Source organism: Chitinivorax sp. PXF-14, from assembly GCF_040812015.1.
Lineage (GTDB): Bacteria > Pseudomonadota > Gammaproteobacteria > Burkholderiales > SCOH01 > JBFNXJ01.
The window spans coordinates 114,825-195,706 of sequence record NZ_JBFNXJ010000008.1; the positions used below are offsets into that span (position 1 = coordinate 114,825).

An 80,882-nucleotide genomic window follows, 5' to 3' on the forward strand; every position below is an offset into this window, starting at 1 on the left:
TGGAAACACCGCTTTTCTGACTTTCTGCATTCTTGTATTCCCCTAAATTTGATCAAGCAAACGTTAATTATTTGTCATATTAAGTAACTCAAGCAAGCCCTCTTCGTCAACCACATTGACGCCCAGTTCTTGAGCTTTACTCAGTTTGCTCCCCGCATCCGCCCCGGCGACCACGTAATCCGTCTTCTTCGAAACACTACCGGACACCTTGCCGCCAACGGCCTCTATCTTCTCTTTTGCCTCGTCACGACTCATGTTCGGCAGAGTGCCGGTCAGCACGAACACCTTGCCAGCCAATGGGCTCGTGGCGGCAGCCTGGGCCGCCATCACCGGCCAGCTGACACCAGCTGCACGCAACTGTTCGACCACCTCGACGTTGTGCGGCTCATCGAAGAAGTCGCGTATGCTCTGCGCCACCACAGGGCCGACATCGGGCACCTGCAGCAGCTGGTCGACGTTGGCCTTGATCAGCGCGTCGATGTCGCCGAAATGGCGCGCCAGGTCCTTGGCCGTCGCCTCGCCAACATTGCGGATGCCCAGTGCGTAGATGAAGCGCGGCAGGCTGGTCTGACGGCTCTTGTCGATGGCGGCCAGCAGGTTGGCTGCCGACTTCTCGGCCATGCGCTCCAGTTCGGCCAGCTTGAGCAGGCCGATCTTGTAGAGATCGGCCGGTGTTCTGACCAGGCCGATATCGACGAGCTGATCGACGAGCTTGTCGCCGAGGCCCTCGATATCCATCGCGCGGCGCTGGGCGAAGTGCAGCAGCGCCTGCTTGCGCTGGGCCGAGCAGAACAGCCCGCCGCTGCAGCGCGTTACGGCGCCACCCTCTTCCTTCACCACATGCGAGCCGCACACCGGGCACGCCGTGAGCATGACGAACGGGTCATGCAAGGGCTCGCCACCAAACAGGTCCTTGCTCGGGCGGTGCTCCAGCAACACCCTCACGACCTCGGGGATCACGTCGCCGGCGCGGCGCACGACGACGGTATCACCCACGCGCACGTCCTTGCGCAGCACCTCGTCTTCGTTGTGCAGCGTCGCGTTGGTCACCGTCACTCCGCCGACGAAGACGGGCTTGAGGCGGGCAACCGGGGTCAGGGCACCGGTGCGGCCAACCTGGATGTCGATCGCCTCGACCGTGGTGGTGGCCTCTTCCGCCGGGTATTTGTGCGCGATCGCGAAGCGCGGCGCGCGCGAGACGAAGCCAAGGGTAGTCTGGTAATCGCTGCGATCGACCTTGTACACCACGCCGTCGATGTCGAACGGCAAGCCTGCCCGCCTGGTGCCGATCTCCCGGTAATAGCCAAGCAGGCCATCAGGCCCCGTGACCGTGCGCCGCAACTCGCAAACGGGCAGGTGCAGCGCCTGGAGCCAGTCCATCATGGCCGTCTGCGTCGCGAAGGTGGGGCCACCGTCCATCTCGCCCAGGTTGTAGGCGAAGAAGGTCAGGCGGCGGCTGGCGGTGATGCGGGAATCGAGCTGGCGCAGGCTGCCGGCGGCCGCGTTGCGCGGGTTGGCAAAGAGCTTGTCGCCGCGGGCTTCCTGGTCGCGATTGAGGCGCTCGAAATCGGCCTTCTGCATCAGCACTTCGCCACGGATCTCGACCATGGCCGGTGGCGCATCGGTAGCCAGCATCAAGGGTATCGAGCGGATGGTGCGGATATTGGCCGTGACATCCTCACCTGTGTAGCCATCGCCGCGCGTCGCAGCCTGCTTGAGCACGCCGTCGACATAGGTCAGGCTGATCGCCAGCCCGTCGAACTTGGGGCCGACTTCATAGGCGATCTCGTCGTGCCCCACGGCATCGCGCACGCGTTTGTCGAAGGCGGCGATGTCCTCATCGCTGAAGGCATTGTTGAGCGACAGCATCGGAGTGCGATGGGTGATCGAACCGAATGCCGCAAGCGGTTTGCCGCCGACGCGCTGCGTCGGCGAATCCGGGGTCAGCAGCGCGGGATATTGTGCTTCGAGCGCCTGCAACTCGCGGAACAGGCCGTCGTACTCGTTGTCTGAAATCTCCGGCGCATCGAGCACGTAATAGCGATAGTTGTGGTGTTCGAGTGCCGCGTGCAGCTCTGCCGCACGGGCCTGGGCGTCCAGCGCCGGCATCACGCGAACAACCGCAGCGCGGTGGCACTACCGGGAGCAATGCCGCGCAGTTCCATGCGGCGATAGATATCGGCCAGCTGGCGGCGGATCGCGCCGATACCCTGCTCGTTGAGCGGGCGGCGATTGTCGTCGACCAGCTCGCCGTCGAGCGAATCGGCCAGGTGGCGGGCCAACACCACGACGCGATCGAACACTGGTGCCCCACCCACCACGCGCGGTACATCGAACAGCAGCGTCACGGCGTTGACCTTCATCTGGCGGATGGTGGCCGACGAGAACGATTCCTGTCCGAGGTTGCACAGCGAGAACAGGGTCTGGCCGGCATCGTTCTGGAAGTGGAACAGGCCATCCTCGCCGAGCGACATGCCCGCGGCCTCGCATAGCGAGCGTATCTTGGTGGCGGGGAACGGCGTGCCGTCGCGGCTGACGATGTTGAGGCCGATCAACACGTCGACATCGGCACAGAAGGCGTCGAGATCGGCGGCCGTGGTCAGCGCCGGTGTGCGCTGCGGCAGATCGACGACGGCGCCGGCATCTTCACCGAGCTGGCGCATGATGCGCACGAACTCGAGCATCTGGCTGTCGTCGACCGGGCCTTTGCGGTCCGCCAGCTGCAGCCCCACGCGCAGCTGGGTCAGGTTGGCGCCGCTGCCGGGGTTGACCGGCATCCAGCCATTTTCTTCCACCAGGCCCATCCAGCGTACCGGCTTGCCGATCTTGCCGGCGTCTTCGATGGCCAGCTGCAGGCTGCGCGCATTCAGCGCCTCGCTCGGGTGCAGCTCGGCGATATAGTCGATCGCGCTGTCGAGCACGGTATCGGGCCTAGCCGAGGTGACGGTCTCGACAGCGGGGGCCGCCAGGACGGGCTCCGGCGACGGCGCCTGCGTGGCGAGGCTGGGCTCCAGCCGTGGGGTGTCTTGCGAGGCCCGCGCGGCGGTCTTGGGTTTCCGCTCGAGCAGGACATCCTGGCTCGGCTTTTCAAAGGCTTGCTCGGCCTTGCGGCGGAAGCTGCGCTCCTGCCACCAGTTCAGGGCCCACACGCCACCGACGATTCCGACGGCGGCAATGATCAGGGCAATATTCAAATCGCTCATGTATGGCTACTAAGGTAAGTGCAACGTTTATCTGTATTTTCCGTTATTGCGCGCGGCCCCGACAACTACTTTAGAGTTTGCTGAATTGACGGCTGCCGCGAGTTTCGCTCACGCCGGGGCGGCTTCGCGCATCGACAGGGCCTCTTCGATATCAACTGCCACGACCCGCGACACGCCTTTCTCCTGCATGGTGATGCCGACCAGCTGATCGGCCATCTCCATGGTGATCTTGTTGTGGCTGATGTACAAAAACTGCGTGGCCATCGACATGCGCTTGACCATTTCGCAGAAACGACCGGTATTGGCGTCGTCGAGCGGCGCATCGACCTCGTCGAGCAGGCAGAACGGTGCCGGGTTGAGCTGGAACAGCGAAAACACCAGGCTCAGCGCCGTCAGCGCCTTCTCGCCGCCTGACAGCAGGTGGATCGTGCTGTTCTTCTTGCCCGGCGGCTGGGCAATCACCTGCACGCCCGCATCGAGTATGGTCTCGCCGGTCATCACGAGCCGCGCCTGGCCGCCGCCGAACAGCAGCGGGAACAGCTCGGTCATCGAGGCATTGACCTTATCGAAGGTCGATTGCAATAGTTCGCTCGACTCCTTGTCGATCTTGCGAATCGCTGCTTCGAGCATCTCCATGGCTTCGAGCAGGTCGACCGCCTGGGTATCGAGGAACTGCTTGCGCGTGCGCGACTCGTCCAGCTCCTGCATCGCCGCCAGGTTGACCGCGCCAAGCGAGTTGATCTGCTGTGTCAGGCTGCCGATCTGCCCCACCAGCGAGCCGACCTTGCTGCCCGGTGCCAGCAGGTGCTGCAGCGCTGCCTCGTCGGCGTTGGCATCGGCGAGCTCTTGCGAGAAGCGCTCGACTGCCAGCCTCGCCTCCTGCTCCTTGAGCCTGAGCTCGTTGATGCGCTCGCGCAGCGGATCGAGGCTGTGTTCGATGCGCATCTTGTCCGCCTCGAGCTCGCGCAGCCGGTTGGTGGCGTGGCCCACCGTGTCGCGCGCGCGCGCCAGCTCGACTTCGCGCTCGGCGCGGCGGTTCAGCGCACTCTGGATCGATTCGTCAAGCACGGTCGGGTCGAAGCCTTCGAGCTCGATCTGCAATTCCTCGACACGGGCGGTCAGCTCTTCGCGTTGATCGCCATGCCCGCGCGCCACGTTGTCGAGCTCGATCAGCTTGTTTTGCGCCGTCTTCAGCTGGAACTCGGCTTCGCGCGCCTCGCGTTCGGCCTCGCGCAACTGGCCGCGAGCACGCTCCAGCGCCGCTTCCTGGCTCGCTCGCGCGGTCCTGGCACTGTCCAGTGCCTCGGCGAGCGCGTTGACCTGCTCGTCCAGCTCCTCGCGGCGATAGTCCGCCTCGCCGCGCGACTCGGTTTCGATGGCGATCGACGCCCCCACCTCGTCGAGTTCGCTGCGAATCTGCTCGCCACGCTGGGTCACGCGCTCCGTGGCCTGCTGCTGCCTGACCAGGTCGAGTTGCAGCTGATGCAGGCGGTGCGCAGTCTGGTCGCTGTCCTGGCGCAGGCGTTGGTAATCGGCCTGATTGGCACCGTGGGCCTGCTCGGCCTGCGTTTGCGCCGCCCGGGCGCCATGCAGCTGCGCCTGCAGGCCGACGATGTCGCTTTCCAGCTGCTCGATCTCGCGCTGCCGGGCGATCATGCCGGACATCGCATTGTCGGGCGCAAAAAAACGCACGCTATGGCGGGTGGCAATCAGCCCGTTGCGCGTCACCAGGCAGCTGCCGACGGGCAGCGCTGCCTGCTGGGCCGCCAGCTGGGCGTCGTCGTCGCAGCAGTAAACCATGGCCAGCCAGTCGGCCAGTACACCGCCAACCGCGCCGTCACGGCAACGTAAACGGTGCTGTAACGATGCCAGATCGGCCGGCTCGGGCATCGTACCTGCCGCCACCGGGGCGCCCGGCGCGTAAAGCGTTAACCGGCCCGGCGCCGGCTCGTCGATCAGCGCCGCCCACTGCGCCTGCCCTGCAGGCAAGGCCTGGAGCCGATCCTGGAGCACCGCTTCGAGCGCGGTCTCCCAGCCGGCATCGACCTCGACGGATTGCCACAGGCGGCTCAAGCCTTCGAGCCCATGGCGTTTGAGCCAGATGCCGAGCTGCTGATCCTGATCGACCTGCTTCTGCAACTTGCCGAGTGCCGCGCACTGCGCTTCGGCCCGCGTCAGCGCCTGCTGCGTCTGCTGCGTGGCAAGCTGTGCCTCGCGCCGCGCATGGTCGAGCGCGGGCAGCGCCTCCTGCAGCGTCAGCAGGCCCTCTTCGAGCATCAGCCGGCGCTCCTCGTACTCGGCCACCTCGGCCTCGGCGCCCTCCAGCGCGGCGGTATCGACCGCGGGCAAGGTGCCCAGCTCCTGCTTCAGCCTATCCCGCCGTTGCTCCAGCTGCTGGATGGCCTTGAGCGCGTGGTTGCGATTGGCGGCCTCAAGCTCGCGCGCCTGCTGCGCCTGCGCGAGCTTGGCCTGGATCTCGCTGAACGACTGCTGCACCGAGCGGAACTGCGTTTCGGCCTCGGGCAGCGCATCGTTGGCCGTGAACAGCCGCTCCTGGCCGATCTCCACCCGCTCCTGGGCGATCTCGATCTCGCCGCGCCAGTGGGTCAGCAGCTCCTGCGTGGTGTGGGTATGCTGATCGAGCTGGGCCAGCTGGTTGCGGAACTGCGTGATCTGGTTACCGATGCGGCTGCGGCTGTCCTTGAGGTGGACGATCTGCTGTTCGAGCCGCGCCACCTCGGCGTTGGCTTCGTACAGGCGTCCCTGTGCATTGTGCAGCTCATCCGACGCGCTGAAATGAGTCTCGCGCAGTTGCTCGAGCTGCGCCTCGGTATCGCGCAAGCCGGCCGTGGCTGCTTCCAGCTCGTTGACGGCGACGCCGATATCGCGCGCCAGCCTTTCCTGCTCTTTCTGTGCGTCCTGCTTGCGCAGCAAGGCCAGCAAGTTCTGCGTATTGTCGAGCGTCATGCGCAGCTGCTGGTACTTTTCGGCGACTTCGGCCTGCACCGCGAGTTTTTCGAGCTGGGTTTCGAGCTCCTGGCGGATGTCGTCGACACGGGTGAGATTGTCGCGCGTGTCGTTCAGGCGGCTCTCGGTTTCCTTGCGGCGCTCCTTGTATTTTGAGACCCCGGCCGCCTCTTCGAGGAACACGCGCAGCTCTTCCGGCCGCGCCTCGATGATGCGCGAGATCATGCCCTGCTCGATCACCGCGTAGCCGCGCGTGCCGACGCCGGTGCCGAGGAACAGGTCCTGGATGTCGCGGCGGCGGCAGGTGATGTTGTTGATGTAGTAGCTCGATTCGCCCTGGCGCGTCAGCACGCGCTTGATCGAGATTTCGGCATATTGCGACCACTGCCCCGACGCTCGCCCCAGGCTGTTGTCGAACACCAGCTCGACCGAGGCGCGACCAACCGGCTTGCGGTGATCGGAGCCATTGAAGATGACATCCTGCATCGATTCGCCACGCAACTGCTTGGCCGACGATTCGCCCAGCACCCAGCGCACCGCGTCGATCACATTCGACTTGCCGCAACCGTTGGGGCCGACCACGGCGACGAGTTGCCCTGGCACCGGGATGTGGGTCGGGTCGACAAAGGATTTGAAACCGGCAAGCTTGACTTGGGTGAGGCGCACGGCGGGGCGGTGACAGGCAAATGGGCAAGCCGCATTGTAGTTTCTCGCTCGCCCGGAATACAACCGCCGGCCGCCGCCGGGTCGCGCCCGCGCAGCACCGCCCACGGCACCGCGACGTTGGCATATGCGGCGCCCCGGAGATAGCCGCCATGCCGCTTCTGGGCTAGACTACAAGCGCAATACCCTTCATTTTTCAGCCTGCCGCCATGTCCACCTCCCACCTGCCGGAAAGCGTTACCCTCGACCTGTGGGCGCCGCTCACCAGCCAAGCCCTGCCGGACCATTGGCCCGCCTTGCTGGACGGCTGGATGCGTGGCAACCAGATCCTGCTGTCAGGCCTTGATGCCATCGAGACCGGCGCCAGCGAGCACGAGCTGGACTCGGCTTCAGCCAGCCAGATCGAGCGCGTCGAGGCCAAGCTGAACCTGACCCTGCACCTGATCGGCAGCCTGCTCGCCCAGCAGCAGCCGATGGCAACGCCGCGCACGGTGCGGTTTTCCGCGCACGGCGCAGAATGGCTGGCGCACGAGCAATACGCCAGGGGCACGCAACTGCTGCTGTCGATAGGCTTGTCGGAACAGGTGCCACAGCCGCTGATCCTGCCCGCCGAGGTGGTCCACATCGAGGCCTCGGCTGCTGGCGGCTGGCTCATCACCGTGCTGTTCCAGCATTTGAGCGAAGCCGTCGCCAATGGCCTCGGGCGCTCGGTGTTCCGCCGCCACCGGCGTGCCATCCAGGCACGCCACAGCGGGCAGCGCTGACCGCCTTATCGTCGTTTGCCATGCCGATAGTGCTGTCGGTTATTTGGGACAAGCCCGGTTTGCCCAATATAATGGCAGGCTTTTGTCCGTATTCTGGCCTGACAACGTGAATCCCAGCCTGCAAGCGCTTCAGCCCTACCCGTTCCAGAAACTGCGCGAGTTGTTCAAGGGCGTGACACCCAATCCAGCCCTCAAGTCCATCAACCTGTCGATCGGCGAGCCCAAGCACGCCACGCCGCCGCTGGTGCTCGACGCGCTGACCGCCAACTTCTCCGGCCTGTCGGCCTACCCGACGACACAGGGCTCCGATGCGCTGCGCCAGTCGATCGCCGCCTGGATCAAGCGCCGCTACGGCGTCACGCTCGATGCGGCGCGCGAGATTCTGCCCGTCAACGGTTCGCGCGAGGCGCTGTTCTCGTTTGCCCAGGCCGTGGTCGATCGCAGCCAGCCCGATCCAGTCGTGCTGTCGCCCAATCCGTTCTATCAGATCTATGAAGGTGCGGCCTTGCTGGCCGGTGCCACGCCTTACTATGTGAACACCACCGCCGAAACAGGCTACCTGCCCGACTGGCAGGCCGTGCCCGAATCGGTATGGCAGCGCACGCAGCTGGTCTATGTGTGCTCGCCAGGCAACCCGACCGGCGCGGTGATGGGTCTCGATGGCTGGCGCGAGCTGTTCGCGTTGTCGGATCGCTTCGGCTTTGTCATTGCCTCCGACGAATGCTATTCCGAAATCTATTTCGACACGCCGCCGCTCGGCGCGCTCGAAGCCGCCCAGCAACTGGGCCGCAGCGACTGGCGCCGGCTGGTGGTATTCAGCAGCCTGTCGAAGCGCTCGAACGTGCCCGGCATGCGCTCGGGCTTCGTCGCCGGCGACACCGCACTGCTCGAAGGCTTCCTGCTCTACCGCACCTATCATGGCTGCGCCATGAGCCCGACGGTGCAGGCAGCGAGTGCCGTGGCCTGGGCCGACGAATCCCATGTCGAGGATAACCGCCGCCAGTACGCCGAGAAGTTCGACGCGGTGCTGCCCATCATCCAGCAGGCGCTGCCGGCCAGCCGTCCCGACGCGGCGTTCTACCTGTGGGTGCCAACCACTGCAGACGATGCCGAGTTTGCGCGTGGCCTGTACGAACGGTGTAATGTAACGGTATTGCCGGGCAGCTATCTGGCGCGCGGCGCCCACGGCGTCAACCCAGGCAGCCAGTACGTGCGCATCGCCCTGGTCGCGCCGCTGGCCGAATGCGTGGAAGCCGCACAGCGCATTGTCGGCTACGTCAATTCATAACAATAAGCATCACGAACGCCACCAAACAGGTTTCCCCATGACATCGATCCACATTCAACCCAATCCAGGAAATGCCATGCACCCGATTCAGCCCCTCATCGAAGCCGCGTTCGAAGACCGCGCCAACATTACCCCCGCGACCGTTTCCGCCGAGCTGAAGTCGGCCATCAACCAGGTCATCAACGAGCTCGACCAGGGCCGCCTGCGCGTGGCCGAGAAGATCGAAGGCCAATGGGTGGTCAACCAGTGGGTGAAGAAGGCCGTGCTGCTGTCCTTCCGCATCAACGACAACGTGCCGCTCGACGGCGGCTGCACCCAATACTACGACAAGGTGCCGAGCAAGTTCGCCGACTACAGCGAGGCCAACTTCAAGGAAGGTGGCTTCCGCGTCGTGCCCAATGCCGTGGCGCGCCGCGGCAGCTTCATCGGCAAGAACGTGGTGCTGATGCCGTCCTATGTCAACATTGGCGCCTTCGTCGATGAAGGCACCATGGTCGACACCTGGGCTACCGTCGGTTCCTGCGCACAGATCGGCAAGAACGTCCATCTGTCCGGCGGTGTCGGCATCGGCGGCGTGCTCGAGCCGCTGCAGGCCAACCCCACCATCATCGAGGACAACTGCTTCATCGGTGCGCGCTCCGAGGTCGTCGAAGGCGTCATCGTCGAAGAAGGCTCGGTGATCTCGATGGGCGTCTACATCGGCCAGTCGACCAAGATCTACGACCGCGAGACCGGTGAAGTGACTTACGGCCGCATCCCGGCGGGCTCGGTAGTCGTGTCGGGCAATCTGCCCTCGGCCGACGGCAAGTACAGCCTCTATTGCGCCGTGATCGTGAAGAAGGTCGATGCCAAGACCCGCGGCAAGGTCGGCATCAACGAGCTGCTGCGCGGCATCTGATGCGCTCTCAGCGATGAAGAAGACCGCCGCGAGGCGGTCTTCTGCTTTCCGGCCCGCAACCAACGGGCTGGATGCGGGTCTCAATCGATAGCGATGGCATGGCAATTCTGCTATCGTTGCGCGACTTTGCTGCGGTACAGCACGGGGATTCCGTGGCGGCAAAGGCGGTCAAAACTTAAAGCCTTACTTGCAGGATGGACTGCAAGACATTGATATAGGAGGATTTCCTATGGCCAAGAAAGTGGTCACGCTCGCCCATTACTACACCACGCCCGAGATCCAGCAGATGGCGGACAAGGTGGGCGACAGTCTCGAACTCTCCCTCTTCGCCCGCGACGCCGAGGCCGACATCATCGTCTTCGCCGGTGTGCGCTTCATGGCGGAGACTGCGAAAATCCTGAATCCGCAAGCGACGGTCATCCTGCCTGACCGTGGCTCGACCTGTTCCCTGGTGGAGCAGACCGACGTCGCCCAGCTCAAGGCCTGGCGTGAGTCCCACCCCGATCACGTACACGTGTCGTACATCAACTCGAGCGCCGAGCACAAGGCGCTGTCGGACTGGATCGTCACCAGCCGCAACGTCGACGACATCATCGCCAGCCTCTACGCCGACGGCAAGAAGGTGATCTTCAGCCCTGACCGCAATATGGGCGCCTATCTGAACTTCCAGTACGGCTACGACATGCCGTTGTGGTCGGCAGTCTGCGAGGTGCACGACAAGTTCAACGAGGACGCGCTCAACGCGGGCTTCGCCGAGGCCGGCGACAAGATGCATTACCTGATCGCCCACCCCGAGAGCCCGTTGCCGGTGCTCAAGCGCGCCGACTATGTCGGCTCAACCAGCGGCATGTTGAACTGGGTGAAGCAATACGACCGCGAAGCCGACGGCGTGATCTTCGTCGCGACCGAAGACGGCATCCTGTACAACATGAAGCAGGCGCGGCCGGATCTCGACATCCGCCAGGCACCGATCTACGCGGGTTGCCAGTGCAATTCCTGCCCCTACATGAAGCTCAACACCATCGAGGCGGTCAAACGCGCGCAACAAGGCGAGGGTATAAGGATCGATTACCTCAGCGAGGCGCAGATGGATGCGGCAAGATTGCCGATCGAGCGCATGCTGGAATTCTCACAGCGCTACTACGCCTGATCAGACCAAGGCGGCCCGATGGCCGCCTTTGTTTTCATGCATATTTAAAAACCTGTTCCCGATCTGTTGCGAGCAGGGCTAGCGGCAAGCCGCCAGGCGGCGGGTCAGGCCTTCATCTACTGACGTACAGGAAGGCCTCGAGCCGCACGTGAACCCCGATCAGCCGTGTACCACGAGATCGCGCACCGGTTACAAGAAAGAAAAGCCACCACGATGGCCAGCTACGACTACCTGATCTACATCGGCAGATTCCAGCCCTTTCACAAGGGCCATTTGCAGACCATACGCCACGCGCTGACGCAGACCGACAAGCTGATCGTGATCGTCGGCTCGGCCCGCGCGGCGCGCACCTTCGAGAACCCCTGGACGCTGCAGGAACGCGAGCAGATGATCCGCGCCTGCCTGGCGCCGGAAGACCAGAACCGCGTCTACGTGGTAGGCATCTCCGATCGCATGTACAACGACCAGCAATGGGTCGGTGAGGTGCAGAGCGCGGTGGACAAGGTGATCGCGGTCGATACCGCCAACCTGTCGTCACGGCCCGCCGAGTACCGTATCGGCATGATCAGCGGCAACCGCAGCCAGGACAGCTATTACCTGGAGTTCTTTCCGCAGTGGCGCCAGCTCGAGGCGCCGGAAATCTCGGGCGTGGTTTCGGCCGACATCCGCCACCACTATTTCGACGCGCACCAGGCCTGCGAATACGCCTACGACGCGGAGAAGCTGCCCGAGCCGGTCGATCAGTACCTCGGTGATTTCAGGCACGGCGAAATCTACCAGAACCTCGCTACCGAATACGCCTTCGTGCAGGACTACAAGCGTGCCTGGGCGCGGGCGCCCTACCCGCCTACCTTCGTCACCGTCGATGCGATGGTGGTGTATTCCGGCCATATCCTGCTGGTGCGCCGCCGCACCCAGCCCGGCAAGGGCCTGTGGGCGCTGCCCGGCGGCTTCGTCAACCAGAACGAGCGGGTGCGGGATGCGGCGATCCGCGAGCTGCGCGAGGAAACCAAGCTCAAGGTGCCGGCCCCCGTGCTGGCCGGCTCGGTGCGCGCCTCACGCGTGTTCGACCACCCCAAGCGCTCGCTGCGTGGCCGCACCATCACCCACGCCTTCCTGATCGAGCTGCCGCCGACGCAGGAGGGCCTGCCCAAGGTCAAGGGCTCGGACGATGCCGACAAGGCCAAGTGGGTGCCGCTGTTCGAGTTCAGCCGCATGGAAGAGCAGCTGTTCGACGACCACTTCTACATCGTGAACTGGTTCCTGGGCCAGATATGAGCCTGCATGCCGCATAACGCACCGCTATCCGGCAAGGGCGTGGCGCTGTCGGTGCTGGCGTCGGTGCTATTCGCGCTGCTGTCGGGCTATACCACGCTGTTGAAGCCGCTCGACGGCCTGGCGATCTACGCCTGGCGCGTGCTGTGGACCTTCCCAGGCATATTGCTGCTGATCGCGCTGAGCGGGCGGTGGTCCCGGCTCAGGGCCGACCTGGCACGCCTGTGCAGCGAGCCGCTGCTGTGGCTGGTGCTGCCGGCGCTGGCCGCAATGCTCGGGCTACAGTTGTGGCTGTTCATGTGGGCGCCGCTGCACGGGCAGGCCATGCCCGTCGCCATGGGTTATTTCCTGCTGCCGCTCGCGATGGTGCTGGTCGGCCGCCTGCTGTATCACGAACGGTTGCAGTGGCTGCAATGGCTCGCGGTCGGCTGCGCGCTGCTCGGGGTGGCGCACGAGCTGTGGCTGACGCGCGCCTTTGCCTGGAGCAGCCTGGTGGTGGTGGCGGGTTATCCGCCCTATTTCGTGCTGCGCCGCTGGTCCCGTCTCGATGCGATCACCGGCTTTGCGCTGGAGATGGCGCTGATGTGCCCGGCCGCCCTCCTCATCCTGCTGAGCCTGGGCCATGCCGGTTGGGGCGTGATCTTGCAGCCGGTGTTCTGGCTGCTGCTACCGGGCTTAGGCATCATCAGCACCGTCGCCCTGGTGTGTTACCTGAGTGCCAGCAAGCTGCTGCCGCTTGGCCTGCTGGGTGTGTTGGGCTATGTCGAGCCGGTGCTACTGTTCCTGCTGGCCGTGCTCATGCTCGGCGAGCCGCTCACTACCGACCGGCTGCTGACCTATGTGCCGATCTGGATTGCCGTGCTGCTGGCCGGCATCGACAGTGCGTGGCGGCTGCGCCGTGGCCGTTGATAGGCATCACTCGACGACTTTCACCGCGGTCACGAAATAGCTGGTCTCGCCAAAACACTGGCTGGGGACGCCGACATGCTGCTGGTAGGTCAGCGCCACGCGCTTGCCGACCACCGCATTGATCTGATCTGCCACCGCGTCGTCACGGATGGTGAAATAGAACTTCTCGGGCATGCTGCCCGGCATCGCCACCATCGACAGCTCGCCTTCCCAGGTCTTGCATAGCCACCCTTTCCTGGACAGCTTCTGCACCCAGCCGGCGCGCTCGCCCTCGGAATAGCTCCAGTTGAGCACCGTCCACAGGTATAGCGCCGCCAGCGCCAGCACCGCCAGCAATGCGCCGATCAGCCCCTTCCAGAGCGCGGACGATCGTTGTTTGTCCATCTGCATAACCTACTCCGTCGATTCGAATCGGGCCGAATGTAGCATGAAAGGTGGCAAGTCCGCGTGCTTGCTACGCTGCAGACAGAGCGGGAACAAAAATCTGGCGGCACAGTGCTAAAGATTTCGCATGCCCGTGCCGATAGCGTAGACGTGGCGTCTCGCCACAACCCTTGTCACGACCATGCAAATCGCCACCAACCTGCAGAGCCTGTTCGCACAGCGCCAGCTCGAGACCGCCAGCTCCGGCAACAGCCGGGCGCTGCAGCGGCTTTCGTCCGGCCTGCGCGTCAACACGGCCCGCGATGACGCGGCCGGGCTTGCCATCAGCGAGCGTTTGCGGGCACAGATCAATGGTTCAAACCAGGCGTGGCGCAACACCAACGACAGCGTCTCGTTGCTGCAGACGGCGGACGGTGCGCTGACCAAGGTCAACGACATCATGCAACGCCTGCGCGAGCTGTCGGTACAGGCCAATAACGCAACCTTGCAAGCCAGCGACAGGCAGGCGTTGCAGGGTGAGGCCAACCAGCTGACGCAGGAAATCAGCCGTATCGCCTCAAGCAGCGAGTTCAACGGCCAGAGCGTGTTTTCGCAGGTCGATGCCAGCATCGGCGGCGACAAGAATCGGCGTGCGGTGCTCGATGGCCTCAAGCTCGGCTGGCTCGAAGAGGCCGAGCAGCGCGTACAAAAGTACTACGGCATCATCGCCGACGGCGCGCTGACCATGGATGTGAACCTGAATACCAGCGACGGCGTGGGCAACAAGCTGGCCAGCGTCAGCACCACGGCAGTAGGGGGCAACGGGCAGTGGCAGAACATCACGCTCAATATCGACATGGCGGACTTCACGCCACCGAACCTGCCCAACGGCGGCTCGGCGCCGATCTACAACGACCGCATCATCGCGCACGAGATGGTGCATGCGGAGATGTCGCGCTCGATGAATTTCAACGCACTGCCCAGCTGGTTCAAGGAAGGCAGCGCCGAGTTCATCCATGGCGCCGATGAGCGCTTGGCCGGCGACACGGCCGGCGGCACCGATGTCACGGCGATACTGGCGGCATTCAACGCCGACGATGTCTCGGCCTCTGCCGGCTACTCGGGCGGCTATGCTGCCGTGCGCTACATGCACGAGAAGATCAAGGCGGCAGGCGGCGACGGCATCAAGGACATCATGACCTACCTGGGCGCGAACCCGGCCGCCACGCTCGACCAGGCGCTTACCAACGCGAGCCATGGCGCCTTTGCCAACCTGGCAGGCTTCAGTACCTCGTTCAACACCAATGCGGCGGCGTTTGTCGGCGCGATGAACCTGAGCAATGCCGATACGGGCGCAGTCGGCGGTGCGGACGTCGACGGCGGCACCGTGCTGAGCGCCCAGGATATCCTGCTCGATCGCGGCGAACGCGCCGGCAACAATGTGCTCGACGGCTTCAAGCTGAACTTCCCGACCCAGGGCGGCGGCAGCACGATCAAGGAATTCCAGTTCCAGGTCGGCGCCAACGCGGATCAGACCATCACCGCCCGCATGCAGTCCTTCTCCGCGATCAGCCTCGGTATCGACGACATCGACCTGGTGCAGCTCCCCACCTTTGCGCTAGCCCATCTCGACGAGGCCATGGACTTCGTCAACCGGCAACGCGCCGATATCGGGGCGATGCTCAATCGCCTGCAGGCGACGTCGGATAACCTGAAAATCAGCGAGGAAAACACCTCTGCAGCCCGCTCGCGCATCGTCGATACCGACTATGCACAAGAAACGGCAACGCTGACGCGCGAGCAGATCCTGACGCAGGCTGCCACCGCCATGCTGGCTCAGGCGAATAGCCAGCCCAACCTGGCGCTGAGCCTACTGCGCAGCTGATCCCCGCATTATCAGCCGTGCGGCGGACTATCGCTGGCATCCGCAGCGTCGGCGATTGTACCCGGCGGGTGGGCAACAAAAAAGCCGCTACACTGCAGCGGCTTTTTTTTTGAGCTACGACGCTCAGGCTTTCGGTGCCTCGTCGGTCGTCTGTGCCTTCTGGCGCAGGCGGATGCCGACTTCGCGCAACTGCTTCTCGTCGACTTCGTTCGGTGCGTTGGTCAGCAGACACTGCGCACGCTGGGTCTTCGGGAAGGCGATCACGTCACGGATCGACTCGGCGCCGGTCATCAGCGTGACCAAGCGATCGAGACCGAAGGCCAGACCACCGTGCGGGGGCGCGCCGTACTTGAGGTTGTCGAGCAGGAAGCCGAACTTGTTCTGCGCTTCATCCGGGCCAATGTTCAATGCATCGAACACCTTGCTCTGGATCTCGGCACGGTGGATACGTACCGAACCACCGCCGATTTCCCAGCCGTTCAGCACCATGTCGTAAGCACGGGCGCGGCAGGCGCCTGGGTTGCTGACCAGCATGTCTTCGTGACCCGGTTTCGGGCTGGTGAACGGGTGGTGGCAAGCGGTCCAGCGATTGTCTTCTTCGTCGTGCTCGAACATCGGGAAGTCGATGACCCACAGCGGACGCCATTCCTTGACGAAATAGCCGCCGGCTTCGCCCTTCTCGTGGCCAACCTTCAGACGCAGCGCGCCGATCGCTTCGTTGACCACTTTCAGCTTGTCGGCACCGAAGAAAATCAGGTCGCCGTTTTCTGCGCCAGTACGCTCCAGTACGGCCTTCAGTGCGGCTTCGGTCAGGTTCTTGACGATCGGCGATTGCAGGCCGGTTTCGTTCGGCTGCGTCTTGTCGTTGACCTTGATATAAGCCAGGCCCTTGGCGCCGTAGATAGCGACGAACTGGGTGTAGGCATCGATCTCGGAACGCGACAGCGCCGCACCGCCCGGAATGCGCAGGCCGACCACGCGGCCACCTTCCATATTGGCGGCACCGCTGAATACCTTGAACGGCACGTCCTTCATCACATCGGTCAGTTCGGCGAACTTGAGCGAGACGCGCATATCGGGCTTGTCCGAGCCGTAGTAGAACATCGCGTCGTCGTAGGTCATGCGCGGGAACTTGCCCAGATCCACGCCGATCGCTTCCTTGAACACATGCACGGCCATCGATTCGGTGATGTCCATGATCTGTTCTTCGTTCAGGAACGAGGTCTCCAAGTCGATCTGGGTGAATTCCGGCTGGCGGTCGGCACGCAGGTCTTCGTCGCGGAAGCACTTGGTGATCTGGTAGTAGCGGTCGAAACCGGCCACCATCAACAGCTGCTTGAACAGCTGCGGCGATTGCGGCAGTGCGAAGAACTGGCCCGGATGCACGCGCGACGGCACCAGGTAGTCACGCGCGCCTTCCGGCGTCGAGCGGGTCAGCATCGGCGTTTCGATGTCGATGAAGCCGGCCGAGTCGAGGTAGTTGCGCACCAGCAGCGCGACCTTGTAGCGCAGGCGCAGGTTCTTCTGCATGTCCGGGCGGCGCAGGTCGAGCACGCGGTGCAACAGGCGGGTGTTCTCGGTCAGGTTTTCGTCGTCGATCATGAACGGCGGCGTCACCGACGGGTTCAGAATCTCGATTTCCTTGGCCAGCACTTCGATCTGGCCGGAAATCAGGTTGGCGTTGGTCGTGCCTTCCGGGCGATTGCGTACGCGGCCGACGATCTGCACCACGAATTCGTTACGCAGCTTGTCCGCAGTTTCGAATGCGGCCTTGGTATCGGGATCCACGACAACCTGAACCAGGCCTTCGCGGTCGCGCAGGTCGATGAAGATCACGCCGCCATGGTCACGGCGACGGTGCACCCAGCCTTGCAGGGTAACGGTTTGATCGAGGTATTGGGTATCGATCAGGCCACAGTAGTTGGTACGCATAGTCTTGAATCGCAGTCAGAATGGAAAATGGAACAACACCCGGATCAGTTGGGGTTGTGGTTATTATGATGATTCGCACCGGGTGCGACGACACCCATGGAGATGATGTACTTGAGCGCCTCGTCGACACTCATGTCGAGCTCGACGACGTCTTTCTTCGGCATCATCAGGAAGAAGCCCGAGGTCGGGTTCGGCGTGGTCGGAATATAGACGCTGACGAACTCTTCCTTCAGCACGCTGGCCACCTCGCCGCTCGGCGTGCCGGTCATGAAGGCGATGGTCCACGAGCCCTGGCGCGGGTATTGCACCAGCAAGGCCTTGCGGAACGCCTCGCCGCTCGATGAGAACAGGGTGTCCGATACCTGCTTGACGCTGTAGTAGATCGACTTGACCACCGGAATGCGTCCAAGCAGCGCCTCCCAGAAGGCAATCAGGCGTTGGCCGATGATGTTGGCGGTTAACAGGCCCGTCGTGAACACGATCAGCACGGTCAGAATCGCGCCGAGGCCCGGAATATCGAAACCGAACATCGATTTCGGGCGATAGGCCGATGGCAGCAGCAGCAGGCTCTGGTCCATGGTGCTGATCAAGGCGTTGAGCACCCACAGCGTGATGCCCAGCGGCACCCAGATCAGCAGGCCGGTAATGAAGTATCGTTTCATTCAGCGCTCAATGGCAGGCGCAGCTGCCGCCGCATGGCGTGGCAGCCGGTGCCGCGCTGCTGGCCTCGGTGTTGGCCGGCGGCGTGCTGGTCGAGCCGCCGCCCTTGAAGTCGGTGGCATACCAGCCGCTACCCTTGAGCTGAAAGCCCGCAGCCGACAAGAGCTTGCCTAGGGTTTGCTGCTTGCACGCCGGGCACTCGGTCAGCGGCGCATCGCTGACCTTTTGCAGGAATTCTTTCTGCAGGCCGCAGTTGCTGCAGCGGTATTCATAGATAGGCATGGTTCAACTCCAGACCAGAATCGATACAAAAATAACAAACCCCGAAGTATATCATCGAGTTCGCACATTCTTTGTACGCCCCGCTGACATTCCACGAAAATGGTGGTGGTACCCGCCAATTCAAGCCGCGGGCTAGCCTGCAGCAGGCGTCTCGGCCTCCGCCTGTGCGGCCCGGCGCGTGGCGAGCTGGGCAAAGAACCGCGGGATCACTTGGGCGTCGCGCGTCTTGAGCATCGGCGGCAGGCTCTGCCAGATGCGCTTGCCATAAGGCTTGTCGACGATGCGGGTGTCGCAGATCATCAGCACGCCAGCGTCACGCTCGTCGCGGATCAAGCGACCGGCCCCCTGCTTGAGCGTGATCGCCGCGCGCGGCAGCTGGTATTCGATGAAGGCATTGCGGCCGGCGCGGTTGATCTGGTCGACGCGGGCCGACAGCACCGGGTCGTCCGGCGGCGCGAACGGCAGCTTGTCGATGACGACCAGTTGCAGTGCCTCGCCCTTGACGTCGATGCCTTCCCAGAAGGTCTGGCTCGCCACCAGCACCGCATGCGGCAGGCTGCGGAAGCGTTCGAGCAGCTCGGTGCGCGAGCCCTCGCCCTGCAGCAGCAGGGGGTAGTCGAGCACCTCGCTCTCCAGCCTGGCCTTGACCAGCTCGTAGGCCTCGCGCATCGCGCGCAGGCTCGTGAACAGCAGGAACGCCCGCCCCTGGCTGGCCTTCAGCGCGGGCCAGGCCTCATCGACGACGGCTGCGGTGAACTCGCGGCTGTTCGGCTCGGGCATATTCTTCGGCACATACAGCAGCGCCTGCGACTTGTAGTCGAACGGGCTGTCCCAACAAGCCGTTTCGGCGTCGTACAGGCCCATTTCATAGCAATAGTGCTTGAACTCGCGATTGACGGCGAGCGTGGCGGAGGTGAACACCCAGGCGCGTTTCTGGATGTTGATCTGCTTGCGGAAGACGTCGGCGATGTCGAGCGGTGTGCTGTTGAGCTGGAAGGCATGGCTGAAGACCTCCACCCAGCGGACCGATTCCTTTTCGCGGCGCTTTTCCTTGCCGGTCTCGTCGTCGTTCCCGGCGGCCGGCGGCTCGTCGTCAAGCTGCCATGCATGCAGCTTGTCATTGAGCGCCAGCGCGCGCTCATGGCAGTTCTTCAGCCCTTCGCCGCGTTCGGCCGTGGCTTCGAGCAGATTGAGCAGGTCGATGAGCCTGGCTGCCAGGCCATCGAGCGCGAGCTGGAACTTCTCGTTGCCAGCGAGCTGGTGCTTGGGCAGGCGCAGGTTGTCCTGCTCGAAGGCAAGGCGCAGATCCTTGACGGCCTTTTCGAGCTTGCCGCAGGCCTCGTTCAGCGCCGGCATGTCCTTGGCTTCGGTCAGCGCCTCGGCCCGGCTGTCGCGCGCGAGTTCGAGCAGCTGGCCGCTCGACACATTGTCGCCAAAGAACAGGCTGGCGACCTCGGGCAGCTGGTGCGCCTCGTCGAACACCACGGTATTGCAGGCCGGCAACAGCTCGCCGGCGCCTTCATCGCGCAGCCACACGTCGGCGAAGAACAGGTGGTGGTTGACCACCACCACGTCGGCCGCCATCGCCTCCTTGCGCGCCTGCATGACATAGCATTCCTTGTGGTGCGGGCAGTCGGTGCCCAGGCAGTTCTCCTTGGTCGACGTAACGTGCGGCCAGATCGGCGCATTCTCCGGCACACCGGCGCAGCCGCTCTTGTCGCCATTGCTGCTGGTATGGGCATAGGAGCGGATCAGCTGCAGATGCTTCACCTCCTCGCGGCTGCTGAATCGCCCCTCCAGCGCGGCCTTTTCCAGATGGTAGTGGCACACGTAGTTGGCGCGCCCCTTGAGCAGCGCGACCGTCACCGGCACCTTGAGCGCGGCGCGCACGGTCGGGATGTCGCGCTGGAACAGCTGATCCTGCAGCGTCTTAGTACCGGTGGAGATGATCACCTTGCCGCCGGACAAGAGCGCCGGGACGAGATAGGCATAGGTCTTGCCAGTGCCGGTGCCGGCCTCGGCCACCAGGATGCCCTGCGATTCGATGGCGTGCTCGACAGCCTGAGCCATCTCCAGCTGCTGCTGGCGTGGCCGGAAGCCCGCAATCCCCTGGGCGAGCGCCCCATCGAGGCCGAATACATGATCGAGGTCTGGCATGTGAAAGCTGGCAATACAAAGGGCGAATGTTAACATGGCCGCCACCAACACAAGGGAGACGACCATGGCGCAGGACAGTTCCCAAGCCGGCTTCTGGGAGAGCCGCTACCGCGATCGCACGATGCCATGGGATGCCGGCTCGGTGCCCGCCGCGCTGCTGCAATGGCTGCCAGGGCAGGCGCCCGGTCATGTGCTGATCCCAGGCTGCGGCAGCGCCTACGAGGTTGCCGCGTTTCACGAGGCGGGCTGGGATGCGCTGGCGGTCGATTTCAGCGAGCTCGCTGTGGTGCAGGCCAAGGCCAAGCTCGGCACGTTGGGCGACCGTGTGCAGTACGGCGATTTTTTCGCCCTATCGGCGCAGCCACCGTATGACCTGATCTACGAGCGCGCCTTCCTGTGCGCGCTGCCACGCCGCATGTGGGCCGACTATGCGCGACAGTGCGCGGCGCTGCTGAAGCCGGGCGGCAGCCTGAGCGGGTTCTTCTTCCTCAAGGAGACCCCGAACGGTCCGCCCTTCGGGACGAGCGAGGCCGAGTTGCAGGCACTGCTTGGCGCAGCGTTCGAGCTGACGGAACGGCGCCCCGTGGCGGCATCGATTCCGGTATTCGACGGCGCCGAGTGGTGGCTCAGCTGGCGGCGATGCTGAGCTGAGCCACCACTCGGCGCGGATGACGAAACGAGCGATTGTTGACTAGACTGATCGCATGGCAACTCGCGTAGACGTATAGATGCAAACACTCAATTTACGCCCCCGCCGCTCGCACGGGCTGCAAGCTGGCCTCGCGGCGCTGTTGCTGGCTGCGGGATCGAGCGCATGGGCCGATTTGCCGGACAATCTGGTCGTCCGGGTCTGCGACGACACGCTGGAGTGGCCACCCTTCACCTATCGCAAGCGCGATGCGGCTGGCAGGCCCGGCGAGGAGGTCGTCGGTTATTCGATCGACGTGTTGCGGACCATTCTCGTGCGCGAGCAGATCGACTTCGACGTCAAGCTGGTGCCGTGGTCACGCTGCCTGGCCGAGGCGCGCCGGGGCGGCACCTTCAACATGCTGCAGAACGCCAGCGCGAGCCAGGAACGGTCTCGCGATTTCTGGATGTCGCGGCCGTATTACCGTCTCAACAGTTACTACTTCTATTCGCGCAAGCGCTTCCCCGCCGGGCTCGACATCAAGGGTCTGGCGGATTTCAAACGCTATCATGTGTGCGGCATTCACGGCTTCAACTACGAGCCCTACGGCTTGCAGGGCGATGCGATCGACCAGTCGTCGGTCAGCTTCCGCACCTTGCTGAAACGCATCCACCTCGGCAGCTGCGATCTCTTCATCGAGAAAATCGAAGTCATGCAGGGCTACCGCTCCGTCGGCGAGCCATTCATCGACGACTCGGCCCTGGCCCACAGCGCCGTGCCGGGTATCGGCCCGGTGCCCTTCCATTTCCTCGTGTCGCGCGCTTACGCGAATGGCGAGGCGCTGGTCAACGTGCTCAATGCCGGGATCGACGAGATGGAGCGCTCGGGCAAGCTGCAACGGCTATGGCGCAGCCATGTCGGCGGTAAGTAGTCAGCCCTGCGGCCAGGCGCCGCCGTCACCGAACACCTGGATACAATCTGATGGCAGCGCCAGTGGCGCCAGCATGCCGACCCGGATGCCGAGCCGCTGCACATCGAGCGGGTTCAGCTCGGCAACGACTCGCGTCCCGCGCATCGAGCTTGGCTTCAGGCGCACCCGCACGGTGGGGCCGAGGAAATCCATGGCTTCGATATGGCACAGCAGGTTGTTCTGCTGCGGCCGCCATTCATGCAGCAGCCGCACATTCTCCGGGCGGATGAACAGCTTGATGCGGGTGCCCGGCGGCAGATAGCGCTGCTGCCGCAGCATCAGCGCCATGTCGCCGACCAGCGCCATGCCCGCACCCAGCGTCACCGCGGGGAGCCAGTTGCCCTGCCCGATCAGGCGGGCGACGTATTCGCTGGCGGGGTTGCAATACACCTGCTGCGGCGTGCCGATCTGGGCAACCATGCCCTCCTCCATCACGGCGATGCGGTCGGCCATAGCCATTGCATCGAGCGGGTCGCGCAGCGCCACGATCGTCGTCAGCCCTTGCTGTTGCTGGCGTTCACGCAGCAGCACGCGTAGGGCGATCTTGTCTTCGCCATCGAGCCCGGCCAGCGGTTCGTCTGCCAGCAACAGCCGCGGCGAGCGCACCAGTGCGCGCGCCAGCGTCACGCGGCGGCGCAGTGCTGGCGTCAGCGAGGCGGGGAAACGCCCACCCAGGCCATTGAGACCAACCTGGGCCAGCAGGGCCTCGACCCGAGCCGCTGCCTCACCGTCGCTACCGACCAGGCCCAGCCTGACGTTGCGGCGGACATTGAGCACCGGCACCAGTGAGTCGGGAGTCGCCCACAGCGCCATGCCCCGCGCAGCGGGCGGCAGGCGGCCGACATCGCGGCCATCCAGATCGAGCTGGCCGCTGCCTGGCCTCGCTTCACCAGCGATGACCCGCAGCAGCTGGCTGTTGCCGCAAGCGGCGGGCCCGAGCAGGCAGACCAGTTCGCCCTTGACCACGTCGAGGTCGATCGGCCGGCCCGGCGAGCCTTTACGGGACGGGGCTGTGAACGCATGCAAGGACAGGAACGGCGCGGGTGTCGCAGCGGCAGGCAGGTGCTGTGGATGGTTCACCGGCGCCCCCGGCAGTCGGCGTGCAGACGATGGACTGCGCCAGACCGGGCGGAACGCGGCCGGGACGCATCGGCTTTTGCGGGGGATCGAATGAAAACGGCAAATCGGCTCGGCATGGCGTCATGGCAGGGAGAAGTACAACCGCGTCAGCCTACAGCGGCCAGTTTGCGCGAATGTGACAGGGGCGGGGAAATACCTGGATTCGGTAAAAATTCAGCCATTGCAGTCGCAAACAAGCGACCGATTTCCGCTAAGATCGATGTCAATGTCTACCGTTTGAGCCCGCCCTGCCATGAATACCAGTACCCAGCCCACCACGCGGCGCGCGCGTCCGCCGTCGCTGCTGTCCGATCACCCCGAGCGCCTGGCGCTCAATGACGAGGCACATGCCCGCCCGTTCGAGGCGGTAAGGCCGCCGACGCGCGCCAGCTACATCGCCTACCTCAACCACAGCATCTGCTACGAGCAGGAGCTGGCGCTGATGGCCGAGCTGTGCGCCAGCTACGACGTCGCACCGCCGGCCGCCGGGCGCAACCACTTTTCCGCCAACCTTGGCGCTTTCCGCTTCAAATGGGCGCGCCACTCGGAGTTCTCATCCGTCACCTTCATCCGCCACGGCGAGTTCCGCGACCCGTTCGGCGAGCCGGCGCTGCTGCATGTGCCCGAAAGCTGGCTCAAGCAGTTGCCCGGCGATGTGCTGGTGGCCGCCCATGCAGGGCTCGAGGTGCAGCGCCTGCTGCCGGAGAAGCTCGAAGCGGTGTCGACCGAGTATTTCAAGGGCAACGATCTGATCGGCGCGCGCATCGGCGACGGCAGCGGCGCGGTGTACACCGATTTCCGCATCCATGCCGACGGCTTCTCGCGCTATCTGCTGGCCGACATCCAGATGGGCCCCAAGCAGGCCGGGCGCATGCTGCAGCGGCTGTTCGAGATCGACACCTACCGCATGATGGCCTCGCTCGCGCTGCCGCTGGCAAAGAGCCTGTCGCCGACGCTGAACGACGCCGACCGCGAGCTCGCCGTGCTCACCGCCGCCATGGCCGATGCGCGGCAGGAAGACGAGCCGCAACTACTCGACCGGCTGACCCGGCTGGCCGCCCACATCGAGCGCCTGCTGTCGGAGAGCGATTACCGCTTCTCGGCCGCCCGCGCCTATTACGGCATCGTCGAGCGCCGCATCGGCGAGCTGCGCGAGGTCCGCATCCAGGGCATGCAGCCGTTCCGCGAGTTTATGGAACGCCGCCTCGCCCCAGCCATGAATACCTGCGACTCGGTCGAGCGGCGCCAACGCATGCTGGCCGACCGGGTCAGCCGCGCCTCGGCCATGCTGCGCGCGCGCGTCGATATCTCGCTCGAACGGCAGAACCAGGAGCTGCTCGGCTCGATGGATCGCCGCGCCAAGCTGCAACTGCGGCTGCAGGAGACGGTCGAGGGGCTGTCTGTCGCAGCCATCACCTATTACACGGTCGGTCTGGTCGGCTACGCCGCCAAGGGGCTCAAGACCGCCGGGCTGCATATCGAGCCGGAACTGGCCATGGGCCTGGCGATCCCGGTCGTCGCACTGGCGGTGGCGCTGGGTTTGAGGCGCATGCGCAAGGCGCTCGCGCAGGAGATGGAGTAGGCAGGTAGTGCACGTCGTTCGCACCCGCGTGGATCGGCGCCTGATTTTGTCCCGGTGATTTTGCGGGCAAGCCTTCGGCTAACCCGCGCTACCGCGCAGAAATTATTCGTATATGAATAAGCTGAGAAATACTGCCAATGGAGATATCTAGGGGATTACCGGTGTCTCTTCCAGATCACTCATTTCCTTCAGCAGGCAACTGCTGCACCGGTAGAGGACGATCGACAGCGTTTCGCCTTTCCCTATCTCCTCGTATGCCGGCGTGGCACCGCAATAGCTGCACCTCATATCGGCCAGCGGCGTCTGTTCCTGGTCAGCTTGTTCCATGTTCCGGTCCCCTCAGCGTCAAAGACGCATCACTGTATGCCTCGGCCCCCTACCCGTCAAAGCCAGCCATGTAGTGCGGCCCTTTACCCCAGGTGGATCGGTATCTGGCCATGCCTCATTGATGTTGCGCGCAACGGCTAACGTATCCCGCAACAGTCATACACGGCCGGACTCAAGGAGCCGTCTGTCAGACATATAAATCGGGACAGGTAGGCCGGCCCGTTGGGCCGGCCGCAAGATATGGAATCAGACCGCAAGCCGGTCAAACACCCGCGTGAGGATCGCCAGCCCCTCGTCCACGATCTCGTTGCCAGCCGTCAGCGGCACCAGGAAGCGGATCACGTTGCCATAGGTGCCGCAGGACAGCAGGATCAGCCCCTCCTGCGCCGCAGCCGTGACCAGCCCACGCGTCAACTCGGCATCGGGCTGGTGGGCGCCGCCGTCCTTGACCAGCTCCATCGCCACCATTGCGCCCTGGTTGCGGATCTCGCCGATGCGCCTGGGATGCCTGGTCTGCATCGCTTTCAGCTTGGCGACCATGGCCTCGCCGATGTCACGCGAGCGCTGGCACAGGTTTTCCTCTTCCATCACCTCGAGCACCGCGAGCGCTGCGGCAATCGCGACCGGCGAGCCGGCATAGGTGCCGCCAAGCCCACCGGGCGCCGGGGCATCCATGAGCGCGGCACGGCCGACGACAGCCGCCAGCGGGTAACCGCCGGCGAGCGATTTGGCCATGGTCATCAGGTCGGGCTCGACTCCCAGCTGTTCGCTCATGAACATCGTGCCGGTGCGCGCAAAGCCGGTCTGGATCTCGTCGGCGATCAGCACGATGCCATGCTCGTCGCACAGCTTGCGCAGGGCCTGCATCAGCTCGGGTGGCGCCGCGTAGAAACCGCCCTCGCCCTGCACTGGCTCGATGATGATGGCCGCGACGCGCGACGGCTCGATATCACACTTGAAGACATTGGCGATCGCCCTCAGCGAGTCCTCGACGCTGATGCCGTGGTACGGCACGGGGAACGGCACATGGTAGATCTCACCCGGAAACGGCCCGAAGCCGGCCTTGTAGGGCAGCACCTTGCCGGTCAGCCCCATGGTGTAATGGGTGCGGCCATGAAAGCCGCCGGTAAACGCGATCACGCCGCTGCGCCGGGTATGGGCGCGGGCAATCTTGATCGCGTTCTCGACGGCTTCGGCGCCGGTCGAGACGAAAATCACCTTCTTCTCGCCCGCGATAGGTGCGATCCGGCACAGCTTCTCCGCCAGCTCGACGGCCGATTCATAGGGGTTGACCATCAGGCAGGTGTGGCTGAAGTGCTGCACCTGATCGATCACCGCCGCCGTCACCTTGGGGTGGGTATGGCCGGTATTGACCACGGCGATGCCGCCGCCGAAGTCGATGTAACGCTTGCCTTCCACATCCCATAGCTCGGCGTTCTGCGCACGCTCGATGTAGATCGCATGGGCCGCGCCCATGCCCCGTGGGAATACCGCGGCGCGCCGCTGATGCAGTTCCTGATTGTTTGCCATATCGTCCCTTCCTCATGCTGGCCCGGCTTGATAGCCGACGCCGTCAATTGCGGTTAACACCCGTGAATCAAGCGCCGATGCCGTCGATGCACACGTACTTGACCTCGACATAGTCCTCGATACCGTATTTCGAGCCCTCGCGCCCCAGGCCCGACTCCTTCACGCCGCCGAACGGCGCCACCTCGGTCGAGATCAGGCCGCTGTTGACGCCGACCATGCCGTATTCGAGCGCCTCGGCCACGCGGAAGATGCGGCCGATGTCGCGCGAGTAGAAATAGCTGGCGAGGCCGAATTCGGTATCGTTCGCCATCTGGATCGCTTCCTGCTCGGTATTGAAGCGGAACACCGGCGCCAGCGGGCCGAAGGTCTCTTCCTTCGCCACGCGCATCGCCGGCGTGACGTCGGCAATCAGCGTCGGCTCGAAAAAGCTGCCACCGAGCGTGTGCCGCTTGCCGCCGGCCACCAGCCGGCCGCCCTTGGCGAGCGCGTCGGCGACGTGTTCCTCGACCTTGGCGACCGCGTTCATATCGATCAGCGGCCCCTGGGTGACGCCCTCCTCCACGCCGTTGCCTACCTTGAGCCCGGCGACGGCCTTGGCGAACTTGTCGAGGAAGGCAACGTAGACGCTGTCCTGTACCAGGATGCGGTTGGCACAGACGCAGGTCTGGCCGCTGTTGCGATATTTCGACGCCAGCGCACCGGTGACGGCGGCGTCGAGGTCGGCGTCATCGAACACGATGAACGGCGCATTGCCACCGAGTTCGAGCGAGACCTTCTTGATCGTCCCCGCGCATTGCGCCATCAGCTTCTTGCCGACCTCGGTCGAGCCGGTGAACGTCAGCTTGCGCACGACCGGGCTCGCGGTCAGCTCGGCGCCGATCACACTCGACGAGCCTGTCACCACGTTCAGCACGCCTTTGGGGATGCCCGCGCGGTGGGCCAGCTCGGCCATCGCGAGCGCCGAGAACGGCGTCTGCGTGGCCGGCTTGATCACCATGCTGCAGCCGGCGGCCAGCGCCGGGCCGGCCTTGCGCGTGATCATCGCGTTGGGGAAATTCCACGGCGTGATCGCCGCGCACACGCCGATCGGCTCCTTCTGCACCAGCAGGCGCCGGCCGGCGGCATTCTGCGGAATGATGTCGCCGTAGAGACGCTTGCCTTCTTCGGCAAACCACTCGATGAAGCTCGCGCCATAGGCGATCTCGCCACGCGCCTCGGTCAGCGACTTGCCCTGTTCGGAGGTCAGTATCAGCGCCAGATCCTCCTGGTTCGCCATCATCTGCTCAAACCAGCGCTTGAGCACCGTGGCGCGCTCCTTCGCGGTCTTCCTGCGCCAGTCGATCTGCCCCAGGCGTGCCGACTCGATCGCCCGCTGGATGTCGCCTGCCGTCATGCTCGGGATGGTGCCAAGCTGCTCGCCGGTGGCCGGGTTGGTCACGGCGATGGTCTGGCCGTTCCCGGCGTCCACCCATTCGCCGTTGAGGTAGCACTGCTGACGCAGGAGCGTCGGGTCCTTGAGCTTCATGTTCGCCTGTCCTAGTGTGCGGGTGAGGTTCACCCGGTGGGTTGATCGGATAGATGTCGTGCCTATGTCTTGCGCCGGCCCGCCTGTTTCCTAGCGGTACGAGCGGATATGGGCGGCCAGCGCCGCCAGCTCGCCATCATCGGCGCGACGCCAGTCGTGCGAGGAGAGATAGCCTTCATAGCGCTCGAAGAACTTGTCGACGCGCGCGCTCATCGGCCGGAACGCGCTGTCGTTACCGGTGCCATGCATCGGAAACAGCTTGGCGTGGACATGGTCCACCCCGTAGCCCTCGAACATCATGCCGGTGCGCGCCACGCCATCGAGTGCCCGGTCGAGCAGCCTGCCGACCTGCTTTGCCGCCAGCGTCAGGTCCGCCAGCACCTGATCCGGCAGGCCAAAGGCATAGCTCGGGTAGTGCTGTTTCGGAATCACCACGCTGAACCCCGGCGTGTTCGGGAAGATCGAGAGAAAGGCCAGGTGCGACTCGCTCTCCCAGATCACATGGGACGGCGTCCTGCCCGCAACGATGTCGCAAAAGATGCAGCTACTCATGGCTGGTTCTCCACGGGCTGGGCCAATTCGGCCAGGCAGCCGCCGAAGCTGGCGATCAGGTGATCGACATCTGCAGCCGTCGTCTCCGGGCACACCAGCATCATGTTGTGGAAGGGCGTGATCAGCACGCCGCGGTTCAACAGGTAGAGATGGATGAGCTGTTCCAGCTCCGTATTCAGGATGGCGTCGGCCTCGCTGCCATTTCTGGGTGGCGTGGGCGTGAACTGGAACTCGGTGCGCGCGCCGAGCTGGGTCACACACCACGGCAGCTGGTGTTGCGCAATGGCCTCGCGCAGGCCGGTGGCCAGGCGTTCGGCCAGGATAAACATGTGCCGATAGGCGCCATCCGTCATCACCGCTTCGAGGTTGGCGCGCATCGCCGCCATCGCCAGCATGTTCGCCGTGAGCGTGGTGCCAATACCGGAATGGCCGGGCACGGCGCTCGATTTGGCCTGTTTCATCCGCGCCGCCACCGTGTCGGTGAAGCCATATACCGCGCAGGGCACACCGCCGCCCACCGGCTTGCCGAGCACGAACATGTCCGGCGCCAGCCCATGGGCCTGGCTATAGCCGCCGGGGCCGGTGCTGATGGTGTGCGTCTCGTCGATGACCAGCAAGGCGCCATGGCGCTCGATGATCTGGCGCGCCGCCTGCCAGTAGCCCGGATCGGGCAATACCATGCCGATATTGGTCAACGCCGGCTCGGCCAGCACACAGGCGATGTCACCGGCCGCCAGCGCACGTTCGAGCGCGCCGAGATCATTGAATTCGACCACCACCGTGTGTTCGCGCGGGTCGTACACCTGCCCGAGCAGGCTCGCGCGCGCGACCGGCTGGCCGTCGACGAGATCGACGAACACATCGTCGACCGTGCCGTGATAACAGCCATTGAACACGAGAACCTTGTCGCGCCCAGTAATGGCGCGTGCCCAGCGGATCACGAAACGGTTAGCGTCACTCGCCGTCATCGCGAACTGCCAGCACGGCAAGCCGAAACGCGCGGCAAGCAACTCGCCCACTACCGCCGCATCTTCGGATGGCAGCATGGTGGTGAAACCCTTGGCACACTGCGCCGCCACCGCGCGGGCGACGGGCTCCGGCGCGTGGCCGAACATCGCGCCGGTATCGCCCAAGCAGAAATCCACGCACTCGTGGCCATCCACATCGCGGAAGCGCGCGCCGCGGGCCGATTCGACGAACAGGGAAAACGGCGTCGGCCAGTCGATCATCCAGTGCAATGGCACGCCATACAGCAGGTGGCGCTCGGCTCGTTGCGACAAGGCATGCGAGCGTGGATGCCGTCCGGCAAACACCTCGCGCTCACGCGCCATCAGGGCGCGAGCCTTGATCCAATCGATACCAGGCGACGGGGATGCCATGTGACGCACTCCGAAAGGTCAGCGCTCGCGAATTGCCAAGCGTGTTGAATATATGCACACTATCTTGCACATTTTGATCAAAATATTCAACACCCGACACCGCGATGAAGCCGATACTGGTCATTCAGCATCATGCAGGCGACGGCCCGGCCTACCTTGGCCACTATCTTGATCATGCGGCATTGTCCTGGCAGTTGCTGCGCGTCGATCAGGGCGAGGCAGTACCCGGCTCGATCGCCGGATATGCAGGGCTGGCCTTGCTCGGCGGGCCGATGAGCGTCAACGACGCGCTGCCGTGGCGAGGGCCCGAGTTGTCGCTGATACGGGAAGCCGTCAGCCGGCGCGTCCCGGTGATCGGGCACTGCCTGGGCGGGCAGCTGTTGTCGAAAGCGCTCGGCGGGACGGTAAGCGCAGCGGCACATCCCGAAATAGGCTGGAGCGACGTGGTGCCGGTCGATCAGGCTGGTGCGCAGCGCTGGTTTGGCGGTGCCGAGCTGGCCCGCCTGTTCCAGTGGCACGGCGAGACCTTCAGCATCCCGGCTGGCGCCACGCTGATCGCCACGGGCCGATATTGCGCACACCAGGCCTATGTAGCCGATGGCATTCACCTGGGCATGCAGTTCCATTGCGAGGTCGATCGCGCCAAGATCGAGGCCTGGCTCGCGGCCGGCGGCGATGACATCGAGGCGGGCCGCCGCTCGCCGGGGGTGCAGCCAGCCGATGCGATCCGCACCTCGCTCGATGCCAGCCTGCCCGTCAGCCACCGCCTGGCGGACAACCTGTACAGCGCCTGGCTGGCCAATCTCGCACGCTGACGTGGCTACTTCTTGAACAGCTTCTGCAACTGGTCGGTCAGCGCATCGCCGGCCTTTTTCTGCAAGTCCTGCTTCTGCCGATCCAGCTGCTCGTTGAGCTTGGCGCGGGCGGTGTCCGCCACCAGGTTGTTGAAGTCGAGCGCGTAGCTGGGCGCCAGTAGCGAGCCCTTGACCCGCACCGGCACCGTCACCCCCTTCAGTTGCTCCAGCTCGCGCCCGCTCTGGCCAACCGCCGTGCCAACCAGGCTGGCCTTGAGCAGGTAGTCGAGCGTCTTGTCCGGCAGATTGATGTCGCCGTTACCCGCGAGGCGCAGCAATGGCGACTTGGCGTTGAGATCCTCGTTGTGCGCGACCCCGTTGCGAATATTGAACGAGGCGCTGAGCTCGGTGAAATCGGTCTTCTCGCTCGCGCTGGCCTGCTTCACCTGCTGCCCCTGCAATTGCGCCATCGTCGCCTTGGCCTGGCGCAGCGTGGCACCGATATTGATGCCCTTGAGCGCACCGTCCTGCAGCTGGGCGGCAAGACGGCCATTGAGATTGCGCAGGGCCTGGTCGGGATTGCCGCCCTGGGTGGAAAGCTCACCCTGCACATTGCCGCGCCCTTCGAGCCGGTCGTTCCTGGCCAGCGTCTTAATCAGGCTGCCGATATTGACGCCGGTGAGCCGCGGGCTCAGCGTGAAACGCGGCTGCGTGGTGGTGGAGGCCGTGGCCGAGCCCTGCAACTGGCCATCGAACAGCTTCAGCGTCAACGGCGACAGCTGGATCTGGCCGTTGCCGGCCTTGAGCTCAAGCGCGAAGTCAGTCAGCGTGAAATCCTTGAAGCGGATGCTGCCGATACTCGCATGGCCCTCCGCGTTCAGGCTCTTGAGCCCGGACAGGTCCCAGCCCGCCGCAGACGCGCTGCCTGGTGCGGCTTCCGGCGCCGCCGGGGCGTCGGCCAGGTAACGGTTCAGGTCGAGCTGGTCAAGGCTGACGTTGAAGCGGTAGAACGGCTTGGCAAAGCTGTCGATCGCCGCGCTGGCCTTGATGTTCGATGTGTCGAGCCGGCCGGCGAGCACGAGCTTCGCGCTGTTGGCGCTGGCTTCGGCCGAGCCCGCCAGCGTCACCCCGAGTTGCTGCGACTTGAGCTTGCTGCTCGCCACATCGGCGCTCAGCTTTAGTTGGGGCAGCAGCACGTGCAACCCCTGAATGGTCAGATCGACGGGGCTCGCCAGCTTGAGCTTCACGCTGTCCGCACCCTCTTTGGCGTCGACGGCAAGCGCCATGGCCTGGGCCGTCACGCGCTCGCTGCTACCTGCCAGACCGCTCAACTTGAGCTCGGCCGCGACATCGCGCTTGTCGCCCTTGAACGAGACGTTCAGATCGACCGCGTCGCCCTGCATCGATTGCTTGCTCAACGCCAGCTTCGGCGCGCCGAGCTTGACCACGAGCTTGTCGCGTTCGAGCTGGCTTTCGAGCGACAACGCGAGGCCGTCGACATCGTAGCGCGCCACCTTGAGGTCGAGCCTGGCATTGCCTTCGAGCGTCAGCAGCAAGGCCTTGAGCTTGTCGACATCCCCCTGCAGGCCGACCTTCAGCCCCGCCAGCCCGTACTGCTGCTGATCGGCATCCATCTCGACGCTGCCCTGCAACGTCAATTTGGCCTTGACCGCGGGTTTCGAGTTGTCGAGTTCGGCGGCCAGATCGAGCTTGTCGATGCGCTTTTGATTGACGGCACCGGTCTTCAGTTCGATCGACTTGAGCGAGGTGACGCGCTGCTGCTGGCGGTCGTCGAAGCTCAGGTTCGAACGGGCCAGACGGATGTGGTCGATCTCGAGTTCGAGCGGGCTTTTCTTCTCTTCCTTCTTGAGCAGGTCGTCGATGTTGAGGCTGCCGTCGGTATTGCGGCGTATCGTCGCGGTGACACCTTCCGCCTCGATGCCGTCGATGATGTAGCGCTGCTTCAACAGCGGCCACAGCTGCATCGATACCCGCGCCTGGTCGAGCGACAGAAAGACCTGGTCGGACTGGTGCTCGGACAGGGTGAGCTTGCCGATACTGGCCCCGATGTTGGGGAACAGGCTGAGCTTGATGTCGCCGTCGATGGTCAGCGTGCGCTGCTTCTGCTCTTTCACCAGCGCCACGATCTCGGGCTTGAGCCGATTCGGGTCGAACGTCAGTGCGACGATGGCGACGATCGCGATCAGCGCGGCGAGCAGGCCACCAACGCCAAGCAGGGCATAACGGAGATAACGCATGGGCAGGCACCGGGTTGGGCGGTAGAGAAGTACGCGGCGTGTGCGCTATTTGACGGCCACGCACGGCGCGGCGTCAAGCCAGGCTTGGCAAGCGCCGGCATCTCGGCGATAACTAAGCACCATGACCACCTTCATGCTGACTACCGTCACCGCCCTCTACCTCGTGTCGAGCGTGCTGCTGCTGGGCGCAGATCGGCCCGGCTATCGCGCCATCCGCGACACCATCAGCGAGCTCGGTGAAACCGGCGCCAGGCGTGGGCTGCTGGCCAGCTATGGCGTCTTTCTGCCGGTCGGCCTGATGGCGCTCACCCTGGCCTGGCTGCGCCACGGCAGCAGTGCGGCTGGCCTGGCACTATGCATTGCTGTGGGCTATCTGGCTGCAGCGGCGTTCCCGTGTGACCCGGGCTCACCGGCGCGCGGCTCCTGGCGGCAAACCCTGCACAATCTGGGCGGGCTGGTCGAATACTGGGGGGGCGGCATCTTCCTGTGGCGGCTCGGCGCCGATCATGGCGTGGGCTTCCAGGCGCTGGCCGCCTTCGTGCTGGCCCTGCCCTTGGCGTTCAACCTGCGAGCCTGCCTGCCCATCCGCGGGCTGTTGCAGCGCCTGGCGGAAACCGCACTGTTCGGCGGCCTGCTGCTGGCGAATGCGGGTGCCTAGCACCCGCGCAATCTAGAGATGCAGCAGGCGCTGCAATAGCCACGATGCCGCGATGGCGTAACCAGCTGCCAACACGTCGTCAAGCATGACGCCGAAACCGCTGTGCGTGCGTTCGTCGAGCTGATGGATGGGAAATGGCTTCCAGATGTCGAACAGGCGGAACAGCCCGAAGCCGATCAGCCACCACAGCGGCGTGGCCGGGTTGAAGGCGAGCACGATGCAGAAGGCGGAGATCTCGTCCCAGACGATGCCGCCGTGGTCGGCTACACCAACCGCCTTGCCGGCCACGTCGCACATCCAGATGCCGACCACGCACAGTACGGCAATCGCGATATACAGAGACAGGCCCGTGAGCATGCTGGCCAGCAGCCAGTACACCGGGAAGCCCGCCAGCGTGCCGACCGTGCCCGGCGCCTTCGGGCTGAGCCCGGTGCCAAAACCGAAAGCGAGAAAATAGGCCGGCTTGCGGCAGATGAAGGACCAGTCCGGCTTGATGATGGCGCTCATGGTTCAGGCCCTGAAATGATCGAAGCTGTGACGCTTGGGTTGATGGAGTTGCCCGTCCGGTGCCCTCACCTCGAGGCCTGTGGCCGTGATCTCGCCGATACGCGTGAGCTTGAGCGACAGCGCCTGCTGCAGGGCCACCACCTGTTCGCGCCGGGCAGGCGGCGCGGTGAAGCACAGCTCATAGTCGTCGCCACCAGCCAGCTGGTAATCCCAGCCGGGCTCGCTACGCAGCAACGGTGCCAGGCAGTCGGAAGCCGGCAGCGCGGCCACGTCGATCCGCGCGCCACAGCCGGAACGTTCGAGGATGTGGCCAAGGTCGCCGAGCAGGCCGTCCGACAGGTCGATGGCGCTGTGCGCGATACCTCGCAGCGCCAGCCCGAGCTCGATACGCGGGCTCGGCTGTTCGAGCCGGGCAATGGCGGCCATGCGTGCCGCCTCCGCGAGCACGACGCCCCCCTGCAGGTGCGCCAGCCCAAGCGCGGCCTCGCCGATGTCGCCCGATACCCAGATATCGTCGCCCAGCCTGGCACCGTCGCGACGCAAGGCCTGGCCCGCAGGCACCTCGCCCATGATCTGCACCGACAGGTTGAGCGGGCCGCTGGTGGTGTCGCCACCGATCAGGTCGACGTCGAAGCGCTCGGCCAGCGCGAAGAAACCATCGGCAAAGGCCTGCAGCCAGCCCGCGTCGGCAGCCGGCAGCGCCAGCGACAGCATGGCCCAGCGCGGCACGGCGCCCATCGCGGCCATGTCGGACAGATTGACGGCCAGCGTCTTCCAGCCGAGGCGATAGGGGTCGGTGTCGGTAAGGAAATGGCGGCCGGCCACCAGCATGTCGGCCGAGACGGCCAGGCACTGGTCGGACCCTGGCTGTATCAACGCGGCATCGTCGCCTATGCTCAATAGGGTGTGCCGCCCGGGGCGCGTGAAATAGCGCTGGATCAGGCTGAATTCGTTCATCGGCGTGAAGTATATCGGATTTACAGGAACAGACATGGCACCAAGCCACCGAACCACCGCCCTGGCGCTGCGCGCGGCATTGCTGGCGCTGCTGTGCGGGCTGGGCAGCCCGGCGTGGGCCGAGCAGCCGCTGCCAGAGGGTGCCACCGGCTATCGTACGGCCCCTGTTGTCACGGCCCGTCACTACCTTGCAGTAACCGCGCACCCGCTGGCGACGCAGGCTGCGGCCGGCATCCTGCAGCAAGGCGGCAGCGCCATCGATGCGGCGATCGCGGCGCAGATGATGCTGACGCTGGTCGAGCCGCAATCGTCAGGCATCGGTGGCGGCGGCTTCCTGCTCTATTACGACGCAAAACGGCGCCAGGTGCAGGCCTACGATGGCCGTGAAACCGCCCCGGCCAAGGCGCGCAGTGAGCGCTTCCTCGATGCGGCAGGCGAGCCGCTGCCGTTTTCCAAGGCGGTGGCATCGAGCAAGGCGGTTGGCGTGCCGGGCCTGCTGGCGATGCTGGGGATGGCCCACGCGGCACACGGCACGAAGCCGTGGCGGGTGCTGTTCCAGCCCGCCATCGACCAGGCACGCAAGGGCTTCGCCATCTCGCCACGGCTGTATCGCCTGATGCACGACGACCCGCTGCTATGCCGCAGCCCCACTGCCGCCCCCTACTTCTGCAAGCCCGATGGCACCCCCAGGGCCGAGGGCAGCCGCCTCGCAATTCCCGCCCTGGCGGCCACCCTGAGGCAGCTCGCCAGGCAGGGGCCGGCGGCGCTCTACCAGGGCCAGCTTGGCCGTGACATCGTCGCCACGCTTGGGCCCGAGGGCGATCTCGACACGGCCGACCTGGCCCGTTATCGCGCCGTACAGCGGCCAGCGCTATGCCGGCCCGTGCTCGCCTACACCGTGTGCGGCATGCCGCCGCCGAGCTCGGGCGGCATCGCCGTGATCCAGATGCTCAGCATGCTGGCCCCTCAGAATGTCGGCCGCTACGCGCCGGCCGACACGCAATTCATCCATCGCTTCGCCGAAGCAGGCCGGCTTGCCTATGCCGACCGCGACCACTATGTTGCCGACCCGGATTTCGTCGCCGTACCGAGCGAGGGCCTGCTCGACCCTGGCTATCTGAGAAAGCGCGCCGCCCTGATCTCGCCCGAGCGGAGCATGGGCCATGCCGCGCCGGGGCAGCCGGCCGGCGCCGCGCAACAGGGGCAGGACAGCCTGTCGGAGCGGCCATCGACGACGCATATGGTGATCCGCGATGCGCGCGGCGATATCGTGTCGATGACCTCATCGATCGAGGATGCGTTTGGCAACCGGCGCATGGTCGACGGGTTTCTGCTCAACAATCAGCTGACCGATTTTGCCTTCGAGCCCGTTGAAGACGGCCAGCCGGTCGCCAACCGCGTCGAGGGCGGCAAGCGTCCGCGCTCGTCGATGTCGCCCATCATCGTGCTCGACACCAAGGGCGAACCGCTGCTCGCCATCGGCTCGCCGGGCGGCTCGGCCATCATCAACTACGTGGCGCAAACGCTGGTGGCGGTACTGTGGCAGCGGCAGACACTCGCTGCTGCCGTCGCCCTGCCCCATTTCGGCAGCCGCAACGGCTCGACGGAGCTGGAGACAAACCGTGGCCTCGAAGCGCAGGTCCCGCTGCTGCGAGGCATGGGCCACGAGATCAAGCTGATCGACCTGAATAGCGGGCTGCACGGCATGATGCGCCGGGGCCCGGTGTGGGAAAGCGGTGTGGACCCGCGCCGGGAGGGCTCGGCGCAAGGCCAGTGAGGCTTACTGCCCTTTGAACTGGGTACAGTTCTTGTCGTAATCGCCCTGCAGCTCGCCGCGGCGCTTGTCGATGCTGCTGCGCTCCCAGGACTTGACGCCGAGCTTCTCGCGTCTGGAGATAATGTCGAGCTGCTTTTGCACATGCTCGCAGTGTTCCTTTAGCACCTGGGCATGCTTGGCCGGGTCGTAGACGTAGTTCTGTGTTTCGGCCTGGGCGCCGGCGGCAAGCAGGGCCATCAGGGTCATTGCGGCGATTTTCATGGTGTCAGGATCAAGGCGGGTTCGGAGTCCGCAATTCTAGCAAGTTCATCCTGCACGCGATAAGCGACGGAAAAATCGCGGTACTCGCGCGCATCGAGGCGTTTCACCGGCAACACACCGGCCAGGCTGTTGCAGACAAACAGCGCGTCGGCCGAGGCGATATCGCCGGCATCCACGTCGCGCACCTGGCAGCCCAGCCCCAGCGTGTCGCGCAACACCAGTCCGCGCACCATGCCGGCCACCCCGCCGCGACGCAGGTCCGGCGTGATCAGGCGGCCGCCGCTGACCAGGAACAGATTGCTCATCGTGCCCTCGACCCAACGGCCATCCGCCGCCTGCATCAGGCCATCGAAGATGCCGGGGTCGTCCCACTCCGAGCGCGCCAGGATGTTGTCCAGCCGGTTCAACGTCTTGGCGCCGGCCGTCTGCGCCTGCTCCGACAGCCGGGTCTGGCAGGAAGTCAGCACCACGCCGTCGCGTCGCCACGATTCGGGATAGGGCTGGCCCGCCGCGGCCTGGACGATGCGCGTCGGCGCCAGCGCCGGGTCCGGCCAGTAGCCGCGCTGGCCGACGCCGCGTGTGACGATCAGCTTGGCCGTACCGTCGATGACGCCCACCGCGGCCTGGCGCAGATCGGCCTCCAGCAGCGCCCGCTCGGGTATCGCGATGCGCAGCAAGCCGCAATCCCGCGCCAGCGTGGCCAGGTGGCACTCCCACAGCGGCACGCGGCCAGCGCGGATGGGCAAGGTGCGAAACACGCCATCGCCATAGCAGAGCCCGCGGTCGAGCACGCTGATGCTGTCGCCCGGCACGCCGTTAACGAAGATCATCCGGCAACGCCCAGCGCACGCAGCAGGCCACGGGCCTTGGCGCGGGTTTCGTGCAGCTCGCGCTCGGGGTCGGAGTCGGCAACGATGCCGGCGCCTGCGCGGAAGCGCAGCTCGTCGCCGGTCTGAATGAAACTGCGGATCAGGATGTTCAGGTCCATGTCGCCATCCCGGTTCACGTAGCCGAGGCTGCCGGTGTAGGCCTGGCGTGGCCCGGATTCGAGCTCGCTGATGATCTGCATGGTTCGCACCTTGGGGCAGCCGGTGATCGTGCCGCCCGGGAACAGCGCGGCGATGGCCTGCGCCGGGCTCACCTCGGGGCGCAGCCTGCCCTTGATGTTCGATTCGATGTGGTGGACGAAGGCATAGCTCTCGACCGCCATCAGTTCGTCCACCTCGACGCTGCCGGGCACGCAGACGCGGCCCAGGTCGTTGCGTTCGAGGTCGATCAGCATCACGTGCTCGGCGCGCTCCTTGATGCTGCCGATCAGGCGGGCCTTGAGCGCCAGGTCTTCATCCGGATCACTGGAGCGCGGGTGTGTGCCGGCGATGGGGCGGGTGTCGGCCACCCCGCCGCGCACGCGCAGCAGGCGTTCGGGCGAGGAGCTGACGATTGCATGGGTCTCGCTCAGCCGGGCCAGCGCCGAGAATGGCGCCGGGTTGGCCGTGCGCAACGCCGCAAACACATCGACCGGCCGGCGGGACGGCTCCAGCTCGACGCGCCATTCGCGCGACAGGTTGACCTGGAACACATCGCCTTCGTGGATGTATTGCTTGATCCGCTCCACGCCGGAGAGGAATTGCTGCGGCGCTTCTTCGTCCACGCCGCGCAACGCCAGCGGGTGCGGCTCGAACGGCGTGGCTGCGTGGCAAGCGCCTTGCAGCTCGTCGATCAGTTGCGCCTGCGCCGCCTCAGCGAACAGCCAGGCAGTATTGCTTGCGCGATCGACACAGATGGCGGCCGGGACACGCGCCAGCGCGGCACGTGGAAAGGGGCTGGGCGCCTTGAGCGTCGCGACCGAGGGCTCGACCTCCTGCAGCGCTTCGTAGGACAGGAACACGAACCAGCCGCCACGGAATGGCAAATGTTCGGTGCCAGGCTCGATCCCGGCATCGCCTTCGGCCTGCCAGCGCCGCTCCAGGTCCGCAAACACGGCATGGCCGTCGCCATCCCAGCTGAGCACGGTGTCGCGTGGATAGGCCAGCAGGATGTCCCAGCCCTTGTTGCCGGAAGACTGGAGCAGACAGGGAAAACGCTGCGGTGCAGCAGCGTGCAGGGCTACCAGGTCGGGCACCTGATCGATTCGTATGACGGGCATGGCGGGAAGAAAGAGCGAGTGCCGCAGGACGCGGCACTCTTGGGCTTAGATGCGCTTGAAAACCAGCGATCCGTTGGTGCCGCCAAACCCGAAGGAATTGGACAGCGCCACGTCGATCTTCATCTGGCGCGCGGTATTGGGTACGTAATCCAGGTCACACTGCGGATCGACCTCATGCAGGTTGATGGTCGGCGGCGCGATCTGGTTGTGGATGGCCAGCACCGAATACACGGCCTCGACCCCACCGGCGGCACCGAGCAGGTGGCCGGTCATCGACTTGGTCGAGCTGACCACGAGCTGCTTCGCATGATCACCGAAACAGCGCTTGATGGCGATGGTTTCGGCAAGGTCACCGAGCGGCGTCGAGGTGCCGTGCGCGTTGATGTAGTCGACCTGATCGAGATTCAGGCCGGCGTTGCGCAGCGCATTGACCATGCAGCGCGACGCGCCTTCGCCGTCCTCGCAGGGTGCGGTCATGTGGTGCGCATCGGCGCTCATGCCATAACCGGCGAGCTCGGCGTAGATCTTGGCGCCGCGCTTCTTGGCATGCTCATATTCCTCGAGCACCAGCACGCCGGCACCCTCGCCCAGCACGAAGCCGTCGCGTTCGGTATCCCACGGGCGGGATGCGGCAGCCGGGTCGTCGTTGCGGGTGGACAGCGCGCGCGCCGAGCCGAAACCAGCCATCGTCAGCGGGCAGACGGTCGATTCCGTGCCGCCGCAGACCATGATGTCGGCGTCGCCGTACTCGATCAGCCGGCCAGCATCGCCGATGCTGTGCGCCGCCGTCGTGCAGGCACTGACCAGCGCGTAGTTGGGGCCCTTGAATCCGTAGTGGATCGACAGATTGCCCGCGACCATATTGATGATCGACGCCGGGATGAAGAACGGCGACACCTTGCGCGGGCCACCGTCCAGCAAGGACTGGTACGTGTTTTCGATCATCGGCAGGCCGCCGATGCCGGAACCGATGATGACACCGACGCGTTCCGGGTCGATGCCGGCCAGGTCTTCCAGGCCAGCGTCGCGCACGGCCTGCATGCCAGCCGCCATGCCGTAGTGAATGAAGATATCCATGCGGCGCGCATCTTTGGCGGGCAGATAGGCTGAAACGTCAAAATCCTTGACTTCGCCAGCGATCTGCGACGCGTACGTGCTCGCATCAAATCGGGTGATTCGGGTGATGCCGGACTTGCCGGCAACGATGTTTGCCCAGCCTTGTTCGACGGTATTGCCGACGGGGGACAGATGACCAAGGCCAGTGACAACTACTCTGCGTCTAGACAAGGTAGCTCCACGTGCAGATAAGGAGGGAGTGCGACAAGAGGGTGTCGCCGGTCATGTACATCTTGTGAACACACACGACCGGCGGGCAACCGTCAATGCTTAGTTCTGATGGCCAACGATGTAGTCGATCGCGTGCTGCACAGTGCTGATCTTCTCGGCTTCTTCATCAGGAATTTCAAGATTGAATTCCTCTTCCAGCGCCATGACCAGCTCGACCGTGTCCAGCGAATCGGCACCGAGGTCGTCAACGAACGAGGATTCGTTCTTGACTTCTGCTTCGTTGACACCGAGTTGCTCAGCTACGATCTTTTTCACACGCTGTTCGATGTTTTCCATTTAACTAACCCATACCTTTCAAGTGGATTAAATAAAGCCCGGGCATTGTACCAAAAATTGCCAGAGCCTGAATCTACCGGGAAAAACGAAGTTTTTCCCTTTCAATTCATATACATACCGCCATTTACATGCAGGGTGACACCTGAAATGTAGGCGGCTTTGTCCGATGCCAGGAAGCCAACGGCGTCGGCGATATCCTGAGCATCGCCCAATCTTCCCAATGCGATCTGCTTGATCAGCTCCGCCCTTGCCTCATCGGGCAGGGCTTTTGTCATGTCCGTGTCGATGAAGCCCGGCGCCACGCAATTGACCGTGATGTTGCGGCTGCCGACTTCGCGCGCCAGCGACTTGGTAAAGCCCATGATGCCGGCCTTGGCCGCCGCGTAGTTGGTCTGCCCGGCATTACCCATGCTGCCAACCACCGAGGCGATGCTGATGATACGCCCCCAGCGCGCTTTCATCATCCCGCGCAATACCGCCTTGGACAGACGGAACACCGAACGCAGGTTGGTGTTCATGATGTCGTCCCACTCCTCGTCCTTCATGCGCATCAGCAGCTGGTCGCGCGTGATGCCGGCATTGTTGACGAGGATGGCGATATCGCCGAATTCCTTCTGGATGTCCGCCAGCGCCGCATCGGTCTGGGCGCTGTCCGCCACGTTCATCACGATGCCCCGGCCCTTGCCTGCCGCCTGCAGCTTTTCCGTGATGCCGGCGGCACCCTGTTCGGTGGTGGCCGTGCCGATGACGGTTGCGCCCTGGCGAGCGAGTTCGAGTGCGATCGCGTGTCCGATACCGCGACTGGCGCCGGTGACCAGCGCAATTTTGCCTTCAAGCATAGTCATTCCTGTCGAAATGGAGAGGACCGCCGCGTACGATCAGCCGAGCAAGGCTTTCAACGCGGCGCCATCGGTCAGCGCGGCCGATTGCAGATTGCCGTCGATGCGCTTGTTGAGGCCCGCCAGCACCTTGCCGGGGCCGCACTCGGCAACCAGCGTGACACCGCGCGCCGCCAGCGCCTGAATCGTCTCGACCCAACGCACCGGGCTGTACAGCTGGCGAACCAGCGCATCGCGAATCGTGGCGGGATCGGTATGGCTGGCCACGTCGGCATTGTGCAGCACCGGCACGACCGGCGTGTCGATCTGCACCGACGCCAGCCGGTCGGCCAGGCGCGCGGCCGCGGGCTTCATCAATGCGCAGTGCGACGGCACGCTGACCGGCAGCAGCAGCGCGCGCTTGGCGCCACGGGCCTTGCAGGCCTCGATGCCACGTTCGACGGCAGCCTTGTCGCCAGCGATGACGACCTGGCCGGGAGAATTGAAATTGACGGCCTCGAGCACCTGGCCCTGGGCCGCCTCGCGACAGGCGGCGATCAGCGGCTCGTCGTCGAGGCCCAGCACGGCGGCCATGGCCCCCTGCCCTTCGGCGACGGCATCCTGCATCGCTTCGGCACGGAAGCGCACCAGCTGCAGCGCATCGGCGAACGACAGCGCGCCGGCGGCGACCAGCGCCGTGTATTCGCCGAGGCTATGCCCGGCCATCAGCGCAGGTGTCGCGCCGCCAAGCTGCAGCCAGGCGCGATAGGTGGCAACACCGGCAGCCAGCATCGCGGGCTGGGTATTGATAGTCTGATTCAGTAATTCTTGCGGGCCATTTTCGATCATGGACCACAGATCGAACCCAAGAACGGTATTGGCTTCTTCGATCGTCGCCTTGACGACCGCCAGATCCGCAAAACCATTCAACATGCCGACCGATTGGGAACCCTGGCCGGGAAATACAAATGCGGTGCTCATCGAGCGCCTCCCATCATGCACAATCCATGGCGATTGTATGTTGCTACCGTAGACCGGATGCAAGCTATTGATTTTTTAGTCACGCCAGAACGTCTGGTGTCATGCCTCGACCCTAGTTACCTGGCCGGTTCCTGTGCGGCTTCCGTCCAGGGCACTCCTAGTGAAGCGTGGCATTATGGCGCGCCAATGTTACAACCGACAAGCTGGGGTAGTCCCTGATGGCCTTGGCCCATGACTTTCCAGTAGTCGCAGGCCGTGCCGGATAAGCCGGCGCACAACGCACGGCAGCCGTGTCGCATGGGGCCGATTATCCACAGAATTGGGGAAAAGCCTGGGGACAAGGCGAGGATCGCTGTGCGTATCGGCCACGATATCAACGACTTGTCTTGTGCTGCCCAAAAAAGCGCCAGCCGTGCCCAATTTGCCGGCCCTCCCCCCAGATGGGGACGATGCCCCGAAGTTTCCAGCTCACTGAATCTGCGGCACATTGAAAACCGCGGTGATCGCCCTGCCATCCCAGCTGTACTCGAGGTGTGGGCTGGGCTGGCGATGATCCCCGGCTAGCTCGACTTCACCCAGCGCCGATACATGAACGGTACCAGCAGCTGCTTCCAGTAGCTATTCATCGGGTAGCCGGTTTCCTTCACCATGCCGATGGTGGCCGGCGCCTCATCCGGCCGGTTGTAGTAGCTGCCGAAGACGACGTCCCACAGCGAGAAGATGGCACCGTAGTTCTTGTTGCCCTCTTCCAGCCGTATCGAGTGGTGCCAGCGATGAATCTCGTTGGTGCTGAACAGGTAGTTCAGGCAGCCGAATTTCAGGCGGATATTGCAATGCTGAAAGCCGCCGCAGATGCCGAGAATCACGGTGTGCATCAACAGCGTCTCGCTGGGTGCGCCGAGCAGGATGCAGGGGAAATAGCCGAGCACATAGGTCAACAGATGGTAGAGCGGGTGAATGCGGAAGCCGTTAAGCAGGTAGACGCGCTTCACCGCATGGTGCACCGAATGCAGCGGCCACCAGAAATCGACTTCGTGGCCGATGCGGTGGAACCAGTATTTGACGATCTCGATCACCCCGATAACCAACGCATACTGCGCCCAGAACGGCCAGTGGCGCGGGAAGACATGCCAATCGGCAGGCAGGCCGAGTTGCGCCAGCAGCCACACTGCGGCGGCCGGGCCTGCTGCCTTGAACAGCGTTTCCAGCCCCAGGGCAACCATCCCGAGCGACAGCAGATCGGCCGTCACATCGCCCTGCGAGCGGTTCCAGTCGGGGTTGTAAGGCAGCATGCGCTCGCCTATCGCCAGCAGCACCAGGCAGGATACGGGGATCGCCATGGCGACCTGTTCCGGCGCGATATGCTGGGAAAGCGCATAAGCCATCGCGGCAATGCCGCTGGCCAGGGAAACCGGGAAGAACAGCCACTGGAAGGCTTGTACCCAGCGGCTCGTGTTATCGATAGTAGGCATGGCAATCCAATCAGTTTGAAACGGTGAAGCGCATCAGCGCGGCCGAGGCGAGTGTTGGCGCAGGAAATTTTTCAGCATCGGCAGGTTGAGCGGGAACACGCGCTCGGCCGCCAGCAGCAGTCGTAACTCGGCAGCGGTGAGCCAGCGGTGGCCGCATGCCTCCGCCGTGGCGACGGGCTCGCCGCTCGCCTCGGCCACGATACAGACGGCGAGATACTGGCCGCTGATGTCCAGCACGCAACTAGCTGGGTCGAAGCACTGCAGCAGGTTGCCGGCGACCGATTCTGCCTCGGGCGCGATGCCCGGCGTCACGATGCAACCCAACTGCATGCCGGTCTCCTCGGCCAGCTCGCGGCGGGCGGCGGTATGCAGCGTTTCGCCAACGCGTATCTTGCCTTGCGGCAGCTCCCAGCATTCCACCTCGCCGGGCTTGGTGCGCCGCTGCAGCAGGATGCGCGCCTGGCCATCGTCGGCGATCCGCTGCACGATGATGGACACCACCGGGCGGATCAGCGCTTCGCTCATGCGCCCCACTCCACTACACTGGCAGCCACCGCGTGGATGAACAGCGCCAGATAGAAGGTGAACAGGAAAGCCACCGCGGGCGGTCGCGCAGCGTGGCGCTGCTGCCGATGACGGGCGAACAGCGTCAGCCCCAGCCCCATCGGCAGCAGCGCCAGCAGCGGCAGCCAGCCGGTGAATGCAGCCGCCCCCACCTGCTCCCACGGCTGGAACAGCCACAGGCAGATGCCGATCGATGCCAATCCGAGGCCGGTGCTCAACATCAATGACGCAGGCAGGCCGATCAGCTGTGAATACAGCCGCTCCCCCGCCTGCGCCAAGGCCGGCCAACCGGACTTGCGGGCGATCTCGAAGTGCAGGAACGCCAGGGCATAGGCCAGCACCAGCCACGCCTGGCGCGCCTCGAAAGCCGCCCCGCTCTGGTCGAGGAAGAACAGCAGGGTGTAGACCGACAGCCCGACATTGACCGGGTAGACCGCGGCCAGATTGGCGAACAGGTTGTCGCGCACGGTTGCCGACCATTTCTCCAGCACCAGCTGGAACAGGCCATATGCCATATCCAGCGCCAGCCACAGCGCCAGCGGCCACGCGAGCCAGCCGTTGAGCGCCAGGACGACGATGGAGAACAGCACCAGGTAGCGCGCGATGTCGCCGCGGCTGACCAGGCCGGACACCAGCGGCCGCCCGGGATTGTGGATCACGTCGTAGTCATGGTCCTTGACCTCATCCACCATGCGCAGGAAGAACAGGCACAGGAACACCGACAGCACCAACACCAGCAAGACAGGTCGCCAGTGCCAGCCCGGCAGGCCGGACACCCCATGCAGGTTGCCCAGCAGCGAGAGCGACCAGAATGCGGCGAATGCGGCATGCAGCCCGGGCGCGAAGATGTTGTCGGCGAAGGCCTTGAGCTTGCCAAAGAAGCCGGACGGACGGCCTGCCGTCAAATACGTTGCGGCAGACACGCTCATGCGGCCACCTCTTCCAGCGCCGACGGCGCGTCAGCCATGGCTTGCGGCGCGTCGAGCAAGGTCACCACGCCGGTCGAGCCGTCGATTTCGATGCGGGCGCCGTCGGGGATGCGCGTGGTCGCACCCGGCAAGGCCACGATGGTGGGAATGCCAAATTTGCGGCCAGTGATGGCGGTATGCGACAGCATGCTGCCGCGCTCCACCACCATGCCCTTCGATGCAAGCATCAGGAACAGCCAGCCCGGGTCGGTCTCGCGTGCAATCAGGATCATGTCCGGGCCGATGGCCTCGACCGTGTTCGGGTCGAGCACCACGCGCGCGGTGCCGCGCACCTTGCCGGCGCTCGATCCCAGCCCTTTCAGCTGCCCGCTGCCGACGATGGTTTCCCTGGGCTTGTCGAAGGCATTGTTGCGCACGGCGCCCAGCGTGGTGATCTGCTCGGCCAGCTCGCGTGCCTGGTGGCCGGCGAACTCGCCTCGGCGCAGGCCGGCCAGCGCTTGCAGGTTCTCGGTGACGCCCGTGCCGTCGATATAGCCGAACACCTCGTCCTGCGTCAGGTGGTAGATGTCGTCGATACGCCCGAGCACGCCCTGGCGCACCAGGCTGGCCGCGATGCCGAGGAAGATCTTGCGCGACACGCCAAACAGCTCGGCGCGGCAATAGCGTGAATTTTCGCGATGGCGGATGAGCCGGCGCAGCCGTGGCAGCAGCGTGTTCAGCAGCCTGAGCTTGAACGGGCTGCCGGCCAGCTTGCGTTTGAGCTGCGCGTCGGCCTCGCCACGCACTTTGAGCTCATGGGCGCGCACGCTGGCCACCATCACCTGCTGCTGCGCATAGGTCTTGACCATGCGCAGCAGCACCCACGGCGTATCGCGCAGCGCCGGCTGCTCCAGCTTGAGCTCCTGCAGGCCACGGTCGCCGAACAGGTGCAGGTGGTGGTCGAGCTTCTGCGTGAAGCCGGCGTCGAGCTCGCCACGCCGGGCCATCTGCCATAGCGTCCTGTCGTCATGCTGCTCGAACAGCGCCCGCAATGGTGTGTTGGCGCGCACATGCTCGGCCAGGCCGACCGCCGACAGCAGGATTTCCACACTCATCAGCTTCTCGTCGCCGCATAGCAGGTCCGACAACAACCCTGGGTTGTCGTCGCTGAGCCGCCACTTTCTGAACAGGCTCTCGATCAGGCCGTAGAGCGGGATCAGGTAGGCATCGGTGGTCAGCGTCACACCCCAGTAATTGCCGACCTGGGTCCAGATATCGAAGAAGCGGTTGCGCAACACCATGGCGTCTTCCTGCGCGAAATCCTTGCCGCGCAGCGGCGCGACCAGGTTTTCCCACCAGCCGTGATAGTCCGCCATGCGTCTCTCATGAGTGGCGTACTGGTAGACCGTGGCAAGCACCGCCGGCGGCACCCTGACCCAGACGCGCAGCCTGTCGAGCCGCTCTTTCAGCGTCGGCGTGTGCTGAGTCTGATAGGAGCTGGTCAGGCCGATCATCGCCTCCCACGAAGCGCCGAACAGCGGGAACAGCGGGCTCTGCTTGTGCAGCAGGTAGAAGTGCGACAGGCAGTAGTACACCCGCCCGCTGAGGTAGCCGATCATGCGGTCCAGCGGCTCGAAGTTGTCGTGCAGCGTGCGCGGCGACACACCGAGCATGCGGTAGAGATCGTAGAAGATCACGCGGTAGAAATAGCGCGCGAAGGTGTAGGTCAGCGAGGTCGAGACGCCGGGGTAGGATTCGGTGACGTTGGTATTGGTCCACACCCGCTGCCGGCTGTAGTCGAAGGCGATCGGGCGCGACTGCAGGAAATACAGGCTGCCATCGGCGGTGAAGGTACCCTCGATGTCCTGCGGGCAGCCAAACAGCGCTTCGATGCGGCGACCGTAAGCGGTCAGCTGCTCGATGGCCTCGTCCGCGAGGCAGGCGGGCTGCCGCAGCGCCTCGGGCACCGGCTGCTCGGTCAGGCCGTGGCCGGCGTTCTGGTCGAGCGTCAGCATGGTGGCCTTGTGCTGCAGATCGCGCGTGATCTCGGCCGTCTTGCCGTTGACGAAATAGTGGTCGACTTCGACCTTCTCCTGCACCACACCCTCGCCGATGCCGTGGCCGGCAACGATGACGAAGTCGCGCGCGGCGGTATTCGGGTTGCTCGTGAACATCACGAAGGAGCGCTCGCCAAACACCATCTGCTGCACACCGACGGCGACGCCAAAACCGAGCAGATCCATGCCCTGGGCGTGGCGGTAGATCAGCGACTCCTGCGAAAAGCCCGAGGCCCAGCAGTGCTTCAGCTTGTCGACGATCTGCTCGCGCCGTACATAAAGAAAGGTTTCGCTCATGCCGGCGAAGGGGTTGTCGATCGAGTCCTCGCTCTCTTCCAGCCGGTGGCCGACGGTGGAGGCGCGCACCGAGGCCAGCGTGTCGCCGGTGAATTGCGCATCGAAGGCAGCCAGCACGGCGCCGAGCTGGATCGCCGACAGCCGGATGCCGTCGAAGATCGCCCGGATATCGCGCGACGCCTGCTGGATGGCGGCCATGTCGGCAAAATCGATGGCCTTCAGGCGCGCCTCGACCGCCGGGCGGATCGCCGCGAACACCTCGTTGTAAAAGGCAACGGTCAGGCAGAAGAACGCCGGGACCGGCAAGCCGGCATCGAGCATGACCTTCTGCTTGGCGAATTTGCCGCCGACATCGCGATCGGCGAAGTCTTCCCTGCAACTGACGATGGTTTTCATGTGTCGTGACTAAGTCGTGTGTTTGGTTTCAGGCGTGGCGCGGCCTTGCCGCAGCGCCCTGGCGGCGCTGCGCACCGCGGCCAGCGGGTCGCGGCTGGTCAGATCGCGGCCGACCAGCTCGCCCAGTGCATCGACCTCGCCCCAATGCGGCAGGCCGACCAGTTCGAGCCGGGTGGCGAGCGCGGTACTGCCGCTAAACGGCAGCCTGCGCAAGGTGAGCGTCAGGCGCCGCGATACGGGCAGGCGCCAGATCGCCTTGGGGGCGTCGAGCGCGGCCGCCAGTTCGTCGAGCAGGTCGGCGCAGGCCACCGGTTGCCCATAGCCGACATTCAGCACCTCCTGTTTCGGCACGGCACCGGGCGCACCGGCGATGATCCGTTGCGCGAGTCGCGAGATAGCGCAGGCGTAGTCGTCGACGTCGATGACCGAAAAGCGTTGCCTACCCGAGCCGATGCGCACCCGCTTCTGCACCATCCTGGCCAGCGATGGCAGCACGAAGCGGTCGCCCTCGCCCAGCACGAAACGCGGGCGCAGCAGATAGGCCGGGATCTCGCGCTGGCGGGCCACGTTGCCGACCAGCCTTTCCGCCAGGTGGCGGCTATGGGCCAGGGCCGTGCCGGGATTGGGCGCCGCGATCTCGCTGATGCCATCCTGCTCGTCCTGCCCGTATACCGACATCGAGCTGCCGTAGATAACGCCGCGCAGCCTTGGGCCGAGCCCGCGCAGCAGGCGGCGGGTCGCATCGACATTGGTGGCGATGAAGCCGGTCCCGTCGTGGTCGATCTGCTTCACGGCAAAATGCACCAGCACATAGGGCTGCTCGGGCTCCAGGCCCAGCGGCGGGCGGGCCAGATCGCCGCGTACCTTGTCGAGAAAGGGATAGTCCGGCAGCGCATCGGGTGCCCGCAGCAAGGCCCTCACGCGCACCGAGCCCGCCGGCATCGACGCGAATTCGCGCAGCAGCGCCCGGCCGACGAAGCCACTGGCCCCGAGCAGGAGGATATGAAGCCGCTCAGTCATCGCTTACCAGACCAGCGGCAGCAGGCGGCGATGCGCCACGGCATATTCCGGATAGCCCGGCAGCTCGAACAGGGCCGTCTCCTCGACGCGGATGCGCATCACCATCGACGGCAGCAGGATCAGCAAGAGCGCGGCCAGCGTATAGACGTTGAAGAAGAAGATCACCACGCCGACGTGCGCGGTCAGCATGCCGGTGTAGGCCGGGTGGCGCACCAGCTGGTAAGGGCCGCTGCTGACGACCTGGTGGTCGCCCATCACGCGCACCCGGTGCGAATAGAACTTGCCCAGGGTGCGGATGGCGATCAGGCGGAAGGCCACGCCGCTGATGAAGACGCCGAAGCCCGCCAGCATCCACGGCCCCGGCTCGCTCCACCAGGCCGGAAAGGCGAGCGCGCACACTACCGTCAGCGCCCGCCCCAGCGCGTAGGCCTCGCAGGTTCCCCGGTCGGCACGCGTCTCGCCCTTGGCGGACTCGGTCAGCGCCACGCGCGATTCGAGAAACAGCCACAGGATGTAGCTGCCGACGAAGGCCATGCCGCCGATCTGCATCACGCCCTGCCAGGCCGAAAGCTTGTGCCAGGTGAGCCAGAGGATCACCGCGACGAAGGCGATGGCGAAGATCAGCGGCAGCCGATTGCGGATGTCATTCATGTTTGTGTTCCTGGGGTATATCAATCAAATGATGGAGGCTGTCTGCGGCGCGCGGTGGCGCACCTGGCGATAGCTTTCCCGGTCCAGCAGCTGGGCGGTCAACCGGCAGTTGCCGAGCACCTCGTCGCGGGTCAGCAGCTCCACCTCGAAATGGGCGAAGAGCTTGTCGCCGATCGGCGGCATCGGCCTTAGCCGGTGCCGCAGCATCAGCGGCACGCCGCGCGGCACCGCCGCGTCGAGGAACAGCTCGACGCCGATCAGGTTCATCGGCCTATCCAGCGGTACGGCGTATTCCGTGTGCGCCAGCCCGGTGATGAACTGCCGTACCGTCTCGAGCACATAGAGCGGCGAGTAGTACCGTGCGTCGCCGTCGGCCAGCAGGTGGCCCGTCGGCGGCTCGATCAAGGCGCATTGCTGCGCATCGCCGGCCGCCTGCCAGGCGCCGATCAGCACGTTCTCCGGACGCCGCTTGTGCAGCCAGCGGGCGGCAGCCGGTGTGGGCGCGTCAGCGGCCGCTGCCAATGGCGGCCGCGCCAGGTGGCGCCCGGCATGCAGCCTGAGCTCACACACCGGCCGCCCGTTCTGCAGCACGCGGCCCGACCAGCTGTCGCCGTCACCGGCAGGCACAAATTCGAGCGTTGCGCCGGCGTTTTTTTCGCAGAAACGCGGGAAAGTCAGCCGCAAGTGGCGGAGAAAGGCGTCCCTCGCCGGCATGGCGGATTCGGCGAGCTGCAACAGCCCTTCGATCATTAGGATGCCGCTGATGTGGTCGAGCGGATGGTCAAAGAAATAGGGATGGCTTTCGTCCACCACCAACCCGGCACGCGCAACACCATCCTCACCCATGCTGGGCGAGGCGATGACGACATTGCCCGCGCTGCGTGTCCCCGCCGGGATCAGCGCAAGCTTGCCGGCAGGCAGGCCAGCGGCCCGGGCGTTCAACGGCTTCAATACCTTGCGCAGGTAGGATGCGGTCAGCATCACGTGCGAGCCGGAGAGCAGGCTGAAATGGTCGCCCGGCACCGTATGCAGCGCGTCGATGCCGGCCAGCCGGCGCATCCACTCCCGCCCCGAGGCATCCGGCCGCGCGACGCACAGCGGCTGCTCGGCGCGCAACACGGTTGCCGTACCGTTGTAAGGCTGGCCGGCGTAGGTCGCGAGCAGTGCGACGTTCTTTTCGAACACGCCGAGCAGGCGCCGGAAATCACCGAGCGTCAGCGCGCGCAGTGCGTGGCCCTGCGCCTTGGCGAGGTCGAGGATCAGGCTCAGCGCGGCATCCGGCTCGCCATCGAGATCGGCCTCGCCGAGGCTCCCCAGATCGATTCCCAGGTCCAGCGCCAGCAGGCGCAGCATGCAGCCCTGGCTTGGCGACATGCCGGCATCGCCCGGCGCCAGCGCATCGATCAGCAACAGGCAATCGGCTGCGCCACCCGCCGCTTCGAGCTGCCGGGCCATCTCGAACGCGATCACGCCGCCCATCGACCAGCCTCCGAGCCGGTAAGGGCCATGCGGCTGGTGTCGGCGGATGTGCCCAACGTAATGGCCGGCCAGCGCCTCCAGGCTGCCGAATGCCAGCATCGACCCCGCTAGCGCCGGCGCCTGCACCGCGATCACAGGCTGTGTCCCGAGATGGCGCGCGAGTTCCTGGTAGCAGAACACCGAGCCGCCGACCGGGTGCATCAGGAACAGCGGCGGCAGGCCCGTGTCGCCACGGTTCAGCTCGATCAGCAGCGAATCGTCGGCCCGCGGGCGGTGGAGCCAGCCCTCGGCCTCCGCCAGGCGCTCGTCGAGCATCAGGGCCATGTCCAGCAGGCTGCCACCCTGCTGCAACAGCGCCAGATTGACGCCAACCTCGAACAGCTGCTCGACGCGGGTGACGATGTCGATGGTGGTCAGCGAGTCGAGGCCAAGCTGGGTCAGCGGCTCGGTCAGCGGAATCTCGTCCGGCGTGCGCCGGAATGCCCGCGCGGCGAGCCGGCGCAGCATCTCGGCCAGCAGGCCCGGGCGGGCATCGGGCGCGGCATTACGCCACTCGGTACGCGGCCCGCGCTGGGTTTCGTCCGGCACCAGCCGCGCATTCTCGACCAGGGCCACCAGCGTGCCATCCTCGGCATAGGCGGCAATGTCGACGGTGCAGCTCGACGATTCGATATCGTGCTCCAGCAGGCGCGCATGGAGCAGCAATGTGCGGCCCGGGTCGGTGAGGAAACGCACTGCCGAGGCCTCGACCGGGAAATAGGTGCCATGCCCGTCGCGCGGGCACAGCGCGCCGAGCACCTGGTTGCATGCATGCCAGATCGAGTGCTTGAGCCAGATACCGTTGCTGTGGGTGTTGTCCTGCTCCTGCGGCAGCACTTCGGCCAGCACCTCGGAGGGTGCCCACCACAGGCGGCGGATGGCCGGATTCGGGCTGACGCAATAGTTGAGCCCGCTGTCGCGCATGCTGTCGTACCAGGCCGGCACATCGAGCGCTTGCCCGATGCGTGCGCGCAGTGACGCTAGCGTCTCGACGCCAACGCTGAAGCCCTCGGCCGCGCACAGCATGGCGGTGGCGACACGGCGCCACTGCTGCTCGCCCTCCTGCGCCCAGACTTCCATCCGGTAGCCCTGCTCGCCGGCCGGCTCGCACAGGGTCTGCAGTGCACGCACCCCGTCGCGCTCGACCTGCAGCAAGCCTTCGAGCCGCAGATCGCGCACGCAGCGCGGGTTTTCGGGATACAGCTCGTGCTGCGCCGCCAGCGCCATCTCGGCATAGGCCAGAAGCGACACCCGGCGCTCGCCCGGCTCGGCCGGCAGGCGGAAGAAGGCAGGCCCCGGCAGCCGAATCTCGCTGGCGAAGTGGCGTTCGCCCGGCTTCAGGCGCGGCGAGGCCAGTGCGCGGCCGAGCAAGGGGTGGCCACCGGGATGGGCTACGGTGGCGGCCGAGACACCCACGTCTGCCACGAACCAGTGCCGTTTGGCATCGAAGGGATACAGCGGCGCGCGCACCAGGCCACCGGCAAACGGCGCCGCAACGGCGGCCCAGTCGATGTCCACCCCGTGCTCGTACAGGGCTGCCAGGCTGGCGCCCAGCGTTTGCCAGTCGTCCTTGCCGGCATCGAGGGATGACGCAAACAGGTAATCCTGGCTCGCCAGCATGCGCCGGGCCATGCCCGTCAGCACCGGGCGCGGGCCGATCTCCAGCAATACGCCGATATCGAGCCGCTTGAGCTGTTCGATACCCTGGGCGAAACGCACCGGTGCCAGCACATGCGCGACCCAATAGTCGGCCGAGGCCAGGCGCGTGGTCTCCAGCTGGCCGGTGAGGTTGGACAGCACCGGCAGCTGCGGCTCGTGATAGACGACCGATTCGGCCACCTGCCTGAACGCATCCTGCATCGGCTGCATCAGCGGCGAGTGGAAGGCGTGCGACACCTTGAGCGGTTTCGATTCGATACCGCGCTGTTTCAACAACAGCCGGACTTTTTCCAGCTCCGGCAGCGCGCCGGACAACACCAGCTGGCCCGGCCCGTTCAAGGCGCCCAGCGACAGGCGCTGGCTGAATTGCGGCAGGATTTCCGCCAGATCGTGCTCATGGGCGAACACCGCCAGCATGCCGCCCGCCTCCGGCAGCGCCTGCATCAGCCGGCCGCGCGCCTCGATCAGCTTGAGGCCGTCCTGCAGGCTGAACACGCCGGCAATCGCCGCTGCGGCAAACTCACCGACGCTATGCCCCATCACCACCTCAGGGCGCAGGCCCCACGACAGCCACAGCCGCGCCAGGGCATATTCGAGGCAGAACAGCGCAGGCTGGGTATATTCGGTTTGGGCCAGCAGCGCATCCATCTGTGCAGCCTGCCCGGCTGGCGGATAGAGCAGCGCCAGCAGGCCGGGTGAACGCCGCTCGCCGAGCAGGCGCTCGCAGTCGAGCAGTGCGGCGCGGAACTCGGGGTGGCACTCGAACAAGCGGCGCCCCATGTCGACATATTGCGCCCCCTGTCCGGTGAACAGGAAAGCCACGCCCCGCTTGGCCTGTACAGGCCGCGCCAGGTCTTCTTTCTGGCCCGGTGTAGCCTGACTCAAGGCGGCAGCGAGCTCGGCGGCGGAACGGCCGGCGACGGCACGCCGCGCATCGCGGAAGTGCTTGCGCCGGGTGTTGGCCGAGCGGCACAGGCTGGCGACGTCGCAGCCCGGCTTGGCCAGCTCGGCCGCGTAGGCCTCGCAGAGCCTCGCAAGCGAGGCCGCGTTGCGTGCCGACAGCGCCAGTACATGCATCGGCGGCACCGCTGCCGGGCCAAGCGGCACAGCGGCCTCGGGCGCCGCTTCGAGCAGCACGTGCGCGTTGGTGCCACCGAAGCCGAAGGCGCTGACGCCCGCCCGCGGCTGCTCGGCGGCAGGCCATGGCTGGCTCGCCAAGGGCAAGGCCAGCCGCCACTCGTCGAGCCGGATCAGCGGGTTCGGCGCGTCACAATGCAGGTTGGCGGGGATGGTTCGATGCGACAGGCACAGCGCGGCCTTGATCAGGCCGGCAATGCCGGCAGCGGCTTCGAGATGGCCGATCTGCGATTTGAGCGCGCCCAGCAGCAGCGGCTGCCGCGCATCACGCCCCTCGCCATAGGCGATGCCCAGCGCCTCGGCTTCGATCGGGTCGCCGAGGCGGGTGCCGGTGCCGTGGGTCTCCACGAACTGCACCTCGGGCGGCTGCCAGCCGGCCTGCTGCAAGGCGTCGCGCAGCACGCCCTGTTGCGCGAGGCCATTGGGCGCGGTCAGACCGTTGCTGCGGCCATCCTGGTTGCAGGCCGAGGCCGGGATCACCGCCCAGATACGGTCGCCGGCCGCCCGCGCGTCGGATAGCCGCTTCAGCACCACGACGCCACCGCCCTCCCCGCGCACATAGCCGTCGGCCTGATCGCTGAAGCTCTTGCAGCGGCCGTCGGCGGCCATCATGCGGTTCTGAGAGAAGCTGACGGTCACGTCCGGCGACAACAGCAGGTTGATGCCACCTGCCAGCGCCATATCGCATTCGCCGGACTTGAGATGCAGCGCCGCGGTGTGGACCGCCACCAGCGACGACGAGCAGGCAGTATCGACCGCCAGGCTGGGCCCGCGCAGATCGAGGAAATAGGCCAGCCGGTTGGCCGCGATCGACAAGGCATTGCCGGTGCCGGCATGGGCCGACAGCAGGCCGCTGGCGCCCGCCTGCAGCCGCGCATAGTCGCTGCTGCTGATGCCGACGAAGCTGCCGGTGCGGCTGCCGCGGATGGCATCGGGGTGAATGCCGGCGTCTTCCAGCGCGTGCCAGGCCAGTTGCAGCAGCAAGCGCTGTTGCGGGTCCATCGCCGCCGCCTCGCGTGGCGAGATGTTGAAGAAATCGGCATCGAAGCCATCGGCCTGCTCGATAAAGCCACCCCAGCGGGTCGCCATCTTGCCGGGCGTGGAGGGATCGGCGTCATACCATTGCTCGATGTCCCAACGCTCGGCCGGAACTTCGCTGATCGCATCCCGGCCGCTCTGCAGCAGCGCCCAGAAGGCGTCGAGGTCCGGCGCACCGGGCAGACGGCAGGCCATGCCGACGATGGCGATGGGCTCGGCACTGACGGTGGGGTTACCGCGCGGCTCGCCCTGACCGGGTTCGCCGGCGAGAAAACGCGCCAGCTCGGCGATCGTCGCGTAGTTGTAGAACAACTGTGGCGCCAGGCGGCGCCCGAGCTGGCTCTCCAGCTCGCCGGAGAGCCCCACCAGCGCCCGTGAGTCGAGCCCGTAGGCGGAAAACGGCAGGTTGATGTCGATCTCGCCCGGCGCGAGCCCGATCTGCACCGCGATCAAGCCGGCAACGAGCCGCTCGGTCACGGTGGCCGAGATCGTCACGCGCGTCTCCGGCGCTAGCTCCGGCGCGGCCCTGGCCGCCGCACTAGCCGCCGCGCCCACACTCATGAACAGCGCATCGAGCCTGCCATCGAGATAACGGTCGCGCATCGCGCGGCGGCGGATCTTGCCGCTCGATGTTTTCTGTAGCTTGCCCTGGCGGATGAAGGCAATGGCGTGCATGCCGAGGCTGTGTCTCGCGGTGACGCTGGCACGGATGTCCGCGGCGAGGCCGTCGAAATCCGCGTCGAGGTGGGCGTCGATCACCTCCTGCACCAACACCAGCTTTTCCGCGCCGTCGACCTCGACCGAGAAGGCGGCGCCGCAACCGCGCCGCAATGCCGCACGGCCGGTCTGCACGGTTTCTTCGATGTCCTGCGGGTAATGATTGCGGCCATCGACGATGATCAGCTCTTTCAGACGCCCGGTGACGAACAGCTCGCCCATGTGCAACACGCCGAGATCGCCGGTACGCATGAAGGGGCCATCACCGGTATCGGCGATGCGTGCATCGAATGTCTCGCGCGTGGTGTCCGGCCGGTTCCAGTAGCCACGGGCAACGCTGGGGCCCTGCACCCAGATTTCGCCGACGCGGCCGTCAGCACAGGCTTGCAACGTGTTCGGATCGACGATGCGCACGCTGTGCCCGATCGCCGTACCAGCGCCGACCAGCGCGCGGCTGCCCGGCGCATCCGGCCTTACCGGCAGCAGCGTGTGCCGTTCGAGCTCGGCGGCATCGACGTGCAGCACCGAGGGATAATCGGTATGGCTCGCGCCGGTAACGTACAGCGTCGCCTCGGCCAGGCCGTAGCAGGGAAAGAAGGCCTCGCGGCGGAAACCACAGGCGGAAAATTTGTCGGCAAAGCGCTCCAGCGTAGCCAGCCGCACCGGCTCGGCGCCGTTGAAGGCGAGTTGCCAGCTCGACAGGTCGAGCTGCGCCAGCTCCGCATCGGCGATGCGGCGCACGCACAGCTCATAGGCGAAATTCGGCGCGCCACTGGTCGTGCCACGATATTTGCTGATCGCCTTGAGCCAGCGCAGCGGCTGCTGCAGAAACGCAAACGGCGACATCAGCACGCAACGGCCGCCCAGATACAGGGGCTGGAGGATGCCGCCAATCAGGCCCATGTCATGGTATTGCGGCAGCCAGCTCACCACCACGCTGTCGGCGCTGTTGCCGAAGCCCTGGCGGATGACCGATTCGTTATTCAACAGATTGGCGTGCGATACCATCACGCCCTTGGGCACCCCGGTGGAGCCGGAGGTGTATTGCAGGAAGGCCAGACTATCCGGGCCGATATCGGGCATCTGCCAAGCCCCGGCGAGCCCGGCATCGACAACATCACTGGCGACGACGGCGATCGGGCCCAGTTCCGGCGTCGACGCGAGGCCCATCTGCAGCAAAGGCGCATGGGCCTGCTGGGTGCACACCGCTGCCGCGGCGCAGTCGCGGGCGATGGCGACGAAGCGCGGCCAGTCCTCAGGCTTGCGCGGCGGGTAGACCGGCACGGCAATCGTGCCGGCAAACTGGCAGGCAAGAAAAGCAATCAGGAAATCGAGGCCGGGCTCATATACCAGCAGCACCCGCGCCCCAGGCTGTACCTGCCCAGCGATGGCGACGGCCACGGCGCGCGCCTCGGTGGCCAGTTCAGTAAAGCTGAGCTGGCGCGACTCGGTCTCGCCATCCGCGAGAAAGATGTAGGCCGTATCCTGACCTTGTATTTCGGCTCGATCCAGCGCCAGATCGACAATATTCAAGTACGAACCCATATATCTCCAAATACCGTATTTTTATGTTCGATTTAATTCGAATTAATGTCATTATATTCATACGAAATAGCAAATGTCATCTAAATTGCATAAAATAATCATACAATTAGAATTTTTACTCAAATTTCGTAATCGAATATGTTGATTGCTCCCGTTGCGCACCCGGATCATCCGCATCCCATCAAGCGTCATACCTGGCCCTCAGCCGGTTGCACGCCTGAATCGGCTGGCACTGGCAACACGCAGCTCTGGATTGCCCAATGCACAGGGTCGCCACCCCCTGTGCTGTGGGCGGCTCTCGAGCCGGGAGAGCAAGCGCAGGCGCGAGGTTTCTATTTCGAACGGGATCAGAATCGCCATGTCGCCGCGCACGCCATGTTGCGCTTCGCCCTGGCTGCGGCAGTCGGCTGCCAGATGCAGGATCTGCGCTTTGTGCGCGATCAAAATGGGCGCCCCCTGCTGCGCGACTATGCCGGGGTTCAATTCAACCTGAGCCATAGCGGGGGCTTGGCCGCCTGCATCGTCACCAAGAACACGCCATGCGGCATCGATATCGAGCACATCCGGCCGGACAAGCAGATCACCGACATTGCAAGACGCCATTTTTCGCCGGCCGAACAACGCTACCTGGCCCAGATCAACAGTGACGAGACGCGGCAGCAAGCCTTTTACCGGCTCTGGACCTTGAAGGAGGCGTTTCTGAAAGCGCTGGGCACGGGCCTGCGAACGCCGCTCGATGCGATCGACTTCGGTGACCTCGATGCGGCGACGGCTCCGCGTCACCTGGGCGTGCCGCTACGCGACTGGCGGTTCGAGGAATATGTGATCGACACCGGCCATGCCTTGAGCATCACCATCGAGCAGCCGGCGCCACACAGCCTGGAATGGAATGAACTGATGCTGCCGGCCCAGGCAGCCGACGAGCAGAACGGCTAGAGCGGCAGTTCCGAGGTCAGCTTGATTTTCTGCATCGGGATCTCGGTCTTGACGTTCTGGACACCCTTGATACGGGTCAGGTGCTGAATCTGGAACTGCCTGTAGTCGTCCAGATCAGCCGCCACGATGCGCAGCAGAAAATCGCAATCACCCGCCATCAAATGGCACTCGACGACTTGTGGCAACAGCCTGATCTCATCGGTGAAGCGATCCACGGTCTCGGCGTCCTGGCCCGTGAGCCAGACCCGCGCAAACACGGTCAGGCCCATCCCGATCTTCGGTGCGTTGAGCAGCGCCACATAGCGCTCGATCACGCCCGCCTCTTCGAGCAGCCGCACGCGCCGCAGGCATGGCGACGGCGACAGGCCGACTTGCTGGGCAAGCTCGACGTTCTGCAATCGCCCGTCGCGTTGCAAGGCCCTCAGGATACGGCGATCGATAGCATCCAGCTTCATTGATACCCCATGCTAATTTTTTGAAAATTTAGCAGATCAGATGCCAAACTCTCTTTAATTAATAGCAACTACGCAACCCAATTTCACCCGATTTGGCAGAAAATTCAATGCATCAAGGAGGTGCGATGAATAGTCTGCAAGCAACGATGCCAACCCCGCTGGAATCGACAACCCGATCCGAACTCTGGCGCGGCCTGCGGAATGCTGCCCCGGTCATGCTCGGTTTCATTCCGTTTGCGCTGGTGCTGGGCGCACAAGCGGCGCAAAAAGGCCTGGGCGTGATGGCGGTGCCGCTGATGACGGGGCTCAATTTTGGCGGCGGATCCGAGTTCGCCGTGATCAGGATATGGACGACGCCCCCCCAAATCTGGCTGATCGTCGCCATCACGCTGCTGGTCAACTGCCGCCACATACTGATGGGGGCCGCGTTGGCGCCGTACCTTCAGCAGCTACCCAGGCGCAAGGTACTGCCCGCCCTGTTCTTCATGTGCGACGAAAGCTGGGCGATGGCGCTGGCAGATGCACGGCGCCACGGCACCCGCCATGCGGCACCCTGCCTGAGCCTGCCCTACTACCTGGGCGTATCGGCCGGACTGTACCTCGCCTGGGTCACGTTCACGACCTTGGGTGCCGCGCTTGGCCCCACGATCGGCAACGTCGAGACCTATGGCTTCGACATGGCATTTACCGCGGTTTTCCTGGTCCTGCTCAAGGGCATGTGGCGCGGCGCACGGGCGGCACGACCGTGGTTCGTCAGCCTGGTGGTCGCCGCGCTGACCTATCTGGCCCTGCCAGGTGCATGGTATGTGGCGGCGGGTGCCGTTGCCGGGCTGGCAGCCGCCATCATCGAAGGATGACGCATCGTGACCGATACACTGACCGCCCTTGCCATCGTATCGATGGCCGCGACGACCTATCTGACGAGGGTGCTGGGCTATATCGCGTTGCGCAATCGCACGCTGAGACCACGCATGCGCGCCGTGATGAGCAATGTGCCGGGCTGTGTGCTGATTTCAGTGATCGCGCCGGCGTTTGTCTCGACACAGCCGGCCAATCTGCTGGCACTGTGCATTACGCTATTGGCAGCGACACGCGCATCGCTGTTGCCGACTGTCCTCGTTGGCGTGGCCTCTGCCGGCCTGCTACGCCACCTCATGCCTTAGGCAGCACCCAAGCCCCACGGCAGCCGTCCACGCGGCGAGCATGGCGGCAAACTGCCGCAGCATGGACGTATGCAGTACCCACTCACGCCTTTGCTTGTTCGTGTTGCCAGCGTTTCATCTCCTCGTCGATGAAGTGCTTGACCAGATCACTGTACATTTTCTCGATCGCGGCTGGGGCCAGGCCTTCTGCCTGTGCCCACTCCCGGCGCTGCGCAAGCATGGCCTTGAAGCGCTCGGGCGCGCGGACGGCGGTTTCAGATGTCTTGAACTTCGAGGCGGCGAGCACGTACTGGAAGCGCCGCCCGATCATCGAGATGACGGCACGGTCGATCCTGTCGATCTCGCGACGGATGTCTTCCATCCCTGAGCAGGCATCCGGTGCCAGCTGGTCTTCAAATTTCATGTCTTTCCTGTCATTACTGGGAGAAAAATTCAAACGTGCGGCGCTTCCATCGGTCACGACAACTAGAGCCTGCCGGTGTGCCCGATTGGGCCAACCGTCTACCGGCTTTGGATGCTCAGGGAAATGGCTTTCCTCAGCTCGGACGACCGCCCGGGGTTCCCGTCCATCGCGGATTCATTCATTATCGCCGCCCGGCTTTTCGCTGCCCGTTTCGTAGGCGTTGCACTTCCTCGGCTCGATGGGGCGTATTTCGCAGCTCAGGCCACAGGCCAGGCAGGGGTTCTGCGCGGCAAGTTGCGCTGCCTCGTCTAGGCTGTCGGCAAGAAAATGCCAGTAGCCGCCGATCACATCCTTGGCCTCGCTGAACGGGCCATCCATCACGCCATCCCGTGACACGATCCTGGCGGGTTTCGCCAGACGCTGGCCAGGCCTCATCCGCCCAGCCTCGACAAGCTGGTCATGCCAGACATAAAACGCCTCGATGGCGGACTGAATCTGCTCCGCCGACTTGTCCCCATCCTACTGCCCTCGCGAGATGACGAGGAACTCGGACGAATAAGACTTCATACTCGTGTTCTCCGGGTTTGCGCTCTGGGGTCGCCATGAACGGTAGCGCGGCAATCTAGCGGAGCCGGACTAACAAATAGATTTCATATTCGGAAAACGTATTGTGGTCAGCCTGGCTGGCGGTGGATCGAAATCAGCCGAGGGCGAAACGACGGCTGGGTTGGACAGGAGGCGCGTTGACAGCGACATCCAGCGTGAAGCCGTCGCGTGGAAGATTTTTGTGGGTAGTGCCGCGAGGAAAAATCGCGGCGGCGCCAGGAATGCCGCAGAGGCAGCTCAATCAGGCCCAGCGATGCCCGAGCCAGCCGGGCCGAGGGAAGCAACGCCCAGGCGATACAGGTCTAAAGCGCAGGTCGACCCCGTTAACGGCGGTACGCCTGCAGTCAATTGACAGGAGATTATCTCAGGCCAGGAGCCAGGTGCAGCGTGGAACGGGCCAGTACCGACGCGGTCTGCAGCCTGCCTGGTCAGCGCCAATGCCCGCCAGGCTATCCATTCCGCTCGCGGAAACTCACCAGCGGATCAGTGCCGAGCCCCAGGCAAAGCCGCCACCGATGCCTTCGAGCAGCAATAGCTGTCCGGGCTGAATACGACCATCGCGTACCGCTTCGTCGAGTGCCAGCGGAATCGATGCGGCGGAGGTATTGCCGTGCCGTGGCAACGTGACCACCACCTTGTCCATGGATAAGCCCATGCGCTTGGCGGTCGATTCGATGATGCGCAGATTGGCCTGATGAGGAATCATCCAGTCCACTTCGTGCTTGTCGATGCCATTGGCAGCCAGTATCGATTCGGCCGCGTCGCCCAGCGCCTTGACGGCGAACTTGAACACGGCGGGCCCATCCATTTCCAGATAGGGGTTGCCCTTGATGCCGCCATGCGAGAGGCTGCCCGGCACCGCGAGGATGTCGGAATAACGGCCATCGGCATGCAGCTCCGTCGCCAGCACGCCCGGCGTTTCGCTCGCGCGCATGACCACGGCGCCAGCACCGTCGCCAAACAGCACGCACGTGCCGCGGTCGTTCCAGTCGAGGATGCGTGAGAAAGTCTCTGCACCCACCACCAGCGCGCACTTGGCACTGCCGCTACGAATGAAGCTGTTGGCAGTGGCTAGGGCATAGATGAAACCGCTGCACACGGCCTGCACGTCGAAGGCCGGGCATCCGGGGATGCCGAGCTTGTTCTGCAGGATGCAGGCGGTACTGGGGAAGATCATGTCGGGCGTCGTGGTGGCGACGATGATCAGGTCGATCTCGCCGACATCGATGCCGGCGGCCTCGATGGCACGGCGGCCAGCGACCAGAGCCTGGTCGCTGGTCATCTCACCTTCCGCTACGACATGACGCTCCTTGATTCCGGTCCGGTCGGTTATCCACTGGTCACTGGTGTCGACGATCTTGGACAGATCATCATTGGTCAGGATCTTTTCGGGAAGATAACTGCCGGTTCCGATCAGGCGGGCATACATGGCTATCTGCTGTCTCACTGGTGGATAAGGGCAGCTGTTCAGCGACGCGCTCCGCAATTCGCTGCAGCACCCTGTTTTTGACTTCCTCGACCGCCTGATCCAGTGCATAGCGGAATGCAAACGCATCCGCCCCGCCGTGGCTCTTGACCACGACGCCACGCAAGCCGAGCAGGCTGGCACCGTTATAGCGGCGCGAGTCAACCCTGTTCTTGAATGCGTTGAGTACCGGATAGGCAACCACCGCTGCGATGCGTGTCAGCAGATTGCGCTTGAACTCCGCTCGCAGAAAGGCGGCTACCATTTTGGCCAGCCCTTCGGAAGTTTTCAATGAGACATTACCCGTAAATCCATCGCAGACGACGACATCGGTTGTACCCTGATAGATATCGTTGCCCTCGACGTTTCCGTAGTAATTCAGACCACTTTTCTTAAGCAGCTCACCGGCCTGCTTCACGACATCGTTGCCCTTGATGTCTTCGGAACCGATATTGAGCAACCCGACGGTCGGATTCGGCTTGTGCAGCACGGCCGAGACGAGCATCGAGCCCATGATGGCGAACTGCAGCAACTGTTCCGGGCTGCATTCGACGTTCGCACCGAGATCGAGCATGCAGGTGGTGCCCTTCATCGTCGGCATCAGCTTGGCGATGGCCGGGCGTTCGATACCTGGAAGCGTCTTGAGGACGAAACGGGAGATCGCCATGAGCGCACCCGTATTGCCGGCGCTGACGCAGGCATGGGCTTCGCCGCTCTTGACGAGATTGGCCGCGACACGCATCGAAGAATCTTTCTTGTTCTTCAAGGCGAGTGCAGGCGACTCATCCATGGCCACCACTTCGCTTGCGGCGTGTATCCGCAGGCGTGGGCCTTCCTTCGCGCGATGGGCGCGAAGCTCAGCCTCCAGCGCATCGCGCAGGCCGACCAGGATAAGATTGACTTCGGGATTTTCGCTCAGGTATTTGAGCGCAGCGGGGACGGTGACATGGGGTCCATGATCACCGCCCATCGCATCGATAGCGACTGTGATATCCATCTAGTTATTAGCCACGAGCGCGGCTTTGTTGTGGATCTCGAAGACAGTGCTGCGGGGCAGAGCCCGGGATTATTCGCCCTTGGACGGAACAACCTTCTTGCCACGGTAGAAGCCGTTCGGGCTAACGTGGTGACGCAGGTGAACCTCGCCAGTAACCGGCTCAACAGCCAGGCCAGGAGCGGTCAGGAAATCGTGGGCGCGGTGCATGCCACGCTTGGACGGGGATTTTTTGTTCTGTTGAACTGCCATGTTGCTGACTCCTAATGATAAATGTCGAAGCTCAGTTCGACTGCTTCAATTGCTTCAAAACTGCAAACGGGTTCGGCTTGCCTGCCGGTTTTTCATCGGCAAGCGCCGGACCGCAGGATTCATGCTTGGGCGATACCGGCAGGCTGAGCAGGATTTCATCCTCGATCAATGCCAATACGTCCAATCGCTTGTCCGCCACAATACCTTCAAGCTCCGGATCCTCTTCGCTGGCGATTTCGATAGCTTGTTCGTCGGCGAACTGCGTCAGCACCGACTGGCTGTCTATCGTTTCCTTCAGCGGCTGCAGGCAGCGCTGACAAAGCAGTACGACGCTGCCACTGACATACAGCGTCAACGTCGCACGCTCGCGAATGTCTTGACCGCCGAGCAGGGAATACCGGATGGTACCGGAATCGTTCAGTAGGGACTCGTGGGTGCGGGCCAGTTCGCTGACCGGCACTTCACCACTCAGCGAGCGCTTTTCCCTGGCGAATTCCAGGCTATCGATCAAGATGGATTCGGACATAAACGGTGCATGATATAATCGTTCGCCTTGGTTGTCAAAAGGCATTGCGCCACGCAGACTTAGACGACAAACCGCAACCATTTACTGAAACTTCAAACCGCGTCACCCACACGCCCGTGCCGGTCGACCGACTTCAGCAGGATTTCTCCCCGACGATGACCCGCCCCACTCTCGTACTTGGCTCCACCTCGCCTTATCGCAAGGAGCTGCTCTCCCGACTGGACATCCCTTTCGAAGTCGCCTCACCCGATACCGATGAAACCCCGCTACCCGGCGAGCTGCCGCACGAGACGGCGCTTCGCCTGGCGGAAGCGAAGGCTCGCTCGCTGGCCGCGCGCTTTCCGGATGCGCTGATCATCGGCTCCGACCAGGTCGCGACGCTCGATGGCCGGCAGATCGGCAAGCCCGGCACGCACGAACGCGCGGTCGAGCAGTTGCGCTTCATGCGCGGGCGCACGGTGGCATTCCACACCGCGATTGCCCTGTTCAACAGCCGCACCGGCAAGGTGCAACTGACGGACGAGATTACCGAGGTACGCTTCCGCCATGTCGACGATGATTTCATCGAGGCCTATCTGCGCAAGGAGCAGCCCTACAACTGTGCCGGCAGCGCCAAATCCGAGGGGCTCGGCATCGTGCTGATCGAATCGATGCGCGGCGACGACCCCAATGCGCTGATCGGCCTACCGCTGATCCGCCTGATTTCGATGTTGAACAACGAAGGTTTCCCCCTCTTCTGATCATGGCACACGGTACGCTCTATCTGATTCCCGCCCCGCTTGGCGAGGGCGAACTGGCCCACATCCTGCCCGAGGCCGTACGCCAGCAGGCAGCCGGCTTGCGCCATTTCGTGGTCGAACAGGCCAAGACCGCACGCGCCTACCTGAAGCAGCTTGGCGTCACGGTCGCGATCCAGGAGCTGGCCATCGCCGAACTCAACGAGCACACCAAGCCCGGTGAGATCGACGCGCTGCTCGCGCCCCTGCTCGCCGGCCACGATGTCGGCCTGCTGTCGGAAGCCGGCTGCCCGGCCATCGCCGACCCGGGTGCGCTGCTCGTCAGGCTCGCTCACGAACGCGGGGTCCGTGTCATGCCGCTGGTCGGCCCCTCCTCGATCCTGCTGGCGCTGATGGCATCCGGCGCGAATGGGCAGCGTTTCAGCTTTCACGGCTACCTGCCGGTCGATGCGGCCGACCGGGTGCGCAAGCTGCGCGAACTGGAACGCCGCTCAAGCGAGTTCGACGAAGCCGTGGCCTTCATCGAGACCCCCTATCGCAACAACCAGATGCTGGGCACCCTGCTCGACACGCTGAAACCCGCGACCCTGCTGTGTGCGGCGTCGGAGCTGACGACGGCGAACGAGATCATCGTGTCGCGGCGGGTGGGTGAATGGCCCAAGGCGCGACCGGATCTGCACAAGCATCCGACGGTGTTCGTGCTGTACGCAGGCCAGGATAGACGGCGCTAGCGGGAAAAACCAAGGCGATCCCGCGGGATCGCCTTTTTCACGTCGGCAATGGCGGCGCAAACCGCGTTAGCCTGCCTCGCCACGCTGCTTGGCTTCAAGCAGTTCCCAGCGGCCCAGCTTGTCGAGCAGCAGCATCTCGATTTCCTCGATGCGCGCCTGCCAGGCCTTGAGCTGGGTCGGGTCACCCTTGTAGGCGTCCGGCGACAGCAGTTGCTCGTTCAGTTCGGCCTGCTCCTGTTCCAGCGCCGAGATTTCATCGGGCAGCGCAGCGAGCTCGCGGGTCTCGTTGAAGGACAGCTTGACCTGGCGGTTCTTGGCCTGCGGTGCGCTCACCGCGGGCTTGGCTTGTGCTTCCGGCACGGCTTTCGCGGCTGCTGGCGCAAGCTCGGCCATGCGCACACGCGCCGCCTGGTAGCCTTCATACCCGCCGGGATACTCGCGCAACAGGCCATTGCCCTCGAAGGCGATCACCTGCGTCACGACATTGTCGAGGAAGGCACGATCGTGGCTGACCAGGAAGACCGTGCCCTGGTAGTCGGCCAGCAGTGTTTCGAGCAGTTCCAGCGTGTCGATGTCGAGGTCGTTGGTCGGCTCATCGAGCACCAGCACGTTGGCGGGCTTGGTAAACAGGCGCGCCAGCAGCAGGCGGTTGCGTTCACCGCCCGACAGCGACTTGACCGGCGAACGGGCGCGCTCGGGCGGGAACAGGAAATCGCCGAGATAGCTGATCACGTGCTTGCGCTCGCCGCCGATGTCGATGAAATCGCTGCCCTGGCTGATGATGTCGATGATCGGCTTTTCTTCGTCGAGCTGTTCGCGGAACTGGTCGAAGTAAGCCACCTGCAGGTTCGTGCCCTGGCGCACGCTGCCGGAATCCGGCTGCAGCTGCCCCAGGATGAGCTTGAGCAGCGTGGTCTTGCCGATGCCGTTGGGGCCGAGCAGGCCGATGCGGTCGCCACGCAGGATGCGCGTGGTGAAGTCGCGGATCAGTACGCGGCCATCGTAGGCCTTGTTCACGTGCTCGAGCTCGGCCACCAGCTTGCCCGAGCGCTCGCCGGCATCGACCGTGAACTTGACCTGCCCCATGCGTTCGCGCCGCGCCGTGCGCTCACGCCGTAGCTGCTCCAGCCGCCGCACGCGGCCTTCGTTACGCGTGCGGCGCGCCTCGACGCCCTTGCGGATCCACACTTCTTCCTGCGCCCAGAACTTGTCGAACTTGCGGTTGTGGATTGCCTCGACCTCGAGCATGTCGGCTTTGCGTTGCTGATAGATCGCGAAATTGCCGGGAAAGCTGCGCAGCAGGCCACGGTCGAGCTCGACGATGCGCGTCGCGACATTGTCGAGAAAGCGCCGGTCGTGGGTGATCACCAGCACGCCGCCGGTAAAGCCCCGGAGCACCGTTTCGAGCCATTCGATGGCTTCGACATCAAGATGGTTGGTCGGCTCGTCGAGCAGCAGCACATCGGGCTCGACCACCAGCGCGCGGGCCAGCGCCACACGTTTCTTCCAGCCACCGGAAAGCGAGGCAACTGGGGTATCGGCCGGCAGGCCGAGCTGGGTCAGGGTCGATTCCACCAGGCTGTTGAAGCGCCAGCCGTCGCGCGCCTCCAGCTCGTTCTGCAGATGCTGCATGCGCGCGAGCACCGCATCGGTATCGGCGTTGGGGTTGGCCAGTTCGACCGTCACATGGTGGTAGTCGCCCAGCAGGCCGGCAAGCTCGGCCAGACCCGCCGCCACGGCGTCGAACACGCTCTGGCCCGGCGCGAACTCCGGCTCCTGCGGCACATAGGCCACCTTGCCATGCACGCGCACGATGCCATCGTCGAGCCTGGCCAGGCCGGCCAGCGCTTTGAGCAGGGAGGACTTGCCCGTGCCATTGCGGCCGATCAGGCCGACACGCTCCCCGGCATCGAGCTGGAACTCAGCCTGGTCAAGCAGCGGGACATGACCAAAGGCCAGGCAGGCATTGTCGGCGGTAATCAGGGGCACGGCGCTACTCAATCGATCGGAAAGGCGCACAGTATACCAGCGGGCAGCATGGCCGCAGCGCGCGGACATGGTGAAGCGCGGCAAACTGGTCTAGCTTGATGACAGGAAGACGCATTTGCAGCATGTACCTTCAGTCAGGAGGTCAGCATGAGCAACAGCACCTGGATCGTCTGCATAGACGGCACCTGGAACCAGCCCGGGCAAACCGACCGCGACCCGGTGTCCAATGAAGAAGTCGTCGAGCCCTCCAACATCGTCAAGACCTGGCAGTATTTCACCCAACGGGCGTTGCCGGCCCGTGCCGCGCGCGCGTTCGACGACAACGCCTATGGCTACATTGCGCCACTCGACGCGTCGTTCGGCGATGGCGCGGCGATCTACCTCAACGGCGTGGGCGGCGAGAAAAGCGCCTGGCTGCACCGGCTGTTCGAGGGCGCAACCGGCACGGGCACGTCCGAACGCATCCGCGATGCCTACCGTTTCCTCGCGGTGCGCTGGGAGCCCGGCGACCGCATCTACGGCTTTGGCTTCAGCCGCGGCGCCTTCGCCATCCGCAGCCTGGTGGGCTTCGTCGATCTGCTCGGCTTGCCGATCGGGCCGCGGCTGCTGAAGGAAGAGACGCTGCTCGGCCTGTACCAGATCTACCGGGATCAGAAGCCGCTCGACACCTCGTTGATCAGCAACTGGGCGTTCAATGTACGCTTCGACTTCCTGGGGCTATGGGATACCGTGGGCTCGCTGGCGATGCAGGATTCGGTCAACCGCTATCACCGCATCAACCCGCCGAACGTCCATCATGTGGCCCACGCACTGGCGCTCGACGAGCAGCGCAAGCCGTTCGATGCAAGCTACTGGATTGCCAGCCACGGGCAGGAGGTTGACGAAACCTGGTTCCGAGGGGTTCACACCAATATCGGCGGCGGCTATGCCGGCGATGACCTGTCCAACATCACCCTGGTGTGGATGCTCAACCAGGCCAGGCGTGGCGGGCTACCGGGCATCGTGCCGGAGAAAATACCGGGTTATACCAATCGAGATGTCGGCGAAGCCATCCGCCATTCCTACGAAGATGCCATGCGCAAGCTCGGCCTCGTCGGCCAGGTCTGCGAGAAGCTCGATATCGAGCGCATCCGCCGGCGCGTGGCGGATGGCCAGCGCATCCATTCGAGCGTCTTTTCGGCGCTGGAACTGGGCCAGCAGCCCGGCTACACCAGCTACGAGCCGGCGGCGATACTACCCAACGACCGGCCAATCACGCTGGACTCGGCCCCGCCGGCCAAGTGGGGCACGCCTGGCGACCAACCCTGAAGCGGCGCGGGTATGCCGCACTTAGGCGACGTAGAGCAACACGCTCAGATACTGGCAGATGCTGCCGACCAGCACGAACAGGTGCCAGATGCCGTGGGCGTGGCGCATGCGCTCGTCGATCACGTAGAAGATGATGCCGACGGTGTAGGCCAAGCCGCCCGCCGCCACCAGCACCAGGCCGCCGGTGGGCAACGCCGCGATCAGCGGCTTCATGGCGAACACGATCATCCAGCCCATCACGAAGTAGATGATCAGCGACAGCACGCGCGTGCGCTTGCCCAGCCACAGCTCCTGCACGATGCCGATCAGCGCCAGGCCCCAGTTCGCGCCAAACAGCGCCCAGCCCCATGGCCCGCGCAGCGTGACCAGCGTGAACGGGGTATACGTCCCGGCGATCAGCAAGTAGATCGCGGTATGGTCGAGCCGCTGGAATACCGCCTTCGCCCGGCCCTGCAGGCTGTGGTACAGCGTGGAAAAGCAGTAGAGCAGGACCAGCATGGAGCCGTAGATGCTGAAGCTGACGAGCTTCCAGATATCCCCTTGCTGCGCTGCGATCGTCAGCAGGATGGCCATGCCGGCGACGCTGAACGCGGCGCCGACCAGATGGGTGATGCTGTTGAGTCTTTCTCCGTGATACATGAGCGGTACTCTCTATCTGTGTGAAAGGCCGGCGCACCTCAACGGTGGGCCAGCCCCGAGCTTAGCGACAGTTTGCTGAATACCGGCTGAAGCCGTCTTCGCCCCTAGGCGAGGGCCGGCTTGTTGCCGGTCAGCAGGTACTCGATCAATTCGCGCACGGGCCTGATCGCCGCGCCAAACGGCGTGGGCCCTGCACCCCGGAAGAACAAGCCCTTGCCGACTTCGCCGCGCATCGCTGCCGCAAGCTGGGTGTCGATGCAGAACTGTCCGAATTTTTGCAGCCCATCCCGCAATCCGCAAGCCGTCAGGCAGTGCAAGCCCTGAGTGCAACGCGACTCGTCGCATTTTGCCTTGGATTGCAGATGCTGTTCGCGCCGCAGGTAATTCTTCAACCAGGGCGTCAGCACGCCACGTGCCGGCAGGCCGGCGACGCTCATGAACTCGACGATGTCCTCGCGCTTGGCCTCCGCCAGCACCTTCTTGAAATTCGGGTGGGCATCGCTCTCCTCGGTGATCGCGAATGCCGTGCCGAGCTGAACGCCCGACGCCCCCTGTCCCAGCAGCTCACGCACTTGGTCATGGCGATGAATGCCGCCGGCGCAGATCAGCGGGATGCGCTCGCGCTCGATGCCGAGCTCGCTGAACAGCTTGGCCACACCTTCGAGCACCACGTCAAAGTCGAAGCGGCGATCGTTGATGTCCTCCCGCTTCGGGGCACCGAGATGACCGCCGGCATGGCGCGGGTGCTCGATCACGATGGCATCGGGCAGCACATGCTTGCGCATCCATTTCTTCAATACCAGCGAGATGCCGCGCACGTCCGACAGGATGGGGATGCGTGCGACATCCGGGTGATCGGCAGTGAGTTCCGGCAGATCGAGCGGCAGGCCGGCCCCCATCACCACCGCATGTGCCCCGCTCTCGCAGGACTGGCGCACCAGCTCTGCATGGCTATCGACGGCCTTCATCACGTTGACCGCCACCAGGCCGTGCCCGTTAGATTCCGACAGCGCCATCTTGATCTCGCGATCGAGCGCTTCCATATTGAGCTTGTTGAGCGATTCCGGGTCGCGGCAGCCCTTGCTGCGCGCCATCAGGTCGGCGTGGTGCTGTCGCAGGTCGACACTCGCCACCGTGCCGACGGCATCGCAACGCGCCACGGCGCTGGCCAGGCGGTGCGCCGACACGCCAACGCCCATACCGCCCTGGACGATGGGCACGAGACGCCGGCCCTTGATGATCAGTTCCGGCAGGCCGAGTTTGGGTAGCCAGTCGCGCATGGGATGTATCTCCACCTAGATGTTATCGCCGGACACTCTAGCGGCCCCCATGCGAAGAGAAATTGATCAAGGTCAAAGCGCAGGACATCCTCTACAAAAACAAGGGTTTTCACTAGCCCGCAATCGTGTTGCCCAATCCCCGTTTCGGCAAGCTGGGCCTGCCATCGCGGCCTATCACAACAGCTTGCCGGGGTTGAACAGCCCATCGGGATCGAGCGTGGCCTTGATCGATCGCATCCACTGCATGCCGGTCTCCCCGGCCCAGGCCGGCAGCAGTCCGCGCTTGAGCTGGCCCACGCCGTGCTCGGCGCTCGGCGTGCCGCCCACGCGGGCCACCTCGCGGTAGACGATGGCGTTGACCTCGGCTTCATCGAGGAAGGTGTCGGCCGGCTTATCACGCGTGCGCGCTACGTTATAGTGCAGATTGCCGTCGCCGGCATGGCCGAAGGCGATGATCTCGACACCAGGGAAACGCGAACGCAGCGCCGCGTCCGCCGCCGCGACAAATTCGGGCAACGCCGCGCTCGGCACGCCGATATCGTGCTTGATATTACCGCCCGCGTGTTTTTGCGCAGCGGGGATCTGTTCGCGCCAGCGCCACAGAGTATCGGTCTGCGCCTGCGATTGGGCGATGGCGGCCTGAGCCAGGCCGGCCTGCTCGAAAGCCGCCAGCAGCGCCGCCTGCAGGGCAGTCTCGTCCACGCTGCCAGAGGCCTCGACCAGCGCATACCAGGGTTGATCGAAGGCCACGGGCGCCTGCAAGCGCGGCTCGGCAGCGCGAACCAGCCTGAGGCAGGGCTCGCTGATCAATTCGAAGGCGGACAGCCACTCTGCCACGTGTTCGCGCAGCGCGGCCAGCAGCCGCAGGCCGGCGGCCACCGAGGGCAAGGCGACGAAGGCCGTTGCGGTATGTGCCGGCAACGGCGCCAGCCGTAGCGTTGCTGCGGTGACCAGGCCCAGCGTGCCTTCCGAGCCGATCAGCAGTTGCTTGAGGTCGTAACCGCTATTGTTCTTGAGCAGCGGCCGCAGGTCGGACCACAGCTCGCCCGACGGCAGCACCGCTTCGAGGCCCAGCACCTGGCGCCGCATCATGCCGTAGCGGATCACGCGCATGCCGCCGGCGTTGGTGGCGATCAGGCCGCCGATCTGCGCCGAGCCGCTCGAGGCGAGGTCGATCGGCAGAAACTGCCCGCGCCCGGCGACGAGCTGGTTCAGCTCATCGAGGATCAGGCCTGCCTCGACGGTGATGGTGTCGTCCTGCCAGGCGCGGACGGCCTTCATGCGCGCAGTCGAGAGCACGACGCAGGCAGGCCCGCCGGCCAGTGGGGTGGCGCCGCCGACGAGGCCGGTATTGCCACCTTGCGGCACGATCGCCACGCCCGCCGCGCGGGTGAGCGCCACGATGCCCTGCACCTGCTCGACGCTGGCCGGCAGCAGCACGGCCAGCGCCGGCCCGCTATAGCGCTGGCGCTGGTCGATACAGTAAGGCGCCATCGTGTTGCTGTCGCGCAACACGGCCCGCTCGCCGAGCAGCGAACACAGCGATGCGATAAAACCAGGGGGCAGGCGCGGGGTATCGGTCATGCGCGCAGTTTGCCACAGCGTGCCAGGCCGGTCATCCCGCCGTCCGCCGCGCGGATTGCGACTTTCCCCAATGGTCGCAGCGTTTCAATTGTCGCTAAATCTGCGCCGATAACAGCGTCTTGTGCTGCGCGGTAACTGCCTGGCACAAGGCGTGACGAGCCCACGTTGCCGGCCTCGCTCGCCGTGCCAACCACAACGTCCGGCCCCGACATTCCACGAGAATCGTCGCGGGAGCAAAACCGGCAGGAGAAATCTATGCAATTCGGCGCCCTGTCCCGTCCGCAATCCCCGCTGCGCGACGCGATCACCTCAGCCTACCGTCGCGACGAACGCGAATGCGTTCAAGCCCTGCTGAGCCAGGCAGCCTTGCCGGCACAGACCGTCCAGTCCATCCAGCGTCTCGCCAGCAAGCTCGTCGCCGACGTGCGCGGCAAGCGCACCAAGTCGAGCGGTGTCGATGCGTTGATGCACGAGTTCTCGCTCGACAGCACCGAAGGTGTGGCGCTGATGTGCCTGGCCGAAGCGCTGCTGCGCATCCCCGACCAGGAGACCGCCGACCGGCTGATCCGCGACAAGATCAGCAAGGGCGACTGGCGCGCCCACCTGGGCCAGAGTTCGTCGCTGTTCGTCAACGCAGCCACCTGGGGCCTGCTGATCACCGGCAAGCTGGTGTCGACGAGCAGCGAGAAATCGCTGTCGAACGCAATCACGCGCATCGTCGCCCGTGGCGGCGAGCCGCTGGTGCGCAAGGGCGTCGACCTCGCCATGCGCATGCTGGGCAAGCAGTTCGTCACCGGCGAAACCATCGAGGAAGCGCTCGACAACGGCCGTGAGCGCGAGGCGCGCGGTTTCCGCTTCTCTTATGACATGCTCGGCGAAGCGGCGATGACCGACGACGACGCCAAGCGCTACTACGCCGACTACGAGCAGGCCATCCACGCCATCGGCAAGGCCAGCGCCGGCCGCGGCGTGTACGAGGGCCCCGGCATCTCGGTCAAGCTGTCGGCGCTGCACCCGCGCTACAGCCGCGCCCAGCACGAGCGCACGCTGAACGAGCTGCTGCCACGCGTGAAGGCGCTGTTGCTGCTCGCCAAGCAATACAACATCGGCTTTAATGTCGACGCCGAGGAAACCGACCGTCTCGAACTCTCGCTCGATCTGCTCGAAGCGCTGGCGCTCGATCCTGACTTCAAGGGTTTCAACGGTATCGGCTTCGTGGTGCAGGCCTACCAGAAGCGCTGCCCCTTCGTCATCGACTGGATCATCGACCTGGCGCGCCGCTCGGGCCAGCGCTTCATGGTACGCCTGGTCAAGGGCGCCTATTGGGATGCCGAGATCAAGCGCGCCCAGCTCGACGGCCTCGACGGCTACCCAGTGTACACACGCAAGGTGTATACCGATGTGTCCTACCTCGCCTGTGCCAAAAAGCTGCTGGCGGCGCAGGATGCGATCTATCCGCAGTTCGCCACCCACAACGCCTACTCGCTGGCGGCGATCTACCACATGGGCGAGGGCAAGGATTACGAGTTCCAGTGCCTGCACGGCATGGGCGAAACACTGTACGAGCTGGTGGTCGGGCCGGACAAGCTGGGCCGCGCATGCCGCGTCTATGCGCCGGTCGGCTCGCATGAAACGCTGCTTGCCTACCTGGTGCGCCGCCTGCTCGAAAATGGCGCCAACAGCTCCTTCGTCAACCGCATCGTCGACGAGAATGTGGCGATCGACGAGCTCGTCACCGACCAGGTCGCCGACGCGGCCAGGCTCGCCGGCGAACCGCATGCCCGCATCCCGCTGCCGGCCCGGCTCTATGGCGACACGCGCGCCAACTCGGCCGGCTATGACCTGTCCAACGAGCAGGTACTCGAACAGCTGGGCCAGGGCCTGCGCCAGAGCGAGAATCAGCCCTGGCAGGCCGCGCCGGTGCTCGGCACGGGCGTCGTCGTGGGCAGGGATGCCCTGCCGGTGCGCAACCCAGCCGATCTCGATGACGTCGTCGGCAGCGTGATAGAAGCCACAGCCGCCGATGTCGAGACCGCGCTGGCCCTTGCCATCAAGGCCGCGCCAGACTGGGCGGCCACGCCGGCCGCCGACCGCGCGGCATGCATCACCCGTGCCGGCGATCTGCTGCAACAGCACATGCCGGCCCTCATGGGGCTGGCGGTGCGCGAGGCAGGCAAATCGCTGCCCAATGCCATCGCCGAGGTGCGCGAAGCAATCGACTTCTGCCGCTACTACGGGGCACAGGCGGCAACCGAGCTTGGCAACAGCGAAGCGCGCGGCCCCATCGTCTGCATCAGCCCGTGGAACTTCCCACTCGCCATCTTCATCGGCCAGACCGCCGCGGCGCTCGCAGCCGGCAACCCGGTGCTGGCGAAGCCCGCCGAGCAGACGCCGCTGATCGCGGCCGAGGCGGTACGCCTCTTACATGAAGCGGGCATCCCCAAGGATGTGCTGCAGTTCCTGCCTGGCCGTGGCGAAGTAATCGGTGCGGCCCTGACGCGCGACCGGCGCATCGCCGGCGTGATGTTCACCGGCTCGACAGAGGTCGCCCAGCTGATCAACCGCACACTGGCGGCCCGCGACGACGCGCCGCTGCTGATCGCCGAGACGGGTGGCATGAACGCGATGATCGTCGACAGCTCGGCGCTGCCCGAGCAGGTGGTCGGCGACGTGCTGAGCTCGGCCTTCGATAGCGCCGGCCAGCGCTGCTCCGCGCTGCGCGTGCTGTACCTGCAGTCCGACATCGCCGACAAGGTGATCGACATGCTCAAGGGCGCGATGAAGGAATTGCGCATCGGCAACCCGTCGCGGCTTGCGGTGGACGTCGGCCCGGTGATCGACGCTGAAGCCCAGGACAATCTGCTCGCCCATATCGACAAGACGCGCTCGCACGCCAGATGGAGCTACCAGGCGCCGCTGCTGAAGGAATGCACCAATGGCACCTTCGTTGCGCCGACGGTGTTCGAGATCGGCAGCATCCGCGAGCTCGAGCGCGAGGTCTTCGGCCCGGTGCTGCATATCGTGCGCTTCGAGGCCTCCGAGATCGACCTGGTCATCGGCGACATCAACGCAACCGGTTATGGCCTGACACACGGCGTACACAGCCGCATCGACGAGACCATCAACCGCATCATCGACGGTGTGCACGCGGGCAATGTCTATGTGAACCGCAACATCGTCGGCGCCGTGGTCGGCGTGCAGCCGTTCGGCGGTGAGAACAAGTCCGGCACGGGCCCCAAGGCCGGCGGGCCGCTCTACCTGCACCGGCTGACCCGCGTCGAGCAGCGCCCGGCACTGGGCAAGGCGACGCGCGACATCACGCTCGATGGCCTCAAGCGGCTGGCAAACTCGCCACTCGGCGGCGTCTCCGCCAACCGGCGCGAGACCCTGCAAGCGCTGATCTTCGAATACGATGCGGCCAGCCCGCTACGCCGCGAGCTGCAGCTCGACGGCCCGACCGGCGAACGCGACACACTGCATTTCGCACCGCGCGGCGACATCGCCTGCATTGCGGAAGACCTGCACACGCTGGCCCTGCAAGCCGCCGCCGCGCTTGCCTGCGGCAACCGGGTGCTGTTGCCGGCCAGCGCCGCCGGGCGTGACCTGGCCGCCGTGCTGGGTGAGCACGCGGCCATCGACGAACAGGCCGTGGCAGCAGCCAACGCTGTGCTGTTCGATGGCGACGCGGCCAGCGAAAAGGCGCTGCGCCAGTCGCTGGCATCGCTCGACGGCGCCATCGTGCCGCTGCTGCGCGCCCAGCCCGATGGCCGTCACGACCTGTACCGCCTGGTCTCCGAGCGGGCGGTCAGCGTCAACACCACGGCCGCGGGCGGCAATGCGAGCCTGATGAGCCTGAGCGAGTAAACGCCAGGGCGCCGGAAAACCGCCGCAAACGAGCAAGCGCCACGCAGCATGTCGCCCGCACGGCAGGTTTTTCGCGGCACCCTCCAGTTTCAGCACCACCGCCCGGCCATGTACCGGGCGTCAACACACGAGAGGAAGACCATGCGTAATACCACATTGCACACACTCGGATTGGCGGTCGCCGCCGCCCTCGCCTTCAGCGCCTGCGGCAAGAAGCCCGAGCAGGCTGCCCCTGCGGCCAACGCACCAGCAGCCGCCGCGGCCAGCGAGGAAGTCGTCAAGATCGGCTTCGCCGCACCGCTGACTGGCCCGCAAGCCCACTACGGCACCGACATGAAGAACGGCATCGCGCTCGCGATCGACGATGCCAATGCCCAGCACCCCGAGATCGGCGGCAAGAAGGTCAAGTTCGAGCTGGTGGCCGAGGATGATCAGGCCGACCCAAAAACCGGCACGCAGATCGCCCAGCGCCTGGTCGATGCCAAGGTCAACGGTGTCGTCGGTCACTTCAACTCGGGCACGTCGATCCCGGCTTCGAAGATCTACTCCGACGCGGGCATTCCGCAGATCGCCATGGCCACCGCGCCGGCCTACACCCAGCAGGGCTACAAGACGACCTTCCGCGCCATGACCAGCGACACGCAGCAAGGCGGTGTGATGGGCAAGTACGTCGTCGGCAAGCTCGGCATGAAGAAGATCGCCATCATCGATGACCGCACCGCCTACGGCCAGGGCCTGGCGGACGAGTTCGAGAAATCGGCGAAAGCCGCCGGCGGCGATGTCGTCAAGCGTGAGTTCACCAACGACAAGTCGACCGACTTCACCGCCATCCTCACCTCGATCAAGTCCAAGCAGCCTGACGTGATCTTCTACGGCGGAGCCGATGCGCAATCAGCGCCGATGGCGAAGCAGATCAAGCGTCTTGGCATCAAGACGACGCTGATCTCGGGCGAGATGACACGTACCCCGACCTTCCTCGAACTCGCGGGCCCCGACGGCAACGGCACCATCGCCTCGCTCGCCGGCCTGCCGATGGACAAGATGCCCGGAGGCAAGGACTTCGAGACCCGCTTCAAGGCCAAGTTCGGCGCGATGGAGATCTATTCGCCGTATGCCTACGATGCCACCATGGTCATGATCAACGCGATGAAGAAGGCCAACTCGGCCGAGCCGGCCAAGTACCTGCCAGAGCTGGCCAAGACGCAGATGGGTGGCGTGACCTCGGCCAACATCGCCTATGACGACAAGGGCGACCTGAAGAACGGCGACATCACGGTCTACAAGGTCGACAACGGCCAGTGGACGGTGCTCGAAACCGTATCGGGCGACGCCAAGTAAGCCAGGCGATGCCAGCAAAAAGGCGAGGTCCATGACCTCGCCTTTTTGTTTCGCCAGCGGCATGGCATCAAGCCACCGGCAGGCCGTCGTCACATCGTGCGGCGGCTGAACGACGCGGTCGAGGCATCGACCATCAGGTCCATGAATTCACCGGTTTTCATGTGGACCAGCTCCTCGTGGTCACCGGCTTCGAAGTAGATATCCTGGTTCCAGGTCAGCGCGTCGTCGACCAGCACCTTCATATTGTAGGCACCGCCGACCGGCGGAATCGCGCCGAGCTCGCAATCGCCCATGCGCGGTGAGAACTCGTATTCGTGCGCGATGCAGTAGCGCCCGCCCGTGGCCTGGTCGACGAGGTGCAGGTCAACCTGCCGGTTGGCCGGCAGCACCGCCATCAGGTAGTCGGCGCCATCGCGCAGCACGACCGACTTGGCCAGGCTGTCGGCCGGGATGTTGGCCTTGTGCGCGGTATCCATGCTGCAATTGCTATGCTCGTGGTACAACACGTAATACTGGGTATGATGCTGTTGCAGGTAGCGCTGCAAAGAATTGGCGATAGCCATGATGCCCTCCTTGGCGCCCGGCGGCGCTGAGATCAGATCGTGGGCGGGCCTCCCTCTGGTCCCGCATTGCGCAACCGCTCCCGTGGCGGATTCGTCTATTTTTCAAATTTCAGTATAGAACCCCGGCGGCCGCATCACCATCAATCGCGCGATGCGGCCTCGCTCCGCCGTCAGCCGGCTTTCACGTTCATCGTGATGCGCGCAGCACACACCTTGTTGCCCGCCGTATCGAACAGATCGACCGGCACCGCGATGTCGCCCATGGCCGACCAATCCACTGCGCTGCCATCGGCGACGGCCGTCAGATCGGTTTTGGCCTTCGCCAGGTACTCGACGGTCATGCCCTTGGGTATCCAGCGCGCGCCGGTCGGGATAGAAGCATCAGTCATCGTGCCCGCCACCAGCTCGGCGGCATTGCACATTGCGATCGCGTGTATCGTGCCGAGATGGTTAGTCACCTCGCGGCGATGGCGCAGCAGTACTTCGGCGCGGCCCGGCCGCAGCTCGACGAATTCTGGGAAAATGGTGGAAAAATACGGTGCGACCTGGCACACCATCTGGCTGAACTGCTCTTTGCCTGCCATTTTGTACATTTCAAGCATTTGACTCATGATTTGAATTCCTATTCGACTCGATAACGAAAACTGCACTTGGCATTTCGCAGATGCCGACTAGAATAATATTCTAGAATTAAATTCTATTTCAAGCCCCGCCATGACTGAAAAGCGTAACCGCAAGCAAGACATACTCGATGCCGCCCTCGCCTGCTTCAACGAGGCCGGTATCGAAGCCACCACGGTCGAGACCATCCGTGCCCGCTGTGGCGCCAGTATCGGCAGCATCTACCATCACTTTGGCAATAAGGAGGGGATCGTCGCCGAGCTGTTCATCTGTGGCATGCGCGACCATGCGCAAAACCAGACGGCCTTGCTCGGGCGGGCCGATAGCGCCGAGGCCGGCATCAAGGCGCTGGTGTATGCCTATGTGGATTGGGTGGTGGCGCACCCCGAGCTGGCGCGCTTCGTCTTCCACGCCCGCGGCGCGGTGGCGGCCGGCCCACGCGGCGTGGAGCACGACCAGGCCAGCCGCGCGCACTTTGCACGGCTGTTCGAGTGGTTCGAGCCGCATCTGCGATCGGGCGCGCTACGGCCATTGCCGCCGGAAATCTACCCGGCGCTGATCATCGGCCCGGCCCAGGAGTATTGCCGGGCCTGGCTTTCCGGGCGGGCGAAGACAGCCCCCAGCGAGCATCGGGAGCGCTTTGGCGACGCCGCCTGGCGCACGGTCGGCAACGATGGGCCACGTGCGGGGTAGCGCAGGATATTTGCGAAAAAGAATATAAAAACCAGAAATTTCAATGACTTGAAAATCTCGCCCAAGCTGATTAGACTGCACCACGACATGCCATTGTCGTGACGGGTGGCGATCACCGCGGCACCAGTCCCCCGTCCAGCTCAACACGAGCGTTTGCACCCGGCGCCACGCGCCGCTGACGAGCGCCAGCCGATACTACACAGGACGAGGAACCCACCCATGCCTATTCCCCTTCGCGCGCTTGCCATCGCCGTCTCGCTGGCCTTGCCGGCCACGGCCCATGCAGCACGGTCCGCCGGTTTTGATACCGGCAATGACGGCTGGTCCGTCGTCGACTTTGTCACGTCGAACCAGTACGCCGCGCCAGACGCAAGCTATACCCCCAATCATCTGGCGGCTGGCGGCCAGTCCGGCGGCTATATCGACTTCGCCGACCCGTCGAACGGCTCGTTCTTTTTCAGCGCGCCGGGCAGTTTTCTCGGCAACCTGACACCCTACTATGGCGGCACGCTGTCCTATGCACAGAAAGTCACCGTAGCGCCGGGCTTCAGCCAGTGGCGCGATGACCCGGACGTGGTGATGGTCGTCAACAATCAGGCCTACGTTTACCAGAGCGCGGCCAACCCGGGCAGCGACTGGACGCAATACACCGTCCCCCTCTCCGAAACGGGCTGGCACAAGGGCAGCCTCAACGGCGCGCTGGTCAGCCAGAGCGAATTCCTCGGCGCCTTGCCCAACGTCGTTGCGCTGTATGTGCGCGGCGAATACATCGCCGGCGTGGTTGAAACCACCGGGCTCGACAACGTCAGCATCGCCGCCGTGCCCGAGCCGGAAAGCTACGCGATGATGCTGGCGGGGCTGGGACTGCTCGGCGTGGCGTGGCGCAAGCGCCGTGGCTGAGGCCAGACGCCGCGGCGGATCTTGATCGACACGCCGACAAGCAATGTGGGCGCGGCTTCCAGAGGCTC

At 64.7% G+C, this 80,882-nt stretch carries 67 protein-coding genes and 1 pseudogene (1 of these 68 only partly in view); 23 read left to right on the top strand and 45 right to left on the bottom strand.

From position 1 onward, the window contains the following. From galU to smc, 4 genes are all read right to left on the bottom strand, one after another. A protein-coding gene (galU, locus tag ABWL39_RS11610) for a UTP--glucose-1-phosphate uridylyltransferase GalU (protein ID WP_367790844.1) crosses the window boundary here: on the bottom strand, positions 1-30 show its beginning. Its footprint begins 852 nt before the window's first position; only the first 30 of its 882 coding nucleotides appear in the window; it begins with the start codon at positions 28-30; its stop codon lies beyond the left edge, outside the window. 33 nt (positions 31-63) lie between these two features. After that, positions 64-2,109, bottom strand: coding sequence for an NAD-dependent DNA ligase LigA (gene ligA / locus ABWL39_RS11615; protein WP_367790847.1), 2,046 nt, complete (start codon positions 2,107-2,109; stop codon positions 64-66). Further along, entirely contained in the window at positions 2,109-3,203 is a 1,095-nt protein-coding gene (locus tag ABWL39_RS11620) for a cell division protein ZipA C-terminal FtsZ-binding domain-containing protein (RefSeq protein WP_367790850.1), read from the bottom strand. Before ABWL39_RS11620 ends, ligA begins: the two co-directional genes overlap by 1 nt. Positions 3,204-3,311: 108 nt before the next feature. Next, entirely contained in the window at positions 3,312-6,836 is a 3,525-nt protein-coding gene (gene smc / locus ABWL39_RS11625) for a chromosome segregation protein SMC (protein ID WP_367790853.1), read from the bottom strand. A gap of 206 nt (positions 6,837-7,042) precedes the next feature. Between smc and ABWL39_RS11630 the strand changes: the two genes are divergently transcribed. The 6 genes from ABWL39_RS11630 to rarD all read left to right on the top strand — a co-directional run bounded on the left by ABWL39_RS11630 (position 7,043) and on the right by rarD (position 13,117). After that, positions 7,043-7,597, top strand: a complete 555-nt coding sequence (locus ABWL39_RS11630) for a PilZ domain-containing protein (RefSeq protein WP_367790856.1) — start codon at positions 7,043-7,045, stop codon at positions 7,595-7,597. Positions 7,598-7,703: 106 nt separating this feature from the next. After that, a complete protein-coding gene (dapC, locus tag ABWL39_RS11635) occupies positions 7,704-8,885 on the top strand; it encodes a succinyldiaminopimelate transaminase (protein WP_367790859.1) in 1,182 nt (393 codons plus the stop codon). A 76-nt stretch (positions 8,886-8,961) separates the two neighbouring features. Continuing rightward, on the top strand, positions 8,962-9,783 hold the full coding sequence (dapD, locus tag ABWL39_RS11640; protein WP_367790863.1) for a 2,3,4,5-tetrahydropyridine-2,6-dicarboxylate N-succinyltransferase: 822 nt from the start codon (positions 8,962-8,964) through the stop codon (positions 9,781-9,783). Positions 9,784-10,012: 229 nt separating this feature from the next. Beyond that, positions 10,013-10,933 (top strand): quinolinate synthase NadA, encoded by a 921-nt coding sequence (nadA, locus tag ABWL39_RS11645; RefSeq protein WP_367790867.1) that lies wholly within the window; start codon positions 10,013-10,015, stop codon positions 10,931-10,933. A gap of 213 nt (positions 10,934-11,146) precedes the next feature. Beyond that, entirely contained in the window at positions 11,147-12,211 is a 1,065-nt protein-coding gene (locus ABWL39_RS11650) for a bifunctional nicotinamide-nucleotide adenylyltransferase/Nudix hydroxylase (protein WP_367790870.1), read from the top strand. A gap of 6 nt (positions 12,212-12,217) precedes the next feature. Then, entirely contained in the window at positions 12,218-13,117 is a 900-nt protein-coding gene (rarD, locus tag ABWL39_RS11655) for an EamA family transporter RarD (RefSeq protein ID WP_367790873.1), read from the top strand. A gap of 6 nt (positions 13,118-13,123) precedes the next feature. On the opposite strand, the gene ABWL39_RS11660 is transcribed toward rarD, so the two are convergent. Beyond that, positions 13,124-13,501 (bottom strand): hypothetical protein, encoded by a 378-nt coding sequence (locus tag ABWL39_RS11660; protein ID WP_367790876.1) that lies wholly within the window; start codon positions 13,499-13,501, stop codon positions 13,124-13,126. Between the two features lie 181 nt (positions 13,502-13,682). Between ABWL39_RS11660 and ABWL39_RS11665 the strand changes: the two genes are divergently transcribed. Next, complete coding sequence (locus ABWL39_RS11665; RefSeq protein WP_367790879.1) at positions 13,683-15,365, top strand: flagellinolysin; 1,683 nt, start codon at positions 13,683-13,685, stop codon at positions 15,363-15,365. Between the two features lie 123 nt (positions 15,366-15,488). Here ABWL39_RS11665 and aspS read toward each other — a convergent pair whose 3' ends face one another. The 4 genes from aspS to ABWL39_RS11685 all read right to left on the bottom strand — a co-directional run bounded on the left by aspS (position 15,489) and on the right by ABWL39_RS11685 (position 20,396). Beyond that, entirely contained in the window at positions 15,489-17,297 is a 1,809-nt protein-coding gene (gene aspS, locus ABWL39_RS11670) for an aspartate--tRNA ligase (protein WP_367790882.1), read from the bottom strand. Positions 17,298-17,341: 44 nt separating this feature from the next. Further along, positions 17,342-17,959: a DUF502 domain-containing protein gene (locus ABWL39_RS11675; RefSeq protein WP_367790886.1), complete on the bottom strand. Its 618-nt coding sequence runs from the start codon at positions 17,957-17,959 to the stop codon at positions 17,342-17,344. Between the two features lie 7 nt (positions 17,960-17,966). After that, positions 17,967-18,239, bottom strand: coding sequence for an FmdB family zinc ribbon protein (locus ABWL39_RS11680; RefSeq protein ID WP_367790889.1), 273 nt, complete (start codon positions 18,237-18,239; stop codon positions 17,967-17,969). A 132-nt stretch (positions 18,240-18,371) separates the two neighbouring features. Continuing rightward, the gene (locus ABWL39_RS11685; protein ID WP_367790892.1) at positions 18,372-20,396 is read right to left on the bottom strand and encodes an ATP-dependent DNA helicase; all 2,025 of its coding nucleotides are present in this window, start codon (positions 20,394-20,396) and stop codon (positions 18,372-18,374) included. A gap of 64 nt (positions 20,397-20,460) precedes the next feature. On the opposite strand from ABWL39_RS11685, the gene ABWL39_RS11690 reads away from it, so the two are divergent. Next, the gene (locus tag ABWL39_RS11690; protein ID WP_367790895.1) at positions 20,461-21,042 is read left to right on the top strand and encodes a methyltransferase; all 582 of its coding nucleotides are present in this window, start codon (positions 20,461-20,463) and stop codon (positions 21,040-21,042) included. Positions 21,043-21,124: 82 nt separating this feature from the next. Beyond that, positions 21,125-21,955: a substrate-binding periplasmic protein gene (locus ABWL39_RS11695; protein ID WP_367790898.1), complete on the top strand. Its 831-nt coding sequence runs from the start codon at positions 21,125-21,127 to the stop codon at positions 21,953-21,955. On the opposite strand, the gene ABWL39_RS11700 is transcribed toward ABWL39_RS11695, so the two are convergent. Next, positions 21,956-23,074 carry an ABC transporter ATP-binding protein gene (locus tag ABWL39_RS11700; RefSeq protein WP_367790901.1) on the bottom strand — a complete coding sequence of 373 codons (1,119 nt, stop codon included), beginning with the start codon at positions 23,072-23,074 and terminating at the stop codon, positions 21,956-21,958. It lies immediately after the preceding gene. Between the two features lie 292 nt (positions 23,075-23,366). On the opposite strand from ABWL39_RS11700, the gene ABWL39_RS11705 reads away from it, so the two are divergent. Then, a complete protein-coding gene (locus ABWL39_RS11705) occupies positions 23,367-24,695 on the top strand; it encodes a DUF3422 family protein (protein WP_367790904.1) in 1,329 nt (442 codons plus the stop codon). A gap of 147 nt (positions 24,696-24,842) precedes the next feature. Here ABWL39_RS11705 and ABWL39_RS11710 read toward each other — a convergent pair whose 3' ends face one another. From ABWL39_RS11710 to ABWL39_RS11730, 5 genes are all read right to left on the bottom strand, one after another. Continuing rightward, positions 24,843-25,022 (bottom strand): hypothetical protein, encoded by a 180-nt coding sequence (locus ABWL39_RS11710; RefSeq protein WP_367790907.1) that lies wholly within the window; start codon positions 25,020-25,022, stop codon positions 24,843-24,845. A 246-nt stretch (positions 25,023-25,268) separates the two neighbouring features. After that, the gene (gene gabT, locus ABWL39_RS11715) at positions 25,269-26,552 is read right to left on the bottom strand and encodes a 4-aminobutyrate--2-oxoglutarate transaminase (protein ID WP_367790910.1); all 1,284 of its coding nucleotides are present in this window, start codon (positions 26,550-26,552) and stop codon (positions 25,269-25,271) included. A gap of 67 nt (positions 26,553-26,619) precedes the next feature. Then, on the bottom strand, positions 26,620-28,077 hold the full coding sequence (gabD, locus tag ABWL39_RS11720) for an NADP-dependent succinate-semialdehyde dehydrogenase (RefSeq protein WP_367790913.1): 1,458 nt from the start codon (positions 28,075-28,077) through the stop codon (positions 26,620-26,622). Positions 28,078-28,167: 90 nt separating this feature from the next. Further along, the gene (locus ABWL39_RS11725) at positions 28,168-28,629 is read right to left on the bottom strand and encodes an HIT family protein (protein WP_367790916.1); all 462 of its coding nucleotides are present in this window, start codon (positions 28,627-28,629) and stop codon (positions 28,168-28,170) included. Further along, entirely contained in the window at positions 28,626-30,008 is a 1,383-nt protein-coding gene (locus ABWL39_RS11730; RefSeq protein ID WP_367790919.1) for an aspartate aminotransferase family protein, read from the bottom strand. Before ABWL39_RS11730 ends, ABWL39_RS11725 begins: the two co-directional genes overlap by 4 nt. 104 nt (positions 30,009-30,112) lie before the next feature. On the opposite strand from ABWL39_RS11730, the gene ABWL39_RS11735 reads away from it, so the two are divergent. After that, positions 30,113-30,823 (top strand): type 1 glutamine amidotransferase, encoded by a 711-nt coding sequence (locus tag ABWL39_RS11735; RefSeq protein ID WP_367790922.1) that lies wholly within the window; start codon positions 30,113-30,115, stop codon positions 30,821-30,823. 5 nt (positions 30,824-30,828) lie between these two features. On the opposite strand, the gene ABWL39_RS11740 is transcribed toward ABWL39_RS11735, so the two are convergent. Next, positions 30,829-33,060 carry an AsmA family protein gene (locus ABWL39_RS11740; protein ID WP_367790925.1) on the bottom strand — a complete coding sequence of 744 codons (2,232 nt, stop codon included), beginning with the start codon at positions 33,058-33,060 and terminating at the stop codon, positions 30,829-30,831. Positions 33,061-33,181: 121 nt separating this feature from the next. Between ABWL39_RS11740 and ABWL39_RS11745 the strand changes: the two genes are divergently transcribed. Continuing rightward, on the top strand, positions 33,182-33,718 hold the full coding sequence (locus ABWL39_RS11745; protein ID WP_367790928.1) for a DUF998 domain-containing protein: 537 nt from the start codon (positions 33,182-33,184) through the stop codon (positions 33,716-33,718). A 12-nt stretch (positions 33,719-33,730) separates the two neighbouring features. Here ABWL39_RS11745 and ABWL39_RS11750 read toward each other — a convergent pair whose 3' ends face one another. Both ABWL39_RS11750 and thiL read right to left on the bottom strand, forming a co-directional pair. Then, positions 33,731-34,225 carry a phosphatidylglycerophosphatase A gene (locus tag ABWL39_RS11750; protein ID WP_367790932.1) on the bottom strand — a complete coding sequence of 165 codons (495 nt, stop codon included), beginning with the start codon at positions 34,223-34,225 and terminating at the stop codon, positions 33,731-33,733. A gap of 3 nt (positions 34,226-34,228) precedes the next feature. Next, entirely contained in the window at positions 34,229-35,218 is a 990-nt protein-coding gene (thiL, locus tag ABWL39_RS11755; RefSeq protein WP_367790935.1) for a thiamine-phosphate kinase, read from the bottom strand. On the opposite strand from thiL, the gene ggt reads away from it, so the two are divergent. Continuing rightward, positions 35,217-36,959, top strand: coding sequence for a gamma-glutamyltransferase (ggt, locus tag ABWL39_RS11760; protein ID WP_367790938.1), 1,743 nt, complete (start codon positions 35,217-35,219; stop codon positions 36,957-36,959). The two genes, thiL and ggt, sit on opposite strands and share 2 nt — an antisense overlap. Before the next feature lie 3 nt (positions 36,960-36,962). On the opposite strand, the gene ABWL39_RS11765 is transcribed toward ggt, so the two are convergent. The 14 genes from ABWL39_RS11765 to ABWL39_RS11830 form a co-directional block, all read right to left on the bottom strand. Then, positions 36,963-37,220, bottom strand: a complete 258-nt coding sequence (locus ABWL39_RS11765) for a hypothetical protein (RefSeq protein WP_367790941.1) — start codon at positions 37,218-37,220, stop codon at positions 36,963-36,965. Further along, positions 37,217-38,050: an aminodeoxychorismate lyase gene (gene pabC, locus ABWL39_RS11770; RefSeq protein WP_367790944.1), complete on the bottom strand. Its 834-nt coding sequence runs from the start codon at positions 38,048-38,050 to the stop codon at positions 37,217-37,219. The genes ABWL39_RS11765 and pabC overlap by 4 nt, the downstream gene beginning before the upstream one ends. Further along, on the bottom strand, positions 38,047-39,366 hold the full coding sequence (locus ABWL39_RS11775) for an aminodeoxychorismate synthase component I (RefSeq protein WP_367790947.1): 1,320 nt from the start codon (positions 39,364-39,366) through the stop codon (positions 38,047-38,049). Before ABWL39_RS11775 ends, pabC begins: the two co-directional genes overlap by 4 nt. A gap of 45 nt (positions 39,367-39,411) precedes the next feature. After that, the gene (fabF, locus tag ABWL39_RS11780) at positions 39,412-40,653 is read right to left on the bottom strand and encodes a beta-ketoacyl-ACP synthase II (RefSeq protein ID WP_367790950.1); all 1,242 of its coding nucleotides are present in this window, start codon (positions 40,651-40,653) and stop codon (positions 39,412-39,414) included. A 99-nt stretch (positions 40,654-40,752) separates the two neighbouring features. After that, positions 40,753-40,989, bottom strand: coding sequence for an acyl carrier protein (acpP, locus tag ABWL39_RS11785; protein WP_367790953.1), 237 nt, complete (start codon positions 40,987-40,989; stop codon positions 40,753-40,755). Between the two features lie 101 nt (positions 40,990-41,090). After that, the gene (fabG, locus tag ABWL39_RS11790) at positions 41,091-41,834 is read right to left on the bottom strand and encodes a 3-oxoacyl-ACP reductase FabG (protein WP_367790957.1); all 744 of its coding nucleotides are present in this window, start codon (positions 41,832-41,834) and stop codon (positions 41,091-41,093) included. A gap of 33 nt (positions 41,835-41,867) precedes the next feature. Next, positions 41,868-42,788, bottom strand: coding sequence for an ACP S-malonyltransferase (fabD, locus tag ABWL39_RS11795; protein ID WP_367790960.1), 921 nt, complete (start codon positions 42,786-42,788; stop codon positions 41,868-41,870). Positions 42,789-43,348: 560 nt separating this feature from the next. Then, entirely contained in the window at positions 43,349-44,260 is a 912-nt protein-coding gene (locus ABWL39_RS11800) for a sterol desaturase family protein (RefSeq protein WP_367790963.1), read from the bottom strand. A 33-nt stretch (positions 44,261-44,293) separates the two neighbouring features. Beyond that, positions 44,294-44,785, bottom strand: a complete 492-nt coding sequence (locus ABWL39_RS11805; protein ID WP_367790966.1) for an NUDIX hydrolase — start codon at positions 44,783-44,785, stop codon at positions 44,294-44,296. Beyond that, positions 44,782-45,753: a hypothetical protein gene (locus tag ABWL39_RS11810; RefSeq protein WP_367790969.1), complete on the bottom strand. Its 972-nt coding sequence runs from the start codon at positions 45,751-45,753 to the stop codon at positions 44,782-44,784. Before ABWL39_RS11810 ends, ABWL39_RS11805 begins: the two co-directional genes overlap by 4 nt. Continuing rightward, positions 45,750-48,482: a PEP/pyruvate-binding domain-containing protein gene (locus ABWL39_RS11815; RefSeq protein WP_367790972.1), complete on the bottom strand. Its 2,733-nt coding sequence runs from the start codon at positions 48,480-48,482 to the stop codon at positions 45,750-45,752. Before ABWL39_RS11815 ends, ABWL39_RS11810 begins: the two co-directional genes overlap by 4 nt. A 9-nt stretch (positions 48,483-48,491) precedes the next feature. Next, a complete protein-coding gene (locus tag ABWL39_RS11820) occupies positions 48,492-49,502 on the bottom strand; it encodes an NAD-dependent epimerase/dehydratase family protein (RefSeq protein ID WP_367790975.1) in 1,011 nt (336 codons plus the stop codon). 3 nt (positions 49,503-49,505) lie between these two features. Further along, positions 49,506-50,153: an isoprenylcysteine carboxylmethyltransferase family protein gene (locus ABWL39_RS11825; RefSeq protein WP_367790978.1), complete on the bottom strand. Its 648-nt coding sequence runs from the start codon at positions 50,151-50,153 to the stop codon at positions 49,506-49,508. A gap of 24 nt (positions 50,154-50,177) precedes the next feature. Next, positions 50,178-57,767, bottom strand: a complete 7,590-nt coding sequence (locus ABWL39_RS11830; protein WP_367790981.1) for a beta-ketoacyl synthase N-terminal-like domain-containing protein — start codon at positions 57,765-57,767, stop codon at positions 50,178-50,180. A 375-nt stretch (positions 57,768-58,142) separates the two neighbouring features. Between ABWL39_RS11830 and ABWL39_RS11835 the strand changes: the two genes are divergently transcribed. Next, positions 58,143-58,703, top strand: a complete 561-nt coding sequence (locus ABWL39_RS11835; RefSeq protein WP_367790984.1) for a 4'-phosphopantetheinyl transferase superfamily protein — start codon at positions 58,143-58,145, stop codon at positions 58,701-58,703. Here the strand turns inward: ABWL39_RS11835 and ABWL39_RS11840 are convergent. Further along, positions 58,700-59,158: an Lrp/AsnC family transcriptional regulator gene (locus ABWL39_RS11840; protein ID WP_367790987.1), complete on the bottom strand. Its 459-nt coding sequence runs from the start codon at positions 59,156-59,158 to the stop codon at positions 58,700-58,702. The two genes, ABWL39_RS11835 and ABWL39_RS11840, sit on opposite strands and share 4 nt — an antisense overlap. A 125-nt stretch (positions 59,159-59,283) precedes the next feature. Between ABWL39_RS11840 and ABWL39_RS11845 the strand changes: the two genes are divergently transcribed. Continuing rightward, positions 59,284-60,015, top strand: coding sequence for an AzlC family ABC transporter permease (locus tag ABWL39_RS11845; RefSeq protein ID WP_367790990.1), 732 nt, complete (start codon positions 59,284-59,286; stop codon positions 60,013-60,015). A gap of 6 nt (positions 60,016-60,021) precedes the next feature. Continuing rightward, a complete protein-coding gene (locus ABWL39_RS11850) occupies positions 60,022-60,321 on the top strand; it encodes an AzlD family protein (RefSeq protein WP_367790993.1) in 300 nt (99 codons plus the stop codon). Positions 60,322-60,403: 82 nt separating this feature from the next. Here the strand turns inward: ABWL39_RS11850 and ABWL39_RS11855 are convergent, their stop codons facing one another. From ABWL39_RS11855 to ABWL39_RS11880, 6 genes and pseudogenes are all read right to left on the bottom strand, one after another. Further along, complete coding sequence (locus ABWL39_RS11855; RefSeq protein WP_367790996.1) at positions 60,404-60,724, bottom strand: isochorismate lyase; 321 nt, start codon at positions 60,722-60,724, stop codon at positions 60,404-60,406. A 174-nt stretch (positions 60,725-60,898) separates the two neighbouring features. Further along, positions 60,899-61,225 (bottom strand): annotated as a pseudogene (locus ABWL39_RS11860) (YciI family protein); the annotation flags it as partial. Between the two features lie 577 nt (positions 61,226-61,802). Beyond that, complete coding sequence (locus ABWL39_RS11865) at positions 61,803-62,759, bottom strand: beta-ketoacyl-ACP synthase III (RefSeq protein ID WP_367791000.1); 957 nt, start codon at positions 62,757-62,759, stop codon at positions 61,803-61,805. Further along, positions 62,701-63,792 (bottom strand): phosphate acyltransferase PlsX, encoded by a 1,092-nt coding sequence (plsX, locus tag ABWL39_RS11870; protein WP_367791003.1) that lies wholly within the window; start codon positions 63,790-63,792, stop codon positions 62,701-62,703. The genes ABWL39_RS11865 and plsX overlap by 59 nt, the downstream gene beginning before the upstream one ends. 69 nt (positions 63,793-63,861) lie before the next feature. Continuing rightward, positions 63,862-64,041, bottom strand: a complete 180-nt coding sequence (rpmF, locus tag ABWL39_RS11875) for a 50S ribosomal protein L32 (protein ID WP_367791007.1) — start codon at positions 64,039-64,041, stop codon at positions 63,862-63,864. A gap of 31 nt (positions 64,042-64,072) precedes the next feature. Next, positions 64,073-64,567 carry a DUF177 domain-containing protein gene (locus tag ABWL39_RS11880; RefSeq protein ID WP_367791011.1) on the bottom strand — a complete coding sequence of 165 codons (495 nt, stop codon included), beginning with the start codon at positions 64,565-64,567 and terminating at the stop codon, positions 64,073-64,075. A gap of 155 nt (positions 64,568-64,722) precedes the next feature. Here ABWL39_RS11880 and ABWL39_RS11885 point away from each other — a divergent pair, with 155 nt between their 5' ends. Together ABWL39_RS11885 and ABWL39_RS11890 are read left to right on the top strand one after the other, a co-directional pair. Further along, entirely contained in the window at positions 64,723-65,307 is a 585-nt protein-coding gene (locus ABWL39_RS11885) for a Maf-like protein (protein ID WP_367791014.1), read from the top strand. A 2-nt stretch (positions 65,308-65,309) separates the two neighbouring features. Continuing rightward, complete coding sequence (locus tag ABWL39_RS11890; protein WP_367791016.1) at positions 65,310-66,035, top strand: SAM-dependent methyltransferase; 726 nt, start codon at positions 65,310-65,312, stop codon at positions 66,033-66,035. Positions 66,036-66,101: 66 nt separating this feature from the next. Here ABWL39_RS11890 and ABWL39_RS11895 read toward each other — a convergent pair whose 3' ends face one another. Further along, the gene (locus ABWL39_RS11895; protein WP_367791019.1) at positions 66,102-68,024 is read right to left on the bottom strand and encodes an ATP-binding cassette domain-containing protein; all 1,923 of its coding nucleotides are present in this window, start codon (positions 68,022-68,024) and stop codon (positions 66,102-66,104) included. Positions 68,025-68,171: 147 nt separating this feature from the next. Between ABWL39_RS11895 and ABWL39_RS11900 the strand changes: the two genes are divergently transcribed. Beyond that, positions 68,172-69,332, top strand: coding sequence for a DUF2235 domain-containing protein (locus ABWL39_RS11900; RefSeq protein WP_367791022.1), 1,161 nt, complete (start codon positions 68,172-68,174; stop codon positions 69,330-69,332). 21 nt (positions 69,333-69,353) lie between these two features. Here the strand turns inward: ABWL39_RS11900 and ABWL39_RS11905 are convergent, their stop codons facing one another. From ABWL39_RS11905 to ABWL39_RS11915, 3 genes are all read right to left on the bottom strand, one after another. Next, positions 69,354-69,971, bottom strand: coding sequence for a hemolysin III family protein (locus tag ABWL39_RS11905; protein WP_367791025.1), 618 nt, complete (start codon positions 69,969-69,971; stop codon positions 69,354-69,356). Between the two features lie 104 nt (positions 69,972-70,075). After that, entirely contained in the window at positions 70,076-71,251 is a 1,176-nt protein-coding gene (locus tag ABWL39_RS11910; protein WP_367791028.1) for an NAD(P)H-dependent flavin oxidoreductase, read from the bottom strand. 174 nt (positions 71,252-71,425) lie between these two features. Then, on the bottom strand, positions 71,426-72,835 hold the full coding sequence (locus ABWL39_RS11915; RefSeq protein ID WP_367791031.1) for an FAD-binding oxidoreductase: 1,410 nt from the start codon (positions 72,833-72,835) through the stop codon (positions 71,426-71,428). Positions 72,836-73,045: 210 nt separating this feature from the next. On the opposite strand from ABWL39_RS11915, the gene putA reads away from it, so the two are divergent. Further along, positions 73,046-76,699 (top strand): trifunctional transcriptional regulator/proline dehydrogenase/L-glutamate gamma-semialdehyde dehydrogenase, encoded by a 3,654-nt coding sequence (gene putA, locus ABWL39_RS11920; RefSeq protein ID WP_367791052.1) that lies wholly within the window; start codon positions 73,046-73,048, stop codon positions 76,697-76,699. Between the two features lie 141 nt (positions 76,700-76,840). Further along, on the top strand, positions 76,841-78,037 hold the full coding sequence (locus ABWL39_RS11925) for a branched-chain amino acid ABC transporter substrate-binding protein (RefSeq protein ID WP_367791034.1): 1,197 nt from the start codon (positions 76,841-76,843) through the stop codon (positions 78,035-78,037). 89 nt (positions 78,038-78,126) lie between these two features. Here ABWL39_RS11925 and ABWL39_RS11930 read toward each other — a convergent pair whose 3' ends face one another. Both ABWL39_RS11930 and ABWL39_RS11935 read right to left on the bottom strand, forming a co-directional pair. Further along, on the bottom strand, positions 78,127-78,600 hold the full coding sequence (locus tag ABWL39_RS11930) for an aminoacyl-tRNA deacylase (protein ID WP_367791037.1): 474 nt from the start codon (positions 78,598-78,600) through the stop codon (positions 78,127-78,129). 170 nt (positions 78,601-78,770) lie between these two features. After that, positions 78,771-79,211: a hotdog fold domain-containing protein gene (locus tag ABWL39_RS11935; protein WP_367791055.1), complete on the bottom strand. Its 441-nt coding sequence runs from the start codon at positions 79,209-79,211 to the stop codon at positions 78,771-78,773. A 103-nt stretch (positions 79,212-79,314) separates the two neighbouring features. On the opposite strand from ABWL39_RS11935, the gene ABWL39_RS11940 reads away from it, so the two are divergent. Both ABWL39_RS11940 and ABWL39_RS11945 read left to right on the top strand, forming a co-directional pair. Next, on the top strand, positions 79,315-79,914 hold the full coding sequence (locus ABWL39_RS11940) for a TetR/AcrR family transcriptional regulator (RefSeq protein WP_367791040.1): 600 nt from the start codon (positions 79,315-79,317) through the stop codon (positions 79,912-79,914). Positions 79,915-80,133: 219 nt separating this feature from the next. After that, a complete protein-coding gene (locus ABWL39_RS11945; protein WP_367791043.1) occupies positions 80,134-80,814 on the top strand; it encodes a laminin B domain-containing protein in 681 nt (226 codons plus the stop codon). Positions 80,815-80,882 lie beyond the last annotated feature (68 nt).

Bases quoted from the DNA above. Each gene is read 5' to 3' on its own strand.
- ligA (WP_367790847.1), bottom strand. From the start codon at position 2,109: ATGCCGGCGCTGGACGCCCAGGCCCGTGCGGCAGAGCTGCACGCGGCA.
- ABWL39_RS11620 (WP_367790850.1), bottom strand. From the start codon at position 3,203: ATGAGCGATTTGAATATTGCCCTGATCATTGCCGCCGTCGGAATCGTC.
- ABWL39_RS11630 (WP_367790856.1), top strand. From the start codon at position 7,043: ATGTCCACCTCCCACCTGCCGGAAAGCGTTACCCTCGACCTGTGGGCG.
- dapD (WP_367790863.1), top strand. From the start codon at position 8,962: ATGCACCCGATTCAGCCCCTCATCGAAGCCGCGTTCGAAGACCGCGCC.
- nadA (WP_367790867.1), top strand. From the start codon at position 10,013: ATGGCCAAGAAAGTGGTCACGCTCGCCCATTACTACACCACGCCCGAG.
- ABWL39_RS11650 (WP_367790870.1), top strand. From the start codon at position 11,147: ATGGCCAGCTACGACTACCTGATCTACATCGGCAGATTCCAGCCCTTT.
- rarD (WP_367790873.1), top strand. From the start codon at position 12,218: ATGCCGCATAACGCACCGCTATCCGGCAAGGGCGTGGCGCTGTCGGTG.
- ABWL39_RS11660 (WP_367790876.1), bottom strand. From the start codon at position 13,501: ATGGACAAACAACGATCGTCCGCGCTCTGGAAGGGGCTGATCGGCGCA.
- ABWL39_RS11665 (WP_367790879.1), top strand. From the start codon at position 13,683: ATGCAAATCGCCACCAACCTGCAGAGCCTGTTCGCACAGCGCCAGCTC.
- aspS (WP_367790882.1), bottom strand. From the start codon at position 17,297: ATGCGTACCAACTACTGTGGCCTGATCGATACCCAATACCTCGATCAA.
- ABWL39_RS11675 (WP_367790886.1), bottom strand. From the start codon at position 17,959: ATGAAACGATACTTCATTACCGGCCTGCTGATCTGGGTGCCGCTGGGC.
- ABWL39_RS11680 (WP_367790889.1), bottom strand. From the start codon at position 18,239: ATGCCTATCTATGAATACCGCTGCAGCAACTGCGGCCTGCAGAAAGAA.
- ABWL39_RS11685 (WP_367790892.1), bottom strand. From the start codon at position 20,396: ATGCCAGACCTCGATCATGTATTCGGCCTCGATGGGGCGCTCGCCCAG.
- ABWL39_RS11690 (WP_367790895.1), top strand. From the start codon at position 20,461: ATGGCGCAGGACAGTTCCCAAGCCGGCTTCTGGGAGAGCCGCTACCGC.
- ABWL39_RS11695 (WP_367790898.1), top strand. From the start codon at position 21,125: ATGCAAACACTCAATTTACGCCCCCGCCGCTCGCACGGGCTGCAAGCT.
- ABWL39_RS11705 (WP_367790904.1), top strand. From the start codon at position 23,367: ATGAATACCAGTACCCAGCCCACCACGCGGCGCGCGCGTCCGCCGTCG.
- ABWL39_RS11710 (WP_367790907.1), bottom strand. From the start codon at position 25,022: ATGGAACAAGCTGACCAGGAACAGACGCCGCTGGCCGATATGAGGTGC.
- gabT (WP_367790910.1), bottom strand. From the start codon at position 26,552: ATGGCAAACAATCAGGAACTGCATCAGCGGCGCGCCGCGGTATTCCCA.
- gabD (WP_367790913.1), bottom strand. From the start codon at position 28,077: ATGAAGCTCAAGGACCCGACGCTCCTGCGTCAGCAGTGCTACCTCAAC.
- ABWL39_RS11725 (WP_367790916.1), bottom strand. From the start codon at position 28,629: ATGAGTAGCTGCATCTTTTGCGACATCGTTGCGGGCAGGACGCCGTCC.
- ABWL39_RS11730 (WP_367790919.1), bottom strand. From the start codon at position 30,008: ATGGCATCCCCGTCGCCTGGTATCGATTGGATCAAGGCTCGCGCCCTG.
- ABWL39_RS11735 (WP_367790922.1), top strand. From the start codon at position 30,113: ATGAAGCCGATACTGGTCATTCAGCATCATGCAGGCGACGGCCCGGCC.
- ABWL39_RS11740 (WP_367790925.1), bottom strand. From the start codon at position 33,060: ATGCGTTATCTCCGTTATGCCCTGCTTGGCGTTGGTGGCCTGCTCGCC.
- ABWL39_RS11745 (WP_367790928.1), top strand. From the start codon at position 33,182: ATGACCACCTTCATGCTGACTACCGTCACCGCCCTCTACCTCGTGTCG.
- ABWL39_RS11750 (WP_367790932.1), bottom strand. From the start codon at position 34,225: ATGAGCGCCATCATCAAGCCGGACTGGTCCTTCATCTGCCGCAAGCCG.
- ggt (WP_367790938.1), top strand. From the start codon at position 35,217: ATGGCACCAAGCCACCGAACCACCGCCCTGGCGCTGCGCGCGGCATTG.
- thiL (WP_367790935.1), bottom strand. From the start codon at position 35,218: ATGTCTGTTCCTGTAAATCCGATATACTTCACGCCGATGAACGAATTC.
- ABWL39_RS11765 (WP_367790941.1), bottom strand. From the start codon at position 37,220: ATGAAAATCGCCGCAATGACCCTGATGGCCCTGCTTGCCGCCGGCGCC.
- pabC (WP_367790944.1), bottom strand. From the start codon at position 38,050: ATGATCTTCGTTAACGGCGTGCCGGGCGACAGCATCAGCGTGCTCGAC.
- ABWL39_RS11775 (WP_367790947.1), bottom strand. From the start codon at position 39,366: ATGCCCGTCATACGAATCGATCAGGTGCCCGACCTGGTAGCCCTGCAC.
- acpP (WP_367790953.1), bottom strand. From the start codon at position 40,989: ATGGAAAACATCGAACAGCGTGTGAAAAAGATCGTAGCTGAGCAACTC.
- fabG (WP_367790957.1), bottom strand. From the start codon at position 41,834: ATGACTATGCTTGAAGGCAAAATTGCGCTGGTCACCGGCGCCAGTCGC.
- fabD (WP_367790960.1), bottom strand. From the start codon at position 42,788: ATGAGCACCGCATTTGTATTTCCCGGCCAGGGTTCCCAATCGGTCGGC.
- ABWL39_RS11800 (WP_367790963.1), bottom strand. From the start codon at position 44,260: ATGCCTACTATCGATAACACGAGCCGCTGGGTACAAGCCTTCCAGTGG.
- ABWL39_RS11805 (WP_367790966.1), bottom strand. From the start codon at position 44,785: ATGAGCGAAGCGCTGATCCGCCCGGTGGTGTCCATCATCGTGCAGCGG.
- ABWL39_RS11810 (WP_367790969.1), bottom strand. From the start codon at position 45,753: ATGAGCGTGTCTGCCGCAACGTATTTGACGGCAGGCCGTCCGTCCGGC.
- ABWL39_RS11815 (WP_367790972.1), bottom strand. From the start codon at position 48,482: ATGAAAACCATCGTCAGTTGCAGGGAAGACTTCGCCGATCGCGATGTC.
- ABWL39_RS11820 (WP_367790975.1), bottom strand. From the start codon at position 49,502: ATGACTGAGCGGCTTCATATCCTCCTGCTCGGGGCCAGTGGCTTCGTC.
- ABWL39_RS11825 (WP_367790978.1), bottom strand. From the start codon at position 50,153: ATGAATGACATCCGCAATCGGCTGCCGCTGATCTTCGCCATCGCCTTC.
- ABWL39_RS11830 (WP_367790981.1), bottom strand. From the start codon at position 57,767: ATGGGTTCGTACTTGAATATTGTCGATCTGGCGCTGGATCGAGCCGAA.
- ABWL39_RS11835 (WP_367790984.1), top strand. From the start codon at position 58,143: ATGTTGCGCTTCGCCCTGGCTGCGGCAGTCGGCTGCCAGATGCAGGAT.
- ABWL39_RS11840 (WP_367790987.1), bottom strand. From the start codon at position 59,158: ATGAAGCTGGATGCTATCGATCGCCGTATCCTGAGGGCCTTGCAACGC.
- ABWL39_RS11845 (WP_367790990.1), top strand. From the start codon at position 59,284: ATGAATAGTCTGCAAGCAACGATGCCAACCCCGCTGGAATCGACAACC.
- ABWL39_RS11855 (WP_367790996.1), bottom strand. From the start codon at position 60,724: ATGAAATTTGAAGACCAGCTGGCACCGGATGCCTGCTCAGGGATGGAA.
- ABWL39_RS11865 (WP_367791000.1), bottom strand. From the start codon at position 62,759: ATGTATGCCCGCCTGATCGGAACCGGCAGTTATCTTCCCGAAAAGATC.
- plsX (WP_367791003.1), bottom strand. From the start codon at position 63,792: ATGGATATCACAGTCGCTATCGATGCGATGGGCGGTGATCATGGACCC.
- rpmF (WP_367791007.1), bottom strand. From the start codon at position 64,041: ATGGCAGTTCAACAGAACAAAAAATCCCCGTCCAAGCGTGGCATGCAC.
- ABWL39_RS11880 (WP_367791011.1), bottom strand. From the start codon at position 64,567: ATGTCCGAATCCATCTTGATCGATAGCCTGGAATTCGCCAGGGAAAAG.
- ABWL39_RS11885 (WP_367791014.1), top strand. From the start codon at position 64,723: ATGACCCGCCCCACTCTCGTACTTGGCTCCACCTCGCCTTATCGCAAG.
- ABWL39_RS11890 (WP_367791016.1), top strand. From the start codon at position 65,310: ATGGCACACGGTACGCTCTATCTGATTCCCGCCCCGCTTGGCGAGGGC.
- ABWL39_RS11900 (WP_367791022.1), top strand. From the start codon at position 68,172: ATGAGCAACAGCACCTGGATCGTCTGCATAGACGGCACCTGGAACCAG.
- ABWL39_RS11905 (WP_367791025.1), bottom strand. From the start codon at position 69,971: ATGTATCACGGAGAAAGACTCAACAGCATCACCCATCTGGTCGGCGCC.
- ABWL39_RS11910 (WP_367791028.1), bottom strand. From the start codon at position 71,251: ATGCGCGACTGGCTACCCAAACTCGGCCTGCCGGAACTGATCATCAAG.
- ABWL39_RS11915 (WP_367791031.1), bottom strand. From the start codon at position 72,835: ATGACCGATACCCCGCGCCTGCCCCCTGGTTTTATCGCATCGCTGTGT.
- ABWL39_RS11925 (WP_367791034.1), top strand. From the start codon at position 76,841: ATGCGTAATACCACATTGCACACACTCGGATTGGCGGTCGCCGCCGCC.
- ABWL39_RS11930 (WP_367791037.1), bottom strand. From the start codon at position 78,600: ATGGCTATCGCCAATTCTTTGCAGCGCTACCTGCAACAGCATCATACC.
- ABWL39_RS11935 (WP_367791055.1), bottom strand. From the start codon at position 79,211: ATGAGTCAAATGCTTGAAATGTACAAAATGGCAGGCAAAGAGCAGTTC.
- ABWL39_RS11940 (WP_367791040.1), top strand. From the start codon at position 79,315: ATGACTGAAAAGCGTAACCGCAAGCAAGACATACTCGATGCCGCCCTC.
- ABWL39_RS11945 (WP_367791043.1), top strand. From the start codon at position 80,134: ATGCCTATTCCCCTTCGCGCGCTTGCCATCGCCGTCTCGCTGGCCTTG.